The organism is Flavobacterium sp. CG_9.1 (assembly GCF_015751645.1).
GTDB lineage: Bacteria > Bacteroidota > Bacteroidia > Flavobacteriales > Flavobacteriaceae > Flavobacterium > Flavobacterium xanthum.
The window spans coordinates 1-97,764 of the sequence record NZ_JADOVC010000015.1 but is presented as its reverse complement, the minus strand read 5'-3'; the positions used below and the strand labels follow the sequence as shown (position 1 = coordinate 97,764).

Annotated in this window: 75 protein-coding genes, 2 tRNA genes and 1 pseudogene; 23 read left to right on the top strand and 55 right to left on the bottom strand. The window is 35.1% G+C overall.

Annotation, left to right across the window (positions count from 1 at the left end; all coding sequences use genetic code 11):
- Nucleotides 1-574: 574 nt before the first annotated feature.
- Complete coding sequence (locus IWX83_RS09865; protein ID WP_196829369.1) at nucleotides 575-1,963, bottom strand: dipeptidase; 1,389 nt, start codon at nucleotides 1,961-1,963, stop codon at nucleotides 575-577.
- 108 nt (nucleotides 1,964-2,071) lie between these two features.
- Between IWX83_RS09865 and IWX83_RS09860 the strand changes: the two genes are divergently transcribed.
- Nucleotides 2,072-2,153 (top strand) — tRNA-Leu (locus tag IWX83_RS09860).
- Nucleotides 2,154-2,691: 538 nt separating this feature from the next.
- Here IWX83_RS09860 and IWX83_RS09855 read toward each other — a convergent pair.
- Both IWX83_RS09855 and IWX83_RS09850 read right to left on the bottom strand, forming a co-directional pair.
- Nucleotides 2,692-4,377 (bottom strand): hypothetical protein, encoded by a 1,686-nt coding sequence (locus IWX83_RS09855; RefSeq protein ID WP_231379925.1) that lies wholly within the window; start codon nucleotides 4,375-4,377, stop codon nucleotides 2,692-2,694.
- An 82-nt stretch (nucleotides 4,378-4,459) separates the two neighbouring features.
- Complete coding sequence (locus IWX83_RS09850) at nucleotides 4,460-4,696, bottom strand: hypothetical protein (RefSeq protein WP_196829365.1); 237 nt, start codon at nucleotides 4,694-4,696, stop codon at nucleotides 4,460-4,462.
- Nucleotides 4,697-4,789: 93 nt separating this feature from the next.
- On the opposite strand from IWX83_RS09850, the gene IWX83_RS09845 reads away from it, so the two are divergent.
- On the top strand, nucleotides 4,790-5,920 hold the full coding sequence (locus tag IWX83_RS09845) for a hypothetical protein (RefSeq protein ID WP_196829363.1): 1,131 nt from the start codon (nucleotides 4,790-4,792) through the stop codon (nucleotides 5,918-5,920).
- A 427-nt stretch (nucleotides 5,921-6,347) separates the two neighbouring features.
- Here the strand turns inward: IWX83_RS09845 and IWX83_RS09840 are convergent, their stop codons facing one another.
- Nucleotides 6,348-8,111 (bottom strand): DUF885 family protein, encoded by a 1,764-nt coding sequence (locus IWX83_RS09840; RefSeq protein ID WP_196829361.1) that lies wholly within the window; start codon nucleotides 8,109-8,111, stop codon nucleotides 6,348-6,350.
- Between the two features lie 363 nt (nucleotides 8,112-8,474).
- Here IWX83_RS09840 and IWX83_RS09835 point away from each other — a divergent pair, with 363 nt between their 5' ends.
- The gene (locus IWX83_RS09835) at nucleotides 8,475-10,622 is read left to right on the top strand and encodes a M3 family metallopeptidase (RefSeq protein ID WP_196829359.1); all 2,148 of its coding nucleotides are present in this window, start codon (nucleotides 8,475-8,477) and stop codon (nucleotides 10,620-10,622) included.
- An 84-nt stretch (nucleotides 10,623-10,706) separates the two neighbouring features.
- On the opposite strand, the gene IWX83_RS09830 is transcribed toward IWX83_RS09835, so the two are convergent.
- The 6 genes from IWX83_RS09830 to IWX83_RS09805 all read right to left on the bottom strand — a co-directional run bounded on the left by IWX83_RS09830 (nucleotide 10,707) and on the right by IWX83_RS09805 (nucleotide 15,728).
- Nucleotides 10,707-11,069 carry a nuclear transport factor 2 family protein gene (locus IWX83_RS09830; protein WP_196829357.1) on the bottom strand — a complete coding sequence of 121 codons (363 nt, stop codon included), beginning with the start codon at nucleotides 11,067-11,069 and terminating at the stop codon, nucleotides 10,707-10,709.
- Nucleotides 11,070-11,152: 83 nt separating this feature from the next.
- On the bottom strand, nucleotides 11,153-12,061 hold the full coding sequence (locus IWX83_RS09825) for a pseudouridine synthase (RefSeq protein ID WP_073352808.1): 909 nt from the start codon (nucleotides 12,059-12,061) through the stop codon (nucleotides 11,153-11,155).
- A 295-nt stretch (nucleotides 12,062-12,356) separates the two neighbouring features.
- Nucleotides 12,357-13,280 (bottom strand): geranylgeranylglycerol-phosphate geranylgeranyltransferase, encoded by a 924-nt coding sequence (locus tag IWX83_RS09820; protein WP_231379921.1) that lies wholly within the window; start codon nucleotides 13,278-13,280, stop codon nucleotides 12,357-12,359.
- 133 nt (nucleotides 13,281-13,413) lie between these two features.
- On the bottom strand, nucleotides 13,414-14,352 hold the full coding sequence (locus IWX83_RS09815) for a mevalonate kinase (RefSeq protein WP_196829353.1): 939 nt from the start codon (nucleotides 14,350-14,352) through the stop codon (nucleotides 13,414-13,416).
- A gap of 57 nt (nucleotides 14,353-14,409) precedes the next feature.
- Nucleotides 14,410-14,604 (bottom strand): hypothetical protein, encoded by a 195-nt coding sequence (locus tag IWX83_RS09810; protein ID WP_073352805.1) that lies wholly within the window; start codon nucleotides 14,602-14,604, stop codon nucleotides 14,410-14,412.
- A 41-nt stretch (nucleotides 14,605-14,645) separates the two neighbouring features.
- Entirely contained in the window at nucleotides 14,646-15,728 is a 1,083-nt protein-coding gene (locus IWX83_RS09805; protein WP_196829352.1) for a diphosphomevalonate/mevalonate 3,5-bisphosphate decarboxylase family protein, read from the bottom strand.
- 266 nt (nucleotides 15,729-15,994) lie between these two features.
- Between IWX83_RS09805 and IWX83_RS09800 the strand changes: the two genes are divergently transcribed.
- Nucleotides 15,995-16,471: a TspO/MBR family protein gene (locus tag IWX83_RS09800; RefSeq protein ID WP_066083101.1), complete on the top strand. Its 477-nt coding sequence runs from the start codon at nucleotides 15,995-15,997 to the stop codon at nucleotides 16,469-16,471.
- 53 nt (nucleotides 16,472-16,524) lie between these two features.
- Here IWX83_RS09800 and IWX83_RS09795 read toward each other — a convergent pair whose 3' ends face one another.
- From IWX83_RS09795 to IWX83_RS09740, 12 genes and pseudogenes are all read right to left on the bottom strand, one after another.
- A complete protein-coding gene (locus IWX83_RS09795) occupies nucleotides 16,525-17,265 on the bottom strand; it encodes a hypothetical protein (protein WP_196829350.1) in 741 nt (246 codons plus the stop codon).
- Between the two features lie 83 nt (nucleotides 17,266-17,348).
- Nucleotides 17,349-18,569, bottom strand: a complete 1,221-nt coding sequence (locus IWX83_RS09790; protein ID WP_073352801.1) for an NAD(P)/FAD-dependent oxidoreductase — start codon at nucleotides 18,567-18,569, stop codon at nucleotides 17,349-17,351.
- 323 nt (nucleotides 18,570-18,892) lie between these two features.
- Nucleotides 18,893-19,300 carry a GxxExxY protein gene (locus IWX83_RS09785; protein WP_196829348.1) on the bottom strand — a complete coding sequence of 136 codons (408 nt, stop codon included), beginning with the start codon at nucleotides 19,298-19,300 and terminating at the stop codon, nucleotides 18,893-18,895.
- Between the two features lie 90 nt (nucleotides 19,301-19,390).
- Nucleotides 19,391-20,098 (bottom strand): glycerophosphodiester phosphodiesterase family protein, encoded by a 708-nt coding sequence (locus IWX83_RS09780; RefSeq protein ID WP_196829346.1) that lies wholly within the window; start codon nucleotides 20,096-20,098, stop codon nucleotides 19,391-19,393.
- A 98-nt stretch (nucleotides 20,099-20,196) separates the two neighbouring features.
- Nucleotides 20,197-21,710 (bottom strand): annotated as a pseudogene (locus tag IWX83_RS09775) (flotillin family protein).
- 13 nt (nucleotides 21,711-21,723) lie between these two features.
- Nucleotides 21,724-22,191 (bottom strand): NfeD family protein, encoded by a 468-nt coding sequence (locus IWX83_RS09770; protein ID WP_231379919.1) that lies wholly within the window; start codon nucleotides 22,189-22,191, stop codon nucleotides 21,724-21,726.
- 295 nt (nucleotides 22,192-22,486) lie between these two features.
- Entirely contained in the window at nucleotides 22,487-24,145 is a 1,659-nt protein-coding gene (locus tag IWX83_RS09765; protein WP_196829344.1) for an alpha-amylase family glycosyl hydrolase, read from the bottom strand.
- A 13-nt stretch (nucleotides 24,146-24,158) separates the two neighbouring features.
- Nucleotides 24,159-26,036, bottom strand: coding sequence for a glycoside hydrolase family 13 protein (locus IWX83_RS09760; protein ID WP_196829342.1), 1,878 nt, complete (start codon nucleotides 26,034-26,036; stop codon nucleotides 24,159-24,161).
- A gap of 379 nt (nucleotides 26,037-26,415) precedes the next feature.
- Nucleotides 26,416-28,719: a glycoside hydrolase family 65 protein gene (locus IWX83_RS09755; protein ID WP_196829340.1), complete on the bottom strand. Its 2,304-nt coding sequence runs from the start codon at nucleotides 28,717-28,719 to the stop codon at nucleotides 26,416-26,418.
- A 94-nt stretch (nucleotides 28,720-28,813) separates the two neighbouring features.
- Nucleotides 28,814-29,470 carry a beta-phosphoglucomutase gene (gene pgmB / locus IWX83_RS09750; RefSeq protein ID WP_073352795.1) on the bottom strand — a complete coding sequence of 219 codons (657 nt, stop codon included), beginning with the start codon at nucleotides 29,468-29,470 and terminating at the stop codon, nucleotides 28,814-28,816.
- Nucleotides 29,463-30,992, bottom strand: coding sequence for an MFS transporter (locus IWX83_RS09745; protein WP_196829338.1), 1,530 nt, complete (start codon nucleotides 30,990-30,992; stop codon nucleotides 29,463-29,465). Before IWX83_RS09745 ends, pgmB begins: the two co-directional genes overlap by 8 nt.
- A 188-nt stretch (nucleotides 30,993-31,180) precedes the next feature.
- Nucleotides 31,181-32,203, bottom strand: a complete 1,023-nt coding sequence (locus tag IWX83_RS09740) for a LacI family DNA-binding transcriptional regulator (RefSeq protein WP_073352793.1) — start codon at nucleotides 32,201-32,203, stop codon at nucleotides 31,181-31,183.
- 233 nt (nucleotides 32,204-32,436) lie between these two features.
- Between IWX83_RS09740 and IWX83_RS09735 the strand changes: the two genes are divergently transcribed.
- From IWX83_RS09735 to IWX83_RS09720, 4 genes are all read left to right on the top strand, one after another.
- Nucleotides 32,437-35,376: a TonB-dependent receptor gene (locus tag IWX83_RS09735; protein WP_196829336.1), complete on the top strand. Its 2,940-nt coding sequence runs from the start codon at nucleotides 32,437-32,439 to the stop codon at nucleotides 35,374-35,376.
- A 17-nt stretch (nucleotides 35,377-35,393) separates the two neighbouring features.
- On the top strand, nucleotides 35,394-36,992 hold the full coding sequence (locus IWX83_RS09730) for a RagB/SusD family nutrient uptake outer membrane protein (RefSeq protein ID WP_196829334.1): 1,599 nt from the start codon (nucleotides 35,394-35,396) through the stop codon (nucleotides 36,990-36,992).
- A gap of 23 nt (nucleotides 36,993-37,015) precedes the next feature.
- Nucleotides 37,016-38,128: a SusE domain-containing protein gene (locus IWX83_RS09725; protein ID WP_196829332.1), complete on the top strand. Its 1,113-nt coding sequence runs from the start codon at nucleotides 37,016-37,018 to the stop codon at nucleotides 38,126-38,128.
- 73 nt (nucleotides 38,129-38,201) lie between these two features.
- Nucleotides 38,202-41,090 (top strand): alpha-amylase family glycosyl hydrolase, encoded by a 2,889-nt coding sequence (locus IWX83_RS09720; RefSeq protein ID WP_196829330.1) that lies wholly within the window; start codon nucleotides 38,202-38,204, stop codon nucleotides 41,088-41,090.
- A 223-nt stretch (nucleotides 41,091-41,313) separates the two neighbouring features.
- Here IWX83_RS09720 and acs read toward each other — a convergent pair whose 3' ends face one another.
- The 8 genes from acs to IWX83_RS09680 form a co-directional block, all read right to left on the bottom strand.
- The gene (gene acs / locus IWX83_RS09715) at nucleotides 41,314-43,221 is read right to left on the bottom strand and encodes an acetate--CoA ligase (RefSeq protein ID WP_196829328.1); all 1,908 of its coding nucleotides are present in this window, start codon (nucleotides 43,219-43,221) and stop codon (nucleotides 41,314-41,316) included.
- Between the two features lie 18 nt (nucleotides 43,222-43,239).
- Nucleotides 43,240-45,147 (bottom strand): AMP-binding protein, encoded by a 1,908-nt coding sequence (locus tag IWX83_RS09710; protein ID WP_196829326.1) that lies wholly within the window; start codon nucleotides 45,145-45,147, stop codon nucleotides 43,240-43,242.
- 17 nt (nucleotides 45,148-45,164) lie between these two features.
- Nucleotides 45,165-45,527 (bottom strand): response regulator transcription factor, encoded by a 363-nt coding sequence (locus IWX83_RS09705; protein WP_073352786.1) that lies wholly within the window; start codon nucleotides 45,525-45,527, stop codon nucleotides 45,165-45,167.
- Nucleotides 45,528-45,531: 4 nt separating this feature from the next.
- Entirely contained in the window at nucleotides 45,532-48,237 is a 2,706-nt protein-coding gene (locus tag IWX83_RS09700) for a sensor histidine kinase (protein WP_196829324.1), read from the bottom strand.
- A gap of 327 nt (nucleotides 48,238-48,564) precedes the next feature.
- A complete protein-coding gene (locus tag IWX83_RS09695) occupies nucleotides 48,565-48,792 on the bottom strand; it encodes a DUF6814 family protein (RefSeq protein ID WP_073352818.1) in 228 nt (75 codons plus the stop codon).
- Nucleotides 48,793-48,802: 10 nt separating this feature from the next.
- Nucleotides 48,803-50,338 carry an MFS transporter gene (locus IWX83_RS09690; RefSeq protein WP_196829322.1) on the bottom strand — a complete coding sequence of 512 codons (1,536 nt, stop codon included), beginning with the start codon at nucleotides 50,336-50,338 and terminating at the stop codon, nucleotides 48,803-48,805.
- A 22-nt stretch (nucleotides 50,339-50,360) separates the two neighbouring features.
- Nucleotides 50,361-51,740, bottom strand: coding sequence for a porin (locus IWX83_RS09685; protein ID WP_196829320.1), 1,380 nt, complete (start codon nucleotides 51,738-51,740; stop codon nucleotides 50,361-50,363).
- A 101-nt stretch (nucleotides 51,741-51,841) separates the two neighbouring features.
- Nucleotides 51,842-52,261, bottom strand: coding sequence for a helix-turn-helix domain-containing protein (locus tag IWX83_RS09680; RefSeq protein ID WP_073352781.1), 420 nt, complete (start codon nucleotides 52,259-52,261; stop codon nucleotides 51,842-51,844).
- Nucleotides 52,262-52,860: 599 nt separating this feature from the next.
- Between IWX83_RS09680 and IWX83_RS09675 the strand changes: the two genes are divergently transcribed.
- Nucleotides 52,861-53,400, top strand: coding sequence for a YSC84-related protein (locus tag IWX83_RS09675; RefSeq protein ID WP_196829318.1), 540 nt, complete (start codon nucleotides 52,861-52,863; stop codon nucleotides 53,398-53,400).
- 198 nt (nucleotides 53,401-53,598) lie between these two features.
- Here IWX83_RS09675 and IWX83_RS09670 read toward each other — a convergent pair.
- Nucleotides 53,599-53,671: transfer RNA gene (locus IWX83_RS09670), tRNA-Phe, on the bottom strand.
- A 128-nt stretch (nucleotides 53,672-53,799) separates the two neighbouring features.
- On the opposite strand from IWX83_RS09670, the gene IWX83_RS09665 reads away from it, so the two are divergent.
- The 6 genes from IWX83_RS09665 (at nucleotide 53,800) to IWX83_RS09640 (ending at nucleotide 60,045) form a co-directional block, all read left to right on the top strand.
- The gene (locus IWX83_RS09665) at nucleotides 53,800-54,534 is read left to right on the top strand and encodes a type III pantothenate kinase (protein ID WP_196829316.1); all 735 of its coding nucleotides are present in this window, start codon (nucleotides 53,800-53,802) and stop codon (nucleotides 54,532-54,534) included.
- A complete protein-coding gene (locus IWX83_RS09660) occupies nucleotides 54,527-55,774 on the top strand; it encodes a hypothetical protein (RefSeq protein ID WP_196829314.1) in 1,248 nt (415 codons plus the stop codon). Before IWX83_RS09665 ends, IWX83_RS09660 begins: the two co-directional genes overlap by 8 nt.
- A gap of 40 nt (nucleotides 55,775-55,814) precedes the next feature.
- A complete protein-coding gene (gene lptC / locus IWX83_RS09655) occupies nucleotides 55,815-56,369 on the top strand; it encodes an LPS export ABC transporter periplasmic protein LptC (protein WP_196829312.1) in 555 nt (184 codons plus the stop codon).
- Between the two features lie 10 nt (nucleotides 56,370-56,379).
- Nucleotides 56,380-56,577, top strand: coding sequence for a hypothetical protein (locus tag IWX83_RS09650; protein WP_196829310.1), 198 nt, complete (start codon nucleotides 56,380-56,382; stop codon nucleotides 56,575-56,577).
- Between the two features lie 3 nt (nucleotides 56,578-56,580).
- A complete protein-coding gene (locus tag IWX83_RS09645) occupies nucleotides 56,581-57,840 on the top strand; it encodes a hemolysin family protein (RefSeq protein WP_196829308.1) in 1,260 nt (419 codons plus the stop codon).
- 108 nt (nucleotides 57,841-57,948) lie between these two features.
- Complete coding sequence (locus tag IWX83_RS09640; RefSeq protein ID WP_196829306.1) at nucleotides 57,949-60,045, top strand: peptidylprolyl isomerase; 2,097 nt, start codon at nucleotides 57,949-57,951, stop codon at nucleotides 60,043-60,045.
- 121 nt (nucleotides 60,046-60,166) lie between these two features.
- On the opposite strand, the gene IWX83_RS09635 is transcribed toward IWX83_RS09640, so the two are convergent.
- On the bottom strand, nucleotides 60,167-61,084 hold the full coding sequence (locus tag IWX83_RS09635) for a GYDIA family GHMP kinase (RefSeq protein WP_196829304.1): 918 nt from the start codon (nucleotides 61,082-61,084) through the stop codon (nucleotides 60,167-60,169).
- 69 nt (nucleotides 61,085-61,153) lie between these two features.
- Nucleotides 61,154-62,470 carry a hydroxymethylglutaryl-CoA reductase, degradative gene (locus tag IWX83_RS09630; RefSeq protein ID WP_196829302.1) on the bottom strand — a complete coding sequence of 439 codons (1,317 nt, stop codon included), beginning with the start codon at nucleotides 62,468-62,470 and terminating at the stop codon, nucleotides 61,154-61,156.
- Nucleotides 62,471-62,649: 179 nt separating this feature from the next.
- On the opposite strand from IWX83_RS09630, the gene IWX83_RS09625 reads away from it, so the two are divergent.
- The 4 genes from IWX83_RS09625 to IWX83_RS09610 are packed head-to-tail and all read left to right on the top strand — an operon-like array spanning nucleotide 62,650 to nucleotide 68,686.
- Nucleotides 62,650-64,821: a S9 family peptidase gene (locus IWX83_RS09625; RefSeq protein ID WP_196829300.1), complete on the top strand. Its 2,172-nt coding sequence runs from the start codon at nucleotides 62,650-62,652 to the stop codon at nucleotides 64,819-64,821.
- A gap of 9 nt (nucleotides 64,822-64,830) precedes the next feature.
- Complete coding sequence (locus tag IWX83_RS09620) at nucleotides 64,831-66,375, top strand: peptide MFS transporter (RefSeq protein ID WP_196829298.1); 1,545 nt, start codon at nucleotides 64,831-64,833, stop codon at nucleotides 66,373-66,375.
- Between the two features lie 4 nt (nucleotides 66,376-66,379).
- Nucleotides 66,380-68,185, top strand: a complete 1,806-nt coding sequence (locus IWX83_RS09615) for a peptide MFS transporter (protein WP_073352771.1) — start codon at nucleotides 66,380-66,382, stop codon at nucleotides 68,183-68,185.
- Nucleotides 68,186-68,227: 42 nt separating this feature from the next.
- Complete coding sequence (locus tag IWX83_RS09610; protein ID WP_196829296.1) at nucleotides 68,228-68,686, top strand: thioredoxin family protein; 459 nt, start codon at nucleotides 68,228-68,230, stop codon at nucleotides 68,684-68,686.
- 5 nt (nucleotides 68,687-68,691) lie between these two features.
- Here IWX83_RS09610 and IWX83_RS09605 read toward each other — a convergent pair whose 3' ends face one another.
- From IWX83_RS09605 to surE, 5 genes are all read right to left on the bottom strand, one after another.
- Nucleotides 68,692-70,728 carry a ComEC/Rec2 family competence protein gene (locus IWX83_RS09605; protein WP_196829294.1) on the bottom strand — a complete coding sequence of 679 codons (2,037 nt, stop codon included), beginning with the start codon at nucleotides 70,726-70,728 and terminating at the stop codon, nucleotides 68,692-68,694.
- Nucleotides 70,729-70,823: 95 nt separating this feature from the next.
- Nucleotides 70,824-71,342 carry a C40 family peptidase gene (locus IWX83_RS09600; RefSeq protein WP_196829292.1) on the bottom strand — a complete coding sequence of 173 codons (519 nt, stop codon included), beginning with the start codon at nucleotides 71,340-71,342 and terminating at the stop codon, nucleotides 70,824-70,826.
- 46 nt (nucleotides 71,343-71,388) lie between these two features.
- A complete protein-coding gene (gene lpxB / locus IWX83_RS09595; RefSeq protein ID WP_196829290.1) occupies nucleotides 71,389-72,501 on the bottom strand; it encodes a lipid-A-disaccharide synthase in 1,113 nt (370 codons plus the stop codon).
- Nucleotides 72,502-72,582: 81 nt separating this feature from the next.
- On the bottom strand, nucleotides 72,583-72,855 hold the full coding sequence (locus IWX83_RS09590) for a hypothetical protein (protein ID WP_196829288.1): 273 nt from the start codon (nucleotides 72,853-72,855) through the stop codon (nucleotides 72,583-72,585).
- Entirely contained in the window at nucleotides 72,848-73,627 is a 780-nt protein-coding gene (surE, locus tag IWX83_RS09585; RefSeq protein ID WP_196829287.1) for a 5'/3'-nucleotidase SurE, read from the bottom strand. Before surE ends, IWX83_RS09590 begins: the two co-directional genes overlap by 8 nt.
- A 207-nt stretch (nucleotides 73,628-73,834) precedes the next feature.
- Between surE and IWX83_RS09580 the strand changes: the two genes are divergently transcribed.
- Nucleotides 73,835-76,012, top strand: a complete 2,178-nt coding sequence (locus IWX83_RS09580; protein ID WP_196829286.1) for a carboxy terminal-processing peptidase — start codon at nucleotides 73,835-73,837, stop codon at nucleotides 76,010-76,012.
- Nucleotides 76,013-76,403: 391 nt separating this feature from the next.
- Here the strand turns inward: IWX83_RS09580 and rodA are convergent, their stop codons facing one another.
- From rodA to purH, 6 genes are all read right to left on the bottom strand, one after another.
- Nucleotides 76,404-77,639: a rod shape-determining protein RodA gene (gene rodA / locus IWX83_RS09575; protein ID WP_073352763.1), complete on the bottom strand. Its 1,236-nt coding sequence runs from the start codon at nucleotides 77,637-77,639 to the stop codon at nucleotides 76,404-76,406.
- A 5-nt stretch (nucleotides 77,640-77,644) separates the two neighbouring features.
- Entirely contained in the window at nucleotides 77,645-79,597 is a 1,953-nt protein-coding gene (mrdA, locus tag IWX83_RS09570; RefSeq protein ID WP_073352762.1) for a penicillin-binding protein 2, read from the bottom strand.
- Nucleotides 79,594-80,100 (bottom strand): rod shape-determining protein MreD, encoded by a 507-nt coding sequence (gene mreD / locus IWX83_RS09565; RefSeq protein ID WP_066083022.1) that lies wholly within the window; start codon nucleotides 80,098-80,100, stop codon nucleotides 79,594-79,596. The genes mrdA and mreD overlap by 4 nt, the downstream gene beginning before the upstream one ends.
- Nucleotides 80,093-80,917: a rod shape-determining protein MreC gene (gene mreC / locus IWX83_RS09560; RefSeq protein WP_073352761.1), complete on the bottom strand. Its 825-nt coding sequence runs from the start codon at nucleotides 80,915-80,917 to the stop codon at nucleotides 80,093-80,095. The genes mreD and mreC overlap by 8 nt, the downstream gene beginning before the upstream one ends.
- A 100-nt stretch (nucleotides 80,918-81,017) precedes the next feature.
- Nucleotides 81,018-82,046, bottom strand: coding sequence for a rod shape-determining protein (locus IWX83_RS09555; protein ID WP_066083017.1), 1,029 nt, complete (start codon nucleotides 82,044-82,046; stop codon nucleotides 81,018-81,020).
- A 53-nt stretch (nucleotides 82,047-82,099) separates the two neighbouring features.
- A complete protein-coding gene (purH, locus tag IWX83_RS09550) occupies nucleotides 82,100-83,626 on the bottom strand; it encodes a bifunctional phosphoribosylaminoimidazolecarboxamide formyltransferase/IMP cyclohydrolase (protein WP_196829285.1) in 1,527 nt (508 codons plus the stop codon).
- Between the two features lie 197 nt (nucleotides 83,627-83,823).
- Between purH and IWX83_RS09545 the strand changes: the two genes are divergently transcribed.
- Complete coding sequence (locus IWX83_RS09545) at nucleotides 83,824-85,074, top strand: ABC transporter permease (RefSeq protein WP_196829284.1); 1,251 nt, start codon at nucleotides 83,824-83,826, stop codon at nucleotides 85,072-85,074.
- 120 nt (nucleotides 85,075-85,194) lie between these two features.
- Here the strand turns inward: IWX83_RS09545 and accD are convergent, their stop codons facing one another.
- From accD to IWX83_RS09530, 3 genes are all read right to left on the bottom strand, one after another.
- Complete coding sequence (gene accD / locus IWX83_RS09540; protein WP_196829282.1) at nucleotides 85,195-86,049, bottom strand: acetyl-CoA carboxylase, carboxyltransferase subunit beta; 855 nt, start codon at nucleotides 86,047-86,049, stop codon at nucleotides 85,195-85,197.
- Between the two features lie 80 nt (nucleotides 86,050-86,129).
- On the bottom strand, nucleotides 86,130-87,197 hold the full coding sequence (gene fbaA, locus IWX83_RS09535; protein ID WP_196829280.1) for a class II fructose-bisphosphate aldolase: 1,068 nt from the start codon (nucleotides 87,195-87,197) through the stop codon (nucleotides 86,130-86,132).
- 61 nt (nucleotides 87,198-87,258) lie between these two features.
- The gene (locus IWX83_RS09530; protein WP_196829278.1) at nucleotides 87,259-89,826 is read right to left on the bottom strand and encodes a BamA/TamA family outer membrane protein; all 2,568 of its coding nucleotides are present in this window, start codon (nucleotides 89,824-89,826) and stop codon (nucleotides 87,259-87,261) included.
- 37 nt (nucleotides 89,827-89,863) lie between these two features.
- Here IWX83_RS09530 and IWX83_RS09525 point away from each other — a divergent pair, with 37 nt between their 5' ends.
- On the top strand, nucleotides 89,864-90,589 hold the full coding sequence (locus tag IWX83_RS09525) for an RNA methyltransferase (protein ID WP_196829276.1): 726 nt from the start codon (nucleotides 89,864-89,866) through the stop codon (nucleotides 90,587-90,589).
- Between the two features lie 48 nt (nucleotides 90,590-90,637).
- Here the strand turns inward: IWX83_RS09525 and IWX83_RS09520 are convergent, their stop codons facing one another.
- The 4 genes from IWX83_RS09520 to IWX83_RS09505 all read right to left on the bottom strand — a co-directional run bounded on the left by IWX83_RS09520 (nucleotide 90,638) and on the right by IWX83_RS09505 (nucleotide 93,517).
- The gene (locus tag IWX83_RS09520; RefSeq protein ID WP_196829274.1) at nucleotides 90,638-91,342 is read right to left on the bottom strand and encodes a porin family protein; all 705 of its coding nucleotides are present in this window, start codon (nucleotides 91,340-91,342) and stop codon (nucleotides 90,638-90,640) included.
- A gap of 22 nt (nucleotides 91,343-91,364) precedes the next feature.
- A complete protein-coding gene (gene ubiE, locus IWX83_RS09515; protein WP_073352754.1) occupies nucleotides 91,365-92,096 on the bottom strand; it encodes a bifunctional demethylmenaquinone methyltransferase/2-methoxy-6-polyprenyl-1,4-benzoquinol methylase UbiE in 732 nt (243 codons plus the stop codon).
- A 594-nt stretch (nucleotides 92,097-92,690) separates the two neighbouring features.
- Nucleotides 92,691-93,173, bottom strand: coding sequence for a dihydrofolate reductase (locus IWX83_RS09510; RefSeq protein WP_073352753.1), 483 nt, complete (start codon nucleotides 93,171-93,173; stop codon nucleotides 92,691-92,693).
- Nucleotides 93,170-93,517 carry a 2TM domain-containing protein gene (locus IWX83_RS09505; RefSeq protein ID WP_066083002.1) on the bottom strand — a complete coding sequence of 116 codons (348 nt, stop codon included), beginning with the start codon at nucleotides 93,515-93,517 and terminating at the stop codon, nucleotides 93,170-93,172. The genes IWX83_RS09510 and IWX83_RS09505 overlap by 4 nt, the downstream gene beginning before the upstream one ends.
- Nucleotides 93,518-93,754: 237 nt before the next feature.
- On the opposite strand from IWX83_RS09505, the gene IWX83_RS09500 reads away from it, so the two are divergent.
- Nucleotides 93,755-93,991 carry an isoamylase early set domain-containing protein gene (locus IWX83_RS09500; RefSeq protein WP_196829272.1) on the top strand — a complete coding sequence of 79 codons (237 nt, stop codon included), beginning with the start codon at nucleotides 93,755-93,757 and terminating at the stop codon, nucleotides 93,989-93,991.
- 85 nt (nucleotides 93,992-94,076) lie between these two features.
- Here IWX83_RS09500 and IWX83_RS09495 read toward each other — a convergent pair whose 3' ends face one another.
- The 4 genes from IWX83_RS09495 to IWX83_RS09480 all read right to left on the bottom strand — a co-directional run bounded on the left by IWX83_RS09495 (nucleotide 94,077) and on the right by IWX83_RS09480 (nucleotide 97,528).
- A complete protein-coding gene (locus IWX83_RS09495) occupies nucleotides 94,077-94,901 on the bottom strand; it encodes a thymidylate synthase (RefSeq protein ID WP_196829271.1) in 825 nt (274 codons plus the stop codon).
- Nucleotides 94,902-94,966: 65 nt separating this feature from the next.
- Nucleotides 94,967-95,596: a bifunctional nuclease family protein gene (locus tag IWX83_RS09490; RefSeq protein WP_073352816.1), complete on the bottom strand. Its 630-nt coding sequence runs from the start codon at nucleotides 95,594-95,596 to the stop codon at nucleotides 94,967-94,969.
- 146 nt (nucleotides 95,597-95,742) lie between these two features.
- The gene (locus tag IWX83_RS09485) at nucleotides 95,743-96,708 is read right to left on the bottom strand and encodes an electron transfer flavoprotein subunit alpha/FixB family protein (protein ID WP_073352750.1); all 966 of its coding nucleotides are present in this window, start codon (nucleotides 96,706-96,708) and stop codon (nucleotides 95,743-95,745) included.
- 73 nt (nucleotides 96,709-96,781) lie between these two features.
- Nucleotides 96,782-97,528, bottom strand: a complete 747-nt coding sequence (locus IWX83_RS09480) for an electron transfer flavoprotein subunit beta/FixA family protein (protein ID WP_196829269.1) — start codon at nucleotides 97,526-97,528, stop codon at nucleotides 96,782-96,784.
- Between the last annotated feature and the right edge of the window lie 236 nt (nucleotides 97,529-97,764).

Below are 97,764 nucleotides of genomic sequence, written 5' to 3'. Positions count from 1 at the left end.
AGTGGCGTAAAAGTGAACGCCGCAAATTCGCAAATTTTTTATTTTATCACTTGGTGTAGTCTTGGTGTAAAAATTAGCCACAGATTCACAGATTTCTTATTTGATTCAATAATTGGTGCATTAGTGGCGTAAAAGTGAACGCCGCAAATTCGCAAATTTTTTATTTTATCACTTGGTGTAGTCTTGGTGTAAAAATTAGCCACAGATTCACAGATTTTTCATGGGATTGAATGGCTTGATTTGTGGTGAGAAAAATAACCGCAGATTCGCAGATTTTCTTAAATTATTGGGCTAGGAAAATTATCGAGGGCTTGCGTTAGGGATTGCAGTGGAAATCCTTTTTGTCCGCCTTTTCGGCGGGTAAAAAGATTGTAACGGAAAGCCCGCCCTTGTTGCTTGGAAGGTTGTGAATCTTCGTAGGGCTTGCTGCAACATGGGAACGCCCAAAAAAAAATCCGCCCTGTGTAGAGCGGATTAGTATTATTATGTATGTCACTTCGAGTAGCGCAGCGTATCGAGAAGTTTGTTCCCTTTCTATTCACAAAAAAACTCGAACTGACGTTATCGATACTTATTATTTTGTCAACTCCACGAAATATTTATAAAACAACGGAATGGTTTCAATTCCTTTGAGGTAATTAAAGATCCCGAAATGTTCGTTTGGCGAGTGAATGGCATCGCTATCCAGACCAAATCCCATCAAAATAGTTTTGCTTTTCAGTTCTTTTTCGAATAACGCAACGATTGGAATACTTCCTCCAGAACGCACCGAAATGGCTGGTATACCAAAGGTTTCAGTATACGCCATGTTGGCGGCTTTGTAGCCAATGCTGTCTATTGGGGTTACGTAACCTTGTCCGCCATGATGTGGTTTTACAAGTACAGTTACGCCAGCAGGAGCGATGCTGGTGAAGTGTTTGGTAAACAATTCGGTGATTTGTTCCCAATCTTGATTAGGAACCAAACGCATCGAAATTTTGGCGAAAGCTTTGCTTGCAATAACTGTTTTAGCACCTTCGCCAGTGTAGCCACCCCAGATTCCGTTTACATCCAGTGTAGGACGAATGGAGTTGCGTTCGTTAGTGACATAGCCTTTTTCGCCATAAACGTCATTTAAGTCGATTGCTTTTTTATAATTTTCAAGATTGAAAGGCGCTTTGGCCATTTCAGCTCTTTCTTCCAAGGATAATTCTTCGACATTATCATAGAAACCAGGAATAGTAATGTGGTTGTTTTCATCATGAAGCGAAGCAATCATTTTAGCCAACACATTGATTGGATTAGCAACGGCTCCGCCATACAATCCAGAATGTAAGTCCCGGTTTGGTCCCGTAACTTCGACTTCTACATAGCTTAATCCACGCAATCCTGTTGTAATTGACGGCTGCTGATTAGAAATCATTCCAGTATCAGAAATTAAAATCACATCGTTTTTTAGTTTTTCCTGATTGCGTTCAACAAACCAGCTCAAACTTTTGGAACCAATTTCTTCTTCGCCTTCAATCATGAATTTCACATTACACGGCAAAGTATTGGATTGAACCATATATTCTAATGCTTTTACGTGCATATACATTTGGCCTTTGTCATCACAAGCACCACGGGCAAAAATAGCGCCTTCAGGATGAATTTCGGTTTTCTTGATTACCGGTTCAAAAGGTGGAGAAGTCCATAATTCGACTGGATCTGGTGGTTGTACATCATAATGTCCGTAGACCAAAACGGTAGGCAAGTTGGGATCAATAATTTTCTCGCCATATACGATTGGATAACCTGGAGTGTCGCAAATTTCGACAAAATCACAGCCCGCTTTCTCTAAACTGGCCTTTACGGCATCAGCAGTTGCAAAAACATCATGTGAGTACGCAGTGTCGGCACTCACGGATGGGATTTTTAATAATTCGATTAACTCATTGATAAAGCGATCTTTGTGTTCTTGAACGTATGCTTTAATATTTTCCATTAGGTGAAATTTGTTTATATTCCAAAAGTACAAAAAAGAGTATGAATATTTTTTGTCTAAATTGTTTTGAAAATTGGAAGTTAAGTGTATCTTTGCACCCACAATTGCGCGGATATGGTGAAATTGGTAGACATGCCAGACTTAGGATCTGGTGCCGCAAGGCGTGTAGGTTCGAGTCCTATTATCCGCACAAACATTAAGACTTGAATAGCTGATTATCAGTTTTTTAAGTCTTTTTTGTTTTGTGTGTTCCCCAAAAAACAACACTCTTTCCTAAACCTGTGCCCTAGAGCACCTATTTAAACTTAAATTATTCTAAAAGGGAGAACTTTTTGGGTTTATGATTTCAGGCAAACAAAGTTAGATTTCAAAGGACGGATTTTCAGAACCGACACAACTTTCGATAAAATTAATAGACTTTATCGTCTGCCGACTTCGATACACAAGTTAAGGAAATTGAATAGGGTATGAAGAATAAACGCAGTAAGTGAAAAGAAGCAGGAAAGAATTTGCAAACGGCAAAAGGTAAATTTGTCAGCATTTTTAAATCGCAGTTGAAAAGGAGTACCATCAATATGTGCTTTTTTAATTTTTAACAAAGCTTCATCACAATATTTTGCATATTGAATGTCGGGAACATCGAGTTCTTGGAGTATTTAAGCCGCACCCACATTATTAAAATCGATATCAATCGCAATTAAAACTTTTGTGAACCTATTTTTGTTAAATTATTTAGGAAGTAAAATTTTAGCTTTGAAACCTTTATTGATTTGAGAATCGAACATAAGTGTTCCTTTTACTGCCTGAATGCGGTTTTCCGCATTTTGAAGTCCATTTTTTAAAATTAGTTTTTCCGTGAAGCCCACCCCATTATCTGAATAGTCAATTATCACATTATTCTGATCGCTATCAAACCCAATGATCACAAAATTGGCTTGGCTGTATTTTTTCATATTAACCATGAGCTCTTGCAATACTCTTTGCAAAGCTATCTTTTTTTCGTTTTCGATTTTTGACCAATCTATTATATTTCCGTTTTTTATAATGACTTCGACACTGTCACTTTTATAGTTGCTGAGCATCTGTTTTAGATTGTGTTCAAAACTTTCTCCCGTTTCTATAGTACTATTCTCCTTAGAGAAATCTCGTGTTCTAACATATATTTTATCAAGATTGTCTACCAGCGTTTCTTTTTTTATAGGGTTTTGTAAATCTTGCGTTTCGGCAAAAGTCATAGCATAAAAAACATCATTAGCGAGTTCATCATGAAGTTTTTTAGAAATTCGAGTTTCGGTATTGTAACGTGCTACTAATAACTCTCGTTTACTTTTATTTCTAAAATAGTGGATAAGGAAACCGATTCCTCCAAGTAGTACAACGAATCCAAAACTGAGCAAATACTTTTCGTTTTTTTGCGTTTCAAGTTGCAAAAGGGTTTCTGCTCTTTGTCCTTTGTATTTTATATTTTCCAAGGTCGCTTCTCTGGAATCATACTTAATTTTAGCAAACTGATTTTTAGCATTGTTTCGTACTGTTTTAATGCTATCATTAAGATTTACAAACAATGCGGCATAACTATTTACCCCTTTTTCCAGATTGTAAGACATTAAGAATTCCAATGCCTCCAATCGTTCATCGATACTTTGATACTTTGTGGCTACCTTATAAGCCTGCAATGCATTCTCCTTCGATTTTTGATAGTCTCTATTTTGATAGAAATCAGCTAAATGCAAATAGCTTTCAATACTTCCATAGGAATCATTAATGCTAGTTCTGATTACTAAAGCCTGGTTCATTAATGCTAGTCCCTTTTGAATATGATTGTCTTTATAATAAGCAAATCCCAGATTGTCAATAATTCTAGCTTTTTTATGCTGTAGTGTATCTAAAATATCAGTTTTTAAAATTGGCTCTAAAAGGGCAATGGCTTTTCTGTACTTTTTTTGTTCCGTATAAACCGTGGCGATATTATTGAATAATGCCACTCTAGCTACAGAATCGTTAACCGTTTTTAAAATTGTAGCATAATAGCGAACGGCGTCATCGTAATTTTTTACTTCTTTTGCTGCAATTCCGAATAAATTATTTGCAGCTACCTGATATTGTAAATCATTATTTATGTAAGGTAAAGCCTCGGTTAAAGTTTCTTCACTGCTATAATAATCGCCATAGGTTTGTTGGATATGAGCCATTCCAATTAGATTATAGGCAATGTAAGAACTGTTCCCCTCAGCTTCAAATAATTCTTTGGACTTATTATAATAATAGAAAGCACTATCTAATTTACTATCCCTGTTATAGGAATCACCTAATTCCGACAATCTCTTAGCTTGGGTGTATTTTAGGCTTTCTTGTTTTTTAGAAGTATCAATAACTGTATTTACACTCTTTTGACAAGATACAATTGAAAGCAAAAGCAGTAAAATAAAAAACGGGGAACGCAACATATAAAGTTTCTTTCCCCGAAATTAGTATTTAATTGTAAATTAATGCTCTTTATTGTGGATTTTTTGGAGGTGTTATAATAATTATTTCATCACCAGGGCCTTCACTCGCATTAACCGTGCTTGTGTTAACAATAGAAATACTGTCATTTTCCATTGATTTTAGTTTTTCTTTTTGAATTGCAAATTCCTTTGATTGAGCTGTTGTACTATCAATAGCATCCGCATCACAGGATACCATAACCAGGCCCGATACTGTAAAAGCAGCTATGAAAAATATTTTTTTCATGATTGTAATTGTTGAAAATTGGACATAGGTTTGGCCGTTCGATAGCTGTAATCGAATAATTAGTGTTGGCTAAACCATTAAAATGAGAACAGTTTGTTTTGGTTTCGGGAAGTAAAGTCAGCTAGTACAGAACCGTTTAATTATACTTCCCGGAATAAAAATTCTGTTCTGTATAGCGTCACTTTTATAGAAGTAGTTTTGTACATTTGTTCGTATCGCGAAATAGAACAACAACTAATTCTGAGGCAAAGTACTGATGCTTCTGAAGTAAAATTGATACGGAATTCCTATGATTCCCAGTATGACGAAGGATTCCTGATAATTCCTAAAAATTCCTGTAAGCTTATGGTGAAAAATACTTTAGAAGATTATAAAGCAGCTATTCAATTGAAGTATGAGAGAGAAAAAAGGGGAAGTCATTCCAGTTTTTTGCTAAATCCTTCTCGCGCTAAATTGAGGAAATTGTGTGCCGAGTTATTTAAAGATGATGTAAATGCTGACGATTTAAAAAGCTTTTCTGCTTTTTTTCAATTTGATTTTCTTCCAAATTGCTCCAATAAATTAAAAGAGCAAACAGATAGATTCAGGCCAATTGAAACCTTTTTTAAGGGAGAAACGGATTTAACTGATATTGAAGCGGTGAATATTGCAGCAATATTGGTCGATTTTAATCCAAGACCGTATCTTAAATTTTCAAGAACAGAATCGTTAAAAAAAGAGAGTAGTCTTGTTGACAGTAATGAAAATAGTATTGTGCACCAAGTTACCGTAGAAGATAAAAGGGCCATAACTGACAACAGGGAGAATGAAGGAGTAATTCAACCATCGTTCTTGGTGAAAAAGCAAATGCGGTCTTTACAGACACAGCAAATTATTCCAGCAATGCTTCTGATTTTAGTCCTAGGTGGTTTTGGATATTGGTTTTTTTCAAAAAAAACGTGTATGCAATGGCAAAAAGACCATTATGAAGTGGTGGAGTGTGAAACTGAAGAAGTCGGGATTGTAAACGTGTACTCCAAACTACCGATAAATCAAAATATGCTAGGTTTTAAAAAAATTGAGGTGTCGGATACAACAACTTTTTTTAAGCATAATAAACCCGTTTTATGGTATTGTAAAAATGGAAACCATCTTGATTTTTTTTATGGTCCAGGTTTTCATCCTGAAAATGAGAAAACGTTAAAACCCATTACACAATATATGATAAATAAATACGTGAAGTAAGCCTTGACTACTGAAACATTCATACGGTTTGTCCACGGACGTTAGCCTTTTATCCTATGGAACGAAATTGCTATTTGTTTGATAGCATATCTTTAGCAAATTAGAATTAATGGTCTTGAAAGTTGGTAGTAGGTTTAAAAGCGTTAAAAATCAGCTTTTAAATAAGGTCTCTTTCTTCACCTTATATTAAAAATGGAAAACCGCTTTGAAATTATAGTAGAGAAACTAAACAGTATTGAAAAATTTTTCCAAGAAAACCACCAAGATAAACCGATAATTTTTGCAAATGAACTACTGGATGTAATTGTATATCCAATAAGAGTGAAAATACAGTATTGAGAATGTGGATTGATCTTATTAAGATTTATGATCCGCACATAAAAAAAGCTTCTCAATGGAGAAGCTTTTTTATACCTACTTTTAATAATTATTTATTCTCAATCCAAGCATTGATTTTCTTTTCTAATAATGCTAAAGGCATTACGCCAGACTCTAATACTTTTTCGTGAAATTTCTTAATATCAAATGTAGTACCCATCTTAGTTTCCGCTTTTTTGCGAAGCTCCATAATCTTTAACTGACCAATCTTATAGGACAATGCTTGCCCCGGAATCGCCATGTAGCGTTCGATTTCTGGAATTATGCTCGCTTCACTTTCAGCTTCGTTTGCTAACGAATATTTAATAGCTTGCTCTCTGGTCCACCCTTTGGAGTGTAATCCTGTATCTACTACTAAGCGAACTGCTCGGTGCATTTCATTACCCAACATCCCAAAATACTGATACGGATCCTGATACAAACCCAATTCTTTTCCTAAACTTTCCGTGTACAATGCCCAACCTTCGCCATACGCGCCAAACCAATTGAATTTTCTAAAATCAGGAAGACTCTCGTTTTCTTGCTGTAAGGATATTTGAAAGTGATGCCCCGGAATCGCTTCATGCAAAAACAAATCTTCATCACCATACATATTATAATTGGCTACATCGGGAATTGGCACATAGAAAATACCGGGACGTGTGCCGTCAGCCGTTCCTTGGTTGTATTCCGCACTAGCCGTTTGCTCTCTAAAAGCTTCTGTGCGTCTGATTTCAAATTTCGTTTTAGGTTGTAACGCAAATAATTTATCTACATTCGGTTTAATGCGGGTGTAAATGCTTTGAAAATTAGCAATAACTTCCTCTGGTTTGGTAAAGGGTTTTAATTCTTTTTTGTTTCGAACCTCCTCAAAGAATTCTAATAATGTGCCTTTGAAACCGACTTGCGTTTTTACCTTTTCCATTTCGGCAGTCAGTCGAGCCACTTCTTTTAGTCCTAATTCATGAATGGCTTCTGGAGTCATATCAGTAGTAGTCCACTGTTTTACGTAAGCGGCATATAACTCTTTTCCAAAAGGCAAACTTCCAATTCCGCTGGTTGCTCTGGAAGCAGGAAGGTATTCTTTATTCAAAAAATCAGCCATCTTCTTATACTGCGGAATCAGTTTGGTATTGATTGTCGCTGTATATTTTGCCGTTAAATCTTCTTTGATGCTGTCAGGAAATGAAGCAGGCATTAATTTTATAGAAGAGTAAAATAGATTGTCTTCAATATTTGGCGTAGCCATTTCGGCAAATTGTGGAATTAGTTTTACTGTCAACGACTTAGGTAATACCACCCCTTTGTCTAATCCTTTTTTCATGTATACCATCGCGGAGTCTATCCAAACAGCGTATTTATCCATTCGCTGTAGGAAATTAGTATAATCCTCTTCTGTTTTAAAAGGTTGTGCGCTGGTTCCTCCCGCAAACTGTCCCATGGTGAGGTGTGTACCCCAAAATTGATGAACAGGAAGCAAATTGGTAGGTTGTTTTAATAAATCTTTACCAATTTCAACTTCCCATTTGATGATTTCGTAACTGTTTTTTTCTTCCTCGGATAAGTTTTCTTTATCAATTTTATTTAAAGCAGTTTGGTATTTGTCAAAAAAAGCTTCTTGCGAGTTTCTAAAACTGTCCGTCATCTCAAATTGCAGCTGATCGTTGTATTGGTTTTGACCACTTTGCGTTGCTCCCAAAGGGTCTAAAGCATTTTTGTCGTCAAAATAGTTTTTTGTTAAACTGGTAAAATCTTCTTTTTTATTTTCGGATTTGCAATTAACTAGCAGCAAAGAACCTGTTATTGCAAAGAAAAGAGTGGTTATTTTTCTCATAATGAATGTTTGATTATAGATTTAGCTAATTTATTCTTTTTTTTAATTTCCTATACTAAGTAGTTGGACTTATTTATTGCCGTACTATAAAATGAGTGAAATACTATTTAACATAAAAAGTCATGTAAGCATTAAACCTTAAATGACCTTATTATTGCTTAAGTTATCAGTCTTACACAAATGAAACTTCAATGACTTATATGGTAAAAAAAAATACGTCATTGTTTTATTGTTATTACTTAGATTAGGTAGAGGTTTAGTAAAGTACTATTTCTTTTTCACAAAATTTAGTTAAGGCGCCGCTGTAGTTCTTGGTTTGAATAGATTTAGGCTAAATTTACGATTCTAATTAATTAAACTCAAATGAGAAAAAAATCCTTTTTCATTTTGTTAGTCATTGGGAATATGCTAACAATTGAAGCACAAGAGAAAAAAGAAAACACCACTATGAATCCATTTTTTCAAGCTTATGACACGCCGTTTAATGTGCCGCCTTTCGACAGAATTAAAAATGAACATTTTAAACCCGCTATTTTAGAAGGTATCAGTAAACATCAAGCGGAGATTAATGCTATTGCAAATAATACGCAGCCTGCCACTTTTGAAAATACGATTCTTGCTATGGAAAACGCAGGGGAATTATTATCGAATGTAAACACGGTTTTTTCTAATCTGAATTCGGCGAATACCAATAAAGAGATTCAGAATATTGCCAAAGAAACGGCACCAAATCTTTCTGCACACCGAGATAATATTTACTTAAACGAGAAATTATTCGCAAAAGTAAAAACACTTTGGGACAAAAAAGAAACATTAGGCTTAAATTTAGAACAAGCTAAAATTTTAGATAATGCGTACAAAGATTTCGTTCGAAGTGGAGCTAATTTATCCAATGCGGATAAAGAAATATTGCGTAAAATAAATGGAGATCTTTCGCTAACAAGTTTGAAATATGGACAAAATATTTTGGCGGAGACTAATTCATACGAGTTGGTTATTGATAATAAAAAAGACTTGGCCGGATTGCCACAGGGATTAATCGATGCTGCCGCTGTTGATGCTAAAGCAAAAGGCAAAGAGGGAAAATGGGTTTTTACCCTTTCTAATTCTAGCGTGATGCCGTTTTTGCAATACAGTTCCAACCGAGAATTGCGTAAGCAAATTTGGAATGCCTACCAAACCAGAGGCAACCATAACGATGCTTTTGATAATAAGAAGAATGCAGTAGATTTAGCCAACCTTCGTGGGCAAAAAGCAAGATTGTTAGGATTTAAATCGCATTCTAATTATGTGTTGGAGGAATCGATGGCTAAAACACCGGAAAATGTAAACAAGCTGTTGAATGATTTGTGGAAACCAGCTTTGGAAATTGCCAAAACAGAAGCTACCGATATTCAGAAAATGATGGCTAAAGAAGGAATAAAAGGCGCGGTTCAACCCTACGACTGGAGATATTATACAGAGAAAATCAGAAAAGAACGTTTTGATCTTGACGAAGAAGAATTGAAACCGTATTTTAGTTTAGATAATGTTAGAAAAGGTGTTTTTCAAGTAACCGAAAAATTATACGGAATTCAATTCAAAGCGTTGACTAATGTTCCAAAATACCACGAAGACGCAACCGTTTGGGAAGTTTTAGAAAAAGATGGTACACATTTGGGTGTTTTGTACATGGATTTTCATCCGCGTGAATCGAAACGTGGCGGTGCATGGATGACCTCATACAGAAGCCAGAAAACGGTGGATGGAAAACGTGTTGCTCCGGTAGTTTCTATCGTTTGTAATTTTACAAAGCCATCAGCAAATGCTCCGGCACTTTTGACTTTTGATGAAGTGACGACTTTCTTTCATGAATTTGGACATTCCTTACACGGATTATTATCGAATGTGACGTATAAAAGTTTAGCTGGAACAAGTGTTCCTAGAGATTTCGTAGAACTTCCTTCCCAAATTATGGAAAACTGGGCGGCTGAACCCGAGGTTTTAAAAATGTATGCAAAGCATTATAAAACAGGCGAAGTGATTCCAGAGACGCTAGTGAATAAATTGAAAAAAGCAGGAACTTTTGATCAAGGTTTTGCCACAACAGAATATCTTGCAGCTTCTTTGTTGGATTTAGAATACCATTCTCAAACCAAAGATATTACTGTTGATGCAAACGCTTTCGAAAAAGCAGCAATGACAAAAATTGGTTTGATTTCCTCTATTATTCCAAGATATAGAAGCACGTATTTCAGCCATATATTCTCAGGAGGATATTCTTCTGGATATTACAGCTACATTTGGTCAGGAGTTTTAGATACCGATGCCTTTGAAGCGTTTAAAACGACTACTTTGTTTAATCCAGAAAAAGCCAAATTATTTCGTGACAATGTTTTGGAAAAAGGAGGAACCGAAGATCCGATGGTGTTGTACAAACGTTTCCGTGGTGCTGAACCTAGTATTGAGCCGCTGTTGAGAAAACGTGGTCTGGACAAAAAAGAAGAACCCCTTAAAAAAATAAAAGGATAATTATAATTTTCTTCTAAAGCAAAAACCCTACGATATAAATAAATTGTCGTAGGGTTTTTTTTTGTTTCTGATCAAAATCGGTTTTTATCCGTGATACACTCGGGAAGCAATTATTTTGTCTTCTCTAATGTCCAATACTTCCGCAACCAACAAATCGTCTTCACCGGTAACTGTTCTGATGTATTCCATGAAAACGCGGTCGCCATTGGCAGTAAGCGATTTTACTTTGTAATTCAAGCTTGGTAAACGCTCAAAAGCATCTTTCCACCATTCTCGTAATGCTTCTTTACCGGTAACAAAACCATTACTTTCCGGTTTATACATTTTTAATTTTGGACTAAAATGAACGGCATCTTCGTCATATAAAGACAGTAATTTTTCTAATTCTTTATTATTGAAAGTTTCAAACCATTTAAAGGCAATTGATTGTAATTTTTCTGGTGTCATACTTATTTAGGATTGAATTTTTAATTAAAAAAATCCCATTTCGCTATGCGAAAGGGATTTCATTGTATAATTTCAAAGAAATATTAAACGTTCTTCAAATTGATAATTTCTTGTTCAGTAAGCAATCTCCAGTTTCCTCTTGGCAAATTCTTTTTGGTCAAACCAGCAAACGAAACGCGGTCAATACGCAAAACATCATAACTGAAATGTTCAAAGATATTACGGACCACTTTTACATTGGATGATCTTAACTGCAATCCAATTTCACTTTTAGCTTCACCTTCAATGTAGCTTACATCTTCCACAAAAACGCGGTGTCCGTCAAGCGTCAAACCTTTATTTATTTTTTCTAAATCTTCAAATTTCAAGTTTTTGTCTAGTGAAACTTGGTAAATTTTAGATGATTTTTGACTTGGTAATGTAAATTTACGAATCATGTCCGTATCATTTGTGAACAATAACAAACCAGTTGTATTCTTGTCCATTCTCCCAACTGCACCAATTTTTGCAGTAGTAGAACCTTTAACCAATTCTAAAACATTACGATATTCCTGACCTTCGTCCATCGCAGTGGTAAAGTTTTTAGGTTTGTTCAGTAAGATGTATACTTTTTTCTCTGGTGTCAAAGTAGACCCGTCAAAATTCACAACATCACCTGGTTTTACCATGTATCCCATTTCGGTAACAGGAATTCCGTTTACTTTTACAGTCCCGGATTGAATATAAATATCCGCATCACGACGCGAGCACGCACCTGAATTAGCAATGTATTTATTCAAACGAATTTCGTCTTTTACTTTCGGTCTCTTTGGTGCTTGATTTGGTTTTTTCTCTACTTTATCAGTAGCGATATCGGCAACTTTAGTAGTAACTTTAACTTTTTTCGGCCCTTGAGCGCGCTTCTGCATGGCAGGTTTTGGCTTATTCGAACTGGGTCTTGAGCTAGCTGCTCTTGGACCACTTTTCTTATTATTGCCTTCCTTGTTATTCATAATATTCCAATAATTTGTGCAAAGATACTATTTATATACTTGACAATCAATAACCACCAATTATAAAAACGCTAACTGTCTAGTTAATAAGCCAATTAATATATTTTAGTATGATTTTTTAGAGCTATTTCCCGCTATCGTTTCAATCTTTCTAGTCCTGAACTTGTTTCAGGATCCTGAAACAAGTTCAGGACTAGAAAGGATTTTCTCTACTATCGGGGCTACCCTATCGGGTAATATAGGAGAATTTCGAGAATGTTTTTTTATCCTTTTTATAATTTGGAAAAAGGTAACATTAAACCATCAACAATCTTTTTCCATGCCATAAAACACTTGGATTAATCAAGACAATGCAAAATACTCCGGCAACAATAAGGAATTTCAATACATTGTGAAGCAGCAAAAATTGTGGTTTCGCATTGGATTTCCACAAGTAAAGCAAGAAGAAGATTAGGATAATCAGACAAGAATAAAAATAAATATCCATATAGCCCACATCATAAATATCAATCAAAGCATAAACGGGTAAAACAGTCAGAATGGTCAATACCGTGATGGTTATTTTTGATATCTCTTCGCCGTAAACAATAGGAATCGTTTTATAATCATTGGCTAAATCCCCTTTTAGGTTTTCTAAGTCCTTTATTATTTCCCGAATCAACAGTAATAAAAATAAAAAACTGGCATGCGAAAAAATAACTCCAAGTTGTCTTTTATAATTCTCTATATCTTCAAAGGGAATGCGGGTGTAAAAGTAGAGGAGTATCGCAAAAAAAGGCAAAACTGCCAATACTGCCGCAGTAAGATTTCCTACAATAGGGTATTTTTTTATTTTATGAGAATAAAACCAAATGAAAAAGATATATCCTGAAAAGAATAAAAAAACGCGCCACGAAACGAATAATGCCATCAAAGCCACAATAAAATTAAGCGTAAAATACACACTTAGTTTTGTTTTCTGGCTTACTAATCGATCTAACATGGACTTATTAGGTCGGTTAATTAAATCCTTTTGGCTATCATAAAAGTTATTGATGATATAGCCGGAAGCAATCGTAAGTGATGATGCAAAAACTAGAATAAATAAATTGAAATCGAGCAAAATATCTAACGCTCTTTTTTCGGGAGCCAGAATAAATATCGCAGAGAGATACTGCGCTAGAATAATTATTGGAATATTATACCCGCGAACCACCGAGAACAAACTTATAATTTTCATCAATAAAAGTTTGTTCTTTCTGTTCATTCTTGTTATAGGTTAGCCACGAACCTGGCTAGTGCAGGCAGGGCAGGAAGGTGAAAATGTTTTAAAGTTTATTTGAGTGTATTCTACTTTTTTTGAGAAAGAGGAATTAGAATTGATACACTACTTCAAGTTTGTAATCTTTCAAAGAAGCTTTTGCTTTTTCTAAATCTTCGGTAAAACCTAAGATGTAACCACCACCACCGGATCCACAAAGTTTTAAATAATAATCATTGCTGTCAATTCCTTGTTGCCAAATTCCGTGAAATTGTTCTGGGATCATTGGTTTGAAGTTATTCAAAACCACTTTTGATAATTTCTTGGTGTTCATGAACAAAGATTTCATGTCTCCGCCAAGGAAATTTTCTACACAAGCATCCGTATATTTTACAAATTGATTTTTCAACATCGCACGGAAACCTTTGTCTTTTAGGTTTTCCATAAAAATATTTACCATTGGAGCCGTTTCACCTACAATTCCGGAGTCTAACAAAAATACGGCGCCTTTTCCGTCAAAACTTTGGGTAGGAATACCAGTTGCTTCAATATTATTTTTGGAATTGATTAGAATTGGAATACTCAAATAACTGTTTAAAGGATCTAAACCAGAGCTTTTTCCGTGGAAAAAACTCTCCATTTGAGAAAATATATTTTTTAATTGCAATAATTTTTCCCGTGTTAAATTCTCTAAAACCGTGATTTTATTGTGAGCATATTTATCATAAATCGCAGCTACCAATGCACCACTGCTTCCTACGCCATATCCTTGCGGAATGCTGGAGTCAAAATACATTCCTGTCTCAATATCACTATTTAAAGTCGTTAAATCAAAAGTAACCAAGTTTGGCTGCTCGTTTTGTAAAGTTTCTAAATACGTTACAAAACGCCTTAAATTTGCATTTGATTTTATTGCCTCAGCAGAAGGATTTTCTTCTTTCTTAAGCGCGCCATTATAGAAATTATAGGGAATTGAAAGCCCTTTTGAGTCACGAATAATTCCGTATTCTCCAAAGAGTAATATTTTTGAGTAAAACAAAGGTCCTTTCATAGGGTGTTGTAAATTAACAATTTGGGGGTTGATAATTAGGTATTTATTTTATAATTTTTATAATTCAACTTGGTCTCCACGATTTGCTTCTTGAATTCTAAGATCGATTTTCTCTTGTTCTTCGGCAGATAATTGTTTCCAAATGTCCTTTTTTTCTGATTTGAAAATGTTTTTTATAGATTCTATTATAGCTGTGTCGTCCGTCTCTATAAGTAATTTAATTAATTCTAATTTCTCTGATTGGATGTCCATAGTTATAACTCTTTAAAAAATAAAGATAGTTAAAAAACAGATTAAATCAAAACAGCACCATTTCCAATTCTGTCGCAAATGTACTGCCCATTTTGGCAATAGCCAACTAATTCGTCCTTAATAAATTGCAAAACTTTTTCGCTAGTGTTTTCGGGATACAAAACATGTACATTGGCACCAGCATCCAGCGTGAAACAAACAGGAATTTTAGTCTCCTTTCTAAATTTCCAGATCGCATTTATGATCTGTAAGGTGTTCGGCTTCATTAAGATAAAATAAGGCATTGAAGTCATCATCATGGCGTGCAACGTCAAGGCTTCGCTTTCAACTATTTTTATGAAAGCGTCTAAATCACCATTTTCAAAAATAGTAATGAGATGGTCTAAATTTTCGTGCGCTTGAGAAAATCGTCTTTCGGCAAAAGGATGCTCGTGCATTAAATCATGACCCACTGTGCTCGAAACCTGCTTTTCGCCTTTGTCAACTAGTAAAATAGTATCCTGATAATTAGTAAAATTTTCGTGAATTGCATGTGGAAATTCTACTCCAAAAAGATCAGAGCTCGCTGGGATATTCTTTTGATTTCCCCAAACTACGACTTTGCCTTTTACACTGCGGCAGGCACTTCCAGAACCCAAACGCGCTAATAAAGATGCTTTTTGAAAGAAATAATCATCGGTCATTTCCGGATTTAACGCTTTTTCTAAGCTCATCAAATTCATGGCTAAAGCGGCCATTCCTGATGCCGAAGAAGCAATTCCAGAACTGTGTGGAAAAGTATTCTCAGTGTCAATCGTAAAATGATAGTCTTTTAAAAAGGGCAAATAGATTTCTATTCGTTCTAGAAATTTTTGAATTTTTGGCTTGAAATCTTCTTTAGATTGTCCTTCAAAAAGCAAATCGAATGAAAAAGAACCTTGGTTCTCTTTTTTGGCGAAAGCCAATTTAGTAATCGTCTTGCAATTATTCAAGGTAAAACTCACCGATGGATTAGCTGGAATTTGATTGTCTTTTTTGCCCCAGTATTTTACAAGGGCAATATTGCTGGGTGCACTCCATTGAAAAAAACCGCTTTCAACCGAATGTGTATATTTTGATGGAATAAAATCGTTTGCTGAAATCATGAATGATATAATTTACGCAAAGATACTTTTTTTTTGTAACTGCTGATTCGCAGATTTTTTTTTAATGATTGGTTATGGCAATCATCATTTTTTATTCGTTCTTTTAATTGTTTGGTCTACTTGAATATGATTCTAGCTTGTATTTTTTTAAAATTACACTTGCTGTTTAAAGCTGCGATAGTACGGTCGTGTAACGAACCTTAATGTTGTTTACTTGAAATGTGAACAAGATTTCATTAGATTTGTAAATCGTAAAACACATCAAAATGAATAAAATCACCCGAATATTAGCAGTTGTTGTTACTTGTCTTGTTATTGGTTATTTCTCAGGAAACGTAACCCGCTCTGCGATCACTACTTGGTATCCTACGTTGATTAAACCAAGTTTTAATCCACCCAATTGGATTTTTGCGCCCGTTTGGAGTACGCTGTATGTGATGATGGGTGTTGCGGCAGGTTTAGTTTGGAACCGCATAGAAGAAGAGCGGGATTTAGTCAAGAAAGCATTGGTTTTCTTTGCCATACAATTAGGGCTAAATGCCTTGTGGTCTTATTTATTTTTTGGCTTGCAGAACCCGATGTTAGCGGGATTAGAAATTATCGTTTTATGGCTAATGATATTTGAAACCTACATTCAGTTTGCCAAAATCAATAAAATCGCGGGTTATTTATTTATTCCGTATTTGGCTTGGGTTAGTTTTGCTGCCGTTTTAAATGGAAGCATTTGGTGGTTGAATCGATAGTTGGTAGGCTTTATTTCAGTTATGAGTTTTTTTATATTAATTCGGCATAAAGTTTAATCGGGTTTGTAGTGTAAAATTTTTGTACTCATAAATTCCATTAACGTCAGTTCATTTCTTTCGCTAGCTATGCTATCGGCTTTTGGGTCTTTGGCACAAAAAGCCAAAAAATCATCAATTTGTCTTGGCTTTAGCTGTAAGGTTTCGGTAAAAAAATCAGCTTTACATCTCGTTTTTGCAGCGTCAGTAAAAGCTAAAAGTGGGCCTTTATCAGCAGCTACCTCTTTCTCTTTTTTAAATAATTTAAAAATCATTCCGCCAATTCTCATTAAATCCATGCTGTTCTCAATGGTGCCATCGTAAACACCTGGATTTTTCAATTTTTTTGCATTTTTCTCCAATGTGTATTGATCCAATTTTCCTTGTTCCCATTTCGCATCTTTACTAAGCTTTATGGACGGCATATTTTGCACGACTACTTCTTTTAGTTCTTCAATTTTAGAATATAATGTGACTTTAAGAAAACCTTGGTTTAATACCGCGACTGAAATTTTTAATTCTTTTATTTCATGATTTTTTGCAACAAAAACCAAAACATCATTAATTTCAATATTAATTGTAAAATTTCCATCAGAATCGGTCAAAGTAACGGTTTTGGTGGTAGCATTGATTACCTCAACTTTGGTTGCGGCGGTTTTATCAAAGTGCACTTGTCCTTGAATGCGTTCGCTTGCCTGTGCAAAACCACTTTGATAAATTATAAAAGTACAAATAGAAACGAGTAGTTTTGTTTTCATAAAGATCTGATAATACGGTGGTAAAGTTATCAGAATCTTCTTAAATAAAACTTATTGAAGTTTTAAACTCTTGTTAATTAAATTCAAATTGAAGCTGCCACAATAAACCCGCTTGTCCATGCATTTTGGAAATTGAATCCTCCGGTAATGGCGTCAATATTAACAATTTCACCAGCAAAATAAAGGTTTTCATGCAGTTTACTTTCCATAGTTTTGAAGTTGATTTCTTTTAAATCGATTCCGCCAGCCGTTACAAATTCTTCTTTAAACGTACTTTTTCCATTGACTTGAAAAGTGCCATTTGTAAGTTGATTTGTTAAGTTTTGCAGCTGTAATTTTGATAAATCAGCCCATTTCGTTTCGGCTTCAATTCCTGAAGCGAGCACTAAACTTTCCCATAATCTATTGGTGATTTCAAATGGTGATTTTTTGGAAACTGATTTTTTAGCGTGTTCTTGCTTTAATTCTTTTAGCTTTTTCTCCACATCTTCTTTTTCTGCGTCATTCAACCAATTCACGAAAATGGTAAACTGATAATTTTTATCATGCAAGATTCGGGCACCCCAAGCGGAGAGTTTCAATATCGCAGGTCCACTCATTCCCCAATGCGTGATCAATAAAGGTCCCGTGGAAGTAAGTTTGGTATCTTTTACTTTTACGGTTGCTAAAGCGGCAACACCAGGTAATTCTTTTATTCTAGAATCTTTGATATTAAACGTAAATAGGGAAGGGACTGGAGTAATTACAGCATGCCCAAAAGACTGCAGCATTTCCCAGATTTTAGGATTGCTTCCGGTAGCTAGAATCAGTTTTTCGGCAAGATAATTTTCAGTTTGGGTTTCTATTTTCCAAAATTTTTCTCCTGAAACTTCGGGATTGAAAATAGATTGTACGCTTTGACCGGTCAGTACGGCAATTCCAAGTTTTTGTGTCGCTTTTAGGAAACAATCAATAATGGTTTGTGATGAATTGGAGACCGGAAACATACGTCCGTCTGCTTCAATTTTGAGTTCCACGCCATGTTTCTCGAACCATTCAATGGTATCGCCAGAACAAAACTGATGAAATGGACCTCGCAATTCTTTTTCGCCACGCGGATAGAACTTTACTAATTCGTTCGGTTCAAAGCAAGCGTGGGTTACGTTGCATCTTCCACCGCCTGAGATGCGTACTTTCTGGAGTACATCACCGCCACGCTCTAAAATGGCGACTTTCAGTTTTGGATTTTTCTCCACGATGTTAATGGCTGTAAAAAAACCCGCTGCTCCACCGCCTACTATTATTATGTCGAAATTTTGATTCATTTATTATCTATTGCTAGAGTTAGGTCGTTAAGTTTTTTATGCAAATGTAGTTCCCTTAATTGTTTTATTATTTTTTTTGAACCATTAAGAGAGTAAAGCTAATTAAGTTTTTAGTGTTACTGTAATTTTCTTAATGACCTCAAATTCCCTTAATTGTTGAATCATTTCTTTTTAACAATTAAGAGATTTAAGTTATTGTTACTGTAAATTTCTTAATGACCTTAATTTGCTTAATTGTTTAATTATTTTTTTTAACAATTAAGGGAGTTAAGAGATTTAAGTTGTTGTTACTGTAAATTTCTTAATCATTCAGCACTTTTAAGTTATTCATCAGATAGTCGTAAAAAATACTCGTTAATTAAAGGCTTACACGATTTTGAAATGTTAGTAGTATTGAAATTGATTAGTAATCCTTGTGGCATGCCTAATAATTTCATGTAGGTGAGTAGTTTTGCTTCGTCAATTGGATGAAATTTTTCCACAGTTTTTAACTCAACAATAATTGATTCATTTACCAGCAAGTCCAAACGTAATGCATGTGCGAGTTCTAAATCGTAGTAATCTATTTCAATATTTAATTGTTGTTTTACATTATACCCGTTTTTTTCTAATTCATATTTCAAGCATTCTTCATAAATTTTTTCTAGTAGACCGGGTCCTAGTTTTTTATGAACTTTTATTGCGTAACCAATAATTTCATAAGATAATTGTGTAATCTCTTTTTTTGTCATGAATTGAAACTTTTACCTAGTTACTTAAATGACTTAATTTTCTTAATGGTAGAGAAAAAAAACATTTTGTCAAAAATACAATATTCTAGTTCATATTCTATTGGGAAAATCAGTGATGATTCCGTTTACGTTGAAGGTTTTTATTTTTTGAATGTCTTCTAATTCATTAATTGTCCAAGGGAAAACATCGAATCCTTTTACTTGGATTTGTGCCGTATTTGCTTTGGTCAATAGATGAAAATGCGGATGAATTGATTTTGCCTGAATGAATTTGGCGAAAGCCAAAGCCAAGTCTAAATCGGTTTCTGTTAAAACTCCAATAGGGATTTTATCATTTAAAAACGCCACTTGTTGTAACGCATTCCAATCAAAACTGGAAACTAAAAATTGGTCGTATTTCCAGCCTTTTTTGGTAACATACTTTTCAATAAGTGCAACTACTTTGTCCGTTACTTCATAGCTTTTTAGTTCAATATTGATAAAACAATCTTGGTTTACCAACTCAAGGACTTCTTTGAGTGTTGGGATTTGCTGCGCTAGTTCGTTTAAATGCCTAGGGTTGTTTGTTTCATTGATTCGAAAAGCCTTCAATTCGCGTAAAGATAAGGTGTTTACTAAGCCTTCTCCGTTGGTAGTTCTATCTATAGTTTCGTCATGAATTACTATTATTTCACCGTCAGCACTTAAATGAACGTCCAGTTCAATGCCATCCACTTGCACATTCAATGCTTTTTGGAATGAAGCCAACGTATTCTCTGGTTCATGTCCTCTTGCGCCACGATGTCCAATTTTGAGCATGGAAGTAATTTTTCACAAAGGTAGTATAAATACAAAAGCACAAACTTAATTGGTTTGTGCTTTTATAAATGGATTCATTTGTGGTTTGCATTAAAAAATTACTTTAAGTCATCAACAGGTGTAGTAGTTTTTATTTCTTCACTTTTATCTTCTCCTTTTAAGTAAGTAGGTAAGTTAAGTCCTGCCATGTTGAACAAATCGTTTAAGGGAGGTACGGTTTTCATCATTCCAGCGACAAAGTTGGCAGTGGATCCAGCCCCGTTGTCTCCTGCATTACCAGAATCCCAAACAGTAGTTTTATCAATTTTGATATTTTTAACTGCTTCAACTTGGGTTTTTACTAATTCGGGCAACTTTTCAATTAATAATAATTGAAAGGCTTTTGTTGGGTCGCCACCTGCTGCACTAACTACTGCACGGTACCCTTCGGCCTGTTTAGTTAAAATTTCATATAAACCCTTCGCCTCGGCTTCCATTTTTGCAAAGATGGCGTCTGCTTCCCCTTTTGCTAATTCTCTTGTTTTTTCTGCTTCCGCCTGTGCATCTATAATTGCTTTTTGTTTCGCAATTTGCGCAGGAATAACCACATTTGCATTTTGTGTAGATCGTTCTCTTTCTGCACGAGCTTCTTCCGCTTTTTGTTCGGCAGCATAAGACTCTTCTAATGCTCTTGCACTTTGTACTTTTCAGATGCTAAAGCAGTTCGCAACGCTTCCGCCTCGCGCTCTCGTCGCGCTGCTTCTGACTGTGCAATAGCAATTCGGGCTTCATTTTCCCCTTGAATTGCAACGGCATTGGCTTCAGATGTTTTTACGCGGGTATCTCTTTGTGCTTCTGCTTTACCAATACTTTCGTCTTTAAAAGCAGCAGCAATACTAACTTCTCGGTCTTTATTAGTTATTGCAATTTTCACATCACGATCTCTGTGCGTTTCAGCAATTTGAACGTCTTTTTCTCGATCAGCCAATGCCTTTAAAGTTTCTCCAATTCTTTCTTGTTCAGCAACTGAAATTTTTGCTTCATTGATTGCTTTTGCAGCAGCTTCTTTTCCTAAAGCTTCAATATATCCAGATTCATCTTTGATATCCGTTACGTTAACGTTAATTAATTTTAAACCAATTTTCTTTAATTCAGAATCAACGTTTTTCGAAATGTTATCCAAGAATTTATCTCTGTCAGAATTAATTTCTTCAATTGTCATAGTCGCAATAACTAAGCGTAGTTGACCAAACAAAATGTCCTTAGCTAACTCTTGAATTTGCTCCGGTAGTAAACCTAATAGACGTTCAGCAGCGGTATTCATACTTTCTGCTTCGGTTGAAATGGCGATAGTAAATCGACAGGGAACATCAACACGAATATTTTGACGCGACAAAGCATTTGTTAAATTGGCATCAATAGAAAGTGGTTTTAAATCTAGGTACTGGAAATCTTGAACAACAGGCCAAATAAAAGCACCGCCACCATGCACACATTTTGCAGAGGTTCCACCTGTGCGGCCATATATAACTAGAATTTTATCTGAGGGACATCTCTTGTATCGAGAAATAAGGGTTAAGAAGGTTACAAAAACAACAAATACAGCAACAACAATAATGATAATTTCAGTCATGGTTTAGTTTAATTTAATATTTTTCTACAATTAATAAGTTGTTTTCGATAGCCACGACTTTTACCGAAGTGTTTGAAGGAATTTTTTCAGGTGAAAAAGTCATGGCATCTAATTCATGAAAAGTTCCATTTATACTAATAAGTATTTTTCCTTTGCCGGATTTCGATTCAGGGATTGTTAGGTATACTTGTGCTGTTTTGTGAAGTGCGTATTCTATTTTAAAGCTATTGTTCTCAGACAATTTTAAAATTTGTTTAATTACGAAAAAGAATATAGCAACAAAAAACAACCCTACTAAAACAGAAATAATAATTAAAATTGTTTTGTTTTGGATACTGTTATAAAATGAAATTCCGGTCCAACTAAATCCTAATAAAAAGTTGATTAAGTTACGTAAAGTAAAAATTTCAAAAGGTAATTCTCCGTCGATAGCATCAGAATCAATGTCGGTTTCACCGTCGCTTAAACCAATAAAGGTCATAATGGTTTGGAATCCAAAGAATAAGCTTACTGGTAAAGCAATGTACCAGAAAGCCTTGAGTAATGGTTCGTAATTTTCTAAAAAATTTATAGTTATGATTTGATTGTCTAAAGTAGACGATATTTTTTACAAAAGGTTACAAATGGAAAATATTATTTATTCTAATAAAATCTATCTTAAAATGAAAGGCACAGATCGCTTTGAAACTGTGCCTTTTGGTTGTAAATATACTTCTCGTAAAGTCCTAAATTAAATTTTTGAAGTTCTGTAATATCCTGATGAGTTTTTCTTCAAACTATTTTTTCAATTCCAGTAATACAAGATCAAATGCTGAATCAATTGTTACTTTTCCGCTGGAAACGATGGCTTCCTTGCCGGAGTAGGCATCTTTTACTTTTGATCCATCTTCGAAAATTGACCCCACTGAAAGTTCTTTGGTGCCATTCGCTAAATCCAATCCTACTACCACTGCATCCGAATAATTTCCTTTAGAAAAAGTTCTGGAAAAAATATACGGTTGAGCCGAAATTTGCTGGTGAATTCCTGCTCCAACTGAAGGGTGATTTTTTCTAAACTGTCCTAATTTTTGCCAATGCAAAAGTGTATTCTGTGTTTCTGGATTTGATTTGATAGCTTCCCAATTCATAAAGGAACGCAAAGTTGCATCGCCTTGTGTACCTTCAATTACGAGAGAACGAGCACTTTCATCACCATAATATACTTGTGATACTCCAGGGGAAAGCAATAATTTTGTCCCTGCTTCTTTGCTTTTGGTGCGTTTGGCATCAAAAGGCCCGCCGTCATCGTGCGAGGACAAATAGTTTAAAACACTGTATACTTTCAGTTCATTATTGAGTTTGCTTGAATATTTAGAAAAAATAAATTCATAGTCTTTTTGTGCATCCCATTTGAATTCAAAATTGATCATGTTGTTGAAACCATTTTTGAAATAGTTAATTTTTTTGTCTCCAAAATCAAAATCTTGTCCGCCGCTAATGCCGTAATTGTATACTTCAGCAAGGGTATAGAAGGAATTGTTATCCAATACTTTTGTAGGGTTGTTTTTCTTCCAAGTGGCAAACGCATAATCACATTGCGTTTTAAATTCGGCCCAAACGGTTTCATCGGTATGTTTTACGGTATCGCCTCTATATCCATCAATTCCATATTCTGTGATGTAATCTGTCAACCATTTGATGATGTAATATTTTGGTGCTCTTGGATATCCCGTACGAGCAAAAAACGCGTCCAATTCTTTCATTTCCTGTTCGTAACGTCCTTCTTTTTTCCATTTTTCGATTAAAAAAGGCGGTAAAGTCACTGCTTGATTGTTCTCTGTTTTTATATCCGGAAGATTAGCAACAAGTGTACAAGCGGTTGTTCCATCAAAAGATTTGTAATCGCAATTGGGTCCGGTTCTCACCCAGTCATTTGGCCAAACCGTATCTTCGGCAGTTACGGGTCCTGTATGATTGATTACGCCATCTAGAATGATGCGGATTCCGTGTGCGTGTGCTTTTTGAACTAAAGCGGCTAAATCTTCTTTGGTTCCAAAGTTAGGATCTAAGTTCGTCCAATCTCTGGCCCAATAGCCATGAAACCCATAACTCAATCCCGTTCCTTCGTCAACGGCATCGTGGATTTGTTCTACAATTGGTGTAAACCAAATGGCATTGATTCCTAATTTATCAAAATAACCTTCATCAATTTTTTGAGAAATCCCTTTGATATCGCCACCTTCAAAACCACGCAATTTTCCCGTAGTTTTAGTTCTGTTGAAGTTCATATCATTTGAAGTATCTCCATTATTAAAACGGTCCGTCATCAGGAAATAAACATTCGCTCCTTCCCAAACGAAAGGGGTTTTGTTGCTCTCAGTAACCGTTTTTGTGCTGGAGCAACTACTTAGTAAAGTCATCGTAATTAGTAAAAATGGGATTGAATATTTTTTCATTTTTTTGTAATTTTTATTTCAATTCTAAAATCAAAACCGATTTAGGTTCTATTATTATTTCGTTGGTAATGTCAAACGTTAATTCAGAAATCACATCTTTTCCTGTTTTAAAGTTTTTGCTGTTTTCTTTGAAACGGTCTGTTTTTATCGTTTTGGTTTCATTACTGTTGTTTAGTAACACCATGATGGTTTCTTCAGCATTGTATCTAAAATAGACGTAGGTGTTATTTTCAGGAATGTAATGCGTCATTTTTCCGGAATGAATCACTTTTTTTGCTTTTCTCCAATTGAATAATTTAGATGTAAAATCGAAATACTCACTTTGTCCAGGAGTTCGTCCTTCTTTAACAAAAGCATTGTTTGGATCGCCTTCCCAACCGCCTGGAAAATCCTGACGGATATCCGCATCACCTTTGTTTTTATCGCCAGCCATACCTATCTCGCTTCCATAATACAATTGTGGAATCCCACGAACCGTTGCCAATACGGTCATGGCCATTTTGTATTTTCTAATGTCGTTTTCGTAGGTTTGATTGATGCGATTGGTATCGTGATTTTCCACAAATAGCAACATATTGTTCGTATTTGGATACAGAAAATCATTCGTAAAATTATCATAGATTTTTACCATTCCTTTGTCCCATGCGCCTTTATCTTCGTTGAAAACTTTACTGGTTGCCTCGTATAATGTAAAATCCATTATACTGGGTAGGTACGAATTGTAATTTTGAATAGCGGCAATTTTGCTGTCTTTTTGCCAATAGGCCATTTGCGCTTGACTTTGCATCCAAACTTCTCCTACAATATTAAAATTGGGGTATTCATCGGTTATGGATTTGGTCCAATTTGCAATTCCTTTTGGATCAGAATAATTATAAGTATCTACTCTAAAACCATCCAAATCAGCTGATTCAATCCACCAAATCGCATTCTGAATCAAGTATTTTAAAGTCAAAGGATTCTTTAAATTTAAATCAGGCATTGTGGGAACAAACCAACCGTCTATGGCAATTTTTTTATCAATTTCAGAGGCGTTGGTGTCATGAATTACCGTTCGTTTATGATTGGTTTGAGTGTAGCTATCAAAATGATTAATCCATTCTTTTGTTGGTAACTCTTTCATCATCCAATGTTCAATTCCCCAGTGATTCGTCACATAATCCATCACCAGTTTCATGTCTCGTTTGTGCATTTCAGTTGCCAATCGTGCATAATCTTCATTAGTTCCATAACGAGGATCTATTTTATACACATCAGATTGGCCATAAGTATGATAGGAATAAGCGGCATCATTGTCCTCGCAAAGTGGTGTGCTCCAGATGGCAGTTGCTCCAAGTGCTGCAATGTAATCTAAGTTTTTTATGATTCCTTCAATATCGCCACCGTGCCTACCGCCAGGTAAATCTCGGTTGTTTTTTTCTTTAGTGTTTTTCTCGCTGTCGTTGTTTCTGTTTCCATTGGCAAAGCGATCAGGCATCAGTAAATACATCATATCCGAAGAATCGAAACTTTTGCGTTGCGCAGATTTTTCTCTTCGTTTCTTTAAGCTGTATTTTTGTGTAAATGTTTCTTTTTTATCGCTTTTAAAAGTAAAAACGAAATCAGTTGCTGCTACTTTTTTGGTGTCAATGGTAACAAAAATGTAGTTGGGATTTTCTGTTCTTTTAACGTTGGTAATTTTTATTCCGTTCGAAGCTGTAACTTGGTATTGTGCAATTTCTTTGCCGTAGAACAATATTTGTAACTCAGGATTTTGCATACCTGCGTACCAAAATGGAGGTTCTACCTTGTCGATTTGAGCGTGTAAAGTTAAAGACATAAAAAAAAGGAATACGGTTATTTTTTTTAGAAAATCCCTATTTTGGAAAGGTAAAGAAATAATTTTATTCATGTTGAAATACATTGATTACATTTAATTTTAATGAGAATTTTACAAAAAAAGATGCCTGTTACAAGGAATTAAGTAGTTGGACCTATTTAATATCGTACTATAAAATGACTGAAATAATATTTAACATATAAGTCATATAAGCATTAAACCTTAAATGACCTTATTGTTGCTTAAGTTATGTAAGCCTCACAAATGAAACTTAAATGACTTATATGGAAAAAAATGCGCCATTGTTTTATTCTTATAGCTTATGCCGTGACTAATTCAAATAAGACTCAGACTTATATAAACAATCCCAATGTGAATTGGGATTGTTTGTAAGCTCAACTGCGCTTTTAATTAAATGATAGATTGAACGGCAAGTTCTAGTAATTTTTTTTTAGGCGGTAGCTAAATTGTCTGACTTAACTACAATAGGCTGACCGTTTACTATGATTTCCAATTCTTTAGTGCCGTCAATGGAAAAAGAAGTTTCCTTGTGATTGATAGCGACTTTCAAAATTTGGTTTCTAAAATTAATTTTAAACGAATAGCCTTCCCATTCTTTTGGGATTTTTGGAGAAAAATGAAGTTTATCTTCTTTAATTCTCATGCCTCCAAAACCTTCTACGATACTCATCCAAGTTCCGGCCATAGAGGTAATGTGACAGCCTTCTTCCACTTCTTTGTTATAATCATCAAGATCCAAACGCGAAGTTCTTAAATAAAACGTGTATGCCATGTCCATTTTTTCTAATAAAGCGGCTTGAATAGAATGCACACATGGTGAGAGTGAACTTTCATGAACCGTAAAAGATTCGTAAAATTCAAAGTTGTTTTTTAGTTCTTCTTTCGAAAAATGATCTTCGAAGAAATAAAAACACTGTAAAACATCGGCTTGTTTGATATAAGGTGAACGCAAAATGCGATCCCAAGACCATTTTTGATTGATTGGTCTTTGACTTTTGTCCAAATCCACTACGCGAACCAATTCTTTGTCCAAGAAACCGTCTTGTTGCAAGTATACATTATGTTCTTCCGAAAAAGGGAAATACATATTGTCCGAAACTTTTTTCCAAGATTGTAATTCGGAATCTGAGATTTTTACTTTTTCGGTAATTCTTTTGTGATCCGAAGGGTATTCCAGAGACACTTTTTGAATTTGTTCATAGGTATATTCCAGACACCATTTTGCTATATAATTCGTGTAGAAATTATTGTTTACGTTGTTCTCATATTCATTAGGACCCGTAACGCCAAGAATTACATATTGGTTTAAATTAGTCGAAAAATTCGCTCTTTGATGCCAGAAACGCGCAATTCCGATTAAAACCTCTAGTCCTTTTTCAGGAATGTAACTGTAATCGCCAGTGTATCTGTAAAAGTTATAAATGGCAAATGCGATGGCACCATTTCTATGAATTTCTTCAAAAGTAATTTCCCATTCGTTATGGCATTCTTCGCCGTTCATTGTCACCATTGGGTACAAAGCAGCTCCGTTAGTAAATCCTAATTTGGTTGCATTTTCAATGGCTTTATCCAATTGATTGTAGCGGTACGTCAATAAGTTTCTGGCCACTTCTTGGTCTTTGGTCGCCATGTAAAACGGAATGCAATACGCCTCAGTGTCCCAATAGGTAGATCCGCCGTATTTTTCGCCGGTAAATCCTTTTGGTCCAATATTCAATCGGGAATCTTTTCCTAAATAGGTTTGGTTCAACTGAAAAATATTGAAACGAATTCCTTGTTGTGCTTTTACATCGCCATCAATGGTAATGTCTGACATTTCCCAAATTTTTGCCCAAGCATTAATTTGGTCCTGCAACATTTGTTCATATCCTAATGCCAAAGCGGATTGAATCACTTTTTCGGCAGCAGTAATAGTGTTTTCATGGTTTAAAGAAACCGTGTAGCCACCAATTTTTTGTATCGATGATTTCTGGCCTTGAGCCACAATGACATCATAGCTAAATTGAATTTTATCTGCCTTTGCATCAATATTAGAAGGAGAAATTCCCGTTTTTTCACCATTTGTCAAAATGGTATTTTGCATGAAAGTGGTAGCTTTGAAATGAGTTTTGAACGTTTGAGCGGTTACAAAAGCCTCATTTCCAGATTTTTTTACGTCAAGCGGTTTCCAGAATTTTTCTTCCCAGTTCGCATCTTCATTGGTTACACCAGCATCAATATACGGTTTGTAAATTATTTTTGCATCTTTATTCAAAGGTGTGATTTCGTAATTAATAACGCCAACCTCATCCAAGTTCAAGGAAAGAAAACGACGCACATTTACGGAAATTTCAGTACCGTTTTTTAAGGTAGCTTCAAAAGAACGATGGTACCAACCTTCTTTCATATTCAGCTCACGACGAAAATTTTTAACGTCAGAACACGTATTCAAATCCAGTTTTTCATCGTTGATTTCAATGTCGATTCCAATCCAGTTTGGTGCATTCAAAACCTTGGCAAAATATTCCGGATAGCCGTTTTTCCACCAGCCCACTTTAGTTTTATCTGGATAATAAATTCCGGCAATATAACTTCCCTGGAAGGTTTCTCCAGTATAATTTTCTTCAAAATTGGCACGTTGTCCCATGGCGCCGTTACCAATGCTGAACAAACTTTCGGATGATTTTACACACTCGGCATCAAATCCTTCTTCTATGATAGACCAATTATCCGGTTTTATATAATCTTGATTCATTTTTTTCTAATTTAAAAATTCAATCATTTAGAAATTCAAAGATTGTTGTGATCCACATTCAATCTAATCTTTTTTACTTTTTGAATTTGTTTCTTTATCCTTTAATTAATTCTTCTATAAAAGCGGTGTCTATGGCTGTAAAATCCGTAAAGATATATTTTGCCTCATGTAAAGTACTTGCTTCTCCTATTCCTATGCTGGTCATGTTTCCAATGTTAGCTGCTTGAACTCCTGCCACTGAATCTTCAAAAACGATTGAATCTTCGGGTTTGGTGTTCAATAATTTTGCAGCCATCAGGAAAACTTCGGGATCCGGTTTGGCATTTGTCACATCATTTCCATCTACAACAGCATCAAAATAATGTCTGATTCCCGTTTTCTCCAAAATAGGACGTGCATTTTTGCTGGCTGAACCTAAAGCAATGGGTTGGTTTTTTTCTTTTAAATATTGTAACAGGGTTAGAACGCCGGGCAGTAGTTCGCTTTGATCCATGTCTACCAAATACGTCAGGTATTCTTCATTTTTCTGAATCAGCCATTTGTTTTTGTCTTCTTGCGAAGCGGTTACTTTTCCTAATTCTAAAATAATATCAAGAGAGCGTACTCGGCTTACGCCTTTTAATAGCTCGTTGTGTTCTAATGTAAAGTCAATGTCTAACTCATTTGCAATTTTTTGCCATGCTAAAAAGTGATATTTCGCTGTATCAACAATTACTCCATCAAGGTCGAAGATGAATGCTTTCTTATTCATTTATTATAATTTTTGATTCGTCATTAATGGTTAGAGCTATAATTCCCGCAAGGATCATGGAAGCCCCACCAATTAATAGGGCATAAATAGGTTCGCTGTTAAAGAATTGAGAGATTAAAAATCCTAAAATCGAGGCAGCTACTAATTGTGGGATAACAATAAAGAAGTTGAAAACTCCCATGTAATACCCCATTTTGTTAGAAGGTAAGGAACCCGATAACATGGCGTAAGGGATGGACAGGATGCTGGCCCAAGCAATTCCAATGCCAATCATGGGCAGCCATTCCATCATAAAAGCCGTAGGTTCCTGGATGAAATACATAGAGATAAGTCCCAAACCACCGCATACTAATGCAATAAAATGAGTAAATTTTGTGCTGGTATATTTTGCCAATAGCGGGAGTAAAAAAGCGGCAATGGCAGCAATCAAATTATAATTGGCAAACATTTCACCTACTTGATTCGCCCCTGTATTGTAGGCTTCAGAGGTAGTATCTGTTGTTCCATAAATGTGTTGGGTCACCGCTAGTGTCGTATAAATCCACATGGAGAAAAGTGCAAACCAAGAAAAGAATTGTACCCAGGCTAATTGCTTCATGATTTTTGGCATGAACTGAAAATCATTCATGATGGTCACAAAACCATTGTTAGTGCTATTGTTTTTTTGCATGATACCAGAAACCAGCATAGCCAACCCACCCAAACCGATGAGCCCAAGGGAGAGGACATATAAGTCTTTCTTTAAATCGTAGTTATAAATCAGTGCCGAAAATAATACACTAACGATCAAAAATAGAATTCCTTTTGATAAATGTGATTTTCCATTAGTAATGAACCAGTCTGCAGTATGTTCTTCTTTTGTGAATGTGGTTTCTTTGTGTTGTTCAAAAGCGGCTAGCTCCTCAGGAGAATATTCCTTAGAGGTGATAACAGTCCAGAGAACCGTTACAATAAATACAATTCCGCCAAAATAGAAGGAATATTTAACTGAATCAGGAATTACACCAAGTGGTGCGGTGTTTTCAACGCCAAAATGGGTAAAGATTAACGGTAGTTTTGATGCGAAGTAAGCGCCAATTCCGATAAAAAAGCTTTGCATGGCAAATCCCAGGGTGCGTTGTTTTTCTGGAAGATTGTCTCCAACAAAAGCGCGAAAGGGTTCCATTGAAACGTTAATAGAAGCGTCCATAATCCAAAGCATTCCTGCTGCAATCCATAAAACGGGAGAATTGGGCATGATAAATAATGCTGCCGAAGCTAAAATAGCCCCTGCTAAAAAATAAGGTTTTCTCCGACCTAATTTAGTCCAGGTTCTATCTGAGAAATACCCAATTATAGGTTGGATAATTAATCCAGTCATAGGAGCAGCCACCCATAAAATAGGGATGTCATCAATGTTAGCGCCTAAAGTTTGAAATATTCTGCTGACATTCGAATTTTGCAAGGCAAAACCCATTTGAATCCCTAGAAAACCGAAACTCATGTTCCAAATTTGCCAGAAACTTAATTTACGCTTTTCCATTATCGTAATTTAAATATTAATACGATAAGCGCTATGCTTATCAAAACTTATCTTATTTTCGAAGTAAAAGTTAAAGTTTTGAGGGGTAAATATAAAAATATATTTCAAACTTTTGTTTTTGAGAAACAAAAAATAGAGAACTTTTTTTACTACAAGGTTGTAGTAAGTCAAAAATTAACAAACAAAAGCTAATTCGTTGATTCTCTTTCGATCAAATGGGTTTCAATTACTTCGGTTTTATAGTTTTCATCTTCCTCATCTTCTTTCGACTCTAGTCTTTCAATAAGCATTTTTGCGGCCTTGTTTCCCATTTTTATGCCGCTTTGACTCACTGTTGTAATAGTAGGAGTAGAATATTTAGAAATTATGCCATCCGTAAAGGCGATAACAGCAAGATCTTTAGGAACATTGAGTCCTATTTTATTGGCCGTTTTAATGATGGTTACAGCAAATAGTTCATTTACAGCAAAAACAGCATCAATAGCTTTGTCTTCTAATAGTTTTCCAATAGTGATTTCGCAAGTATCTACATCTTCGATTTTTATAATTAGGTTTTCATTGAAGGGGATGTCATTGTCTAAAAGTGCTTTAATGTAACCATCCGTTCGGAGTTTACCCACGCTCACGTAATCTACAGTGGTCACAAGGGCAATCTTTTTCCGACCTTTATCAATCAAGCTTTGAACGGCTTCATACGCTGCAGATTGATCGTCAATTATCACCTTATCGCACAGAATATCATTGGTAACTCTGTCAAACATGACAACTGGCATGCCTTGATTGATAACTTCTGTAATGTGATGAAAATCTCCTCTAAACTGGGTTTCTTTAGAGAGTGACATGATGAAACCATCGATACTTCCATTGGCAAGCATTTCCATATTAAGCACTTCTTTGTCAAAGGAGTCATCTGAAAGACAGATGATCACACTATAACCATGTTCGTTGGCTACATGTTCAATTCCGTTGATGACCGTAGAGAAAAAATGATGCACAATTTCTGGAATGATGATTCCAATAGTTTTGGTTTTTCTATTTTTTAAGCTAAGCGCAATATTGTTGGGTTTGTAATTGTAGAATTTGGCGAAAGCCTGCACTTTAAGTCTAGTTTCTTCGCCTATTTCGAGACTGTTTCTAAGTGACTTGGAAACTGTTGAAATGGAAACGTCTAATTCTTTTGCAATTTGTTTAAGCGTTATTTTCCTTTTCATAGTAGTTTTTGGTAAAAATTTATTTCTTACTAAAGGTAAAATTAAATTTTACAAATGGTAATTAAAGTGGTAAAAATTTAAATAAATCAGAAAGTTTTCAACACTATTACGTTTTCGTAGCCCTTTAAAATTTGGTCTTTGTCGGGAGTACTAAAATTTACATAAATTTAACATTCGAAGTACTAGTTAAGCTTGAAAATTCAAGAAAAATTAAATTAAATTAAACAAAAAGTATGAAAACAATTTATAAAAAGTTGTTAATTTTATTACTGCTACTCCCTTTTAGCGTTCTGGCTCAGAATACGGTGGGCGGAACTGTTCTGGATAAAGCATCTGGACAACCAATTCCGGGGGTAAATGTAAATGTACAGGGTGCTGCAAACGGAGTTTCTACTGATTTTGATGGTAAATACCAGCTTACAAATGTAAAAAGAGGCGATAAAATCGTTTTTTCTTATATTGGTTACATGAATACCGTTGTGGATTATGTTGCTCAAAATTCACTGAATGTATCTTTAGAAGAAGATGCCAATCAGTTAAAAGAAGTTGTAATCCAAGTGGGTTACGGAACGGTTAAGAAGAAAGATGCTACAGGAGCTGTAACAGTTTTGACTTCAAAAGATTTTAATAAAGGGCCAGTAACTTCTGCGGATCAAATGATTCAAGGTAAGGTAGCTGGTTTACAAATCATCAATGGTGGTGGTTCTCCAGGTGAAGGTGCTACGATTAGAATTAGAAGCGGATCTTCATTGTCAGCTAATAACGATCCTTTGTATGTAATTGATGGTGTGCCAGTAGCTGCTGGTGGGGTAGAAGGAAGTAGAAATCCATTGACAACAATCAACCAAAATAATATCGAGTCTATTTCGGTTTTAAAAGATGCTTCGGCAACGGCTATTTATGGTTCTCGTGCTTCTAATGGGGTAATTATCATTACTACCAAAAAAGGAAAAGCAGGTGATTTACAAATAAACTATAACGGAAGTTTTCAAGTATCTGAAATTACAAAAAAAGTAGATGCTTTATCTAGTACACAGTTCAGAGATTTTGTAACGGCTAACGGAACCGCCGCTCAAATTGCATTAATGGGAGCTGCTGATACGGACTGGCAAGATGAAATCTATAGAACAGCTATTGGTACAGATCATAATGTTTCTTTAAGCGGGGGTTCTGATAACATCGTTTATAGAGCATCGGTAGGATATGCTAATTTGAATGGTATCTTGAAAAGAGATAATATGGAGCGTAGTACCATGTCTGCAAATGTAACAGGGAACTTTTTGGAGAATCATTTAAAAATTGAAGTGAACAACAATACTTCTCTTATTAAAAGTAACTATAGTAATCGTGGCGCTATTGGTTCGGCAATTCGTTTTGATCCAACACAAGTGGTCAGAAATCCTGATGGAACTTTTTTCCAATGGTATACTTCTCCAACTCAAATAAACCAATTGTCAGGAAGAAACCCTTTATCTCAAATTGAACAACAAAATAGCTTTGGAACTGCTTATAGAAGTATTGGAAACATCCAAACAGAATATAAAATGCATTTTTTACCAGAATTGAAAGCGGTTGCTAATCTTGGTTACGATCAATTAACAGGAAGATCTTTTGGTAATACTGAAGCTGATTATCTAAATGGGCTTTCTGGTTCTGGGTATAACAATACCTACGAAAAAACACAATCCCGTTTCAATAAATTGATGGATTTGTTTTTGAATTATAATAAGAAATTGGAGTCTATTGATACACAATTAGATGTAACTGCAGGGTATTCGTACCAAGATTTTAGAGAGTCATTTAACTCTTCAAATTTTAATTTCCAAAGTAATAATACTACTGTTGATCCTAACTTTCCTTCCCGTATCAATTTGCAATCGTTTTTTGCAAGAACAAATATTTCAGTTGCTGACAAGTACTTATTAACTTTGTCTTATAGACGTGATGGTACCTCAAGATTTACGGAGTCAAATCGTTGGGCTAATTTCCCTGCAGTTGCTTTGGCTTGGAAGTTAAACGAAGAAAATTTCTTGAAAGACGTTGAAAGTATTTCTACTTTAAAACTTCGTGGAGGTTGGGGTATTACAGGACAACAAGATATTGGTATTAGCTATCCTTCTATTCCTTTGTATTTAGCTTCTAATACAGCTGCTCAATACCAATTTGGAAGTGATTTTTATACCACATATAGACCACAACCGTACAATAGTAATTTGAAGTGGGAACAAACCACTACGGTTAATGCAGGTTTAGATTTTGGATTTGTGAATAATAGAATAAACGGTAGTGTAGATTTATACAAAAGAACTACTGAAGATTTATTATTGTACACTCAAAATCCTTCTTTCTTCGGTTTTTCAAACTTTGATAATTACAACGTAGGAACGATAGAAAACAAAGGAATTGAAATTGCAGCAGAAGTGATTCCTTTTCGCAATGACAATTTTGAATGGAGAATTGGTGGAAACGTAACGTTCCAAGATTCTAAAATCACAAAATTGACAACTACACAACCAAATACTCCAGGAATTAACATTGGTGGATACGAAGGTGCTACAGGGAATACGATTCAAAATCACCAAGTAGGATTTGCGCCAAGTTCATTTTATGTATATGAGCAAGCGTACGGTGTAGATGGAAAAGCAATAGATGGCGTGTATATCGACAGAAATAATGACGGATTGATTACACAACAAGACAAATACCGTTTCCACAAACCTGCAGCTGATGTTTTTTACGGTTTCAATACAAGTGTGACCTACAAAAACTTTGATATGGGAATGAACTGGAGAGGATCTTGGGGTAACTACAATTACAACAACGTAGATTCAAGCAAAGGTTCTTTCAATAACATTTTGATCAGAAATACGGATTTATCTAATGGTGTTGAAAATCTATTGGAAACGGGTTTCAGATCTAATGATACCAAACGTTTCGAATCCGATTACTACATTCAAGATGCTTCTTTTGTAAGATTAGACAACGTAAGTGTTGGATATACTTTCAATCAAAAAGACAAAGCCTCTTCATTAGTAAAAATGACATTGTCTGCTCAAAACGTTTTGATAATTACAAAATATGAAGGTTTGGATCCAGAGATTTCTGGAGGTATAGATGGGAATTTATACCCACGACCAATAACTTTTACGTTAGGTTTAAACGTTAATTTCTAATACAAATATCAAGAAAAATGAAAAAGATACAAACAAAATTATGGGGTATTTCATTGTTACTGTTGGTGCTATTATTCCCATCGTGTACAGATGATTTAAGCCAGTCTCCAGAGGGCAACGTTGCTGTTCCTGGTGAAGAATTTTTTAGCACGCCAGAATCGTACAAACAAAATTTAGCTAAATTATATGCAGGATTTGCTACTTCAGGTCAAACGGCTGCTGGTTCTCCTGATATCTCTGGAATTGATGAAGGGGAAAGTCAATATATTAGAGGTTTCTGGTTGATGCAGGAATTGACTACGGATGAGGCAGTTATTGCTTGGAATGACGGAACAATAAAAGATCTTCACTCACAAACGTGGACTTCATTAGACCGTTTTATCACAGCTACATTTGCACGTTTTTCGTTCCAAATCGTAAACTGTAACGAGTTTTTGAGACAAACTACCGATGAAAAATTAGCTGCAAGAGGTCTTGATGCTGCTTTGATAGCAGAAATTAATACGTACAGAGCTGAGGCACGTTTCATTAGAGCATTTACCTATTGGCATTTAATCGATATGTTTGGTGGAGGTTCATTAGTAACTGAAAATTCACCAACGACCTTTTACTATCCTGAATATGCTACAAGAGCAGAATTATACAAATTTGTTGATGAGGAGTTAACTGCGATCATTCCAGAATTGAAAGCGGCAAAATCAAATGAAGCGTATCGAGTAGATCAAGCAGCTGCTTGGATGTTGCAAGCAAAATTGTATATGAATGCTAAAGTATACATTGGAACTGATAATTATGCTGGAGCATTGCCATTGATCAATAAAGTTATTGCTTCAGGTTATGCATTGCACAACAATTACAACCAATTATTTTTTGCAGACAATGATAGAAACGGAGCTCAAAATGAATTTATTTTCACAATTGCCTTTGACGGTCTTAGAACACAAACGTACGGTGGAACTACTTTCTTGACACATGCCCCAGTAGGTGGTTCTATGAAAGCTTCTGAATTTGGAATCAATGGTGGTTGGGCTGGAATCAGAACAACAGCAGCATTTGTTGACAAGTTTAGTGCAAACACAACAGATTCAAGAGGTCAATTTTACACAGATGGACAAACGAAAGAAATTGTTGATATTAGTAATTTCACGGATGGATATGCTATTCAAAAGTTTAGAAATGTAACAGTAAACGGTGTTCAAGGTTCAGATAAGTCAGGTGATTTCTCTGATTCTGATTTTCCAATGTTCCGTTTAGCCGATGCCTATTTAATGTATGCTGAATGTGCCGTTGTTGGTAAAGTAGGAGATCTTGGAACGGCTAGAGGGTATGTAAATGCGTTGAGAACCAGAGCAAATGCTTCGATGATAAACACGCTTACTGCTGATGCAACAGGTGCAACTTTAATTCTTGACGAAAGAGCAAAAGAATTACACTGGGAAGGACATAGAAGAACGGATTTAATTCGTTTTGGTAAATTTTCAGGCGGTAGCTACTTATGGCCTTGGAAAGGAAACGTAGCAGGTGGAGCGCCAACACAAGCGTTTAGAAATTTATTTCCTATTCCTGCTACTGCATTGTCATCAAATAATAAATTACAACAAAACCCTGGATATTAATAACTATAAAAAATAAATAAAAAATGAAAAATATAACTAAATCAGTAATTGCTTTATTTGCGGTACTTGCCTTGTCTTGTAGCGTAGAGGACGTAGAAGATAGACCAGTAATTCAGGGAATTGATACTCCTGAATTAGTTGCGCCAGAAAATGATAAAGCGTATGTTTTATTAGAAGAAAATGCAGAAGAAGTTGCAGAACGTTTTGTTTGGACGAAAGCAACGTACGATGGAAATGTAGAAATTGGATACAAACTTCTAATCGACGTTAAAGGGGGTGATTTTACAAAAGCAGTTGAAATAGGAGGAACTTCTGGTGCTACTCAAATCGAGGTTACGGTTAAAACTTTAAACAACGCAATAATTGCTTTGGGAGGAACACCTGATGTATTAGGTTCTTATGATGTTAAAGTAATGTCAAGTTTAGCTGGAATGGAAAAAATGATGTCTGAAACTCCATTGACTATTTTAGTGAATCCATACACAGGATTAGTTCCATACGCATTTACAGATTGGTATTTGATAGGTGCTGCAGTTGAAGGTGGTTGGGATAATAATGCTGACACAAAACACCAACCTATGTTTAGAGGTGGAGTAAATCCAAAAATTTATAAATTTACAGGTTACTTTAATGCCGGTAATTTTAAACTAATTTCTGTAAAAGGAAGTTGGGCTTCTCAATTAGGGAATGCAGGAAATAACACTATTGAAATTAAAGATAATGCAGGTGAATTTACAATTTCAGCTTCAGGTTACTACACTTTTACATTTAATGTCGAAACGTTAGCGTACACTTTAGTTTCTTATGACGCTGCTGCGGCTTCAGTTTATTCAAGAATTGGTTTCTTGGGATCATCTAGAACGGGTACTGATGCAGGTTGGTCTGGAGATGATTCGGAAATGACTGTTTCAGCATTTAGTCCACATGTTTGGTCGATGAATATTTCTTTATTTGATGGGAAAGGGAAATTTAGAGCAAATAATGCTTGGGATAAAAACTGGGGAGGCGATACGGAATTTTCTGGATTTACAGGTAATGGTGCTAGTGGTGGAGATATTCCAGTAGCTAAATCAAAATACAAAATCTATTTCAATGATTTAGATGGTAGCTATTTGATGTTGCCAAATCAAGAATAATTTGTTTTAAAAAATTTAAGGGCTATCTGTGTGATAGCCCTTTTTTATTTTCTAATTTAATCATAATCGAACTATGAAAAAAATTATACTTTTACTGTTGCTTTTTTGTTCAATAGCAACATTTGCTCAACAACAAGCAGTTACTCATAGCATTAATCCAGCTACTTTCGAAGAAACGACTTCTATAACTATTACTATAAATGGAAGTAGTTTTATGGAATCAAATTGGGGAGTAACTGGAAATGCTTTGTACATGTGGGCATGGTCTTTTGATCTCAATGATGCCAACATTGCTGATTGTCCTACAAATGGTGCTTGGACTGTATCCAATGAAGCGAACCGATTTACCTATAACGCTGGTACAGACACCTATACAAAAACCATTACTCCTAATACCTTTTACAACAGAAATGGAATAGGAAGAATCGGTTTCTTGGTCAAAGCCAAAGACGGTACAGGAGATAAAAAATCACAAGATATATTAGCTGAAGTAGGAAGTTTTCAAGTGACTCTAACTGCTCCTAAGGAAAATAGCGCGACCATAATTACATCAGGCGGAAGTTTGAGTATTGCAGCCACTAATACCGGTGGAAATGCCAGTTATGTATTAAAAGCAAACGGTACAACTTTAAATACAAATGCTGCAACTTCCAGTTATGCTTTTAATCATTCTGCTATTAATGGGAATCAGAATTACGAATTACAAGTTACACAAGGAACAACTATAATCACCAAAAAGTTTAGTGCCATAGTGAATCCAAATGTGGTTAGTGCAGCATTGCCAGCAGGTTTAGTAGATGGAATTAATTACAATACTACCGATGCTACAAAAGCGACTTTGGTTGTAGATGCTCCATTTAAAGACTTTGTATATGTTGCTGGAAGTTTCAACAATTGGCAACCTACAGGTTCTTTTGCGATGAAAAAAGATCCGGCTTCGGGTAAGTTTTGGTTGGAACTAACAGGATTAGTTTCAGGTACTAATTATACATACCAATACTGGGTAGTGGACCAAACTCCTATTGCTGGAACACCTTCATTGGTAAAAACGGCAGATCCATATTCAACTCTAGTCTTGTCTCCTTTTGATGATGGTGGGATTCCTGCTTCCAAATATCCAAATATGCCGGTCTATCCAGTTGGTCAAGAAAGAGAAGTTACCGTTTTGCAAACTGGAAAAACTCCGTATTCATGGAGTAGTGCTACAACAAATTTTATCAAACCAGCTAAAGAAAAATTAGTAGTCTATGAATTATTGGTTCGGGACTTTGATGCCAACAGAAGCTATCAAGACTTAATTAATAAAATCGATTATTTCAAAAATTTGAAGATAAATGCGATTGAGTTAATGCCTGTAATGGAGTATGAAGGCAACGAAAGCTGGGGATACAATACTTCTTTTCACATGGCATTGGATAAATTTTATGGTACTTCAGATAAGTTGAAAGAGTTTATTGATTTATGTCATCAAAACGGAATAGCCGTTATTCTTGATGTCGCTTTGAATCATGCTTTTGGAAGAAATCCAATGCTTCGGATTTGGATGAATGATCCTGACGGAGATGGTTGGGGTTCTCCTTCAACCGAAAATCCATATTTTAATACTACTGCAATGCATAGTTATAGTGTAGGGGAGGATTTCAACCACCAACAACCTAGAACACAAAATTATGTTCAACGTGTCATTAAACAATGGGTAGAAGAATATAAAATTGACGGATTCCGCTGGGATTTAACCAAAGGTTTTACCCAAAACTGTCCTGCGAACGTACTGGGTGGTCAAGAAAACTGTACGGGTAACAAGCAACAAGATAGGGTAGAAGTATTGCAAAAATATGCAGACTATTCTTGGGGTTTAGATGCAAATCATTATGTTATTTTTGAACATTTGGGCGGTAATGATGAAGAACAACAATGGGCCAATTACAGACTGAACGAAACGCCAAGTAAAGGCGTTATGATGTGGGGAATATTGACCTCGGAGTATAATAATTTAACCAAAGGGTATGCAGGTAACATTTCTAGAATGAGTTCTTCAAGCCGAGGATTTACTGCACATCGATTGATGGGTTATGCTGAAAGTCATGATGAAGAGCGCTTGATGTACAATAATTTACAATCAGGCAATAACTCAAACCCGGATCATAATGTAAAAACATTAAACGTTGCATTGTCTAGAATGTCCGCTTTAGGAGCCGTTTCTTTGCTGGTTCCAGGACCAAAAATGATTTGGCAATTTGGAGAACTGGGTTGGGATACCTCTATATTCTCTTGTAACAATGGTAGTGTAAATTCACCGTCTGATGCAACATCAGGTGATTGTAAATTAGACACTAAGCCACAACCGCAATGGACAGCCAATTGGCTTGGAGATACCAACAGAAGCAAAATTTATGATGATTGGGCCAAAATGATTACGATGAAGACGGTAGAACCAGTATTTTCTGGAACGGCAACAATTAATAATAGTAGTTCGTTATTTCCAAATATCAAAATCACGAATAGCGCATTGGCGTCAAGCCAGCTGAAAGATGTTTTGATTGTCGCTAACTTTAATGTAATACCGCAAAATGTTCCTTCCGGATTTCCATATACAGGAACTTGGTATGACTTAATGGATAATACTTCTATTAATGTGATTAGTACCTCAGCGGCAATTACCTTGCAACCTGGAGAATTTAAAATTTACGGAAACAAAAGTGCCTCTTTAGCAATAGCCGATTATGAGAAAGCACCATCGATTGTATTGTACCCAAATCCAGCGTCAAATTACTTTACATTAAATGAACCGATAGCTAAAGTCCAAATTTTTTCGATTACTGGACAAATGGTTAAAAGTTTTGAGGCAAGTCAAGCTGCAGGATATCATTTTTCGATTAGTGACTTGAATCAAGGCCTTTACATCGTAAAAACATTTGATGAAAATAATAGAATAAAAGTATTGAAATTTTTAAAAAATTAAGACTTTTATTGTTTCTAAAAAGTTAAAAAAGATAGGGTTTTAAAATGATAGTGAAAAATAAGTATAAGCTATTGGTGCTAAACCAGACGCTTTTAGTAAAACTATAATTGGTAAAAGAATCCTTGAATTAGTGAGGAAAGCTGTCTGTAAAAAGACAGCTTTTTTTGTATAAAAAAACTGCTCCAATGAAGAAGCAGTTTTTAACTACAATTAAAACTAAAAACTAAATTTTACCCTCTTTGATTTCATCTACAATTTCAGGATTCAATAACGTTGAGGTATCTCCAAAATTAGAATAATCTCCTTCGGCAATTTTGCGCAAAATTCTACGCATAATTTTTCCAGAACGGGTTTTTGGTAAGCCAGAAACGAACTGTATTTTGTCCAATTTTGCAATTGGTCCAATATGATCGGATATGTGTTGATTGATTTCTTTGCTTAGATTTTCTCTGTCGCGGTACTCTCCGCTTTCTTTTAAGATCACAAAACCATACAAAGCATTCCCTTTGATGTCATGTGGGAAACCTACAATAGCTGACTCGGCAACAGCAGGATGTTCATTAATGGCGTCTTCTATTGGTGCTGTACCTAAATTATGTCCGGAAACGATGACTACATCGTCAACGCGACCCGTAATTCTATAATATCCTACTTCGTCACGCAGTGCGCCATCTCCCGTGAAATATTTGCCCGGAAAGGCAGAGAAATACGTTTCTTTATATCTCTGGTGATCGCCCCAAATGGTTCTGGCGATTCCTGGCCAAGGAAATTTAATACACAAACTGCCTGTAACCTGATTGCCCTCTATCTCGTTCCGTTTTTCGTCCATCAAAACAGGTTGAATTCCCGGTAACGGTAGTGAAGCGTAAGTAGGTTTTGTTGGCGTTACAAAAGCGATGGGCGAAATCATAATTCCTCCCGTTTCTGTTTGCCACCAAGTATCCACCACAGGACATTTTTTATCACCTACGTGGTTGTTGTACCAGTGCCAAGCTTCCTCATTAATAGGTTCTCCTACAGATCCAATTACTTTTAAAGATGTTAATTGATAGCGTTGCACGTATTCGATGCTTTCTTTAGCCAAAGCTCTAATGGCTGTTGGAGCAGTATAAAACTGAGTAACTTTGTGCTTTTCGATCGTTTGCCAAAAACGACTGAAATCAGGATAAGAAGGAACGCCTTCAAAAATTACAGTTGTGGCTCCATTTAGTAATGGTCCATAAAGAATATAGGAATGTCCTGTAATCCAGCCAATGTCAGCGGTACACCAGAAAATATCATTGTCCTCATAATTAAAAACGTTCTTAAACGTATAAGCGGAATAGACCATATAACCCGCTGTAGTGTGTACCATTCCTTTTGGTTTTCCAGTAGAACCAGAAGTATAAAGGATAAACAAAGGATCTTCGGCATCCATGATTTCAGCTACATTATTATCCGAAGCTTGGTCTAAAAGAGGCTGCAACCATTGGTCGCGACCTTCTTTCATGTTGATAGTTGAGTTGATTCTTTTAGCCACTAAAACGTTCTCTACACAAGGACAATTCACTAAGGCTTCATCAACGATACTTTTTAAATCGATGGTTTTGTTGCCGCGATAGCCACCATCAGAAGTAATCACCATTTTGCATTCGCTGTCATTGATTCTTGCTGCAACTGCCGAGGCGGAAAATCCTGCAAAAACAACCGAGTGAATGGCTCCAATTCTGGCGCAGGCCAACGTGGTAATCGCAAGTTCTGGGATCATTGGCAAGTAGATACAAACCCGATCTCCTTTTTGTATACCTTGTTCTTTTAATACATTAGCCATTTTACAAACGCGTTCGTATAGCTCATTGTAAGAAATATGTAATGCTTGTTCTGTAGGATCATTTGGTTCAAAAATAATAGCTGTTTTATCCCCTTTTTTGGCAAGATGTCTGTCAATACAATTTTTGACAATGTTTACTTTGGCATTGGTAAACCATTTTATTTCGGCATCAGCCATATTAAAATCAATTACTTTGTCCCATTCCTGGTACCAAGTGAAATTCTCAGACGCTACTTTGTCCCAAAATTTTCTGGGTTCACGCACTGATTTTTTGTAATGTTTAAAGTATTCTTCTAAATTATTAATTTTATAGTAACTCATGGGTATAGATAGTTTTAGTTATTCTTGTTTTGTAGTATAGATTCCAATTTCGTGTTTTGCTAAAACGGCTGCAATTTCATCCACAATAGATTCGTCATCAATAGTAGATGGGATTTGGAAATTTTCACCGTCGGCTATGCTTCGCATCAATTTTCGCAAAATTTTGCCAGAACGTGTTTTGGGCAATCGTTCTACGATAACCACGTTTCGGAGCGAGGCTACGGCCCCAATTTGTTGTCGCACTAATTTAATTGTTTCTTGTTCCAATTGAAAATGTTCCATTTCAGCATTTAATTTGGTCACCACCAATGCGAGTGGAATTTGCCCTTTCAATGCATCATGGATACCAATCACAGCACATTCTGCCACTGATGGATGAGAAGAAACAATCTCTTCCATTTCTGCTGTCGAAAGGCGATGTCCGGCAACATTGATTACGTCGTCTACTCTTCCTGTGATGAAAATATAATCCTCGCCATCTTTAAAGCCACCGTCACCAGAGAAATAATAGCCCGGAAATTTATTTAAATAACCTGCTTTAAAACGCGGATTGTCCTTCCATAAGTCTAATAAAGTTCCTGGAGGCAAAGGTAGTTTTAGCACTACATATCCTTCTTCATTAGGACCTAACTCTGTACCGTCTTCATTAAAAATTTTAATGTCATAGCCACAAACTGCTTTTCCTACAGAGCCTGGCTTTATGGGTAAAGGTTCTACGCCCATCATATTGGCAATCATTGGCCATCCAGATTCTGTTTGCCACCAATGGTCGATTGCAGGAACGGGAATGTGTTTTTGATACCATTCTAATGTAGCAATGTCACAACGTTCACCGGCTAAAAATTGCGTTTTTAAAGAACTTAAGTCATATTGTTTTATAAATTCACCATCAGGATCTTCTTTTTTGATAGCTCGAATAGCTGTTGGGGCTGTAAACATGGCGTTGACCTTGTGCTCTGCAATAATTCTCCAAAAAGTACTAGAATCGGGCGTTCTGATAGGTTTCCCTTCGAAAATAAGCGTCGTGCTTCGGTTAATTAAAGGTCCATAAACGATAAAACTGTGTCCAACCACCCAGCCCACGTCAGAGGCAGCCCAAAAAACTTCATCTGGTTGAACATTGTAAATATGTGTCATCGAAAACTTCAATGCAACGGCGCAGCCACCGGTATCTCTTACTACGCCTTTTGGTTTTCCTGTGGTTCCTGATGTGTATAGAATATACAAAGGATGCGTTGTATTTACGGGAACACAGGCTGTTTCCTCTGATCCGTAAACCAGTGCATCGTAATCGACATCGTATTTTTTAAACGGAACTCTTGCACCTAATTTTCGGTTGAAAACAATCACTTTCTTAGGGCGGTGTGAAGCTAATTCAATAGCTTCATCGACTAATGGTTTGTATGCAATTAAACGATCAATCTCAATTCCTGAGGAAGTTGTAATGATCAATCGGGGTTTACAATCATCAATTCGAATGGCTAATTCATGGGGTGCAAAACCTCCAAAAACAACCGAATGAGTTACGCCAATTCTTGCGCAAGCCAGCATCGCAAAAGCTGCTTGAGGAATCATAGGCATATAAATAACACAAGTGTCGCCTTTTTTTAAACCCAAGGATTGCATGCCTCCAGCTAATTTTGCGACTTCGGTTTTGACTTCCGAGTACGTGTATTTTTTTACGGTTTGCGTTACTGGCGAATCATAAATAATAGCAGTCTGATCGCCATAGCCATCCTGTATGTGTTTGTCGATTGCTAAATAGCAAATGTTCAATTCTCCATCTCGGTACCAAAGCGGATATCCATTGTCATCTTTCGATAATATAGTCTCCGGTTTACTGTACCACTCAATAGCATCAGCTTGTTTAGTCCAGAATTTTTCTGGGTGCTCGATGCTTTCTTCATAAATTTCCTTGTATGTCATTGTGTTGAATTTGTTTCTTATTGAATTAATTCATGAACTTGATCGACCAGTTTTTTGATCGAAAACGGCTTGGTTACATATAAATTTGCACCTAAAGAGAGGCCTTTTTCAATATCCTTTTCTTTATTTTTTGCCGATAGAAAAATCACTTTGCAATGCCGCAGGCGTTCGTCTTTTTTTATTTGTTCCAATGTTGCAAAGCCGTCTACCATAGGCATCATCACATCCAAAATAATTACGTCTGGAAGTTGTTTCTTTAAAATGTCCAAAGCCTCTTGACCATCGCGAGCTATGAAAACTTCAAAATTATTCTTCTTAAACGTATATTCCAGTGACATTACTATGTTAGGTTCGTCATCTACAATTAAAATCTTCTTCATCTTGTTAACTATTTTCTGCTGTGTTATAATTGGGTAAAGTAAATACGAAAGTGGCGCCTTCCACTACATTATCCTCGGCCCAGATCTTGCCTTTGTGATGCTCAATAATTTGTTTGCAAATGGCTAATCCCAATCCACTTCCTATTGGTTTTTTTACGTTCTGGTTGCGAGATTGATAGAATTTATCAAAAATGGCTTCGAAATCTTCTTTCTTAATTCCCTTGCCATTGTTGTGGACCTTGACTTCAATATTGTTTTTATTCTCATCAATCGAAATCACTATTTTTCCATCGGTATCGGCACTAAATTTTATGGCATTCGACAGTAAGTTATGGATGACCTGAATGATTCGCTCTTCGTCATAAAAGGCTTTTATTTCTGTGGAGGCACTACTGAATTCAACACTAATTTTTTTATTTTTGATCAATTGCTGAACGGAATCCAAGGTGTTTTTTATGGTTCTTGAAATATTGTTTTTAGACAAGTAAATTTTTTGCTTCCCAGTTTCAAATTTCTCTAAATCCAGTATTTTATCAATCAAACGATTCAAACGATCCGATTCAGAAATAATATTCTGTAAAAACTGTTTTCTCAACTCTTCTGGAATATCGTCGTCATCATGAAGGATTTCGCTTGCCGCTCGAATGGCCGTAATCGGGGTTCTAAGCTCATGCGTAACGGTATCTAGAAATTCATCTTTTTGGATGTCTTTGTTAACTAATTCTAAATTTGCATTTTTTAGTTGTTCCGATATTTTTTTTAATTCATTGGAAGTGTCTGTCAGTTTTTTATTAATGATCAGGTTTTCTTGTGATTCTTCTAAAATTCGCAACACCTCCGGCAGGCTAATTTTGTCTTCCTTAATAACACTCGAGATTAATATTTTGGCGGAAGCCGTGCCAATATGGCCCGTTAATAAATTCTCGGCAAATTTTATAAATCGAGCATCCGCTGTTGTGATGTCTTTATCAACATTGTATTTTAAATTGAAAATAGTCAAGGCTCTTTTAGTCCTTTCTTCTCCTAAGAAACGCTGCAATACTTTTTGTATGTCCGAGATGTAAGCAGTTCCTTTCCATACAAAAGCATTTTCGTGATTGGTGATGTATTTGTCAATATCTACAAACATTTCGGCATAATTACGTTCCCTGTAATTTCCTTTAAAACTCACTGATACCGCTGCATAACTCAATATATTAATTAATAGACTCCAAAACACAGCATGTGGTATGGGTTCTAAATAATCCAAACCAAAAAGCTGAAACGGTTTTAATAGTGCTATTTCCCAAGGTCCTTCCTGAATGAAAAGGCTCGTGGATTTTGTAAGCCCCATGGCATACGGGATCAAAAGCGTATAAACGCAGATAAAAAAACCAAGAAGCATTCCTGTAATTGCGCCGTTTTTAGAGCCTCTTTTCCAGAATATAGCGCCAAAAAAGGAAGGAGCCAATTGTGCTATAACTACAAAAGCTACTAGACCAATGGAAACTAGAGAATAATCTAAAATGAATATTCGATAGATGGCGTAGGCCAAAATTATAAGTGAAAATATTCCTATTTTACGGCTGTTTACAATTCGTTTATTGTTCTTTTTCTGTGATGAGTTTTCCAATGATCCAATAAAGCCATACGGAATCAGTAGGTTGTTGCTCAGCATGGTGGCAAGTGCAATGGAAGAGACGATTATCATCGAAATCGCTGCCGAAAACCCACCTAGAAAGACTAAAACAGTCAATACATTATTATCAAAAAACTGTGGAATTAGTAGTGAATACGTATCTGAATTGTGGCCTTTGCCGTCAAAAAGTATATTCCCGCCCCAAGCTATTGGAAATACAAAAAGGTTAAAAAGTAATAGGTACAAGGGGAATAGCCAGATGGCTGTTCGAATGTGCGTTTCTTTATTATTTTCCACAATGGCGGTATGGAATTGTCTTGGCAATAAGAAAATAGCAAACATGGATAATATACAAAGAAAAAACCAGTTGATGCCATTTGTTATGCCACCGATTGAATTTTTTTTGTCAAAATCTTTAAGCACAGAGGCTTTTTGATAAATATCATCAAATCCATCAAATACAAAATAGGTTACATAAATACCTACGATTAAAAAGAAAACGAGTTTCAAGATAGATTCCATAGCAACAGCTGTAACAATGCCGCGTCTTTTTTCCGAAGCATCTACGTATTTTGTGCCATAGTATGAGGCAAACAAAGCTAAAGTTAAACAAACATAGGTTGTAGTGTCAGTAAAAATATTATCACTTGCCTGTGTTTTTGTAACAATGTGAAAAGTGTCTGAAATTGATTTTAGTTGTAAAGAAATGTATGGTAATATGCCAATAACACAAATTATGGTCACCAATGCTCCAAGAAATCTACTATTTCCGTATCGTAAAGAAATAAAATCTGCAATGCTGGAAATTTTATTTACTCTCGAAATTCTAATGATTCTTTTGAGAATTACCATCCATGTAGGGACTATAAGTATTGGGCCTAAGTAAATAGGCAAATAACTTAAACCAGATTCTGCTGCCACACCAATACTTCCGTAATAGGTCCAAGCAGTGCAATAAACGGCTAAGGAAAAGGAATAGACGTAGGGATTATTTGTCCATTTAGAGTGGCTTCTTTTTTCAGACCAATAGGCAATGTAAAAAAGAATCGACAAATAAAGCACCAATATCAGTAAAAGTCCAATGCTATTCATAATATCTTTTTATAATTAAGTACGAGATAGCAATTGAAAACAGCCATGCCGAGAAGATATAAATGTATATTATTGGAAACCCGAAAAGGGGTTTTGAACTGTCAAATAGTAGCAAAAGTGGCACGTTCAAAGCCAATAGCATTAGCATTGAAAGAATAACCAACTTTTGTTCATGTCTCTTTTTCATAAGAAGATGCGGTTTGCTTTTCAGCAGAATGTTCTTTCGCCTTTTTTTATAATTCTGTTTTAGAATTGGAGGCTTTGTTTAAAAAAATAAACAACCTCTGCAAATTAATGCAGAGACTGTCTATTGTGGTAATGGTTTGGTTAATTGTCTTTTTCATCGTAATCTCCCATTAAGGAGAAGTACCCAAAGGTTCCCAATCCTAAAACAATTAATGGGGTTAGTATAAAGAGTATAATTATTCCGAAAACTAAGTCTTCTTGTTTTCCGGACATCAATTTTGGTAATCCAAAAGTGAAGATGCAAAAATAGGCTGCGGCAGCTGCTAATGCAATCCAAACTAGTCCTAATATTCTTTTTAATTGATTCATAGCTGTGTTTTTATTCGTGAGCGTTTTTATCTTTATTTTTAATGTAAACCATTCCAACTACAAAACTGACTGCAGCAATAACAATTGGATACCAAAGTCCTTCAAGATAAAATTCCGGATGGCCGAGGTCTTTTGCATTGGTAACAAAATAGGTTGAAATAGCAGGAAGTAAACCCCCGAAGATTCCATTACCTACGTGGTATGGCAATGACATCGATGTATACCTGATTTTTACTGGGAACATTTCAACTAAGAATGCGGCAATAGGACCGTAAACCATAGTTACAAAGATCACTTGTATGAACACTAAAAATACTAAAGCCCAATTGTCACTAGAATTAATTTTCACCGTTGTTTTAGTATCAACTTTCGCTTTACCATCCACTATTATTGCTACACCGTTTTCTAAATGTACGGTTTTTATTTCTTGAAAAGTAGTTCCATCCACATACTCTTTGTTAGTAGTGTAGATTGAGTCCATGGTCTGTTTTTTGGTTTCCTTTAATTCAGCTAGTAGAGTCGTTTTTTCTACCATTTCAGTTTTGTTTTTTACTGATGTGGTTTCGTACATTTGTTTGTAGATGGGTCTGTATAATAAAATGGCCAATAACATTCCGCCCATCATAATATATTTTCTACCTACTTTATCACTCAACCAACCAAAAAATACGAAAAAGGGTGTGCCAAGAATCAAAGAAATTCCTAATAAAGTATCCACTTGAGAGGAATCAATGGACATTACTGTTTTCATGAAATTCATTGCATAAAACTGACCAGTATACCAAACAACACCTTGTCCCATTGTAGCTCCAAATAAAGCCAACAATACAAATTTCATATTGTATCGATTTCCAAAACTTTCTTTCAAAGGATTTGTACTTGTTTTTCCTTCGCTTTTAGCTTTGGCGAAAACAGGTGATTCATCCATGTTTTTTCTAATCAAATACGAAACTCCAACCATGACGATGGATAACCAAAATGGAACTCTCCATCCCCATTCGTCAAATTGTTCCGGTGTTAGGATATTTCTTGTGGCAAGAATTACCATTAAAGAGATGAACAAACCAACTGTTGCGGTAGTTTGAATCCAAGAAGTCCAATATCCTCTTTGTCCTACTGGCGCATGTTCGGCCACGTAAGTCGCTGCTCCACCATATTCACCACCCAATGCAAGACCTTGTAACAAACGAAGAATTAATACTAATAAAGGAGCCATAAATCCAATGGTTTCATAACTTGGGATACAACCTATTAAGAATGTAGCACCACCCATTAAAAGCAAAGTAACCATGAAGGTGTATTTTCTTCCAATTAAATCTCCTAATCTTCCAAAGAAAAGGGCTCCAAACGGTCTAACTACGAACCCTGCTGCAAATGTTGCCAAAGTTGATAAGAAAGCAGCTGTTGGATTATCCGAAGGGAAAAACTTAGTTGAAATTACAACTGCTAAGCTTCCAAAGATGTAAAAGTCATACCATTCGATCATGGTTCCCATTGAGGACGCGGAAATAACTTTCCAAATTCCTTTTGTTGATTTTTCTTTCATGTATTGTTATTTTTAAAATTGATTATAGATAGATTTGAAGTTGTACTATGAAGTCTCCTAATGATCCTGAACGATTTGTTAGAGAGGTGTATACGGGTCTAGTTGAATATTGCGCCGTTATTTTGGCATGGTGTCCATCTAAGAAAAAGTTAGATCCTACATCAAACTGTGTGCTTGACTGTTCCAAAGCATCAAAGTTTTTATAGGTAACAGCACCAAAAGGCTGGATGCGAATTTTAGGTTTCGCTTCTTTATTTGGTAATAAAACACCTGCTTGCGTATACCATATGTTTCCAGATCCAATAGTAGGTTGTGCATTACCAGCTCCTGCAATTGCTCTATTTCCTGTAAAATTAGGATCTACTGAGCCAATATTCATAATCCCAACATTACGCAAATAATTAGGACCAAAATCATAATCATATAGCACACTGTAACCTGTTATGGCCATTTTTTTTTCTTTTTTTCCAATAGGCATATCAAGAAAAACATCGGCAGAGAAAAGTTTGATGTCATGTTTGTTGATAGTACTGTTTACAGAAGTTTTTGTAGCATCAGGGGCCGTGTAAAAACCAGCACCAATGTTGAATACTTTTTTAGTTCCTAAATAGCTACCTACTTTAAAAGGCAATACATTGGCTTCTTGATCTAAAAACTGGTATTCAAAATATCCGGCTTTAGACCATTTCGTCATACCACTGTTATCTACAGCTACGGCATTCGATGCAATCGTTGTGTTTGCAGGAGTTAAGTTGGTAGCATAAGGTTTGTTGTAACTCAAGCGATATTCAAGTTTTCCATATTTCCCCTTTGCAAATAGACCTACCTGTCTGGCAAATTGATCTGAATTTTCAATTAATGGCCAGTTAAAAATAGGAGCATCAATAGTTAGAAAATTTAAAGTTGAAGCCATTGTTAGTCTAGACAATCCCATGTAATAGTGCAATCCAGCACCGAGAGTGAAACTAAATTTTTTGTCTTTTTCTGGCAATACAACTGCATACTCATTCCATGCGTCATGAAAGAATAAACCTGGTTTTTTCCCGGCACCATAGCCGCCAGTACCTGAGGTTCCTGCTGCGCCACCGTTAATGAAAGTTTGGTTGTTAATACCAAAATGAGTCAAGATCATGTATCTTTTGGATATTTGTGCATAGGCTAGAAAACGCAAGCGTCTGTTGCCTATATCGGTCGCAGTGGATGTTGCTTCTCCACCAATCATTGTTCCAGGATTCATCTGAGCGGAACGCATCCAGATCTGGTTCCAAGCAATTACGCGCATGAATTTGGAACCGTCTTCGTTCAGATTAAATTTCAGTCCGGCACCATAGTCGGTGGAGCCTTGTGAAAATCCTTCAAGAGACAATAGTAGTATTGCCGCTGTAAAAAATATTTTTTTCATAAATAGAAATTGGTTATTAAATGGTTGGTTAATAAAGTGCCAAATTCAGTTATTTTATTCTAGAAAAAAATTTCAATATATTTTTGTGTAAAGTACTATAGTTAATCTTTAAATCGCTCCCATTTAATGAGCATAAACTTATCGCCAAGTTCGGTAATAATCATCCCTGCTCCAGAGAGTAATTCCTTGTTTTTTAAAAATTCTACTAGTTCTAAGTGGCTAAAAATCTTGTAAGTGGGATGGTAGTTGGCGTGAGAGGGCTTTTTGATATTATAAGACTTTACCCAATTGCTCACCGTTACATGTGAAACCCCTATTATTCGCTCTATTTCCCGAAAACTTAGACCTTCTAAGTAGAGCTGCAATGCTTTGGTTACGTAGTAATCATCTATCTTTTTTCCAATTTTATTAACCGTAAAAAAATAATTGCATTTTTTACATAAGTACCTTTGTTTGCTGTTAATTACACCACTTTTTATGATGTGGTTGCTTTGGCATTTTGGACAGCTTAAAATCTCCATATATATAAATTTTGCATAAATATAGTAATCTTGCAACAATATAAAAGAGAATTATATAATTATATCGTTTTATATTTACGAAAGGCGCATTTTTATTGAAAAAATAATGTGGTTTTGATAATAGTGTAGCCTGTTTTAAAATATCTCTTGAATAACTTTTACGTTGTGTAGTTTTTATTTTAATCAAGGTCCTGCGAAAGAAAAATTTGGTAGTTTTTGGCTGTTTTGAAATGAACTGGTGGAGTTTACAATAAGGAGTCGGTTTTTCTCAACCTAATTATAAAGGAAAGCTATGATGGTGATTAGTAAAGAATCATTAGTTTATTTTATTGAAAGCAAAAACGAAGTGTTTTCAATCGTTCTGGTGCGATACCGTTTTTTTAACAGGCAATACCACTTATTTAAATGTTTCCTGATTTAATCGAGTCGGAGGAATGTCTTTTCGGATTTTTTATTTTTTACCTATATAATTGATAATCAATGTATTTATTATTTATTTTAAAAAAATATGGTATATTTGAATAGCCATATTTTGCTTCTTGTTTAGCAAAAGTAAGGTAGCGTAGTTCAATTTTTTAATAACATTTAAATCTAGAGAGATGAAAAAATCAAATAGTATTTGGGTAGTAATGATGGTTTGTATGCTGTGTACAGCATCCGTTTTTGGGCAATCTAAAGCAAAGAAAAATAAAATCATCGCCGATAGTAAGATGGCAAAGGTTGAGTTTGTTAAAGCAGATGCGTTAATGAAGGGTCTGTTTGAAGATGCATACGGTTATGTAATTTTTCCCAATGTGGGTAAAGCCGGATTTGGTATTGGTGGTGCAGCGGGCAACGGTGTGGTTTATGAGCGAGGAAAAATAATAGGTATGGCTAAACTTTCGCAAGTAAGCATTGGATTTCAGGCCGGTGGACAAGCCTATCGAGAGGTGATATTTTTTGAAGGGCAAAATGATTTGGAGCGATTTAAAGGTAGCCAATTCGAGTTTTCTGCCCAAGCTTCGGCGGTTGCTGTAACGGCCGGTGCTTCAACTAATGTAAAGTATGCTGATGGTGTGATGGTTTTTACCATGCAAAAAGGAGGGCTCATGTATGAAGCATCAGTTGGAGGGCAAAAGTTTCAATTTAATAAATTGTAAGGTATTTTATCAAGAGATAAAAAAGAAAATGCAGCGTTCATAAGGTATATTACAATCCAAAGGTGGTTGTCTGCTTATAATACTAGACCACTAACGGTTCTGTAAAAACGGCTGAATTTTGTCCACTATATCAGGTGTAATTAATGATTACAGTAGATTTTTAAAACAAAAAACCCGAATATTGCTATTCGGGTTTTGTGGTACCTCCAGGGATCGAACCAGGGACACATGGATTTTCAGTCCATTGCTCTACCATCTGAGCTAAGGTACCTTATTTTTGCTTTTCGAAAGCTGTAATGCTTGCTCATTGCGGGTGCAAATATAGAATGATTTTTAGTTTATCCAAAACATTTTTTAAAAAAAATCAATTCGTACCTTCGCAGCACCAAAAACCAAATTATGATTTTAGTTGTCGATGTGGGAAATACCAGAATTAAAGCAGCTGTCTTTGAGGGTGCTATCCTTTTAGAGATTTTTGTTTTTACCAAAATAGAGCTTGAGAAAAACATTGAAAATATTTTAAATAAATTTCAAAAAGTAGCTCATTTGGTTGTTTCCTCCGTAGGAGATGTCGAAAAGCAGTCGTTTTTAGCATTTGATTCGGTTCTAAATATTTGTTTTGTTTCCAATGAAGATCCTTTTCCTTTCCAAAATAAATATACTACTCCCAAAACTTTAGGAATAGACCGAATGGTTCTCGCAGCTGGAGCAGTCTTTCAATTTCCCAATCAAAACCGACTAGTTATTGATGCAGGAACTTGCATCACTTATGATTTTATTGATCACCAAAATAACTATTTGGGCGGAGCTATCACGCCAGGACTGCGATTGCGGTATGAGTCATTACACAATTACACTGCGAAATTACCTTTACTGGCATTAGAAAGTCCTAAAGAACTAATAGGAGACTCGACTTCAAATTCTATTCATTCTGGTGTGGTCAATGGATTAGTATATGAGATTGACGGTTTCATAACAGAATATAGTACACGGTATTCAAATTTTATAATAATTTTAACGGGTGGGGACACAGATTTTTTGGCTAAACGATTAAAAAATACCATATTTGCCAATTCAAATTTTCTGCTGGAAAGTTTGAACCAAACATTTCAATATAAAATCAAAAATGATTAAAAAAATTATAGTAAGCGCTTGTTTGCTTTTATCATTAGTATCTTTTGCTCAAGAGGGGACATCATCCCCATACTCTTTTTACGGAATAGGTGATGTGCGATTCAAAGGAACCTTAGAAAATCGATCTATGGGTGGGATTGCTATTGAGCAGGATAGTATTCACATGAACTTACAAAATCCAGCTAGTTTCGCAAGTTTGAAACTGACCACATTTTCTTTAGGCGGGACTCAGGCTATTACAAAATTAAAAACCGACACGGAGTCGTCAAATGCGCGTAGAACCACTTTAGACTATTTGGCCATAGGTTTACCACTAGGTAAATTTGGTATAGGTTTTGGACTGATACCTTATTCTTCCGTTGGTTATAAAATTAGAACAGCAGGATCGCTTACTGAAAACAATCAAAGTTTTAATGGAAAAGGAGGCTTGAACAAAGCATTCCTTGGTTTAGGATATAAAATAATGAAGGGTTTAATTATAGGCGCTGATGTGAATTATAATTTCGGAAAAATTGAAACTAATAATTTTGAATATATTACCGATATTGCAATAGGTACTCGAGAATTAAATACAGTAGATTTATCTGGGGTTAATTTCAATGCTGGAGTAATGTATCAAACCAAATTTTATAAAAAAATATCTTTTTTCAGTAGTTTTAATTACTCTTTAGAAAGTACTTTAAAGGCTAAAAACACTAGAAATATTGCTACAGCATTGTACAATTTAAATTTTGATTTGTCAATTGTAGATGTTTTGGACGATGTGAAAACAGAGAGAAATTTAAAAATGCCAAGTAAATATGCTGCCGCAGCAGGTTTTGGGGAAGCTAGAAAATGGTTGATTGGAGTTGGTTATACTTTTCAGGAACCGAGTTCTATAAGTAATAATTATAATTCACCTGACAATGTGACCTACGAGAAGCATTCCAAATATAGTATTGGAGGCTATTATATGCCTAATTACAACTCCTTTACAAGCTATGCCAAAAGGATTACTTATAGAGGTGGTTTTAGATTTGAGAATACAGGTTTGGTCATTAACACAGAACCGATCCAAGATATGGCAGTAACAGTTGGAGTAGGATTGCCGTTGACGGGAACATTCTCCAATGTAAATATTGGTCTTGAATTGGGAAAAAGAGGAACTACTGCTGCCAACTTAGTAGAAGAGAACTATGCGAACGTAAGTGTTGGTTTTTCACTTAACGAACAATGGTTTGTGAAAAGAAAATTCAACTAAAAGAGGAATTGCCACTACAACTTCTTCGTAAGTTAATCGTATGACTTTATTTATAAGATATACTATCAAATGGATTGTCACAGTTTTTGCTGTGACACTGTTTTTTGGGTGCGAAAGTAATTTTAAAGAGATACAAAAAATTAATTTTTCTGAATTTGTACCCAGCAGCGATGCGGATAAGGTCAATCTCAAGTATACGGATTCCGGTCGCATTACCGCAGTTCTTGTGAGCTCTAAAATGCTTGATTACGCAAGTGTTAATTTTCCTTTTACTGAATTTCCTAAAGGGATTGATGTGACACTATACGATAAAAAAGAAAAGAAAACCTTTATAAGATCAAATTATGCGATCTCTTTCAAAGGGACTAGCATAATCGATTTACAAGGAAAGGTGAAAATTTTTACAGAACAAGGTCAAATGCTGGAAACAGAGCAGCTGTATTTTGATCAAAAAAACGAATGGTTTTTTACCGAAAGAAAATTTAAATTTACCGATCCTAAAGGAGTTTCAAACGGTCAAGGGATTGATTTCAGTAAAGATTTCAAGGTCATTAATTCTCAGAAAATAACGGGCGAAGTAGAAACAAACGAATAATTTTTACATTATGAATTACTTAAAATATACACAATACGTTTATCTTGTTTTTGGAGCTTATTTCATTTATGATGGCTTTACCAAAGTAAATGATCCTGCATTGGGAAATCCGTGGTTGAGTTTTATGATCGCAGGATTAGCCATCTTTATGTTTTTCTTTAGAAGAAAATTTGCTAAAAAATTTGAAGATAGAAATAAAAATTCCTAATTGATGGAAGCTAGTATTATAATACTGTGTCTAATACTAAGTGCTTTTTTTTCAGGAATGGAGATAGCCTTTGTCTCTTCGAATAAAATATATCTTGAGATTGAAAAAAAGCAGGATAATTTTCTATCAAAAATATTGACCAAACTGACGGAGAAACCTACAAATTTTATTGTCTCCATGGGCATAGGCAATATTCTTGCTTTGGTGGTTTATGGTTTTTTAATGGGCGATGTCTTGATGCGTTGGTTTTTAGCCTTAGACTATCCTCTGTCCGAAGGATTTCTGCTGCTGCTGCAAGTGCTGGTTTCAACGATGCTTATTTTGATCACATCAGAATTTCTTCCTAAAGTTTTTTTTCAAATTTATGCCAACTCATTAATTAAATTCTTTGCATTTCCAGCTTATTTTTTTTATAAGATTTTTGGATATATTGCTGCTTTCTTTGTAGGAATTTCGGATTTCATACTAAAAAAATTCTTTAAAACACAAGGGGATAGTGTATCCTTGTTTTTTAGTAAAATTGAACTAGGAAACTACATTACAGAACAAATGCGTACGGTAGAGGATAACGAAACAGTAGATTCAGAAATACTCATGTTTCAAAATGCATTAGAGTTCTCAGGTGTTAAAGCCAGAGATGTAATGAGCCCTAGGACCGAAATTATAGCCATTGACTTATTTGATTCAATCGAAGAATTAAGGGCGTTATTTATTGAAACGGGCTATTCTAAAATTGTGGTTTATCAAAATTCTCTTGATGATATTATTGGTTATGTGCATTCCTTTGACTTGTTTAAAAAACCAAAGAGTATCAAAGAAATTGTGATTTTGGTACAGTTTGTTCCGGAGACAATTTTTATAAAGGATGCCATGAGTTTGCTAACTAAAAAGCGAAAAAGTGTCGCAGTTGTTTTGGACGAATATGGGGGAACATCAGGTATTATAACTATTGAAGATATTGTTGAAGAGCTTTTTGGCGAAATTGAAGACGAACATGACTCTGATGAAGAATTGGTAGAAAAAGAACTCGGAGAAGGTGTTTTTATATTTTCAGCTCGCTTAGATGTAGAATATTTGAATCAAACTTATAAATTACAAATTCCAGAAGGAGATTCCTACGGAACACTAGGCGGTTTTATTGTCGATTTTACAAAAGAAATTCCGCAAAAAGGGGACGTCATTCCAATAGGAATCTATCATTTTATAATAGAAGAAGCAACAAATAAGAAAATAGAATTAGTTAAAATGAGCGTTCAAGACTGATTTTTATTGTGAAAATAAAATTTCTTGCAAAATAAAACGCTACTAGTATAATTATTAATTAGATAATTGTATTTTCGCAAACTGAATATATAAATTAACAACAATAAAATGGCAGTTTTACAAAAAATTAGACAACGTTCACTTCTTCTGATACTCGTTATCGGGTTTTGTTTATTAGCATTTATCATAGGTGATATATTCAACAGTGGTGGTTTCAACAGTACATCAAAAGATGTGGGAAGCATTGACGATAAAGATATTTCATTTGAAGACTTTAGAGTTAAAGTGAGCAATGTAGAGAAAAGTGGGCAAGGGATTACTTCAACAGAAGCGGCAAACAGAGTTTGGGACCAAGAAGTTTCTATTGCTTTGTTGACTTCTGAATTTGAAAAATTAGGACTTAGAGTAGGTGAAAAGCACTTATTAGAAGTTTTAAAAGCAGATCAAAATATTGGTGGAAATCCATTGTTTATGAATGCTGCTGGTGTATTTGATGTTGCTAAATTCAAAGAATACTTCAAGTCAAATCCTGAACAAGCTCAATTTTTAAAAGATAGAGAAAAAGACGCTGAACTAAACGCTAAATATCAAATGTACAACACAATGATCAAAGCGGCCGTTTTTACAACGGAAAGTGAAGGGAAAATGAAATACGAAATGGAAGCAAACAAAGTGAACTTTGCTTATGTTGCCGGTTTATATTCGACGATTAAAGATAGTGATGTAAAAATCACCGATGCAGAGATAGTTGACTACATGAAGAAAAATGAAAAAAAATTCAAAGCAGATGAATCTCGTGAAGTAGAATATGTCTTGATTGAAGACAAAGCTTCTACAGCAGATGAGGCTGAAGTAAAAACCAAAATAAATGCGTTGTTGACAGGAAGCGTGGTGTACAACCAAGCTACTGGAAAAAATGATACTGTTGCTGGATTTAGAACTACCAAAAATGCAATCGACTTTGTGAATTCAAATTCAGATGTTCCTTACGATTCAACTTATATCGCTAAGAAAGATTTACCAGCTGTAGATGCTGATAAATTGTTCAACTTGGCTCCAGGGGCAGTTTATGGTCCTTACATGTTTGGAAAATACTATTGTATTTCTAAATCTATGGGAATGAAATCCGGTGTAAATGCAAAAGCAAGTCATATTTTAATTGGTTACGAAGGAACTCAAGTTCCAAATCAAAAAGAAAAAAGAACGAAAGAACAAGCTAAAGCTAAAGCAGAAGATATTTTAGCGCAGGTTACAGCTAATCCAGATAGTTTCATGATGTTGGCTTTCACAGCTTCTGATGATTCATCTGCACAGCAAGGTGGTGATTTAGGCTACTTTGGTCCAAACCAAATGGTGAAGCCGTTTAATGATTTTGTTTTCAGTAATGGAATTGGGAAAGTAGGTTTAGTAGAAACTGATTTTGGTTTTCATATTATTAAAGTAACAGACAAACAAGACGGAATTCGTTTGGCTACTGTAGCTCAAAAAATTGAAGCATCTGAAGCTACTTCTGATAAAATGTTTACTCAAGCAACTAAATTTGAAATGGATGCAGCGGATAAAGATTTTAATAAAGCAGCAAAAGAAATGGGTCTTAAAGTTACTCCAGCTGTCTCTGTAAAAGGGATGGATGAAAACTTTGGAACATTAGGAAATCAAAGAACTATTGTAAGATGGGCTTTTGAAGACGGAGTTAAAGAAGGATCTGTAAAAAGATTTGAAGTGGCTAATGTTGGACACGTTATTGCAAAGGTAAAAAGTATTGATAAATCTGGTTTAGTTGCTGTTTCTGTAGCGAGACCTTATGTAGAACAAATACTTAAAAATAAGAAAAAAGCAGTAATGATCAAAGCAAAGATGACAGGTTCTTCGCTTGAAGCTATTGCGAAAGCAGTAGGCGGAACGGTTCAACAAGCGGCTGATGTCACCATGGAAAACACCATGTTGCCAAATGTAGGTCCTGAACCAAAAGTAGTAGGAAATGCATTTTCTTTAGCAGCCAATAAAATGTCAGCTCCTATCGAAGGGAATACAGGTGTTTACGTAGTTAAAAACATAAGTACTGTAAAAGCTCCAGCAATGAAAAACCATGCTCCTTACGTTGCTAAATTGAAAGCGCAAAGCGCTTCAGAAGTAAATAGAGTAATTCCTGCATTGAAAGGAAATGCTAAAATTGAAGACAACAGACAAGATTTTAATTACTAGTTAAAAAGTAATTAATCAAAATAAAAAATCCCGATACATGCTGAATGTATCGGGATTTTTATTTTACAGATTGATTTTGAAAAACGATCTTGAAATTTAGTGTCTAAGGAAAACGATCCAATTAGAATAAGATCATTTCATCATAACGAAGAATAGTTTCATATCCTTTTAATTTAAAATACGGTGTTGGGTTGTCCTCCGATATAACCATCACAAAATCGCCTCCCCAAGCTCCCAGACTTTTTATCACACCATTAAAATCAGGAAACAAAGATTCTTTTATCGTTGGTGTTTCCAGAATGCTGCTCATTTGTGCTTCGTGTTTTTGCATTGCCGAAGCAAAAGATTGAATTGTTGCAGCATTCAAAACTTCAGAAGTTATCACGTCATTTATAGCGATTGTTCTCGGTAGATTATTCTTTTTATTCATATTGTAAGCAGCAATTGCAGTTTTACTGCTTTGCTTTTTATTCAGATATACAAAGTATAGGTTTTGTGTGAATTCTGGATTAAAAGTGGCTTTTTCAATAATAGGTTTTCCGTTTTTTAACTGATATACAATAGGAGTGTCATTTTGTGCACACGCAATATCATAACCACTACCTCCAAAACTGTTTTTAAGTAATGTGAAAGCATCGATTTGCAACCATTGGGCAATGTTGTTTATTAAAGTCGATGACGTTCCCAAACCCCAGCTTTTCGGAAATCCAAGTTCAGTGGTGATAATGTAACCATCTGAATTTAAAATGAAATCCGGATTGAGTTTAAATGCTTCGTGTAAAATAGTAGTAAGTGTAGTTTTGACCGATTCATTTTCAGCAGCTATTCCTGTTACAATATCAGAAAATGAAAGCGTGTCTTCAAACCAAATACTTCCATCTGCATCGTAACTTTTCCAGATGATTTTTTTACGGCTTCCTTCTTCTATAATTAGATTTTGTCCCATTTTTGTGGGTAATGCAAAAGCTTTGGCGCCATCAAGAACCAGGTATTCTCCCGTGATTAAAAGTTTTCCGTTACTGTAGAATGTTTCTTTCATGTATGCTGAATTTATTTCAGTATCTTTTTTACTCCTTAAAGCCTAGGAACTCTGAGCTTATTCTAAAATTTATTTTCTTAAGCCTTCAATAAAGGAGACCACAGCGCTGTGCGATACGGTATTTTTTTTGAAATGTTTCTGAATTAAAATGCGTTCTTCATCGGTGGCTTCAAACTGGTTGATGATGTTATTCAAGTGCATTTTCATGTGTCCTTCCTGAATTCCAGTTGTAGTTAATGAACGTAAAGCGGCAAAATTTTGAGCCAAACCGGCTACGGCTACAAACTGCATTAATTCTTTGGCAGATGGTTTTTCCAGCATTTCCAATGATAATTTTACCAATGGATGCAGGGAAGTTAAACCACCAACAGTTCCTAATGCTAAAGGAATTTCCAGCCAAAAAGTAAAAACACCATTTTCTATTTTGGCGTGGGAAAGACTGGAATATTTTCCGTTTCGGGAAGCATAGGCGTGAATTCCTGCTTCGACAGCACGGAAATCATTTCCTGTTGCTAAAACTACTGCGTCTACCCCGTTCATGATTCCTTTGTTGTGTGTTACGGCACGATACGGCTCGACTTCGGCGATTTGAACGGCTTGCACAAATTTCTCGGCAAATTCCAGAGGATTCGTAATGTGTTTCTCTTCTAAGTCTGCAATTGGACAAGAAACTTCAGCTCTTACGATACAATTTGGAACATAATTGGAAAGAATACTCATTACGACTTCAATGTCTTTCTCCGTTTCCGTGAACAAGTCATAATGATGTGCTTCTTCTTTTAATGTTTTGGAAAATTGTTCCAGACACGAATTGATGAAATTGGCTCCCATGCTGTCTTTGGTTTCAAAAGTGGCATGGAGCTGAAAATAATTGGGCAATAAATCAGTTTTGTCTTTTAGAATAATGTCTAAAATTCCACCACCGCGTTTTTGCATATTTGTGGTAATCGATTCGGTTTCTGAGAAAAATTTATTTTTGTTTTGCGCAAAAAACAAGTTCAGTTTAGAAACGTCACCTTTATAAATAAAATGAACCTGACCAATTTTTTCTGTATTGATTACCGTTGCTTTAAATCCGCCTCGCGTGGACCAAAATTTAGCAGCTTTTGCGGCAGCAGCAACGACAGAACTTTCCTCAATAGCCATGGGAATGGTGCTGTATTTTCCATTAATCAGGAAATTAGGAGCAACTCCAAGTGGAATATAGAAATTGGTTATCGTGTTTTCTATGAATTCATCGTGTAATTTCTGTATTTTTTCATCAGTATTCCAATAGTTTTTCAGCAAGGCGATGGCTTCTGTGGGCGTTGAAAAATATTGATCGGCAATCCATTTAATTTTTTCTTCTTTGGATAATTTAGAAAATCCGCTAATAGCCTTGTTCATTCTCAATTGATTATGGTGTAATTAGTTGCAAAGATACGGTTTTAGCCGTTTTATTTACAATCAAATTATATTCAGCGAAAGGTTATTTTTTATAATACTTTTTACATTTAACATATAAAATGACCGATAATTGTAATTTTTTCACTAAAATTGACGGTTTTTATCTTTAAATAAATAGTATGTATTCGAAAAAAATTATAGCATTATTTTTATTCTTGTGTTTTACCGTTGTTGGTCAACAAAAAATCACAATTGATGAACTTTATAACGGTACATTTCGAGCTCAGGGAATGGATGAATTACAATCGTTGAAAAATACAAATCAGTACACGGTTTTGAATGCGGACAGGCAGTCCAGAAGCATGCAGATTGATTTGTATGATTTTGCAACATTAAAAAAAGTGTCAACATTAATAGATACAAAATCGCACAGAGAATTGTCTGGCGGGATTGACAGTTACACGTTTGACGCTTCAGAAAAAATGATTTTATTGGCTTGCATTACCAATCAAATCTTCCGCCACTCGTTTACTGCGGACTATTATTTATATGACATCACCAATAAAAAATTAAGAAAACTATTTGATTTTCAGGTTCAGGAGCCTACTTTTTCACCTGATGGAAAAAAGATTGCTTACGCCAAAGAAAATAATCTATATGTATATGATTTAGCTTCTGCTACATCAACTGCAATAACTACAGACGGACAAAAAAATGGCATTATTAACGGTATTACGGATTGGGTTTACGAAGAAGAATTTGCTTTTGTAAAAGCTTTCGATTGGAGCGCTGACAGCAAAAAAGTAGCTTACATACGTTTTGACGAAAGTCAAGTTCCAGAATTTTCGATGTCCATGTTTGGAAAAGAGTTGTATCCAATGATGCAAACCTTCAAATATCCAAAAGCAGGGGAGAAGAACGCTGTAGTTTCGTTACATATATATGATGTGAATGCAAATGCGATAAAAAATATAGATTTGGGCAACTATAATGATTTTTATATTGCCAGATTGAAATGGACTAACGAGGCAAATACATTGTCTGCACAGGTATTGAATCGCCATCAAAACAATTTAGATTTGTTATTTATCGATGGTAATTCAGGAGCTGCAAAAGTAGTTTTGAACGAAAAAGATAAAGCATATGTTGATGTAACGGATAATTTGACGTTTTTGAAAGACAACAGTTTTATTTGGACCTCTGAAAAAGACGGTTTCAATCATATCTATTTATATGATAAAACCGGAAAATTGAAAAACCAAATTACTAAAGGAAAATGGGAAGTAACTAATTATTATGGTTTAGACGAAAAGACAAATACGGTTTTCTATCAGTCTGTTGAAAATGGATCGATCAACAGAGATGTTTACAAAATAGGTCTAGACGGAAAAAACAAAGTGCGTTTATCACAATTTACAGGAACGAATGCGGCGACGTTCAGTCCGAATTTTCAATACTACATTAACACGTTTTCTAGCGCTGCTCAACCTACGACGTATACGTTGAACGATGCTAAATTTGGAAAACAAGTTCAAGTTATTGAGAACAATGAAACTTTGGCTGCAAAGCTAAAAAGCTATGATTTACCGGCAAAAGAGTTTTTTGTTTTGAAAACAGCAAAAGGGAATGAACTAAATGCTTGGATGATTAAACCGAAAAATTTTGATCCAGCAAAAAAATATCCGGTTTTCATGTACCAATATTCGGGTCCTGGTTCACAACAAGTAAATAACGAATGGAATAGTACTGATGATTACTGGTTTATGATGTTGTCACAACAAGGTTATATTGTAGCTTGTGTTGACGGACGCGGAACTGGTTTTAAAGGAGCTGATTTCAAAAAAGTGACGCAATTACAATTAGGAAAATACGAAGTGGAAGACCAAATAGAGGCTGCTAAAGTATTAGGAAATTACACATTTGTGGATAAAGCTAGAATTGGTATATTTGGCTGGTCGTATGGTGGATTTATGGCGTCTAATTGTATCATGAAAGGAAATGATGTTTTCAAAATGGCAATTGCTGTAGCTCCAGTGACGAACTGGCGTTTTTATGACAGTGTGTACACGGAACGTTACATGACAACGCCACAAGAAAATGCGAGCGGTTACGATGATAACTCACCCATAAATCATGTGGGTAAATTGAAAGGGAAATTCCTTTTGATTCACGGTTCAGGAGATGATAATGTACATGTTCAAAACTCCATGCAAATGATGGAAGCTTTGATTCAGGCCAATAAACAATTTGATTCGCAAATTTATCCAGACAATAATCATGGGATTTATGGTGGGAAAACCAGAGTCCAATTGTACACGAAAATGACTAATTTCATTAAAGAAAATTTATAACAGCGCTTTATGACAAACGACGCATTGAATCAGGAAGAATTTTTTGGACATCCAAAAGCGCTTTTTATATTGTTTTTTACAGAAATGTGGGAACGCTTCTCCTTTTACGGAATGAAAGCATTGTTGATTTTCTATCTGACACGATACCATCTTTTTTCAGATACTTCAGGAAATTTATTAATAGGTAGTTATGCCGCTTTAGTGTATGCCGTGCCAGTAATAGGTGGTTTTATTGCGGATCGGTATTTAGGTTTTAGAAAAGCGATTGTTTTTGGTGGGATTATGCTAGTTTTAGGTCATGTAGGAATGGCTTATGAAGGAAATGCTGCAACACAATCGATGACAGGTGAAATTACACGGGACGAAACCGCTTTGCAAATATTTTACTTTTCCTTATCCTTGATCATAGTAGGGGTTGGTTTTTTGAAAGCCAACATCTCTTCTTTAGTAGGAGAACTATATGAAACAGGTGATAAAAGAAGAGATTCCGGATTCACGTTGTTCTATATGGGAATCAATTTAGGGTCGTTCTTGGCTACCTTACTTTGCGTTTGGCTTGGAGAAAAATACGGTTGGAGCTATGGTTTTGGTGCAGCTGGAGTGGGAATGTTTTTTGGACTGGTAACTTTTATTTCCGGAAGAAAATTATTGATGGGCAAAGGAGAGCCAAAAGTTCCAGAAACGTTAGAGAAAAAATCATTTGGCATCAAAAATGAATGGTTAATATACTTAGTAAGCGTTTCTTCTGCACTTGTTTTTTGGCAAATGGTGCAACGTCATGAAGTCGTTTCGTATTCCTTGATGGTTGCTGGTGCTGTTTCTTTTATTTATATCGTTTATTATGCAGTTACGCAACTGGACAAGAAAGCGAGAGAGCAACTAATCGCTTTGACAATTTTGATTGTTTTTACCATAATCTTCTGGGCATTATTCGAGCAAGCTTATACTTCTTTGAATTTATTTGCTGATCGTATTTTAGATAGAACAATTTTTGGATATACGATCTCAGCGGGGCAATTTCTAAGTTTCAACGCGTTGTTTATTATTTTATTAGCCCCAGTTTTTGCTTGGTTATGGGTAAAGTTAGGGAAATACAATCCTAATACAGCGGTAAAATTTTCTATGGCATTGTTGTTGGTAGGTTTGGGGTTTGGGTCTTTGGTTTTAGGGATTAGCCTCTCGGGTTTGGGGAAAGTGGCCATGATCTGGTTGATTCTTACCTACTTTTTACATACCTGCGGAGAATTGTGCCTATCACCAGTTGGACTGTCTGCTGTTACTAAATTATCGCCAGTAAAAATCGTAGGATTCATGATGGGGGTTTGGTTTTTGGCTACAGCCAGTTCTGAATTTATTGCATCCATTTTAGCTAACATCGCGTCAGTGGATACTTCTAATGGTACAGCGCCAGATTTAAACTTAGCAAAACAGAGTTACTTAGTCCTTTTTGAATACTTATTTTATACAGGACTTGGTTTTGGTGTGGTGCTCTTGGCACTTTCGCCAGTGATCAAAAAATTAATGCACGGAGTAGATAAAGAATTAAACAATTAATAATATGAGTGAAAATACTACAGATCAATTTTTTAAAAGTACCGTTCTAGGACATCCAGCGGGATTATTCGTTTTATTCTTCACAGAGATGTGGGAGCGATTTTCATTCTACGGAATGCGTTCATTATTGATTTTATTTTTAACAGCTTCCTTTACAGATGGTGGTTGGGAATGGACTCGTGAAAATGCGTCTGCATTATTTGGATCTTATGTAGGTTTGGTTTATTTATCTACCATGTTAGGGGGGTATTTTGCCGATAAAGTAATTGGTTTTAGATGGGCTGTTGTTGTTGGAGCCACTTTAATGACTTTAGGACACGCTTCTATGGCTGTCGAAACTGAATTTTCTATTTATTTGGGATTAGTATTGTTGGTTTTTGGAAATGGTTTCTTTAAACCAAACATGACATCAATCGTTTCTGAAATGTACAAAGACCGTCCAGAAAAGAAAGATGGTGCGTACACTTTATTTTATATGGGTGTAAATGCCGGAGCGTTCTTCGGGATTTTACTTTGTGGTTATTTAGGAGAAAAAGTAGGTTGGACTTACGGATTTGGTTTAGCCGGAATCTTTATGTTCTTTGGAATGTTACAGTTTTGGTTGTCTCAAGATATCTTTGGTGACATTGGTTTGAAACCAAATAAAGAAAGCAAAGCAAAAGCGGAAGCATTGGATACAGATAAAAGAAATCCTTTTTCTCCAATACAATTAGCAGCAATAGCTTTCTCTTCTATTTTAGCTTTATTATGGCTTGTAAATGATCCCGCTTCAAAAATATCAGGAGGTAAAGTGAATATTTTTTCTTTCTTAGGTCCTAATGGAAACGCTATTGCTATTGTTTCTGCTTTAGTCGTATTTATTATATTGTTGATTTACAGATTTACTCAATATTCTAAAATCACCAAAGAAAAATTAATTGCGGTTACATTTTTCGCATTTCTGACAATTTTCTTTTGGGCAATTTTTGAACAATCACCAAACAGTTTAACCATTTTTGCCAGTGATTATACGGATCGTGTTTTAACAGGTAATTGGAGTGTGGTGTTTTTAGTGATGAATTCATTAATCACTATTTTGCCTTTGGTAATTATTACTTGGGTATTAATTTTATTATTCAAACAGACCTTTAAATTCTATGCCCTTGCAAATATTATTCTAAGTGTAAGTTTTATCATTATTTGGGCAATAGCAATCTGGATGTTGACAAAAGATTATTATACAGCAGGTTATTTATCATTATCAGATTCAACTTTGCAAGCATTGAAAATTGATAAAGTTACCACGGCCTTAACGGAAGTTCCAGCCACTTGGTTTTCTACCCTAAACTCTTTGTTTATTATTTCGTTAGCACCGTTATTCTCTAAATGGTGGGAAAGTAAATACAATCCTTCTGCGAATTTGAAATACGGAATCGGAATGGGATTATTAGCCCTTGGAATGGCTTGTGTAGCTTTTGGCGCAAGCGGAATCGAAGCAGGTGCAAAAACAGCTTCGGTAAGTATGATTTGGTTGATTCTGGTGTATCTTTTCCATACTATGGCTGAATTGTGTATTTCTCCGGTTGGATTGTCTTATGTGAGTAAGCTAGTTCCGGCTCGTATGATTGCATTTATGTTTGGTGTTTGGTATTTAGCGGTAGCAATCGGGATGAAAGGTGCCGGTATGTTTGGAGAAAATATTGATAAAATTGCCAATGAACACGGATTGAGTTACTTCTTTTGGATGTTGACTATCATCTCTATTGTAGTTGCTTTATTCTCTGTAGCGATGACTCCAGTTATTAAAAAACTGATGCACGGTGTTCGTTAAATTAGGCATCATTTTTGAATTCGAATGATTAAAGTTATAAATATGAAGAAAATTATAGTTGCTTTGTTATTGTTTGCTGGCTCATTTGCCGCTGAAGCACAAGAATTAGTTTGGGAAACCAATGTCACTAAGGCAATGGCGATTTCTACTGAAACCAAGAAACCACTACTGCTATTTTTTACGGGAAGTGATTGGTGCGGCTGGTGTATTCGTTTGCAAAAAGAGGTTTTGAAAACTCCTGAATTTGCGGCTTGGGCCAAGGAAAATGTGGTTTTAATCGAACTGGATTATCCAAGGAAAGTGCCACAGACAGAAGATATTAAAAAACAGAATACTGAGTTGCAAATGGCTTTTGGAATTCAAGGATTTCCGACCATTATATTGGCAAATGCTACCACAAAAGAGGGTAAAGTCAATTTTGAAGGCATTGGAAGTACAGGCTATGTTGCCGGTGGACCTACAGCTTGGTTGGCTGTAGCAAATGGTTTTCTGAAGAAATAAAATTCTTAATTCAATTTATAAAATCCCTTTTCACCAGTTGCGTGAAAAGGGATTTTCTGTTTTTCACAACTGGCTTTCCATAGTTTTTGTATGTTTTTAAAGTTGGATGCATCAGCTACCACTAATTTGGGTTTCATTTCTTGAAGCATGCGGTCTGCGTTTATTTTTACGGATTCTGTCAATACGATAATATCGGGCTTGATGTTTTTGGGATAAATTCCGGAGCTATCTAACACAAAAATCTTTTTTCCATTAAAGAAAATGAAATTTTGAAGTCGTTTTTTCTGTTTCAAAGTGCTAAAGTTTCCAATACGATAGGATTTTAAAAGACTGTTTTTTTGTGCCGTTTTCAAAATGCTGTCGTTGGCATAAACCAAAATGTTTTCGCCTTTTCTTTCTGTAATTAAGGTGCTTTTTTTGCTGTTGAAAACCACTAATTCTTGTTCTGTTTGAATTTTCCACTGTATTTTAAAATAGGAAAATTGTAAAATGAGAATGGAAATCAAAACCAAAGCCAGTTTATTAAAACTCGGTTTTTTGAACCAAAGGATTACCGTAAACAATAATAAATAACCACTTAGCAACAGATAAAAATGAAGTGGAATATCCTTAATAATGAACTGTTCCAAAGAAGCAATTGCATTGATGATTTTGTTTAAATAACAAATACTCCATTCCAACAGTTGGGATAAGAATACGGGAATCATGTTGCACGCTGCCAAAAGCATTACTAAAACTCCTAAAATCATGATGATGCTCAGTAGTGGAATAATAATCAGATTGGTCACAAAAAACAAACCGGGAAACTGATGAAAATAATAAATGCTGAGTGGTAAAGTACCAATTTGGGCGGCAAAGGATACTGTGAGAATATCCCAAATATATTTTGAAACCTTGTATTTTGGTTTCCAAATAGAGGATAAAAACGGTTGTAGCCAAATGATGAAAAACAATGCGATGTAGCTTAATTGAAAACCAACATCAAATAAGAACGAAGGTTCGACTAGTAGAATTAACAGTACTGAAACTAATAAGGTGTGGTAAATATTGACACTTCTGCGAAGATGATTTCCAATGGCGACAAAGGAAAACATCGTTACAGAGCGCACTACCGAAGGGGCTAATCCGGCAATTATCCCGAACATGGATAACGATAGGAGAATAATGATTAACTTAATAAATGAACCCCGCTTGCTATTGGGAATTGGTTTTAGAATATAGGTTACAAAAAGCAATATAAAGCCAATGTGTAATCCGGAAACGGATAAAATATGAACCGCTCCTGCAAATTGATAATCCCGAATAATGTCTGGTGAAATATCTTGTTGTTGTCCCATTATTAAGGCAATGGCAACGTTTAGTTCTGTTTTGTTGAAGTTATTTTTTTCTAAATTTCGAATAATCCGTGTTCTCAATTTAGAAGAATAATACCAGATATTTTTCTCTACTTCTGTTCCAATTTTTATTTCGTCAACATCAGCATATAGTTGCGCATAGATTTGTTTGATTTCAAGGTATTTGCTGTAGTCAAATTGGTTCGGATTATTGGGAGGTTTGTTTTTTGTTAAGGTCCCTTTGATCAACAAAGAATTCCCAACTTCAAGAACGTGATGCAAACTGTCGTTTTGGATGTTCAATATGATTCTGCCGGTTTGTTCTTTCTGACCAATATGATTGATAATAGCAAGGTGCCGATCGCTAAAAGCAGAACTTTTCATTTTTTCTCGAATCGTTAAAGAAATGAATTGCGGTTTTTCAAAAACTGCCGTGTTGTGAATATAATTGCTACTTTGGAAATAATCAGTATGTGCTATTTGGGTTGAAATTCCGATGATAAAAGACAAAAAATAAGTCCCAATTCCAAAATAGAGCGTTAACTGGTTTCTGTTTTTTGACAAAAAATAAAGCACACCAAAAATACTGGACGATGTGACAAGCGCAATAAAAACTGCCGATGTGGAAGGTTGCAGGTAAAAAGCAAAAAGTAAACCTAATATAAACCCGATCGTAATTCTTGCCAGTGGGAATTGTAGTACTTTCATAACTCTAAAGTACACATTTTTAGTAAGAAACGGATTTATTTGTTTTTAGATTTTTATTATTCTAAAAGCTAAATTTTCGCCCAAAAGAGTACTAGTTAAAGTACTCTGTTAATCTGAACAAAGGTTTTTTGGTAATACGGTTCTTTGGTCGAGGAAATGATTACTCCTTTTGAGGTCGAGGAATGAATGAATTTTATTTCTTCACTGGTGGCTTCAATTACAATTCCAACGTGATTTATTGCTTTGTTTTTATTGGTTTTAAAGAATATCAAATCGCCTTTTTGAGCTTGATCTTTTTTAGAGTTTAAAACAACTCCTATTTTCGATTGTTGAAACGAGTTGCGCGGTAGACTAATATTTTCTGAATTAAAGACGGTATAAACTAATCCGGAACAATCATAACCAGCTCTAGTTGTTCCTGCATATTTGTATTTTACACCCAAGTTATCGGCAGCTGTGTCAATTAATTTTTCTGCTAATTGGTTTGTTTTTCTCTTTTCAGATCGAGATAATTTCTCTATTGGCTCTCCCTTTTTCGAAGTTACTATTGGCGATGTCGATTTACAAGCCGTAAAAAAAATGATAATGAAGAGTAGGAATACAATATGTTTCAAAAGAGTTTTTTTAAGTTGATATTAAGATCAGAAAAAAAATTGGAGCTTAATATAAATCATTTACAATCAATGCAGCTGTTTTTTCACTGGCTCCAATTCCGCCTAATTGCTCTTCTAATAACGCATATTTTTCTAAAAGCGTATTGCGATGGTCCGTTTTTAATATTTTTTCGAGTTCTTTCCGAATGCGTTTTGTAGTGCATTCATCTTGAATTAACTCAGTTACCACTTCTTCATCCATGATCAAATTCACTAATGAGATGTATTTCAACGTGATGATTCGTTTCGCGATTTGGTAGGAAGTCCAACTGCCTTTATAACAAACAACTTCAGGAACTTTAAATAATGCCGTTTCCAGTGTTGCGGTTCCGGATGTGACTAACGCCGCAGTTGCATTTCGCAATAAATCATAGGTTTTGTTTGAGATGAATTTTATGTTTTCTTGCGTGATAAAATCTTTATAAAAAGAAAATTCCTGACTTGGCGCACCCGCAATTACAAATTGATATTCGGGAAAATCTTTAACAACGCTTAGCATTACACTTAGCATTTTAGTGATTTCCTGCTTTCGGCTGCCGGGTAAAATAGCAATAATTGGTTTATCGTTTAATTGGTTTTCTTTTCTGAAAAGAACGGAATCAACTGCTGGTTGGTTGTGAATAGCATCAATCAGTGGATGACCAACAAATTGCACTGGGAAATGATGTTTGTCCTCGTAAAACTTTTTTTCGAAAGGCAAAATCACATACATTTTATCAATATCGCGCTTAATATCTGTAATTCTACTTTCTTTCCAAGCCCAAATTTGGGGAGAAATATAGTAATGAGTTTTCATTCCCAATGCTTTCGCCCATTTGGCAATTCGCAAATTAAAACCAGGATAATCAATGAATATAAGAACGTCAGGTTGAAATTCAAAAATGTCTTTTTTACAGATTTTAATGTTATTGAGAATCGTTTTTAAATTAAAAATCACTTCAATAAATCCCATGAACGCTAATTCACGATAGTGTTTCACTAAAGTTCCGCCAACATTTTTCATTAAATCACCGCCCCAAAACCGAATGTCAGCAGTTGGATCTTTTTTGTACAGCTCTTTCATCAAATTTGAACCGTGCAAATCACCTGAAGCTTCTCCCGCAATTATATAATATTTCATGTTTTTCGATTTGGAATTTTTAAAATCAAACGGATAAAATCATTTTTGTTGGAATCATTTTATACAGTTGCAAAGATAAACTTAAATAAATAAAGTGAGTATAGCCAAGGCAATGACTGCCAAAACTACCCCGCGAGCCATTATTTCTTTATTTATTTTGAGTAAAATTCCAAATGCTACAAGCGTCAAGATCGATCCCAATGTGATTAGCTTCCCTAAATTACCTTGAGATTTCATGATTTGAATTCCGGCGACAAATGTGAACTCCGTAAAAAAGGTTATAAAGAGATACGAGCCAAGTAGTGTTGTTGCAATCCCGATTAAAAATCCGAGCAATACGTCTTTTTTATTCATTCCATTTCCAGGCGTTAAGTTGCTGAATAGCGTGATGCGCAGTCAAATCAAATTGCACTGGAACTACAGATACAAAACCGTTTTCTAAAGCCCATTCATCTGTATCTTCTCCTTTGTCTTGGTTTACAAATTCGCCTGCAAGCCAGTAATAGTCTCTTCCTTGCGGTGTTTTTCTTTTGTCAAATTTCTCTACCCAGATTGCTTTCGCTTGACGACAAATCCGAATCCCTTTGATGTCTTCTTCTTTTAATTTTGGAAAATTCACATTCAAAACTACGCCTTCTGGAAGTCCGTTTTCAAGAACTTCTACTGATATTTTGCGTATAAAAGATTTTATGGTGTCGAAATCCGCATTCCAATCGTAATCCAATAACGAGAAGCCAATAGCGGGAATTCCTTCTATTCCTGCTTCAACGGCGGCGCTCATTGTTCCAGAATAAATCACGTTTATGGAAGAATTTGAACCATGATTTACACCCGAAACACATAAATCGGGTTTTCGTTTTAAAATTTCGTTAACAGCCAGTTTTACACAATCTACAGGGGTTCCGGAGCAACTATATTCTAAGAAAGGATCGTTGTCTTTAGATAATTTATTCAAATATAATGTGCTGTTGATTGTAATGGCGTGACCCATGGCGCTTTGTGGTGTGTCTGGCGCAACCACAACGATTTCTCCTAATTCAGCCATAACCGATATTAAAGCTCTAAGTCCTGGCGCAGATACACCATCGTCATTCGTTATTAAAATTAAAGGTCTAGATTTTTTCATTAGTATTTTGGCAAAAAAAGATTGATTTTTATGATATTGATGGCAAATGTAATGACACAGAATGGGATTAAGTAAACAAAAGATAAAAATTTGTTATCTTGAATCATTTAGCTTAATAAAAAAAAACTATTTTATATCTTTAACAAAAAATTAGGGGAGCTCTGCTACTGTTGGCATAGTTTTTACCTTACATTAGAATAAAAATTCATGAATACTATTCTTAACTTTATGAAAAGAAATTATAAAATTATTCTAGTTGTCGTATTTATTTCGGTGACTTTGTTTGCTTTTAAAATGAATGCGCCAAAAGCAAATGATCCAGAAAAAGATAAACTCCTTTTGGAATTATTAACTTTTGTTATTGAAAAAGGACATTTTAGCCCAGCAGCGATTGATGATACTTTTTCGAAAGGCATTTACAAGGATTATATCGAAGCTTTAGATCCATCCAAAAGATTTTTTCTGCAAGCTGATATTGATGAATTTTCTAAATTCGAGTTGCAGCTGGACGATCAGTTATTGAACAAAGATTTGAGTTTCTTCAATCTTACCTATGATCGTTTAATGAAAAGAATGAAGGAAAGTACGACGATTTATAAAGACGTTTTAAGTAAACCTTTTGACTACAATATTGATGAAAGTTTCAATATTGATTATGAGAAAGCGCCTTATCCTAAAAACACTACAGAACTCAATGATAAATGGAGAAAGCAAATCAAATTGTCTACACTTTCCTCTCTGATTGATAAACAAAAATTAGAGGAAGACAAGAAGAAAAACGACTCAAAATACAGTGTAAAATCCTTTGATGTTTTAGAGAAAGAAACCAGAGAAAGTTCAGCTAAATCGCTTGATGAGTATTTTGGTTTTATAAAAGATTTGGATAGAAATGATTGGTTTTCAGTTTATATTAATTCAATTACAGCACGTTTTGACCCGCATACTAACTACTTTGCGGCAGAGGAGAAAGAGCGTTTTGATGTAAGTATAAGCGGAAAATTAGAAGGAATAGGGGCTCGTCTTCAAAAGAAAAATGATTTAACTGAGATTTCAGAGCTAATCTCTGGCGGTCCAGCTTGGAGAGGAAAGCAATTGGAAGCGGGTGATTTAATCATGAAAGTGGCCCAAGGAAATGGCGAAAATGTAGATGTTGTTGGGATGCGTCTAGATGATGTGGTGAAGAAAATAAAAGGACCAAAAGGTTCAGAAGTGCGTCTTACTGTTAAAAAAGTAGATGGAACCATCAAAATTATTTCAATAGTCAGAGACATTGTTGAAATTGAAGAAACGTATGCAAAGTCAAGTATCGTAAATAAAAACGGATTGAAATATGGTGTAATCTATTTACCTAAATTTTACATTGATTTTGAAAACACAGATGGAAGAGATGCCGGAAAAGATATCGCTATTGAAGTCGATCGATTAAAAAAAGCAGGTGTAAACGGAATCGTATTGGATGTACGTGATGATGGTGGTGGATCTTTGTCCACTGTTGTTGATATTGCAGGATTGTTTATTGAGCAAGGACCAATTGTTCAGATCAAATCTGCTGGTAGAAAAAAAGAGGTTTTGTACGATAGAGACAAAAAAATAGAATGGGACGGCCCATTAGTGATCATGGTGAATAGTTTCTCTGCTTCTGCATCTGAGATTTTGGCAGCAGCCATTCAAGATTATAAAAGAGGAATTATTATTGGAAGCAAACAAACCTACGGAAAAGGGACGGTTCAAAATGTGATTGATCTAAACCAATTTGTTCGTAGTAGTTCTGTTGGAGATTTAGGTGCTATCAAAACGACCACTCAAAAATTCTATAGAATAAATGGTGGTTCAACTCAATTAGAAGGTGTACGCAGTGATGTTGTTATGCCGGATCGATACGCTTATCTAAAGATGGGTGAACGTGATGTCGATAATGCAATGCCTTGGGATAAAATTGATCAAGCAGAATATTCTGTTTGGGATAAAAATGCAAACTTTAATAAGGCGATTGCGAATAGTAAAAGTAGAATTAGTGCCAATTCACAATTTCAATTGATTGAGGAAAATGCGAAATGGATTGACAGTAGAAGCGAAGAGAATGTCTACAGTCTGAACATTGATAAGTTTAAAATTGCTCAATCTGAAATTGAAGAGAAAGCAAAAAAATACAAACCAATTGTAGATTATAAAAATGCGCTGACATTTACATCGCTACCATATGAAACGGATGCTATGAATAAAGATGTTACGTTAAAAGAGAAAAGAGAAAGATGGCATGAAGCCTTATCAAAAGATATTTATGTAGAAGAAGCGCTTAACGTTTTAGATGATTTGCAAACAAAATCAGTATCTAAAAACAGTTTACCTGTAAAATTAAAAAAAGATAAATTAGCAAAGTCGTAGTATTTCCCTTTTTTTAGTAACGATACAATTTGCAAATGCCCTAGAAATTCGATTGAATTTCTAGGGCATTTTTATTTTAGTAGTGTGGGGTTCGTGCTTTTTTGGATGCTGATATTAGTTGAATAGTGTCTCTTTAGACCTGAATTTAAAGATTGTAATTATATTCAAATCGAGTTTTTTTAGAAATATAGCGGGCTCAATTTGATCTATATTAAGACAGTAACTTTTATTAACTTACTTTTGGAATTCAAGGATTGCTTATTAATAGTAGCAGTGATTTAGGGAACATCAACTGGTTTTAATACGTTTTGTCTACGTCTAAATGGTGATGGTTTACGACTCCTGTTTTATGTGTTATATAATTAAAAGCGCAGGATTAGAAGTTATCAAGCTACCATTCGTTCACTTTATTCGCATCCATTTTTATGAATATAAATAGTAATATGGTAAACCCCCATAAACCGGAACCTCCGTATGAAAAGAAGGGCAGCGGAACTCCAATGGTTGGAAAAATGCCCACAACCATGGCAATATTTACAAAAAAGTGCATAAATAAAATCCCTGCAACACAATAACCATACACCCTACTGAATTTTGTTTTTTGCCTTTCAGCCAAATAGATTATTCTAAGTAGCAAACCAGCGAAAAGAGCTATAACAGCTAAAGAGCCAACAAATCCCCATTCTTCGCCTACTGTTGTAAAAATATAATCGGTATGCTGTTCTGGTACAAATCCTCCTTTAGTTTGCGTTCCTTCTAGGAATCCTTTTCCAAACCAACCGCCAGAGCCTATTGCAATTTCTGATTGATTAGTATTGTATCCAATACCTTTCATGTCCACAGTTTTGCCTAAAAGGATGTTGAATCGGTCCCTATGATGCTGTTTAAACACATTATCGAAGACATAGTCCACGGAGAAAACGAATCCTGAAATTAGCACGAAGAGAATACTGCTCAAAACGATATTTCTGTCTGCTAATCGAGATTTAAAGTGGACAATAATTATAACCGCTAATCCGATGAGAATGACATATTGAGGCTCTAAAACAAGCGTTAATACAAACAAAAAAATTGTTACAAAGCCAGTCCAAACATACCATGATGGAAGTCCTTCACGGTATAAAACAATGATAAATATACTATAGATTAATGCACTCCCTGGATCGGGTTGTGGTAAAATCAGCAAAACCGGTAATATTATGATGGCGAGAGCCTGCCATTGTCGAGCAACATCTTTTAGATTGATTTGGGTATCGCTTAAATATTTTGCCAAAGCTAATGCTGTTGCTGCTTTTGCAAATTCAGAAGGCTGTATTGTGAAACTCCCTATGGCATACCAACAACGCTGTCCTGCGATAGTTTTACCAAATAAAAATAAGCCTGCTAATGTTAATAAAGAAATTCCGAAAATTATACTGGCGTATTTCTCATAGAATTTTCCGTCAACTGATAGTACAACAAAAATTAAAGGAATGGTTAGTACGATGAAAATCAATTGTTTTTCATAAGTATCTTCCATAGATGATAGGGAAGACGAATAGATGTTTAGCCAACCTAAAATAACCAATAGCGCATAAATGATTATGCTTATCCAGTCAATATTATTTGTTACACTTTGGTTTTTCATTCGGATTAAATAGCTTGTTTTTTCTCTTTTGTAGAATCTATTTTTACTTTAGCAGTTGGAATCATTGTTTTCTTTTTTAGAAGAGAATCACTAATTCTTAATTGTAATTTGACTGCTTCTGAAAGTCCACCTAATTTAGCATATTGACTTTGCAAACTAGTTGCAAGAATTCTTTTTTCTAAATCAAGTCTTGTAATTTTTTGACGTAAGTACTTTTCAATCATCAAGCTGGCGATTGGTCCAGCGATTGTAGATCCAAAGCCTCCATTTTCAACCATAATGGCAATCGCGATTTTTGGATTGTCCTTTGGTGCAAAAGCCACAAATATAGAATGATCCTTTAATTGAACTCTTTGACCTCCTATTTTTGCGAAGTTTTCAGCAGTTCCTGTTTTACCGCAAATGTCAATTCCCTCTACTTTAAGAGCGCTTGCGGTACCCATATTATAAACATCAAAAAGGCCACTTATGATTGGTTTGAAATATTTTTTGTCAATCGTGGTTACATGTTTTGTTGTAAATTTTTTATCAATTGTATGCCCTTCGATTCTTTTTATGATATGAGGAGTATAGTAATATCCTTGATTAGCTACTGTTGCCATCATATTAGCCAGTTGAATTGGCGTCATCACAACCTCTCCTTGACCTATTGAATTTGAAATAATTGTGGTACTTCTCCAACCACCATTAGGATAAATTCTTTTGTATGTTTTAGAATCTGGTATTTTACCTCTTTTACCTGTTGGCAAATCGTATCCCATGAATTGTCCAAGCCCAAAGCTTCGAATGTGATTGCTCCATACATCAACCGCTTGAGCCGGTTTAGCATATTTATTTATGGTTTTCATATAAGCCGTAGCAAAATAGGAATTGCAGGACTCATAAATACCTCGGTGTAATTGTAGGGCGCCACCTCTGCAATGACAGCGCATGAATCGACCTCTAGCATAACTAAAGCCATGATTACAACTGACAGTGGTGTTCTCGTCAATTACTCCTTCCTGAAGAGCTACGAGACCAGTCAAAATTTTGAAAGGTGAGCCAGGAGGGTATTCCGCCAACAATCCTCTGTCGTATAAAGGTTTTGCGATAGAATCGCGGTATAATTCAGTGTAGTTTTTAGATCGTTGTCGTCCTACTAATATTCCTGGGTCATAAGAAGGAGCGGTTACAAGTGCTAATATCTCTCCAGTACTTGGTTCAATGGCAACAATTCCACCTCTTTTATTTATCATTAATTCTTCCCCATATTTTTGTAGTTCCGCATCTATCGTAAGATTAATGTCTTCACCTTGCACAGCAATAGTATCGTACTTCCCGTTCTTGTAGGAGCCGATTTCACGGTTGTATTTATCTTTTTGGATGTATTTCACTCCTTTTATGCCTCGCAAGAGATCTTCATAACTCTCCTCAACACCCTGCCTTCCTATCAAATCACCACTGTTGTAATAAGGGTTTTTATCTACTAATTTTTCATTCACCTGAGTGATAAATCCAAAAACATTAGCTCCAAAAGCCACTTCGTAATCCCTAAGAGAACGCTTTTGAACATAAAATCCTTCGTATTTTCGTATTTTTTCTTGAAATGCAGCAAATTCACTTTTGTTTAACTGAGATAAAAAAACGGACGGAAGACGCGGACTATATATTGTTGCCTTTTTTATGTTTTTTATAAAAGCTTCTTTGGTGATGTTTAATAATTGGCAAAATTCTAAAGTATCTATTTTTTTTACTTCTCGAGGGATTACCATGATGTCATAAGATGCCTGATTGGCTACTAATAACTTTCCTTTTCTGTCGTAGATGTAACCTCGTTCAGGGTACTCGTATTTTTTTTTAATAGCATTATTTTCCGACTTTAACTTTAAGGTATCGTCAACCACCTGCAAATAAAAAATTCGCATCACAAGTAGAGAAGTAGCAAGAATAATTAAAGAAGGCAATAAGACTTTTCTCATCTTTTATTTGGCTTAATAAGGTATATGATGATAATACATATAATAATGGTGAATACAGTGCTTAATAATGTGGTTATTAAGGTGTCTAGGATATACGACAATTGAAATGCTTCTAGTAAAAACAAGGTAAAGTGATGAATAACTACGGACAATAATATAAAAGAGAATCGTTGTGGTGTTAAAACATCATTCAATTTTATAGTTTGGTATTCGTAACTCAATCCGAAGGCAAACTTAAAAATTGAGGGTCTGAAATAGGCTAAAACTAAACACGCCGTTGCATGTGTTCCACCTGAATTACTAAAAAGATCCATAATGATTCCAAGTAAAAAACTGGCCGCCACTAAACCAGATTTATTGCCATTTACAGGGTACAATATGATGAATAAAATATAAGGAAATGGACTGATATAGCCCAAAAAATTCATGTTGTTAAATATGATAATCTGAATGGCTAATAACAGTATAAATCGGAAAATGTTGACTAACAAGGTGCTATTCATCTTTTTCTCTTTTTTCTAAATTAGTAATTTCGTCGCGATCTTTACTTTTTATTATATAAACATGGCCCAGATTGGTCATATCATTAAAAAGTTTAACATCCAAGGTGTAAAAGTTAGTTTGAGTATCTCTATATATCTTCGCTATTGTTCCAATGTTAATGTTTTCAGGAAAAATAACCGACTGCCCTCCAGTAACAATAGTGTCTCCAATCTTTATCAATGCCAATCTTGGAAGATCAGTCAACTGAACAAAACCCGTACTTTTTCCATTCCAGTTCAATGAACCAAAATGATTGGATTTTTTAATTTTGGCATTGATCTGAGTTCGTTTGTTCAAAATGCTGATCACAGTAGCGTATTTGGGAGAGGTGTTTTCTATAATACCTATAATCCCCAAGCTATTTACAACGCCCATGTCCGTTTTTACGCCTTGCAATTCGCCTGAATTTAACGTCAGGTAATTTTCATAAACATTATAAGAGTTGTGGATTACTTTAGAAACAATTATGTCTTCTAGCTTGACGCTTTTCAAACTGTCTAATTTTCGTACTGCAGTTGTATCTTCAGCATTAAAAAGGAGGCTTTTGAGTTTGGCATTTTCAAGTGCAAGTGCGTCATTTTGAGTTTTTAAATTTAAATACTCATTTAGATTATTTACTTTTTCATAGACACCGCCACTTAAAAAGTTTGCAGAACTTATAATTTTGCTTCTATGAAAGGAATGGGACTGAATCGTAAGAGATAACGATATCCCTAAAAGCAGCAAAAACAGTATTCTGTTACTGTTTTTAAAAATAAAATTAAATATTTGCTGCATTGTTTAAAATTAAATATTTTAAATAAATCAAAAGTTAAATTCTAAATCCCAGCAGTCCAATTTTCTGAACTATAGAGTGGAATTTAGAATTTAGTTTTTCTTATTTTATCAGGATACTTTTGAATTTCACGATGTTTTTAAGGGCCATACCAGTTCCTCTAACAACGGCTCTTAATGGATCTTCTGCTATGTAAACCGGTAAGTCTGTCTTTTGAGAAATTCTTTTGTCCAATCCTCTCAACATAGATCCTCCACCAGCAAGGTAAATACCTGTGTTGTAAATGTCTGCAGCTAATTCTGGAGGTGTTTGAGATAAGGTTTCCATTACGGCATCTTCAATACGTTGTATCGATTTGTCTAACGCTTTAGCAATTTCTCTATATGAAACTTCAACTTGTTTTGGTTTACCAGTAAGCAAATCTCTACCTTGAACCGACATGTCTTCAGGAGGAGTTTCTAAATCCTCTATTGCAGCACCAATTTGGATTTTTATTTTTTCGGCCGTAGTCTCTCCTACAAAAAGATTATGTTGGGTACGCATATAATATACAATGTCATTTGTAAAGACATCACCAGCGATTTTAACTGATTTGTCGCAAACAATTCCACCTAAAGCGATTACGGCAATTTCAGTTGTTCCACCGCCAATATCAACAATCATATTTCCCTTTGGCTGCATAATATCAATCCCAATACCAATAGCAGCTGCCATAGGTTCGTGGATCAAATATACTTCTTTGCCATTAACTCTTTCGCAAGACTCTTTTACGGCTCTCATCTCCACTTCAGTAATACCAGAAGGAATACAAACAACCATTCGCAATGCGGGTGTAAACATTCTTTTCTTTAAAGCGGGTATGCTTTTTATAAACAAGCTTATCATTTTTTCAGAAGCATCAAAATCAGCAATTACACCATCTTTTAAGGGTCTAATCGTCTTAATATTTTCATGTGTTTTACCCTGCATCATACTTGCTTCTTTACCTACAGCAATGATTTTGCCAGATACTCTATCTCTAGCAACTATAGATGGGCTGTCAATTACAACTTTATCATTATGTATGATTAAAGTATTAGCGGTACCAAGGTCTATCGCAATATCCTCGGTCATGAAATCAAAAAATCCCATAAGTTTTTTAAGGGTTAAAAGTTATAAATTTGTGACGGACAAAGTTAAACAAATTAATGTTTAAAATGACGAGTTCCAGTAAATACCATTGCAACTTTATTTTCGTTGCAATAATTAATGCTGAATTCATCTTTTATCGAGCCTCCTGGCTGAATTACAGCAGTTATTCCAGCTTTATGCGCTATTTCCACACAGTCTGGAAAAGGGAAAAAGGCATCGCTGGCCATCGACGCTCCGTGCAAGTCAAATCCAAAACTTTTAGCTTTTTCAATAGCCTGAAGCAAGGCGTCAACTCTAGAGGTTTGTCCAGTGCCTGAAGCAATAAGTGTGCCGTCTTTTGCAAAAACAATCGTATTGGATTTTGTGTTTTTGCAAATTTTAGAAGCAAATATTAAATCTTGAATTTCTTGTTCAGTAGGCGCAGTTGTAGTAACGGTTTTTAGTGCTTCTTTATTGTCAGTAATGTTATTTCTTTCCTGAATTAAGATTCCGTTTAAGCACGTTCGTACTTGTTTTTTAGGCAATGCAACCTCATTTTGTACTAATATAATTCGGTTTTTCTTTTCTTGTAAAATTGCGGTAGCTTCAGCATCATATTCTAGAGCAATTACAACTTCACAAAACAGTTTGTTTATTTCAGTAGCAGTTGCTACATCAATTTTAGTATTGGAAATCAAAACACCTCCAAAAGCTGAAGTTGGATCACAAGCCAATGCGGCTAGATATGCTTCATTAATGGTAGTTCTTGACGCTAATCCACAAGCATTATTGTGTTTTAATATGGCAAAAGTAGGGCCGTCATTTTTAAATTCATTGATCAAATTTACTGCAGCATCTACATCTAATAAATTGTTGTAGGACAGTTCTTTCCCGTGTAATTTCTTGAACATAGCTTCAAAATCACCAAAGAAAAATCCTTTTTGGTGGGGATTTTCTCCATATCTTAAAATTTGGCCATTTTCGATGCTTTCTTTATAAATGGTGTCGTCTGTGTTGAAGTAATTAAAAATAGCGGTATCATAATGAGAAGAAACATGAAATGCTTTTGTCGCCAATAGTTTTCTGTCTTCCAATGTCGTTGCGCCATTTTGCTCCGTAATCATATCTAGTAGTAAACTATATTGATCTACTGACGCTACGATGACAGTGTCTTTGAAATTTTTTGCAGCAGCACGAATTAACGAAATACCACCAATATCAATTTTTTCAATGATATCTGCTTCAGTTGCTCCTGAAGCAACCGTTTTTTCAAAAGGATATAAGTCAACGATAACCAAGTCAATTTGGGGAATGTTAAACTCTTGCATTTGCTGAACATCACTTTCATTATCTTGGCGATTTAATATTCCTCCAAAAACTTTCGGATGCAAGGTCTTGACTCTACCACCTAGAATCGAAGGGTAGGAAGTCACATCTTCTACTGGGATTACTGGAATCCCAAGGTTTTTTATAAAATCTTCTGTTCCACCGGTAGAATAAAGTGTAACATTTTGACTGTTTAGTTGTCTTACTATAGGTTCTAATCCCTCTTTTGAAAAAACAGAGATTAAGGCCGATTGAATTGTTTTAGTTGTGCTCATTATGTAGTTATAGTTATAAAATGCAAAAATAGTTTTTTAATGTCAAAATTAAGCCATTTGAAATTGAGATAATTATAATTTTTGTAGCTATTTCATTAGCGCGATTAAAATAACAGTGCAGCACGGTAAGGAAACGCTTTTTCATTAGGTTTTTGATTAATATTTATTGAATTTTACTTTAACACAAAACAGATTGTATGCTAGTTTACCTTCGATTATTAAAAGAGAGTTTTGGTTTTGCAATGAATGCATTGACAAATAACAAGTTAAGAACCTTGCTTTCTTTGTTAGGAGTTACAATAGGAATTTTTTCGATTATAGCAGTACTTGCTGCGGTAGATTCATTAGATAGAAAAATCTCCAAAGATTTGAGCGGTTTGGATAAAAACACCATTTATTTAATCAAGTTTTCTTTTGGTCCTTCTGAAATTCCACAATGGAAAAGAGAGCAATTTCCTAATGTTAAGTATGATGAATATACCTATATGAAAGGGAGTATGACTAATACAGATCAAATGGCCTATCAAATATTTACTAGGAGAGAGTCTATTAAATATGATTCAAAAACGGTAAGTGCGATTAATATTGTTCCGGTTTCTCATGAATTTATAGACATTCAGGGTCTTGAATTCGAAAAAGGGCGTTTTTACAATGAATCCGAAGCTAATTCGGGAGCTACGGTCATTGTTTTAGGGAATGAAATTGCAAAATCCTTGTTTGAAGATGCCGAGCCCATTGGGAAAAATGTACGTTTGTATGGAAAACGTTTCACAGTGATAGGGGTTCTCAAAAAAGAAGGCTCTGGTTTATTTGGAGATAGTAATGATACGTCCGCTTATATTCCGGTCAATTTTGTCCGACAATTGTACGGGGATAATAATACATCTTTAACCAATGTCATTATTTTCAAGCCAGAAAAAGGAGTTGATATGGAAGCTTATAAAGGGGAGATATCTCAAAAATTAAGAAGCTTTAGAGGTTTGAAAGCAGGGGAGATAGACAATTTTTTTATTAATGTGTTCTCCGGTTTTACCGATCTTATTGATGGTATTTTGGGGCAAATGAACCTTGTAGGATGGATTATTAGCGGTTTTTCATTACTTGTGGGTGGTTTTGGGATTGCTAATATTATGTTTGTTTCTGTAAAAGAACGAACCAATTTAATTGGGATCCAAAAATCATTAGGAGCTAAAAATCGATTTATTATGTTTCAATTTTTATTTGAAGCAGTAATCCTGTCCGTGATTGGGGGCGTAATTGGCCTTTTGTTGGTTTGGATTATCTCTGTTATTTTAACAAAAGTATTAGATTTCGAATTCGTTTTAGGGATGGGAAATATTATATTAGGAACTGGATTAGCCGCAATAATTGGATTGATCTCTGGAATTCTTCCTGCCATTGCAGCGTCTAAATTGGATCCTGTCGAAGCAATTAGAACTGGGATGTAAATTTAGAAATAGTACTTTCTAAAAGGTATATAAAAACGGCTTTCAAATTTATTTGAAAGCCGTTTTAATTTATAGCCTATTTGTTTTAACCAAAAAATCCCGATTGCTCGGGATTTTCATTTATCGAATAACGTTGTTTTGAATCAAGTCGATGTATAAGTTAATCTTATCTTTCAATTCTTTTCTTGGTGTTATAAAGTCTAAGAAACCATGTTCAAGTAAGAACTCAGCAGTCTGGAAACCTTCTGGTAAATCCTTACCGGTGGTGTCTCGTACTACTCTTGGTCCTGCAAATCCTATTAATGCGCCTGGTTCAGAGATGTTAATGTCTCCTAACATTGCATAGGAAGCAGTAGTTCCTCCTGTGGTTGGGTCCGTACAAAGTGAAATATAAGGAAGTTTAGCTTCAGCAAGTTGAGCCAGTTTTACAGATGTTTTAGCTAATTGCATCAACGAGTATGCTGCTTCCATCATTCGAGCTCCTCCTGATTTAGAAATCATTATAAAGGGCAACTTATTTGTAATAGCATGATCAATTCCACGTGCAATTTTTTCTCCTACAACAGCACCCATAGATCCACCAATGAAAGCAAAATCCATGCAGCAAATCACTACGTCTTTTCCTTTTGATTTTCCAACTCCAGTGCGCACGGCATCCTTCAGTTTGGTCTTCTCCATAACATCTTTTAGGCGATCTGCATATTTCTTGGTGTCGACAAAATGCAACGGATCTTTAGAAGTCATGTTTTTATCCAATTCAACAAATTCATTATTGTCAAATAAAATTTGGAAATATTCGGCACTTCCTATTCTAACGTGAAAACCATCTTCAGGACTTACAAATAAGTTACGCGCGAGTTCGTCGGCATCAATAATTTTTCCAGTAGGTGATTTGTACCAAAGTCCTTTTGGAATGTCCATTTTGTCTTCGGTAGCAGTGGTAATCCCTTTTTCTTTTCTTTTAAACCAAGCCATATTTTTGTAATTATAAGTTATAAGTTATGAGTTATGAGTTATAAGCTATAATCCATAACTCATAACTCAAAATTTATAACTTAAAGTGTATTCACGTTGTTCAAGTCAGCAAAAGCTTGCTCCAGTCTTGTATTGAAAGTGATTTCGCTTTCACGTAACCATTTTCTCGGATCGTAATGTTTTTTGTTTGGAGCATCAGCACCTTCTGGATTTCCAATTTGAGTCTTCAAATAGTCAATATTTTTTACCATATAGTTACGAATACCTTCCGTGAATGCAAATTGTAAATCAGTATCGATGTTCATTTTTATGACACCATAACTAATTCCTTCTCTGATTTCTTCTAAAGTAGAACCAGAACCACCATGGAAAACAAAATCTACTGGATTAGGTCCTGTATTGAATTTGTTTTGTACAAAATCTTGAGAATTCTTCAATATTTTTGGAGTCAATTTCACATTCCCAGGTTTGTAAACGCCGTGTACGTTTCCAAAAGCAGCAGCAATTGTAAATCGTGGGCTTATTTTAGAAAGTTCTTCGTATGCATAAGCAACTTCTTCTGGTTGTGTGTATAATTTTGAACTGTCAACATCAGAATTGTCAACGCCATCTTCCTCACCACCAGTGATACCAAGTTCAATTTCCAGTGTCATTCCCATCTTGCTCATTCGAGCTAAATATCCTTTACAGATTTCGATGTTTTCTTCAATTGGCTCCTCAGATAAATCAATCATGTGAGAAGAATAAAGCGGCTTTCCAGTCTTAGCAAAGTGTGCTTCTGATGCATCTAATAATCCGTCAATCCACGGTAATAATTTTTTTGCACAATGGTCAGTATGCAAGATTACGGTTGCTCCGTATGCTTCCGCCAAAGTATGAATGTGCAATGCTCCAGCAATTCCACCAGCGATTGCTGCTTTTTCACCTGCATTCGAAAGACCTTTTCCAGCGTTAAATTGTGCTCCTCCATTAGAAAATTGAATGATCACTGGCGCGTTTAATTTTGCTGCAGTTTCAAGAACTCCATTGATAGTATTTGATCCCGTAACGTTTACCGCCGGAAGCGCAAATCCTTTCTCTTTAGCATAATTAAAAATTTCTTGAACCTGATCTCCTGTAGCTACGCCTGGTTTTATGTTGTGTGCCATTGTACTTTTTTTAGTTATTTTTTTTAGTTTTTAGTTTTGCAAAAATAAGAATTAATTAGCATTAGAATGGATAATTTATTCCAAAATTTAAAACGGAGTTCGAAAAGTTGTATTCTCTAAACCATCTTTTGTTGGTTTCATTAGCTGGATTGTACGTTTTAAATCCTAAATCAAAGCGAATTACAAAAAAGCTCAAATCATACCGAATTCCAAATCCGGTTCCCAATGCCATATCTTTCAAGTCACTGAAGCTCGTAAAGGTGGACTTCTCATCTACTACATTATCCAACACGTTCCAGATGTTTCCAGCATCAGCAAAAATAGCCCCTTTTAAATTTCCTAAAAGTTTAAAGCGAAACTCTCCACTAATAGCTATCTTCATATTCGCTTCATTAAAATCATCCAAAGCACCGCTGCTGCCTGGGCCTAAACCGTAGGGTTGCCATGCGCGATTGTCATTAGATCCCCCGGAGAAGTAACTTCTGGAGAACGGAATATAATTAGAATTTCCAAACGGAATAGCAATTCCAAAAAAGGATCTGAAGGCTAGAATTTTTTCTTTCGATAAATCCCAATGCTTAATGTAGTCAAATTCTGTTTTTACATATTCTGAATATTCTAAATTGAATATTTCATAATTGCCATTAACGTTTTTCTTTTGATTTGTGGTTTTTGCAAAAGCAGATAAAATGGTTCCTGCAGATTCTATTTTGGTTTTGAAAAGATAAAAAGTATTGTCTGTTAAATCTTTTTTGGTTGTTTTTGAAAAAGTAAAACTAGTAGCTAGAATGAAGTCATTTTCTGTAAGTCGCAGTCTTCGTTCTTCAATACTTTTTACGGACTCGACATCAGCAGCTTCTAATGGTTTTAGAAAAGTTGCATTACCTGAAAGAACATCATTTGTAAAACCGCGTGTACCTTGCTCAATTAGTAAATCTTTATCGATGGCATTGTTGTAATAAGCAGTATTTGTATTGTATGCTTTGCTTATTTCATTCAAAGCATTATATGAAGAGCCGTAAACATTAAAATAATTTGTCGGATTTAAATTTCGTACAAACTGAGTATTAAAAAGATCAAATCGTGCTGTATGATTTATTTTTGGAGTCCAATTATAGGAAAGTGCTCCTGTAAAATTCTCTTTGTCTAATCCTATATTTCTTTGTTTTGCAAAACCAACGGTTATCAAAGTCGAGGGAATCATACTCTTAGCAATGATTTTATCGGTATTAAACGGCATAAAAATTCTTGGAATATTTAGTTTTAAATCCAAACCATATTCTGAAACATTGAAGAAGTTATTTTTTGGATTTGCCAAATCTTTCGAAGCACCAATGTTACCACGCGCTGCAATTTCTAAAGTTTCAGCGCCATTAAATACATTGCGGATCGTCTCCGATACACTTAGTCCAACACCAAAATCCTGAATGTTAGAATGTGTTACGTCCAGCGTAGTTCCAAAACTGTATTTTTTTCTTGGAGTCAAATATACTTTGGCAATTAATGACTGCGCGGTGGTGTCTCTTTTGTCAACTTCGTATTGTATCGACGGATAATTGAAAATTTTAAGATTATTCAAATAGCGCGTTGTTAAAACGGTTTTATTGTCTGCGTACAATCCACCCTTGGTGATAAAAATAGCATTAGTAATAGCTTTTGGTTTGTATTTTAACTTTTCCTGACTGTACAAATTAAAGTTTTTATAAGTGGTGCTATCTTTAATATTCAAGGTGTTTAAGCTTGGAGAATAATCAGTGTATATATTTACATCGCTTATTTTGTATATTTTAAAAGGAGCTGTTTTAGTAGAATCACCGTCTTGATAAGAGTAATTAGCGATCATCAAAGTGATATTTGCCTGATTCACTTTTTTTATAGTATCAATATCAAAAGTTACATAATTTGGCTGAAAGTTGTAAACGCCATTATTTCTGAAATTTGTGGTGATGCGATTTTTTTCGTTGTCAAAATCTTCTGTTTTATATTGTTTGCCTGATTTTACAAAGGTGTTAAATTTATTTATTTGATACAAAGAATCTAAAACCGGGGTTGCAATAGTGGCTCTTAAGGAATCTATAAAAAAAGCATTTCCGGACGTTATGGCATATTTGATCTTCGCCTTTTTAAGCTTCAAAGTATCTATTGCGTATGCAGCTTGTACATTAAAAAAACCATTGTTGAAATAGTAGTATTTCAAACGGAGTATTGATTTGTCTGCTCTTTCCTTGTCTATAATAATTGGGGGTTCGCCAGTTCTTCTCAAAAAATCGTGAATTCCGTGGTACCAGAATGATTTGCCTAAGCGGTTGACCTGCTTCTCTGACAACCATTTTGATTTCCTTTTATATTTTTCAGGATTATTTGTAAACTTAGCTTGATAGGTTGAATCAGGATTCAGGTTGGCAAGATTATAAAGATTTAAACGCAAGCGATATCCCAGTAAAGTGCTATTAGGTTTCTGGTACAGTTGATTAAAAACATTTTCATCTTTAATTACTTTGCCATTTACTGTAATTTCGTTTTTTGTAAGCAGTAGTTTTCCTTTCGGAACTCTTTTTACAGCGTTACATGCACAAATAAGTATTGCAATTACGATAAATGCAGTTATTTTTGTATAAATTTTTTTCAAGTGTTCTAAAATATTTAATTCAAAAGTACATTATTTTATGGTTAGTAAAAACCAAATAAAGCTTATAACGAGTTTGCAGCAAAAAAAATATAGAATTGCCAATAAATTATTTTTTGCCGAAGGTGTAAAAGGAATTCAGGAGCTTTTGGATTCTAATTTTGAGTTGGAACATTTGTATACTACACAAAATGATTTTGACCAAGTATTCAACGAAAAAAAAACGATTATTACTGAAAATGATTTGAGAAAAATAAGTGCGTTGGCAACACCTAATTCGTGTTTGGCTCTTTTTAAAATTCCTTTGGAAAAACCAATAGTGCAAACTGGTTTAATCGTAGCGCTTGACTCGATTAGGGATCCTGGAAATTTAGGAACCATATTACGCTTGTGTGACTGGTTTGGTATTCAGCAGGTTTTATGTTCAAACGAAACAGTAGACTTATTTAATCCAAAAGTGGTTCAGGCCACTATGGGCTCTATCGCTAGAGTCAATGTGAATTATATTAATTTGGATGTTTTTTTGACGCAGACAACAATGCCAATTTTTGGAACTTTTATGGATGGAACCAATATTTATCAGTCGGTCTTGCCAGAGCAAGGAATCATAATTATGGGTAATGAAGCCAATGGAATTTCTGCTTCACTTGAAAAATTGGTTCAAAATCGCCTTACCATACCTCGTTTTGGGGATCTTCAAAAAACAGAAAGTTTGAATGTAGCAACCGCAACGGCCATTGTCCTAAGTGAATTTCGTCGCGCTTAGTTGATTTCGTTGAAACGAATGCTTTGCTAATCTACTAGAATTGACTTTCTAGTGGAAAGAAAAGTTGATAAATACTGCTCTAGTTTTTAGTGACTCGATGTTTCCTGTCCATGGGCTGTTAGGGTCGTTGTCGCGAATTAATTCATCACTGATACCAAAAACACCTTTTATTGAAGGTGAAAATATAAAGTACTCTGAGAAAAGATCAATTCCAAAACCCAACTCGTAGTTAGTTGTCCATGATTTTACACGAAAACGTTGCTGCAAATTATCATCCATTATTTTTGCATTGCTGGATAAATTTAAAGTAGCAGACAATCCTCCCAATGCGTAAGGACGGATATTTCCAGTTCTAAGCGAGGAGAGTTTCAATAATAAGGGGAAATGGATGTACGTGCTGTTAACCTCTCTTAACGCATCTCCACTATTGGCAAAATTCGGATAATTTAAATCCCTTTTGGTATAGTACAGTCCAGGTTCAAATCGCAAGTTAATGTATTCCTGTAATTTTAAATCACCTATAATTCCTACATTGAAACCGGTTGTTTTTGTGACCAAAATATCAGGCGATTCTGTTTTATAATCAATCTTAAAATCATAAGAATTGAATCCCAAGTAAAAACCATAATACACTCTTTTTTTTTGAAAATTCTCCAAATTAATAATTGGATATCTACTAAAGATGTTTTTAGACCTTTGAGCATATCCATTTAGAATACAGGCAAAAAAGAGTAAGGCAAATATTTTTCTCATGTTTATGCTAAAATCTTCAGTATTATTTTTTTGTAGCGGAATAAATAGTAGCTACGCCAAAAGTTTGAGGTAACGCCACAACATCTATAAACCCAATTTTTCTTAAAATATTGTTTAAAGCCTCGCCATAAGGAAAAGCCGCCGCAGATTCTGATAAATATCCGTAAGCAACGTCATCCTTAGAAAATAATTTTCCAATTATAGGTAAAATGTTTTTGCTATAAAATTTGTAGCCCTGTTTGTAAGGAGTTTTATCGGGTACTGAAGTTTCTAGAATCACAAAAACACCATTTGGTTTTAACACCCTTAAGATCTCGGCTAATCCTTTCTCTAATGTCTCAAAATTACGAACACCAAAAGCAACTGTGATGGCATCAAAGTAGTTGTCTTCAAAAGACATGTTTTCGGAGTCGCCAAGAACCATTTCAATAGTAGACGATAGCTTTTTTTGATCAATTTTTTTCCTGCCTACGTCCAGCATTCCAGCAGAAATATCTAAACCAATTATTCTTTCGGCTTTAGTTTGCGCCATTAAAATGGCTAAATCTCCCGTTCCGGTTGCAATATCCAAAATTATTTTTGGATTGGATTTAGAGACCATTTGCAATACTTTTTTTCTCCATTTTAGGTCTATTCCAAAAGAGATGACACGATTTAAATTGTCATAATTTCCAGAAATAGTGTCAAACATTTGAGCAACTTGTTCTTTTTTGCCTAAGGCAGAATCTTTATAGGGAGTTATCTTTTCGGACATCTTTTTTAGTTTGTACAAATATAGGATAAACTTGATGAACTTAAAATGAGTTTCAAAAATTAGAATCAAGTTTTTTTTTACTCTTTTTTCAGGTTTTATGGAGCTTTAGTTGGCAAATTAAAAAAAATGGTTTTTATCGAAATATCACTAAAAGTGGGTATTGTAACTCTAGTTTTTATTAATCAATTTTGGTGTTTAAGAAAGTAACCATATTATATGATTAAAAAAGAGTCGATGAGCCAAATCAAATGGATATTTTTAGCGCTACTTATCTCATTTGTTCTTGTAAGCTGTTTTGAAAGTACTGTTTTACAAAGCAGTATTGTATTTAAAGCGCAACATACGTTCTTAGGATTAAATTTGTTTTTGGAAATTTTAATTTTTTTCGTCTTTAGTACTTTCGTGGTATTTGGTATTAAAGGCTTTTTTGAGATGTATTCTCAAAAAACATCAAATATTATAATCTCCATCTCTGGAGCATTATTAGTGTTTGTAATTTTTATTTTATGTTATCAAATACTCTTCCAAGACTAGGTCATTTCTTTAAATCAATGGTTAAAAAAAAACATCCCGTAAAAAGGATGTTTTTTTATTTTATTTTCTAATGAAAGTGAGGTAGGTATATTCATACTTATGCTTTTCGTCTTTTTTATTAAACTCGGAGGCTTCAAGTTTCCATTCTGCATCAATAATTTCAGGAAAAAAAGCATCAGCTTCAAAACTTGCATGGACTCTTGTAAGTTCTATTTTATCAGCATAAGGAAGTCCTATCGTGTAAATTTCGCCACCTCCTATAATAAATGAATCTTGGTCTTGAGGGCAGGCGCTCAGTGCTTTTTCAATACTATCAACAACTATGCAGCCTGGGGCTTGATAGTCTTTTTGCCTTGTGATAATAATATGCGTTCGGTCTGGTAATGGTTTTTGGAGGCTTTCAAACGTCCTGCGTCCCATTATGATATAATGGCCGGATGTGAGTTGTCTAAATCTTTTATAATCGTTTGGCAGGTGCCAGACTATTTTATTATCTTTTCCTAATGCGTTATTCTCGGCAGCTGCCGCAATCATTATAATCATAGTTTTGTACTATTATTAGGTTCGTCGTTTTCGATCTGAATCTGTAATTGTTCTACTTTCTTTTTCTGTAAAGCGACAAGGCGATCTATTTGTTCTCTTTCCCAGTCTTTATTCATAAATCGATCGGTGATGAAAATTTTGATGAAATGCAGTATAAACAAGAACAACCAGAATGTAATTATCCAAAGATACCAATCAGAAACTACGGTGCTGTTCAGAAAGTTGTGTCCAAGAAATAGCAATAAACTTCCTAAAACGAAAACGACAAAATGAAAATACAGTCGTTTTTTTTGTTTTATTCTTCTCCTAGCATATTCATATTGTTCGTGTACTTCTTTTTCCATCGATCTTATTTTAGTTTATAAAGATAAAATTTATTTTGGAAAGTCGCTATTTTGGCTCTGTATTATTTTGTGAGAAAACGTTTTCTGATTTTTGAATTGTAATTTAAATCCCTTTAAATTCTCAAATTATTTATAAATTAACATAGTTTAAGGTATTCCATTAAATCTTCTTGAAGGCTATTGTAACTTCAATATGTTTCATTTACTTTGTTTCAGAAACCTATAAATGAAAGAGTTATGTCAATTAAAAAACAATTTGTAAAAACAAAGCCCGTTTGTAAAGTTACTTTTTCAGTAAAAGCAGAAGGGGCAAATCAAGCTTCCGTTATTGGCGATTTCAACAATTGGAATGAAACTGAAGGTGTTCTTAGTAAATTAAAAAACGGAACTTTTAAAGGAGTTTTTGATTTAGATAAAGATGCTGCTTATGAATTTAAATACCTAATTGATGGTGCCTTTGTTAATGAGCCTTAAGCCGATTCTTTTAAATGGAATGCGTTTGCAGGAAATGAAAACGGTGTTTTAGTAGTTTAACTAAAACACCGTTTTATTTGTTATATTATACTGCAACACTGCCTTTTATTGGAGGATGTGGGTCATAACCTTCTAGTGTGAAGTCTTCATAATCAAAGGCGAAGATGTCTTTTATATTGGGATTCAAAATCATTTTTGGCAACGGTTTTGGTTCACGGGACAATTGCAATTCAAGTTGTTCAAAATGATTGTTGTAAATGTGTGCGTCACCAAAAGTGTGAATGAATTCGCCGGGCTGTAAGTCACAAACCTGTGCAATCATCATCGTGAGTAATGCGTACGAAGCAATATTAAAAGGAACGCCTAAGAAAATATCAGCACTTCTCTGGTACAATTGACAGGATAATTTACCGTCCGACACATAAAACTGAAAGAAGGCGTGACAAGGAGGCAAAGCGGCTTTATTGTTAGCTACATTCTCATTAAATGATTTTGTAGTGTCCGGAAGAACCGAAGGATTCCATGCCGAAACCAACATTCTGCGACTGTTAGGGTTGGTTTTTAGTTCATTAATTAAATCCGTGATTTGGTCAATTTCTTCACTATTCCAGTTGCGCCATTGGTGACCATAAACAGGTCCTAATTCGCCATTGGCATCAGCCCAAGCATCCCAAATTTTAACGCTGTTTTCTTGAAGGTATTTAATATTGGTATCGCCTTTTAAAAACCAAAGCAATTCATAAATAATAGATTTTAAGTGCAATTTTTTTGTGGTAACCATTGGAAAACCTTCGTTCAAATCAAAACGCATTTGGTATCCAAAGACACTTTTTGTTCCCGTTCCGGTACGATCTCCTTTTTGGCAACCGTTTTCCATAACGTGTTGCACTAAATCTAAATATTGCTTCATTTTTGGTGGATTCGGTGATTTTTTAATTATTTACAATTAAATTGACTAATAACCGTAGTAACGATTTACGATTCTCTCTTCGAAATTTCATCTCTAATCTTAGCGGCTTTCTCATAATCTTCATGGGAAACGGCCTGATCCAGTAATTCATTCAATTCCTGTAAACTGTGTTTCGAATAGGTTTCTCCAGACTGATTGCTTTCTTCTTCTCGTCCAAAAGTGTCCGGATTAGAAAGTACATCGTCAATTTCTTGCGAGTCTTTATTAGGGTCTAAAGGATTTGCTTTTAAATAAATCCCGGCTTTGTCCAAGATGTTTTTGTACGTAAAAATGGGAGCATTGAAGCGCAACGCGAGCGCAATAGCATCGGAAGTTCTAGCATCAATAATCTCTTCAATTTTATCTCTTTCGCAAATGATACTGGAATAGAAAACACCGTCTACTAATTTATGAATAATGACTTGTTTGACTATGATATCAAAACGTTCTGCGAAGTTTTTGAACAAATCATGAGTCAAAGGACGTGGTGGTTTTATTTCTTTTTCCAAGGCAATGGCGATGGATTGAGCTTCAAAAGCACCAATGACAATGGGTAATTTTCTTTCACCATCAACCTCATTCAAAATCAAAGCGTAGGCTCCGTTTTGAGTTTGACTGTATGAAATTCCTTTTATAGATAATTTGACTAAGCTCATAATTGTTTTGATGGAAAAGTACAACGTACTTTTTTTTAATAAAAAGTAAGTGGCATTTTGAGTAAAAAAAATGCTACTTAAAAGCAAAGATACAAATATCTTGATTTAAGTAGCATTTTAAATAATGTAATGATTTATTTTCCTTATTAATTCTGAGCTTTGAAAGCTTTGAATTTTTCAATTAATTGTGGAACAATTTCAAACGCATCTCCTACAATTCCGTAGTCAGCCACTTTGAAAAATGGTGCTTCTGGATCGCTGTTGATAACCACTTTTACTTTAGAGGAGTTGATTCCTGCAATGTGTTGTATTGCTCCAGAAATTCCAATTGCAATATAAAGGTTTGTCGCTACCGGTTTCCCAGTTTGTCCTACGTGTTCTCCGTGAGGTCTCCATCCTAAATCAGAAACTGGTTTTGAACAAGCCGTTGCAGCTCCAAGAACTGTAGCTAATTCCTCTACCATTCCCCAATTTTCTGGACCTTTTAATCCACGACCAGCCGAAACTACAATATCAGCATCAGCTATGGAAACTTTTCCTGAAACTTTTTCAACCGATTCTACTTTTACACCAAAATCATTATCTCCAATGGTTGGGTTAAAATCCTCCTCCGTTAATGTTGAAGGTGTTTCAAAAATTCCATAAGAGTTTTTAGCAAGTCCAAGTACTTTTACTTCTGTTGCGATTTCAGTAATATTGAATGCTTTGTTGGAGAACGCCGTTCTTTTTACCTGAAAAGGAGCAGTTGAAAGTGGTAATCCAACCACATTTGATGCATATCCAGCTTCTAAAGCTACTGAAACAAGTGACGAAAGGTAAATACTATCCGTTGTAGATGAAAGCAAAACTAATTTTACGTTTTCTTTTTCTGCGGCTTGTTTGATGACATCAGCGTAAGCTTTTGCTGTAAATCCTGATAATTTATCGTTGTTTACTTTTAAAACTTTGTCTACTCCATATTTTGATAATTCCGAAACATCTCCTGCATTTACCGTTACAGCAGTAACCGTTGTTCCTAACGTTTCAGCTACTTTTTTCGCATAAGAAGCTAGTTCGAATGCTACTTTCTTGAATTTTCCTTCTGCGTATTCCGCGTATATTAATATTGACATGATGTATTTGTTTAAAGTTTAAAATTTCAGGTTTAAAGTTCGTCTCTCAACACTGAATATTCTAAACAAGTTACTAAATTACTTTCGCTTCGTTATGTAATAAATTGATCAATTCATCTAAATTATCAGCTGAAATTAATTTTACAGCTGTTTTAGGAGTTGGTTTTTCAAATTTGACTGCTTTTGTATTTACATCAGCGTCTACTGGCTCTAGAATGGTCAGGACTTTAGATCTTGCCGTCATAATTCCTCTCATATTTGGAATTCGCAAGTCTTTTTCTTCTACCAATCCTTTTTGTCCACCAATAATTAATGGTAAAGTAGTGGCAACAGTTTCTTTTCCACCGTCAATTTCACGAACTGCTTTTACATTTGTTCCATCAACAGTTAGACTCGTACAAGAATTAAGGAAATTGTATCCTAAGATTCCGGCTATCATTCCAGGAACCATTCCGCCATTATAGTCTAGAGATTCTTTTCCAGCTATAATTACATCGTAACCTCCGTTTTTAATGACTTCAGCAAGTTGTTTGGCAACGAAAAATCCATCAGTAGGCGTTGCGTTCACACGAATGGCTTCGTTAGCACCTATAGCTAATGCTTTTCTTAAAGTAGGTTCGGTTTCTGGTCCTCCAACATTCACAACAGTTACCGTTGCGCCTTGTTGTTCTTGAAACCAAATCGCACGTGTCAATCCAAATTCATCATTTGGGTTAATTACGTATTGTACGCCAGTGGTATCAAATTCAGAATCACCATTGACAAAGTTAATTTTTGAAGTAGTATCAGGAACGTGACTGATGCAAACTAATATTTTCATAAGTATATATTTTAGTATTCTTAATTTCTTTTACAAATTTAAAATATTAATTTGAATAATATACTATGCATGCATAATATTTTTTGGTAACTACTACGTTTTCGTAGCATTACAGTTTAAATTTGATATTTAGAAGATAGTTGTTTTGACCCCTATAAAACAAGAGTATTATTCTAAATTTCGATTTTTAATTACGCTGTTAATTTTTTCATCATTATTAAGTGTTTATCAGAGTT

Bases quoted from the DNA above. Each gene is read 5' to 3' on its own strand.
- IWX83_RS09865 (WP_196829369.1), bottom strand. From the start codon at position 1,963: ATGGAAAATATTAAAGCATACGTTCAAGAACACAAAGATCGCTTTATC.
- IWX83_RS09850 (WP_196829365.1), bottom strand. From the start codon at position 4,696: ATGAAAAAAATATTTTTCATAGCTGCTTTTACAGTATCGGGCCTGGTT.
- IWX83_RS09840 (WP_196829361.1), bottom strand. From the start codon at position 8,111: ATGAGAAAAATAACCACTCTTTTCTTTGCAATAACAGGTTCTTTGCTG.
- IWX83_RS09835 (WP_196829359.1), top strand. From the start codon at position 8,475: ATGAGAAAAAAATCCTTTTTCATTTTGTTAGTCATTGGGAATATGCTA.
- IWX83_RS09830 (WP_196829357.1), bottom strand. From the start codon at position 11,069: ATGACACCAGAAAAATTACAATCAATTGCCTTTAAATGGTTTGAAACT.
- IWX83_RS09825 (WP_073352808.1), bottom strand. From the start codon at position 12,061: ATGAATAACAAGGAAGGCAATAATAAGAAAAGTGGTCCAAGAGCAGCT.
- IWX83_RS09820 (WP_231379921.1), bottom strand. From the start codon at position 13,280: ATGAAAATTATAAGTTTGTTCTCGGTGGTTCGCGGGTATAATATTCCA.
- IWX83_RS09815 (WP_196829353.1), bottom strand. From the start codon at position 14,352: ATGAAAGGACCTTTGTTTTACTCAAAAATATTACTCTTTGGAGAATAC.
- IWX83_RS09810 (WP_073352805.1), bottom strand. From the start codon at position 14,604: ATGGACATCCAATCAGAGAAATTAGAATTAATTAAATTACTTATAGAG.
- IWX83_RS09805 (WP_196829352.1), bottom strand. From the start codon at position 15,728: ATGATTTCAGCAAACGATTTTATTCCATCAAAATATACACATTCGGTT.
- IWX83_RS09800 (WP_066083101.1), top strand. From the start codon at position 15,995: ATGAATAAAATCACCCGAATATTAGCAGTTGTTGTTACTTGTCTTGTT.
- IWX83_RS09795 (WP_196829350.1), bottom strand. From the start codon at position 17,265: ATGAAAACAAAACTACTCGTTTCTATTTGTACTTTTATAATTTATCAA.
- IWX83_RS09790 (WP_073352801.1), bottom strand. From the start codon at position 18,569: ATGAATCAAAATTTCGACATAATAATAGTAGGCGGTGGAGCAGCGGGT.
- IWX83_RS09785 (WP_196829348.1), bottom strand. From the start codon at position 19,300: ATGACAAAAAAAGAGATTACACAATTATCTTATGAAATTATTGGTTAC.
- IWX83_RS09780 (WP_196829346.1), bottom strand. From the start codon at position 20,098: ATGCTCAAAATTGGACATCGTGGCGCAAGAGGACATGAACCAGAGAAT.
- IWX83_RS09770 (WP_231379919.1), bottom strand. From the start codon at position 22,191: ATGACCTTTATTGGTTTAAGCGACGGTGAAACCGACATTGATTCTGAT.
- IWX83_RS09765 (WP_196829344.1), bottom strand. From the start codon at position 24,145: ATGAAAAAATATTCAATCCCATTTTTACTAATTACGATGACTTTACTA.
- IWX83_RS09760 (WP_196829342.1), bottom strand. From the start codon at position 26,036: ATGAATAAAATTATTTCTTTACCTTTCCAAAATAGGGATTTTCTAAAA.
- IWX83_RS09755 (WP_196829340.1), bottom strand. From the start codon at position 28,719: ATGAATCAAGATTATATAAAACCGGATAATTGGTCTATCATAGAAGAA.
- pgmB (WP_073352795.1), bottom strand. From the start codon at position 29,470: ATGAATAAGAAAGCATTCATCTTCGACCTTGATGGAGTAATTGTTGAT.
- IWX83_RS09745 (WP_196829338.1), bottom strand. From the start codon at position 30,992: ATGGAAAAGCGTAAATTAAGTTTCTGGCAAATTTGGAACATGAGTTTC.
- IWX83_RS09740 (WP_073352793.1), bottom strand. From the start codon at position 32,203: ATGAAAAGGAAAATAACGCTTAAACAAATTGCAAAAGAATTAGACGTT.
- IWX83_RS09735 (WP_196829336.1), top strand. From the start codon at position 32,437: ATGAAAACAATTTATAAAAAGTTGTTAATTTTATTACTGCTACTCCCT.
- IWX83_RS09730 (WP_196829334.1), top strand. From the start codon at position 35,394: ATGAAAAAGATACAAACAAAATTATGGGGTATTTCATTGTTACTGTTG.
- IWX83_RS09725 (WP_196829332.1), top strand. From the start codon at position 37,016: ATGAAAAATATAACTAAATCAGTAATTGCTTTATTTGCGGTACTTGCC.
- IWX83_RS09720 (WP_196829330.1), top strand. From the start codon at position 38,202: ATGAAAAAAATTATACTTTTACTGTTGCTTTTTTGTTCAATAGCAACA.
- acs (WP_196829328.1), bottom strand. From the start codon at position 43,221: ATGAGTTACTATAAAATTAATAATTTAGAAGAATACTTTAAACATTAC.
- IWX83_RS09710 (WP_196829326.1), bottom strand. From the start codon at position 45,147: ATGACATACAAGGAAATTTATGAAGAAAGCATCGAGCACCCAGAAAAA.
- IWX83_RS09705 (WP_073352786.1), bottom strand. From the start codon at position 45,527: ATGAAGAAGATTTTAATTGTAGATGACGAACCTAACATAGTAATGTCA.
- IWX83_RS09700 (WP_196829324.1), bottom strand. From the start codon at position 48,237: ATGAATAGCATTGGACTTTTACTGATATTGGTGCTTTATTTGTCGATT.
- IWX83_RS09695 (WP_073352818.1), bottom strand. From the start codon at position 48,792: ATGAATCAATTAAAAAGAATATTAGGACTAGTTTGGATTGCATTAGCA.
- IWX83_RS09690 (WP_196829322.1), bottom strand. From the start codon at position 50,338: ATGAAAGAAAAATCAACAAAAGGAATTTGGAAAGTTATTTCCGCGTCC.
- IWX83_RS09685 (WP_196829320.1), bottom strand. From the start codon at position 51,740: ATGAAAAAAATATTTTTTACAGCGGCAATACTACTATTGTCTCTTGAA.
- IWX83_RS09680 (WP_073352781.1), bottom strand. From the start codon at position 52,261: ATGGAGATTTTAAGCTGTCCAAAATGCCAAAGCAACCACATCATAAAA.
- IWX83_RS09675 (WP_196829318.1), top strand. From the start codon at position 52,861: ATGAAAAAATCAAATAGTATTTGGGTAGTAATGATGGTTTGTATGCTG.
- IWX83_RS09665 (WP_196829316.1), top strand. From the start codon at position 53,800: ATGATTTTAGTTGTCGATGTGGGAAATACCAGAATTAAAGCAGCTGTC.
- IWX83_RS09660 (WP_196829314.1), top strand. From the start codon at position 54,527: ATGATTAAAAAAATTATAGTAAGCGCTTGTTTGCTTTTATCATTAGTA.
- lptC (WP_196829312.1), top strand. From the start codon at position 55,815: ATGACTTTATTTATAAGATATACTATCAAATGGATTGTCACAGTTTTT.
- IWX83_RS09650 (WP_196829310.1), top strand. From the start codon at position 56,380: ATGAATTACTTAAAATATACACAATACGTTTATCTTGTTTTTGGAGCT.
- IWX83_RS09645 (WP_196829308.1), top strand. From the start codon at position 56,581: ATGGAAGCTAGTATTATAATACTGTGTCTAATACTAAGTGCTTTTTTT.
- IWX83_RS09640 (WP_196829306.1), top strand. From the start codon at position 57,949: ATGGCAGTTTTACAAAAAATTAGACAACGTTCACTTCTTCTGATACTC.
- IWX83_RS09635 (WP_196829304.1), bottom strand. From the start codon at position 61,084: ATGAAAGAAACATTCTACAGTAACGGAAAACTTTTAATCACGGGAGAA.
- IWX83_RS09630 (WP_196829302.1), bottom strand. From the start codon at position 62,470: ATGAACAAGGCTATTAGCGGATTTTCTAAATTATCCAAAGAAGAAAAA.
- IWX83_RS09625 (WP_196829300.1), top strand. From the start codon at position 62,650: ATGTATTCGAAAAAAATTATAGCATTATTTTTATTCTTGTGTTTTACC.
- IWX83_RS09620 (WP_196829298.1), top strand. From the start codon at position 64,831: ATGACAAACGACGCATTGAATCAGGAAGAATTTTTTGGACATCCAAAA.
- IWX83_RS09615 (WP_073352771.1), top strand. From the start codon at position 66,380: ATGAGTGAAAATACTACAGATCAATTTTTTAAAAGTACCGTTCTAGGA.
- IWX83_RS09610 (WP_196829296.1), top strand. From the start codon at position 68,228: ATGAAGAAAATTATAGTTGCTTTGTTATTGTTTGCTGGCTCATTTGCC.
- IWX83_RS09605 (WP_196829294.1), bottom strand. From the start codon at position 70,728: ATGAAAGTACTACAATTCCCACTGGCAAGAATTACGATCGGGTTTATA.
- lpxB (WP_196829290.1), bottom strand. From the start codon at position 72,501: ATGAAATATTATATAATTGCGGGAGAAGCTTCAGGTGATTTGCACGGT.
- IWX83_RS09590 (WP_196829288.1), bottom strand. From the start codon at position 72,855: ATGAATAAAAAAGACGTATTGCTCGGATTTTTAATCGGGATTGCAACA.
- surE (WP_196829287.1), bottom strand. From the start codon at position 73,627: ATGAAAAAATCTAGACCTTTAATTTTAATAACGAATGACGATGGTGTA.
- IWX83_RS09580 (WP_196829286.1), top strand. From the start codon at position 73,835: ATGAATACTATTCTTAACTTTATGAAAAGAAATTATAAAATTATTCTA.
- rodA (WP_073352763.1), bottom strand. From the start codon at position 77,639: ATGAAAAACCAAAGTGTAACAAATAATATTGACTGGATAAGCATAATC.
- mrdA (WP_073352762.1), bottom strand. From the start codon at position 79,597: ATGAGAAAAGTCTTATTGCCTTCTTTAATTATTCTTGCTACTTCTCTA.
- mreD (WP_066083022.1), bottom strand. From the start codon at position 80,100: ATGAATAGCACCTTGTTAGTCAACATTTTCCGATTTATACTGTTATTA.
- mreC (WP_073352761.1), bottom strand. From the start codon at position 80,917: ATGCAGCAAATATTTAATTTTATTTTTAAAAACAGTAACAGAATACTG.
- IWX83_RS09555 (WP_066083017.1), bottom strand. From the start codon at position 82,046: ATGGGATTTTTTGATTTCATGACCGAGGATATTGCGATAGACCTTGGT.
- purH (WP_196829285.1), bottom strand. From the start codon at position 83,626: ATGAGCACAACTAAAACAATTCAATCGGCCTTAATCTCTGTTTTTTCA.
- IWX83_RS09545 (WP_196829284.1), top strand. From the start codon at position 83,824: ATGCTAGTTTACCTTCGATTATTAAAAGAGAGTTTTGGTTTTGCAATG.
- accD (WP_196829282.1), bottom strand. From the start codon at position 86,049: ATGGCTTGGTTTAAAAGAAAAGAAAAAGGGATTACCACTGCTACCGAA.
- fbaA (WP_196829280.1), bottom strand. From the start codon at position 87,197: ATGGCACACAACATAAAACCAGGCGTAGCTACAGGAGATCAGGTTCAA.
- IWX83_RS09525 (WP_196829276.1), top strand. From the start codon at position 89,864: ATGGTTAGTAAAAACCAAATAAAGCTTATAACGAGTTTGCAGCAAAAA.
- IWX83_RS09520 (WP_196829274.1), bottom strand. From the start codon at position 91,342: ATGAGAAAAATATTTGCCTTACTCTTTTTTGCCTGTATTCTAAATGGA.
- ubiE (WP_073352754.1), bottom strand. From the start codon at position 92,096: ATGTCCGAAAAGATAACTCCCTATAAAGATTCTGCCTTAGGCAAAAAA.
- IWX83_RS09510 (WP_073352753.1), bottom strand. From the start codon at position 93,173: ATGATTATAATGATTGCGGCAGCTGCCGAGAATAACGCATTAGGAAAA.
- IWX83_RS09505 (WP_066083002.1), bottom strand. From the start codon at position 93,517: ATGGAAAAAGAAGTACACGAACAATATGAATATGCTAGGAGAAGAATA.
- IWX83_RS09500 (WP_196829272.1), top strand. From the start codon at position 93,755: ATGTCAATTAAAAAACAATTTGTAAAAACAAAGCCCGTTTGTAAAGTT.
- IWX83_RS09495 (WP_196829271.1), bottom strand. From the start codon at position 94,901: ATGAAGCAATATTTAGATTTAGTGCAACACGTTATGGAAAACGGTTGC.
- IWX83_RS09490 (WP_073352816.1), bottom strand. From the start codon at position 95,596: ATGAGCTTAGTCAAATTATCTATAAAAGGAATTTCATACAGTCAAACT.
- IWX83_RS09485 (WP_073352750.1), bottom strand. From the start codon at position 96,708: ATGTCAATATTAATATACGCGGAATACGCAGAAGGAAAATTCAAGAAA.
- IWX83_RS09480 (WP_196829269.1), bottom strand. From the start codon at position 97,528: ATGAAAATATTAGTTTGCATCAGTCACGTTCCTGATACTACTTCAAAA.